Source organism: Streptomyces iconiensis, from assembly GCF_028657195.3.
GTDB classification, from domain to species: Bacteria; Actinomycetota; Actinomycetes; order Streptomycetales; family Streptomycetaceae; genus Streptomyces; species Streptomyces iconiensis.
The window spans coordinates 113220-215048 of record NZ_JANCPR020000012.1; the positions used below are offsets into that span (position 1 = coordinate 113220).

General features: G+C 71.0%; 78 protein-coding genes, 1 tRNA gene and 1 pseudogene (1 of these 80 cut by a window edge). 34 read left to right on the plus strand and 46 right to left on the minus strand.

Annotated features, from left to right (window positions below; translation table 11 throughout):
- From pgi to NMN56_RS14495, 13 genes are all read right to left on the minus strand, one after another.
- A protein-coding gene (gene pgi / locus NMN56_RS14435) for a glucose-6-phosphate isomerase (RefSeq protein WP_274044698.1) crosses the window boundary here: on the minus strand, positions 1 to 569 show its 5' end (the start). It extends 1081 nt beyond the left edge of the window; only the first 569 of its 1650 coding nucleotides appear in the window; the start codon lies at positions 567 to 569; its stop codon lies beyond the left edge, outside the window.
- A 208-nt stretch (positions 570 to 777) separates the two neighbouring features.
- Positions 778 to 1113 carry an RNA polymerase-binding protein RbpA gene (locus NMN56_RS14440; RefSeq protein WP_274044699.1) on the minus strand — a complete coding sequence of 112 codons (336 nt, stop codon included), beginning with the start codon at positions 1111 to 1113 and terminating at the stop codon, positions 778 to 780.
- A 177-nt stretch (positions 1114 to 1290) separates the two neighbouring features.
- Positions 1291 to 1521, minus strand: coding sequence for a preprotein translocase subunit SecG (gene secG, locus NMN56_RS14445; protein WP_274044700.1), 231 nt, complete (start codon positions 1519 to 1521; stop codon positions 1291 to 1293).
- Between the two features lie 257 nt (positions 1522 to 1778).
- Entirely contained in the window at positions 1779 to 2564 is a 786-nt protein-coding gene (tpiA, locus tag NMN56_RS14450) for a triose-phosphate isomerase (protein WP_274044701.1), read from the minus strand.
- An 8-nt stretch (positions 2565 to 2572) separates the two neighbouring features.
- Positions 2573 to 3784: a phosphoglycerate kinase gene (locus NMN56_RS14455; protein ID WP_274044702.1), complete on the minus strand. Its 1212-nt coding sequence runs from the start codon at positions 3782 to 3784 to the stop codon at positions 2573 to 2575.
- A 106-nt stretch (positions 3785 to 3890) separates the two neighbouring features.
- A complete protein-coding gene (gene gap / locus NMN56_RS14460) occupies positions 3891 to 4895 on the minus strand; it encodes a type I glyceraldehyde-3-phosphate dehydrogenase (protein ID WP_274044703.1) in 1005 nt (334 codons plus the stop codon).
- A 133-nt stretch (positions 4896 to 5028) separates the two neighbouring features.
- Positions 5029 to 6006 (minus strand): DNA-binding protein WhiA, encoded by a 978-nt coding sequence (gene whiA / locus NMN56_RS14465; RefSeq protein ID WP_274044704.1) that lies wholly within the window; start codon positions 6004 to 6006, stop codon positions 5029 to 5031.
- Positions 5997 to 7022, minus strand: coding sequence for a gluconeogenesis factor YvcK family protein (locus NMN56_RS14470; protein ID WP_274044705.1), 1026 nt, complete (start codon positions 7020 to 7022; stop codon positions 5997 to 5999). The genes whiA and NMN56_RS14470 overlap by 10 nt, the downstream gene beginning before the upstream one ends.
- A 5-nt stretch (positions 7023 to 7027) precedes the next feature.
- Positions 7028 to 8020: an RNase adapter RapZ gene (gene rapZ, locus NMN56_RS14475; protein WP_274044799.1), complete on the minus strand. Its 993-nt coding sequence runs from the start codon at positions 8018 to 8020 to the stop codon at positions 7028 to 7030.
- A gap of 48 nt (positions 8021 to 8068) precedes the next feature.
- The gene (gene uvrC, locus NMN56_RS14480) at positions 8069 to 10207 is read right to left on the minus strand and encodes an excinuclease ABC subunit UvrC (protein ID WP_274044706.1); all 2139 of its coding nucleotides are present in this window, start codon (positions 10205 to 10207) and stop codon (positions 8069 to 8071) included.
- Between the two features lie 44 nt (positions 10208 to 10251).
- A complete protein-coding gene (locus NMN56_RS14485; RefSeq protein ID WP_274044707.1) occupies positions 10252 to 13206 on the minus strand; it encodes a DEAD/DEAH box helicase family protein in 2955 nt (984 codons plus the stop codon).
- Between the two features lie 49 nt (positions 13207 to 13255).
- A complete protein-coding gene (locus NMN56_RS14490) occupies positions 13256 to 13912 on the minus strand; it encodes an MBL fold metallo-hydrolase (RefSeq protein ID WP_274044708.1) in 657 nt (218 codons plus the stop codon).
- 82 nt (positions 13913 to 13994) lie between these two features.
- Complete coding sequence (locus tag NMN56_RS14495; protein ID WP_274044709.1) at positions 13995 to 14696, minus strand: maleylpyruvate isomerase family mycothiol-dependent enzyme; 702 nt, start codon at positions 14694 to 14696, stop codon at positions 13995 to 13997.
- A gap of 234 nt (positions 14697 to 14930) precedes the next feature.
- Between NMN56_RS14495 and uvrA the strand changes: the two genes are divergently transcribed.
- Positions 14931 to 18047: an excinuclease ABC subunit UvrA gene (uvrA, locus tag NMN56_RS14500; protein ID WP_274044710.1), complete on the plus strand. Its 3117-nt coding sequence runs from the start codon at positions 14931 to 14933 to the stop codon at positions 18045 to 18047.
- 25 nt (positions 18048 to 18072) lie between these two features.
- Positions 18073 to 18510 carry a Rieske (2Fe-2S) protein gene (locus NMN56_RS14505; protein ID WP_274044711.1) on the plus strand — a complete coding sequence of 146 codons (438 nt, stop codon included), beginning with the start codon at positions 18073 to 18075 and terminating at the stop codon, positions 18508 to 18510.
- Between the two features lie 182 nt (positions 18511 to 18692).
- Here NMN56_RS14505 and NMN56_RS14510 read toward each other — a convergent pair whose 3' ends face one another.
- On the minus strand, positions 18693 to 19622 hold the full coding sequence (locus tag NMN56_RS14510; protein WP_280842806.1) for a hypothetical protein: 930 nt from the start codon (positions 19620 to 19622) through the stop codon (positions 18693 to 18695).
- 196 nt (positions 19623 to 19818) lie between these two features.
- Here NMN56_RS14510 and NMN56_RS14515 point away from each other — a divergent pair, with 196 nt between their 5' ends.
- The 3 genes from NMN56_RS14515 (at position 19819) to NMN56_RS14525 (ending at position 25182) form a co-directional block, all read left to right on the plus strand.
- On the plus strand, positions 19819 to 20466 hold the full coding sequence (locus NMN56_RS14515; protein ID WP_274044713.1) for a papain-like cysteine protease family protein: 648 nt from the start codon (positions 19819 to 19821) through the stop codon (positions 20464 to 20466).
- Between the two features lie 5 nt (positions 20467 to 20471).
- Positions 20472 to 21512: a hypothetical protein gene (locus NMN56_RS14520; RefSeq protein WP_274044714.1), complete on the plus strand. Its 1041-nt coding sequence runs from the start codon at positions 20472 to 20474 to the stop codon at positions 21510 to 21512.
- Positions 21513 to 21786: 274 nt separating this feature from the next.
- Positions 21787 to 25182, plus strand: coding sequence for a phosphodiester glycosidase family protein (locus tag NMN56_RS14525; protein WP_430542579.1), 3396 nt, complete (start codon positions 21787 to 21789; stop codon positions 25180 to 25182).
- Positions 25183 to 25359: 177 nt separating this feature from the next.
- On the opposite strand, the gene NMN56_RS14530 is transcribed toward NMN56_RS14525, so the two are convergent.
- The 4 genes from NMN56_RS14530 to uvrB all read right to left on the minus strand — a co-directional run bounded on the left by NMN56_RS14530 (position 25360) and on the right by uvrB (position 31915).
- Entirely contained in the window at positions 25360 to 26529 is a 1170-nt protein-coding gene (locus NMN56_RS14530) for a TerC family protein (protein WP_430542580.1), read from the minus strand.
- Between the two features lie 412 nt (positions 26530 to 26941).
- Positions 26942 to 28954 carry a TerD family protein gene (locus NMN56_RS14535; RefSeq protein WP_274044715.1) on the minus strand — a complete coding sequence of 671 codons (2013 nt, stop codon included), beginning with the start codon at positions 28952 to 28954 and terminating at the stop codon, positions 26942 to 26944.
- A gap of 117 nt (positions 28955 to 29071) precedes the next feature.
- Positions 29072 to 29650 carry a TerD family protein gene (locus tag NMN56_RS14540; RefSeq protein WP_274044716.1) on the minus strand — a complete coding sequence of 193 codons (579 nt, stop codon included), beginning with the start codon at positions 29648 to 29650 and terminating at the stop codon, positions 29072 to 29074.
- Positions 29651 to 29785: 135 nt separating this feature from the next.
- On the minus strand, positions 29786 to 31915 hold the full coding sequence (gene uvrB / locus NMN56_RS14545; RefSeq protein ID WP_274044717.1) for an excinuclease ABC subunit UvrB: 2130 nt from the start codon (positions 31913 to 31915) through the stop codon (positions 29786 to 29788).
- Positions 31916 to 32122: 207 nt separating this feature from the next.
- On the opposite strand from uvrB, the gene NMN56_RS14550 reads away from it, so the two are divergent.
- The 3 genes from NMN56_RS14550 to NMN56_RS14560 all read left to right on the plus strand — a co-directional run bounded on the left by NMN56_RS14550 (position 32123) and on the right by NMN56_RS14560 (position 35175).
- Positions 32123 to 33031 (plus strand): glycerophosphodiester phosphodiesterase, encoded by a 909-nt coding sequence (locus NMN56_RS14550; protein ID WP_274044718.1) that lies wholly within the window; start codon positions 32123 to 32125, stop codon positions 33029 to 33031.
- Between the two features lie 153 nt (positions 33032 to 33184).
- On the plus strand, positions 33185 to 33769 hold the full coding sequence (locus tag NMN56_RS14555; protein WP_274044719.1) for a methylated-DNA--[protein]-cysteine S-methyltransferase: 585 nt from the start codon (positions 33185 to 33187) through the stop codon (positions 33767 to 33769).
- Positions 33770 to 33861: 92 nt separating this feature from the next.
- Complete coding sequence (locus NMN56_RS14560; protein WP_430542571.1) at positions 33862 to 35175, plus strand: MFS transporter; 1314 nt, start codon at positions 33862 to 33864, stop codon at positions 35173 to 35175.
- A gap of 30 nt (positions 35176 to 35205) precedes the next feature.
- On the opposite strand, the gene NMN56_RS14565 is transcribed toward NMN56_RS14560, so the two are convergent.
- The 3 genes from NMN56_RS14565 to NMN56_RS14575 all read right to left on the minus strand — a co-directional run bounded on the left by NMN56_RS14565 (position 35206) and on the right by NMN56_RS14575 (position 37679).
- Positions 35206 to 35988, minus strand: a complete 783-nt coding sequence (locus NMN56_RS14565) for a PIG-L deacetylase family protein (RefSeq protein ID WP_274044720.1) — start codon at positions 35986 to 35988, stop codon at positions 35206 to 35208.
- 63 nt (positions 35989 to 36051) lie between these two features.
- The gene (locus tag NMN56_RS14570; protein ID WP_274044721.1) at positions 36052 to 36879 is read right to left on the minus strand and encodes an MHYT domain-containing protein; all 828 of its coding nucleotides are present in this window, start codon (positions 36877 to 36879) and stop codon (positions 36052 to 36054) included.
- Positions 36880 to 37181: 302 nt separating this feature from the next.
- Positions 37182 to 37679 carry a type II toxin-antitoxin system PemK/MazF family toxin gene (locus NMN56_RS14575; protein ID WP_274044722.1) on the minus strand — a complete coding sequence of 166 codons (498 nt, stop codon included), beginning with the start codon at positions 37677 to 37679 and terminating at the stop codon, positions 37182 to 37184.
- 157 nt (positions 37680 to 37836) lie between these two features.
- On the opposite strand from NMN56_RS14575, the gene NMN56_RS14580 reads away from it, so the two are divergent.
- Positions 37837 to 38655, plus strand: a complete 819-nt coding sequence (locus NMN56_RS14580; protein ID WP_274044723.1) for a class I SAM-dependent methyltransferase — start codon at positions 37837 to 37839, stop codon at positions 38653 to 38655.
- A gap of 269 nt (positions 38656 to 38924) precedes the next feature.
- Here the strand turns inward: NMN56_RS14580 and NMN56_RS14585 are convergent, their stop codons facing one another.
- The 6 genes from NMN56_RS14585 to NMN56_RS14610 form a co-directional block, all read right to left on the minus strand.
- Positions 38925 to 40301, minus strand: coding sequence for a tetratricopeptide repeat protein (locus NMN56_RS14585; RefSeq protein ID WP_274044724.1), 1377 nt, complete (start codon positions 40299 to 40301; stop codon positions 38925 to 38927).
- A 673-nt stretch (positions 40302 to 40974) separates the two neighbouring features.
- Positions 40975 to 42042: a hypothetical protein gene (locus NMN56_RS14590; protein WP_274044725.1), complete on the minus strand. Its 1068-nt coding sequence runs from the start codon at positions 42040 to 42042 to the stop codon at positions 40975 to 40977.
- Positions 42043 to 42193: 151 nt separating this feature from the next.
- Positions 42194 to 43012 (minus strand): hypothetical protein, encoded by an 819-nt coding sequence (locus NMN56_RS14595; protein WP_274044726.1) that lies wholly within the window; start codon positions 43010 to 43012, stop codon positions 42194 to 42196.
- Positions 43013 to 43158: 146 nt separating this feature from the next.
- Complete coding sequence (locus NMN56_RS14600) at positions 43159 to 44694, minus strand: SWIM zinc finger family protein (RefSeq protein WP_274044727.1); 1536 nt, start codon at positions 44692 to 44694, stop codon at positions 43159 to 43161.
- A complete protein-coding gene (locus tag NMN56_RS14605; RefSeq protein ID WP_274044728.1) occupies positions 44691 to 47615 on the minus strand; it encodes a DEAD/DEAH box helicase in 2925 nt (974 codons plus the stop codon). Before NMN56_RS14605 ends, NMN56_RS14600 begins: the two co-directional genes overlap by 4 nt.
- A gap of 495 nt (positions 47616 to 48110) precedes the next feature.
- The gene (locus tag NMN56_RS14610; protein WP_274044729.1) at positions 48111 to 48494 is read right to left on the minus strand and encodes a hypothetical protein; all 384 of its coding nucleotides are present in this window, start codon (positions 48492 to 48494) and stop codon (positions 48111 to 48113) included.
- A 64-nt stretch (positions 48495 to 48558) separates the two neighbouring features.
- Here NMN56_RS14610 and NMN56_RS14615 point away from each other — a divergent pair, with 64 nt between their 5' ends.
- Positions 48559 to 49146: an HAD domain-containing protein gene (locus NMN56_RS14615; protein WP_274044730.1), complete on the plus strand. Its 588-nt coding sequence runs from the start codon at positions 48559 to 48561 to the stop codon at positions 49144 to 49146.
- A gap of 286 nt (positions 49147 to 49432) precedes the next feature.
- Here NMN56_RS14615 and NMN56_RS14625 read toward each other — a convergent pair whose 3' ends face one another.
- From NMN56_RS14625 to NMN56_RS14645, 5 genes are all read right to left on the minus strand, one after another.
- Entirely contained in the window at positions 49433 to 49687 is a 255-nt protein-coding gene (locus tag NMN56_RS14625) for a hypothetical protein (RefSeq protein ID WP_274044731.1), read from the minus strand.
- A 113-nt stretch (positions 49688 to 49800) separates the two neighbouring features.
- The gene (locus NMN56_RS14630; RefSeq protein ID WP_274044732.1) at positions 49801 to 50193 is read right to left on the minus strand and encodes a tetratricopeptide repeat protein; all 393 of its coding nucleotides are present in this window, start codon (positions 50191 to 50193) and stop codon (positions 49801 to 49803) included.
- A gap of 251 nt (positions 50194 to 50444) precedes the next feature.
- Positions 50445 to 51032 carry a dephospho-CoA kinase gene (gene coaE, locus NMN56_RS14635; protein WP_274044733.1) on the minus strand — a complete coding sequence of 196 codons (588 nt, stop codon included), beginning with the start codon at positions 51030 to 51032 and terminating at the stop codon, positions 50445 to 50447.
- A 9-nt stretch (positions 51033 to 51041) separates the two neighbouring features.
- Positions 51042 to 54578 (minus strand): hypothetical protein, encoded by a 3537-nt coding sequence (locus NMN56_RS14640; RefSeq protein WP_274044734.1) that lies wholly within the window; start codon positions 54576 to 54578, stop codon positions 51042 to 51044.
- Between the two features lie 327 nt (positions 54579 to 54905).
- On the minus strand, positions 54906 to 55865 hold the full coding sequence (locus NMN56_RS14645) for a proteasome assembly chaperone family protein (protein ID WP_430542574.1): 960 nt from the start codon (positions 55863 to 55865) through the stop codon (positions 54906 to 54908).
- A 348-nt stretch (positions 55866 to 56213) separates the two neighbouring features.
- On the opposite strand from NMN56_RS14645, the gene NMN56_RS14650 reads away from it, so the two are divergent.
- Positions 56214 to 57263 (plus strand): right-handed parallel beta-helix repeat-containing protein, encoded by a 1050-nt coding sequence (locus NMN56_RS14650; RefSeq protein ID WP_274044737.1) that lies wholly within the window; start codon positions 56214 to 56216, stop codon positions 57261 to 57263.
- Positions 57264 to 57479: 216 nt separating this feature from the next.
- On the opposite strand, the gene rpsA is transcribed toward NMN56_RS14650, so the two are convergent.
- Entirely contained in the window at positions 57480 to 59009 is a 1530-nt protein-coding gene (rpsA, locus tag NMN56_RS14655; RefSeq protein WP_274044739.1) for a 30S ribosomal protein S1, read from the minus strand.
- A gap of 283 nt (positions 59010 to 59292) precedes the next feature.
- Here rpsA and NMN56_RS14660 point away from each other — a divergent pair, with 283 nt between their 5' ends.
- From NMN56_RS14660 to hrpB, 3 genes are all read left to right on the plus strand, one after another.
- Positions 59293 to 59433 (plus strand): hypothetical protein, encoded by a 141-nt coding sequence (locus tag NMN56_RS14660; protein ID WP_274044740.1) that lies wholly within the window; start codon positions 59293 to 59295, stop codon positions 59431 to 59433.
- Between the two features lie 29 nt (positions 59434 to 59462).
- Positions 59463 to 60368 carry a class I SAM-dependent methyltransferase gene (locus tag NMN56_RS14665; RefSeq protein WP_430542576.1) on the plus strand — a complete coding sequence of 302 codons (906 nt, stop codon included), beginning with the start codon at positions 59463 to 59465 and terminating at the stop codon, positions 60366 to 60368.
- Between the two features lie 110 nt (positions 60369 to 60478).
- Complete coding sequence (gene hrpB, locus NMN56_RS14670) at positions 60479 to 62971, plus strand: ATP-dependent helicase HrpB (RefSeq protein ID WP_274044803.1); 2493 nt, start codon at positions 60479 to 60481, stop codon at positions 62969 to 62971.
- Positions 62972 to 63042: 71 nt separating this feature from the next.
- Here the strand turns inward: hrpB and pgfA are convergent, their stop codons facing one another.
- The 4 genes from pgfA to polA form a co-directional block, all read right to left on the minus strand.
- Positions 63043 to 64029 (minus strand): cell envelope lipid trafficking protein PgfA, encoded by a 987-nt coding sequence (gene pgfA / locus NMN56_RS14675; protein WP_274044741.1) that lies wholly within the window; start codon positions 64027 to 64029, stop codon positions 63043 to 63045.
- A gap of 11 nt (positions 64030 to 64040) precedes the next feature.
- On the minus strand, positions 64041 to 64175 hold the full coding sequence (locus tag NMN56_RS14680) for an SPW_0924 family protein (protein ID WP_274044742.1): 135 nt from the start codon (positions 64173 to 64175) through the stop codon (positions 64041 to 64043).
- A gap of 200 nt (positions 64176 to 64375) precedes the next feature.
- Entirely contained in the window at positions 64376 to 66103 is a 1728-nt protein-coding gene (locus NMN56_RS14685) for a lytic transglycosylase domain-containing protein (protein WP_274044743.1), read from the minus strand.
- A gap of 200 nt (positions 66104 to 66303) precedes the next feature.
- A complete protein-coding gene (gene polA / locus NMN56_RS14690; protein ID WP_274044744.1) occupies positions 66304 to 69036 on the minus strand; it encodes a DNA polymerase I in 2733 nt (910 codons plus the stop codon).
- Between the two features lie 194 nt (positions 69037 to 69230).
- On the opposite strand from polA, the gene NMN56_RS14695 reads away from it, so the two are divergent.
- The 8 genes from NMN56_RS14695 (at position 69231) to NMN56_RS14730 (ending at position 78940) form a co-directional block, all read left to right on the plus strand.
- Positions 69231 to 71513, plus strand: coding sequence for an FdhF/YdeP family oxidoreductase (locus NMN56_RS14695; protein WP_274044745.1), 2283 nt, complete (start codon positions 69231 to 69233; stop codon positions 71511 to 71513).
- Between the two features lie 93 nt (positions 71514 to 71606).
- On the plus strand, positions 71607 to 72074 hold the full coding sequence (locus NMN56_RS14700) for a PaaI family thioesterase (RefSeq protein ID WP_274044746.1): 468 nt from the start codon (positions 71607 to 71609) through the stop codon (positions 72072 to 72074).
- Positions 72075 to 72299: 225 nt separating this feature from the next.
- Positions 72300 to 72881: a hypothetical protein gene (locus tag NMN56_RS14705; protein WP_274044747.1), complete on the plus strand. Its 582-nt coding sequence runs from the start codon at positions 72300 to 72302 to the stop codon at positions 72879 to 72881.
- A gap of 284 nt (positions 72882 to 73165) precedes the next feature.
- Complete coding sequence (locus NMN56_RS14710) at positions 73166 to 74410, plus strand: branched-chain amino acid ABC transporter substrate-binding protein (RefSeq protein WP_274044748.1); 1245 nt, start codon at positions 73166 to 73168, stop codon at positions 74408 to 74410.
- Between the two features lie 95 nt (positions 74411 to 74505).
- Positions 74506 to 75435 carry a branched-chain amino acid ABC transporter permease gene (locus NMN56_RS14715; protein WP_274044749.1) on the plus strand — a complete coding sequence of 310 codons (930 nt, stop codon included), beginning with the start codon at positions 74506 to 74508 and terminating at the stop codon, positions 75433 to 75435.
- Between the two features lie 5 nt (positions 75436 to 75440).
- Complete coding sequence (locus NMN56_RS14720; protein ID WP_274044750.1) at positions 75441 to 77279, plus strand: branched-chain amino acid ABC transporter permease; 1839 nt, start codon at positions 75441 to 75443, stop codon at positions 77277 to 77279.
- Positions 77280 to 77285: 6 nt separating this feature from the next.
- Positions 77286 to 78227: an ABC transporter ATP-binding protein gene (locus tag NMN56_RS14725; RefSeq protein WP_274044751.1), complete on the plus strand. Its 942-nt coding sequence runs from the start codon at positions 77286 to 77288 to the stop codon at positions 78225 to 78227.
- Complete coding sequence (locus NMN56_RS14730; RefSeq protein WP_274044804.1) at positions 78224 to 78940, plus strand: ABC transporter ATP-binding protein; 717 nt, start codon at positions 78224 to 78226, stop codon at positions 78938 to 78940. The genes NMN56_RS14725 and NMN56_RS14730 overlap by 4 nt, the downstream gene beginning before the upstream one ends.
- 60 nt (positions 78941 to 79000) lie before the next feature.
- Here NMN56_RS14730 and NMN56_RS14735 read toward each other — a convergent pair whose 3' ends face one another.
- Entirely contained in the window at positions 79001 to 79681 is a 681-nt protein-coding gene (locus tag NMN56_RS14735; RefSeq protein ID WP_274044752.1) for an ANTAR domain-containing response regulator, read from the minus strand.
- A gap of 95 nt (positions 79682 to 79776) precedes the next feature.
- Here NMN56_RS14735 and NMN56_RS14740 point away from each other — a divergent pair.
- From NMN56_RS14740 to pyk, 7 genes are all read left to right on the plus strand, one after another.
- Positions 79777 to 79850 (plus strand) — tRNA-Leu (locus NMN56_RS14740).
- Between the two features lie 111 nt (positions 79851 to 79961).
- Positions 79962 to 80726 carry a transcriptional regulator gene (locus NMN56_RS14745; protein WP_274044753.1) on the plus strand — a complete coding sequence of 255 codons (765 nt, stop codon included), beginning with the start codon at positions 79962 to 79964 and terminating at the stop codon, positions 80724 to 80726.
- Between the two features lie 44 nt (positions 80727 to 80770).
- Entirely contained in the window at positions 80771 to 83311 is a 2541-nt protein-coding gene (gene pepN / locus NMN56_RS14750) for an aminopeptidase N (RefSeq protein ID WP_274044754.1), read from the plus strand.
- A gap of 385 nt (positions 83312 to 83696) precedes the next feature.
- Positions 83697 to 85319 carry a pyridoxal phosphate-dependent decarboxylase family protein gene (locus NMN56_RS14755; protein WP_274044755.1) on the plus strand — a complete coding sequence of 541 codons (1623 nt, stop codon included), beginning with the start codon at positions 83697 to 83699 and terminating at the stop codon, positions 85317 to 85319.
- Positions 85316 to 86737 carry a lysine N(6)-hydroxylase/L-ornithine N(5)-oxygenase family protein gene (locus NMN56_RS14760; protein WP_274044756.1) on the plus strand — a complete coding sequence of 474 codons (1422 nt, stop codon included), beginning with the start codon at positions 85316 to 85318 and terminating at the stop codon, positions 86735 to 86737. The genes NMN56_RS14755 and NMN56_RS14760 overlap by 4 nt, the downstream gene beginning before the upstream one ends.
- Positions 86734 to 87459 carry an SIMPL domain-containing protein gene (locus tag NMN56_RS14765; protein WP_274044757.1) on the plus strand — a complete coding sequence of 242 codons (726 nt, stop codon included), beginning with the start codon at positions 86734 to 86736 and terminating at the stop codon, positions 87457 to 87459. The genes NMN56_RS14760 and NMN56_RS14765 overlap by 4 nt, the downstream gene beginning before the upstream one ends.
- Before the next feature lie 362 nt (positions 87460 to 87821).
- Positions 87822 to 89246: a pyruvate kinase gene (pyk, locus tag NMN56_RS14770; RefSeq protein WP_274044758.1), complete on the plus strand. Its 1425-nt coding sequence runs from the start codon at positions 87822 to 87824 to the stop codon at positions 89244 to 89246.
- A gap of 180 nt (positions 89247 to 89426) precedes the next feature.
- Here the strand turns inward: pyk and NMN56_RS14775 are convergent, their stop codons facing one another.
- The 3 genes from NMN56_RS14775 to NMN56_RS14785 form a co-directional block, all read right to left on the minus strand.
- Complete coding sequence (locus NMN56_RS14775) at positions 89427 to 90065, minus strand: DUF6461 domain-containing protein (RefSeq protein WP_274044759.1); 639 nt, start codon at positions 90063 to 90065, stop codon at positions 89427 to 89429.
- Between the two features lie 141 nt (positions 90066 to 90206).
- A complete protein-coding gene (locus tag NMN56_RS14780; protein ID WP_274044760.1) occupies positions 90207 to 90569 on the minus strand; it encodes a chorismate mutase in 363 nt (120 codons plus the stop codon).
- Between the two features lie 9 nt (positions 90570 to 90578).
- Positions 90579 to 91259 carry an imine reductase family protein gene (locus NMN56_RS14785; RefSeq protein ID WP_274044761.1) on the minus strand — a complete coding sequence of 227 codons (681 nt, stop codon included), beginning with the start codon at positions 91257 to 91259 and terminating at the stop codon, positions 90579 to 90581.
- A 35-nt stretch (positions 91260 to 91294) separates the two neighbouring features.
- Between NMN56_RS14785 and NMN56_RS14790 the strand changes: the two are divergent.
- A pseudogene (locus NMN56_RS14790) lies at positions 91295 to 91732 on the plus strand (AfsR/SARP family transcriptional regulator); the annotation flags it as partial.
- Between the two features lie 86 nt (positions 91733 to 91818).
- A complete protein-coding gene (locus NMN56_RS14795; RefSeq protein WP_274044810.1) occupies positions 91819 to 92238 on the plus strand; it encodes a tetratricopeptide repeat protein in 420 nt (139 codons plus the stop codon).
- A 564-nt stretch (positions 92239 to 92802) separates the two neighbouring features.
- Here NMN56_RS14795 and NMN56_RS14800 read toward each other — a convergent pair.
- Together NMN56_RS14800 and NMN56_RS14805 are read right to left on the minus strand one after the other, a co-directional pair.
- On the minus strand, positions 92803 to 93672 hold the full coding sequence (locus NMN56_RS14800; protein WP_274044805.1) for a helix-turn-helix domain-containing protein: 870 nt from the start codon (positions 93670 to 93672) through the stop codon (positions 92803 to 92805).
- A gap of 129 nt (positions 93673 to 93801) precedes the next feature.
- The gene (locus NMN56_RS14805) at positions 93802 to 96957 is read right to left on the minus strand and encodes an endo-alpha-N-acetylgalactosaminidase family protein (RefSeq protein ID WP_274044762.1); all 3156 of its coding nucleotides are present in this window, start codon (positions 96955 to 96957) and stop codon (positions 93802 to 93804) included.
- 190 nt (positions 96958 to 97147) lie between these two features.
- Here NMN56_RS14805 and NMN56_RS14810 point away from each other — a divergent pair, with 190 nt between their 5' ends.
- A complete protein-coding gene (locus NMN56_RS14810) occupies positions 97148 to 98050 on the plus strand; it encodes a hypothetical protein (protein WP_274044763.1) in 903 nt (300 codons plus the stop codon).
- Between the two features lie 99 nt (positions 98051 to 98149).
- A complete protein-coding gene (locus NMN56_RS14815; protein ID WP_280842818.1) occupies positions 98150 to 98587 on the plus strand; it encodes a hypothetical protein in 438 nt (145 codons plus the stop codon).
- Here NMN56_RS14815 and NMN56_RS14820 read toward each other — a convergent pair.
- Positions 98474 to 99328, minus strand: coding sequence for a PPOX class F420-dependent oxidoreductase (locus NMN56_RS14820; protein ID WP_274044765.1), 855 nt, complete (start codon positions 99326 to 99328; stop codon positions 98474 to 98476). The two genes, NMN56_RS14815 and NMN56_RS14820, sit on opposite strands and share 114 nt — an antisense overlap.
- 273 nt (positions 99329 to 99601) lie before the next feature.
- On the opposite strand from NMN56_RS14820, the gene NMN56_RS14825 reads away from it, so the two are divergent.
- A complete protein-coding gene (locus NMN56_RS14825) occupies positions 99602 to 100066 on the plus strand; it encodes a PPOX class F420-dependent oxidoreductase (protein ID WP_274044766.1) in 465 nt (154 codons plus the stop codon).
- A 417-nt stretch (positions 100067 to 100483) separates the two neighbouring features.
- On the opposite strand, the gene NMN56_RS14830 is transcribed toward NMN56_RS14825, so the two are convergent.
- Together NMN56_RS14830 and NMN56_RS14835 are read right to left on the minus strand one after the other, a co-directional pair.
- Positions 100484 to 101260, minus strand: a complete 777-nt coding sequence (locus NMN56_RS14830; RefSeq protein WP_430542581.1) for an oxidoreductase — start codon at positions 101258 to 101260, stop codon at positions 100484 to 100486.
- A 234-nt stretch (positions 101261 to 101494) separates the two neighbouring features.
- The coding region (locus tag NMN56_RS14835; RefSeq protein ID WP_283742486.1) for a vitamin B12 dependent-methionine synthase activation domain-containing protein at positions 101495 to 101829 on the minus strand (335 nt) is incomplete at its 5' end.

The following is a 101829-nucleotide window of genomic DNA, read 5'->3' on the forward strand; positions in this document are numbered from 1 at the left end:
GCGCCGTCCACGTTCGAGACGAAGCGGAAGTCCATGTCACGCAGCGCGTAGGGCCGCAGCGCCTCGTACGCCATGGCGGGGCCGAGGTCGGAGCCGCCGATGCCGATGTTCACCACGGTCTTGATGCGCTTGCCCGTGTGCCCCGTCCAGTGCCCCTCGCGGACCTTCGACGCGAACGTGCCCATCTTCAGCAGTACGGCGTGCACCTTCGGAACGACGTTCTCGCCGTCCACGCGCACGGTCGCGGACTCCGGGGTACGCAGCGCGGTGTGCAGCACCGCGCGGTCCTCCGTGATGTTGATCTTCTGCCCGTCGAACATCGCGTCCCGCAGCCGCGTGACCCCCGCGGCCTCGGCCAGCTGTCGCAACAGCCGCAGCGTCTCGTCGGTGATCAGGTGCTTGGAGTAGTCGAGGTGCAGATCCCCGACCTGAACGGTGTAGCGCTCCGCGCGATCCGGGTCGTCAGCGAAGAGCCGCCGCAGATGTGTCTCCCCGAACTCCTCGCGGTGCTTGGACAGCGCGTGCCATTCGGGCATCTGGTCGAGCCGTGTGCGGCCTTCAGCGTTCATCAGCGAAATCAGCCCATTCTTCTCGTAACAGCCCCCATCGCACCCAACCTAAACGATGGATGGCTCGGCCGCGCACCGCCCCTGCGGTGTGCGACCGAGCCATCCATCAATCGGTACTGCCCGGTGCTGCTCGGTGCTGCCTGGCTCTGTTCCGTACTGCCCGGTGCCGCGGATACCGCTGCGCCGTGCGGCGTGAGCCCCCGCCTTCTCAGATCTCGCCCCTGAGCTTGGCGAGCGCCTCGGCGAGAATGGCCTCGCCGTCCGCGTCGCTGCGCCGCTCCCTGACATAGGCGAGATGGGTCTTGTACGGCTCCGTACGGGGTGGATCCGGAGGGTTCTCCTGATCCTTGCCCGCAGGGAAGCCGCAGCGCGGGCAGTCCCAGGTCTCGGGAATCTGCGCGTCGCTGGCGAAGCTCGGCTGCGTCTGGTGCCCGTTGGAGCACCAGAAGGAGATGCGGAGGCGCGGCGCGGACTCGCCTCGCTCGGCCTCCCCCATCGGGCCCGCTCCGACCCGGCTTCCCCGGATCGCGTTGCCACTTGCCACGGTCGTAACTCCCTGCCTCACGGTGCTACGGAGCATCGAAGAGCAGCTCCGCTGCGGGCGCCCTAGTGTACGTAGGGCCCAACGCGCGTCCAGTGACCGGAGTTACTGCGTCGGCACGGGGCGCGAGTCCTCATGATAGGCAGGCGATACGACGCCCTGTCAGCTCTCCTGCAAGCGTCAGCTGTCGAACTTCATCAACAGGCCGAGTACGACGATGACGGCGAACCACCCCAGAGCGACCACAACGGTGATCCGGTCGAGGTTACGCTCGGCGACCGAGGAACCACCGACGGACGACTGCATTCCGCCGCCGAACATGTCGGAGAGGCCGCCACCCTTCCCCTTGTGCATCAGCACCAGCAGCAGCAGGAGACCGCTGAAGACGATAAGGGCGATTGAGAACCCCATGACCACGGCTGGACCAACTCTCTCGGATCGTGGCTGGACACTTACGGGTTACTGCGTAGAACAAGCAACGTCAACGGGGCCGGACCGCGGGCCCGGCCCCGTAAGACTACGACGAGCGACCGCCCGCCGTCACACGCGACCGTAACGACTACCGATCACGGCTGTGCTCGATGACGACTGTGCTTGATCACTGCCGTGCTCGTTCACTGATCACGGCTGTGCTAGTTCACTGATCACGGCTGTGTTTGATCACTGACTCACTGATCACGGAAGCGGACGATCTTGACGAACTCGTCCGTGTCCAGGGAAGCGCCGCCGACCAGGGCGCCGTCGATGTCGGGCTGCGCCATGATCTTGGCAACGTTGCCCGACTTCACCGAACCGCCGTACTGGATGCGGATCTTGTCAGCGGTCTCCTGGTCGTACAGCTCGGCCAGGCGGGCGCGGATGGCGCCGCAGACTTCCTGCGCGTCCTCCTCGCCGCAGACCTTGCCGGTACCGATGGCCCACACCGGCTCGTAGGCGACGACGAGCTCGGCGGCCGAAGCGCCGCTCACGCCCTCCAGCGCACCGTCGACCTGCGCCAGGGTGTGCGCGACCTGGTTGCCCTCCTCCCGTACGGCCAGTTCCTCGCCGACACAGAGGATCGGGGTGAGACCGTGCTGGAAGGCCGCCTTGATCTTGGCGTTGATCAGCGGCTCGTCCTCGCCGTGGTACTGGCGGCGCTCGGAGTGGCCGATGGTCACATAGGTGCACTTCAGCTTGGCCAGCATCGCAGCGGAGATCTCACCCGTGTAGGCACCCGAGTCGTGCGCCGAGACGTCCTGCGAGCCGTACTTGATCTTCAGCTTGTCGCCGTCGATCAGGGTCTGGACCGAGCGCAGGTCGGTGAAGGGCGGCAGGACCGCGACCTCCACGGCCTCGTGGTCCTTGTCCGTCAGCGCGAAGGCGAGCTTCTGGACATGGGCGATGGCCTCAAGGTGGTTGAGGTTCATCTTCCAGTTGCCCGCCATCAGCGGGGTGCGGGTAGACGTTGTAGTCATGAAAGAGGTCAGTCCTCCAGTGCGGCGAGGCCGGGAAGCGTCTTGCCTTCGAGGTACTCAAGGCTGGCGCCGCCACCGGTCGAAATGTGGCCGAATTCGTTCTCGTCGAAACCCAGTTGGCGTACGGCCGCTGCGCTGTCGCCGCCACCGACGACCGTGAACGCCGAGCTGTCGAGCAGGCCCTGCGCGACAGCCCTGGTGCCCTCGGCGTAGTCCGGGTGCTCGAAGACGCCCATCGGGCCGTTCCAGAAGATGGTGGCCGTGTCGGCGAGCTTCGCGGCGTAGAGCTTACGGCTCTCGGGGCCGATGTCCAGGCCCATGAGCCCGGCCGGGATCTCGTGGGCCGGTACCGTCGTCGGGTCCGAGGGCGCCTTGGTCTTCAGGTCGGGGAACCGCGCCGCGGCGACCACGTCCACCGGCAGCACGAACTCGACCCCCAGCTCCTTGGCGCGGTCGAGGTAGCCCCTGACCGTGTCCAGCTGGTCCTCCTGGAGCATGGAGCCGCCGACCTCGTAGCCCTCGGCCTTGAGGAACGTGTACACCATGCCGCCGCCGATGAGGATGCGTTCGGCCTTCGTCATCAGGTGGTCGATGACGCCGAGCTTGTCGGAGACCTTGGCACCCCCGAGCACGACGGCGTACGGCCGCTTCACGTCCTCGGTGAGCTTCTTGAGGACGCCGACCTCGGTGGCGATCAGATAGCCGGCGGCGTGCGGAAGCCGCGCCGGCAGGTCGTAGACCGAGGCGTGCTTGCGGTGCACGGCGCCGAAGCCGTCGCCGACATAACTGTCGGCGAGGCCCGCGAGTTCATCGGCGAACCCGCCGCGCTCGGTGTCGTCCTTGCTCGTCTCACCGGCGTTGAAGCGGAGGTTCTCCAGCAGCGTGACCTCGCCCTCGCCCAAGGAGGCGACGGTGGCCTTCGCGCTGTCCCCCACGGTGTCGGTCGCGAACGCGACCGGCCTGCCGAGGAGTTCACCGAGCCGCTCGGCCACAGGCGCGAGCGAGAACTGCGGGTCGGGCGCGCCCTTGGGGCGGCCCAGGTGCGAGGCGACGACCACGCGCGCGCCGTTCTGCGCGAGCGTGGCGATCGTGGGGACGGCGGCACGGATACGGCCGTCGTCGGTGATGGTCTGCCCGTCGAGCGGGACGTTGAGATCGGCGCGGACGAAGACCCGCTTACCCGAAACACCTTCGGCGACGAGATCGTCGATCGTCTTCATGAATGCTCCTGCTTGGAAGTCCGGGGCACGCCCCGGGAGTCGCAGCATGCGGGCAGGGCTCGTGCGTCACGCACGAGCCCTGCCGCTCACCTCGTGCTGTCCTGAGTCAGAGGCGGGCGCCGACGAAGGTGGTGAGGTCGACCAGACGGTTCGAGTAACCCCACTCGTTGTCGTACCAGCCGAGGATCTTGACCTGGTTGCCGTCGACCATCGTCAGCGAGGCGTCGAAGGTGCAGGAAGCGGGCTGGTTGACGATGTCCGAGGAGACGATCTGGTCCTCGGTGTACTCCACGATGCCCTGGAGCTGGCCCTCGGCCGCCTTCTTGAAGGCGGCGTTGACCTCGTCCTTGGTGGTCTCGCGCTTCAGCTCGATCACCAGGTCGGTGATCGACCCTGTGGGGACGGGCACGCGCATCGCGATGCCGTCCAGGCGGCCCTGGAGCTGCGGGAGGACCAGCGCCGTGGCCTTGGCCGCACCCGTGGTGGTCGGGATGATGTTCTCGGCGGCTGCACGCGCGCGACGCAGGTCCTTGTGCGGGAAGTCCAGGATGCGCTGGTCGTTGGTGTAGGCGTGCACGGTCGTCATCATGCCGCGCTCGATGCCGAAGTTCTCGTCCATGATCTTCGCCATCGGGGCCACACAGTTGGTGGTGCAGGAGGCGTTGGAGATCACGTCGTGCGCCGAGGGGTCGTACTTGTCCTCGTTGACGCCCATGACGACGGTGATGTCCTCGTTCTTGGCCGGGGCCGAGATGAGAACCTTCTTCGCGCCGGCGGCCAGGTGCTTGGCCGCGTCCTCGCGCTTGGTGAAGATGCCGGTGGACTCGATGACGATGTCGGCGCCCAGCTCGCCCCAGGGGAGCTTCGACGGGTCCTTCTCGGCCATCGTCCTGAAGGTCTGCTTGCCGACGCTGATCGTGTCGTCGGTGTGGCTGACCTCCTGCTTCAGACGACCCAAGATGGTGTCGTACTTGAGCAGGTGCACCAGAGTGGCGTTGTCGGTCAGGTCGTTGACACCGACGATCTCGATGTCCGCACCCTGGTCCAGCAGCGCGCGGAAGTAGTTACGACCGATGCGGCCAAAGCCGTTGATGCCTACGCGGATCGTCACGAACCGATCTCCTCGCTAGGTACGCCGGTGAGGACACCGGCGTGTGCTGTATGGGATGTCCCCGACCGAGTCCGACCCTACCTCTCCATCGAGGCGGGCCTCACATCGGCCGGGCGGGGGCCGGGCCGGAGCCTCAGCCGACCATCTCCTCCGTCAGATTGGACTCCGTACCCGGAATTCCCAGGTCCTGAGCCCGCTTGTCGGCCATGGCCAGCAGCCGCCTGATACGCCCCGCGACCGCGTCCTTGGTCAGCGGCGGGTCGGCGAGCGCACCCAGCTCCTCCAGTGAAGCCTGCTTGTGCTCCATCCGCAGCCTGCCGGCCGCCGCCAGGTGCTCGGGCACCTCGTCGGCCAGGATCTCCAGCGCCCGCTGCACCCGGGCGCCGGCTGCGACGGCGGCGCGGGCCGAGCGGCGGAGGTTGGCGTCGTCGAAGTTCGCGAGCCTGTTGGCCGTGGCCCGCACCTCGCGGCGCATCCGGCGCTCCTCCCAGGCCAGCACCGAGTCGTGTGCGCCCAGGCGGGTCAGCAGCGCGCCGATGGCGTCACCGTCCCGTACGACCACCCGGTCCACTCCGCGTACCTCACGGGCCTTGGCCGGGATCTGGAGCCTGCGCGCCGCGCCCACCAGGGCGAGCGCCGCCTCGGGCCCGGGGCAGGTGACCTCCAGGGAGGAGCTGCGGCCCGGCTCTGTGAGGGAGCCGTGGGCGAGGAAAGCGCCGCGCCAGGCGGCCTCCGCGTCGCAGGTGGCCCCCGAGACCACCTGCGGGGGCAGACCCCTGATCGGCCGCCCGCGCCCGTCGACCAGGCCGGTCTGGCGCGCGAGCTGGTCGCCGCCCGCGACCACCCGTACGACATAGCGGCTGTTGCGGCGCAGCCCGCTGGGCGCCATCACCACCAGGTCGGAGGCGTGGCCGAAGATCTCCAGGATGTCCTTGCGCAGCCGCCGGGCCGCGATGCCCGTGTCCAGCTCCGCCTCGATCACGATCCGCCCGCTCACCAGGTGGAGGCCACCCGCGAAGCGCAGGACCGACGAGACCTCTGACTTCCTGCAGCAGGTCCGGGTGACGGGCAGCCGAGAGATCTCGTCCTTCACCGCAGGCGTCATCGCCATGGGCCGATCCTTCCATGCATCCGAAAAATACGGTCGTACGCGGCGGCCAGCAGCTCCGGATCGTGCTTGGGGCCTCCCCCTGGCGCCGCTACGGGCGCCAGCTCGACCGTCCCGCCGAGCCGCTCGGCGGCCTCGCGTAGGGAGTCCTGGTCGGGCACGGCATCCTGATCGGCCAGCACCACGTCAAAGGCGAGTTTAGGTGCGTGTCGGGCCAAAACCTCCAAATGACGCTGCGGGGAAAAACCATCCGTTTCTCCGGGCTGCGGCGCCAGATTGAGCGAGAGCACCTTGCGGGCCTTGGTCTCGGTGAGCGCACCCAGCAGCTCGGGGACCAGCAGGTGCGGGATGACGGAGGAGAACCACGAGCCGGGGCCCAGCACCACCCAGTCCGCGTCCAGCACCGCGCGTACGGCCTCGGGAACCGCGGGCGGATCGTTCGGGACGAGGTGGACCTCCTGCACCTCGCCCGGCGTGAGCGCGACCGTGGCCTGGCCTCTGACCGTGGAGGTCTCCTCGGGGCGTGCGGGGTCGTGCCCGCGCACGCGGGCGCGCAGTTCCAGCGGTACGGCGGACATCGGCAGCACCCTGCCGTGCGCGCCGAGCAGCTTGCCGACCAGGTCGAGTGCTTTCACATGGTCGCCGAGCTGCTCCCAGAGCGCGACGATCAGCAGATTGCCGACCGCGTGTTCGTGCAGCTCACCCTTGCTCTCGAAGCGGTGCTGGATGAGGTCGGCCCAGGTGCGGCCCCAGTCGTCGTCACCGCAGAGCGCGGCGAGCGCCTTACGCAGGTCGCCTGGCGGCAGTACGCCCAGCTCGTCGCGGAGCCGTCCGCTGGAGCCGCCGTCGTCGGCGACGGTCACCACGGCGGTGAGGTCGCCCGTGATACGGCGCAGCGCCGTGAGCGAGGCCGACAGGCCCATGCCGCCGCCGAGCGCGACGACCTTGGGCTGCTTGCCCGACGACCCGCGCAGCGCACCGCGCGGGCCGACCAGGTGCCGGAGTGTCCTACGCGGCATATGGGTCACTCACGCCCCATGTCGCGGTGTACGACGACCGTCTCCACGCCCTCGTCGGAGAGCCTGCGGGCGAGCTTCTCCGACATGGCGACGCTGCGGTGCTTGCCGCCCGTACAGCCGACGGCGACGGTGACGTACCGCTTGCCTTCCCTGCGGTATCCGGCGGCGATGAGCTGGAGCAGCTCGGTGTAGCGGTCGAGGAACTCCTTGGCGCCCGGCTGGTTGAAGACGTAGTTGGACACCTCCTCGCTGGTGCCGGTGTACGGGCGCAGCTCGGGGACCCAGTGGGGGTTGGGCAGGAAGCGGCAGTCGACGACGAGGTCGGCGTCGACGGGCAGGCCGTACTTGTATCCGAACGACATGACCGTGGCGCGCAGTTCGGGCTCCTCGTCGCCGGCGAACTGGGCGTCGAGCTTCGCGCGCAGCTCGTGCACGTTGAGGCTGGAGGTGTCGATGACGAGGTCGGCGTCGCCGCGCAGCTCGCGCAGCAGATCGCGCTCCTCCGCGATGCCGTCCACGATGCGGCCGTCGCCCTGGAGGGGGTGCGGGCGGCGCACGGACTCGAAGCGGCGTACGAGCGCTTCGTCGGAGGCCTCCAGATAGACGATCCGCCGCGCGACGTTGAAGGACGCGAGGTCGGCGAGGGAGCCCTTGAGGTTGTCGAAGAAGTTCCGCCCGCGCACGTCGACGACGACCGCGATACGCGCGACGTTCCCCTGCGACCTGGCGCCCAGCTCGACCATGGTGGGGATCAGCTCGGGTGGGAGGTTGTCGACGACGAACCAGCCGAGGTCTTCCAGACACTTGGCCGCTGTACTGCGGCCCGCGCCTGACATGCCGGAGATGATCACCAGCTCCGGGATCGTCGTGCCGTTCGCGCTCCCGGCGTCGGACTCCGCCTTGGGCGTACTCACCACTGCTCCGTCTCCGCGCTGCTCATGCTCCACGCTCGTGTCTTCCGTACTCGCGTGCCCGGTGCCCGTGTGCTCCGCACTCATACTGCTCATCCCCCGTGGTCTCGCGTTCCGACACCGGATCTTCCGGTGTCACTCCTCTTCAACGATCTCACCGGTCGAGGTATTCACCGCGGGGGCGGCCGGTGCACTCTGCGCGAGCGCAGCCGCGACGGTCTCCGCGGTCTTACGGCCCACGCCGGGGGCCTCCGCGATCTCCTCGACGGTGGCGGCGCGCAGTTTCTTGACCGAGCCGAAGTGCTTCAGCAGGGCCTTCTTACGGGTCTCGCCCAGGCCCTGCACCGCGTCCAGGGGGCTGGACCTGATCCGCTTGCCGCGCTTGCCGCGCTGATAGCGGATCGCGAACCTGTGGGCCTCGTCACGGACGCGCTGGAGCATGTAGAGCCCCTCGCTGGTGCGCGGCAGCACGACGGGGTCGCTCTCGCCCGGGACCCAGACCTCTTCCAGGCGCTTGGCGAGGCCGCAGACCGCCACGTCGTCGATGCCCAGCTCGTCCAGTGCCGCCTTCGCCGCCGCCACCTGTGGCTGGCCGCCGTCGACCACGATGAGCTGCGGCGGGTAGGCGAACTTCTTGGGGCGCCCTTCCTCGTCCCTGGTGGCGCCCTGTGCCGGGGGCAGCTCGCCGACGGGTCCGCTCTCCAGGTCACCGGCGAGTACCCCGCCCGCACCGTCCGTGAGGGCGCCTGCGGAGCCGAAGGACCCATGAGCCCCGTTGGACCCGCTGGACCCGTTGGGCTCCTGGGTCCCGTCGGTGCCCTCGGCCGCCTCGGGCCACTCGCCGGTCTTCTGCTTCTCCAGGAGATAGCGGCGGAAGCGGCGGCTGATGACCTCGTGCATCGCGCGGACGTCGTCCTGCCCGGCGAAGGACTTGATCTGGAAGCGGCGGTACTCGCTCTTGCGCGCCAGTCCGTCCTCGAAGACGACCATGGAAGCCACGACGTCGTCGCCCTGGAGGTGCGAGATGTCGAAGCACTCGATGCGCAGCGGAGCCGCGCCCAGGTCGAGGGCCTCGGCGATCTCCTCCAGCGCGCGGGAGCGGGTGGTGAGGTCGGAGGCGCGCTTCGTCTTGTGCAGCGCGAGTGCCTGCTGCGCGTTGCGGTGCACGGTCTCCATGAGGGCCCGCTTGTCGCCGCGCTGCGGGATGCGCAGGCTGACGTACGAACCGCGGCGCTCGGCCAGCCAGTCCGCTATGGGGCCCGCGGGGTCGGGCACGGCGGGGACCAGCACCTCCTTGGGCACTCCCCCGCTCCCCGCGCCCCGCTCGGCGTCGCCGTGCTCCTCGCCGTAGAGCTGCTGGAGCGCGTGCTCGACCAGCTCGGGGGTGCCGACCTCCTCGACCTTGTCGGTGACCCAGCCGCGCTGACCGCGCACGCGTCCGCCGCGCACGTGGAAGATCTGGACGGCGGCCTCCAGTTCGTCCTCGGCGACGGCGATGAGGTCGGTGTCCGTCGCGTCGGTGAGCACCACGGCGTTCTTCTCCATCGCGCGCTTGAGCGCGTCGATGTCGTCGCGGAGCCTGGCCGCCTTCTCGTACTCCATGTCCTCGGCCGCCACCTGCATCTCGCGCTCCAGGCGGCGCAGATGGGAGCCGGTGTGTCCGGCCATGAAGTCGCAGAATTCCTCGGCCAGTTGGCGGTGGTCCTCGGGGCTGATCCGGCCGACGCAGGGCGCCGAGCACTTGCCGATGTAGCCGAGCAGGCAGGGGCGGCCGATCTGGGCCGAGCGCTTGAAGACACCGGCGGAGCAGGTCCGTACGGGAAAGACGCGCAGCATCAGGTCGACGGTCTCGCGGATGGCCCACGCCTGCCCGTAGGGGCCGAAATACCGCACGCCCTTCTTCTTGGGGCCGCGCATGACCTGGACGCGGGGGTACTCCTCGTTCATCGTCACGGCGAGCGACGGATAGCTCTTGTCGTCGCGGTACTTGACGTTGAACCGGGGGTCGTACTCCTTGATCCACGTGTATTCGAGCTGGAGCGCCTCGACCTCCGTGGAGACCACGGTCCACTCGACGGAGGCCGCTGTGGTCACCATGGTGCGGGTGCGGGGGTGCAGACTGGTCAGGTCCTGGAAGTAGTTGGCCAGTCGCTGGCGCAGGCTCTTGGCCTTGCCGACGTAGATCACCCGGCGGTGCTCATCACGGAAGCGGTAGACCCCGGGTGAGTCAGGGATCTCTCCCGGTCTGGGCCGATAGCTGGAGGGGTCTGCCATGACGGACAGCCTACTTGCGAGCGGTGACAGCGGTCAGCCGACGGTCAGCGCCATGCCACCCGCAGCGCGGTGGTGACATCCAGCGGCGAGCGCCCCGCCTGCGCGGCGAGGATTCCGGCCCCTTCCGCGCTCCTGGTATAGACGGGCTCCCCCACGCTGACCCAGCGGTGCCAGGCCCCGGCATAGGCCTCGACCAGCCGTCTGTTCGCGCCGACGACGCCGGGGACCGCGTGGTGCACGACGGCGTCGGCCGCCGCCGCGCGGCCCGTGATCCGGTGGCCGGCCCTGAGCCCGCGCGCGTGCACGACATAGCGGGGCAGGAGGTAACGCGGGTCGCCCACCGGCGAGATGACCTCGTCAAGGGCAGCGGCGAACCGCTCGGAGTGCTCCTGGGAGACCCCGTCGAGGCGGATGCCGTATCCGCCCGCGCCGTCCGGCTCGATCTGTACGGCCGCCGCCCCTTCGGGCAGGCACCCGGCGGCGTGCAGTCCGTCGGCGACGGAGTGCGCCAGCGCGGACAGCACGGGTTCGGCCGCGGCTTTACGCAGGCCGCGCGCGCCCGTGAGGGCCCTGGCCGCCGTGTACGCCGCCCACCCGGCCAGCGCCGCCGAGGCCGCCACTCCCGGAGTGCCCGCGGCCGGCGCGCCCGCCGGCCCTGCGAGCAGGGCAGCCGCGACCGTGGCCGCCGCGCCGGTGCGGCCGAGCGCCGGCCGGGGCGCGAGTCCGCGTGGTCCCGGTACGGCGGCCGGGGGCTCGGGCGGCGCCGCTTGCTCACCCCGCGCACCCATCACCGGCGCCTGTGCGCCGGGGCCGGTACGGAGGACGCGGAGCGTGTGGACCAGGTCGTCCTCGTACGGTGTGCCGATCCGCCACAGCTCGCGCACGGCGGCGCGGCCGTCCCCGATCCGGTCGAGCATCAGCGCGTTGAGGCGCGCGAAGTCGTGCGCGGGGGGCGGTGCGTACGGGGAGAGTTCCTGGTGGACGTGGGCGACCCCGGACATGACAGCGCCCGTGCCGGTGATGCCGAGGTAGCCCTCGTGCTTGCGCACGAAGCGGTCCCAGTCGCCGTTGCCCCGCAGATGGCCCTCGGCGACACACACGACCGACCATGTGTGCGCGGTCTTCTCCGGCCAGTCGGGGTCCGTGCGCAGGGCGCGGCCCCTGGTCTGTACGACGGCCGTGGGGGTGGTGGCCTCGCTGAGATCGACGAGCGTGTTCACGCCCCGCGCGTCCCAGCCCTCACCGAGCAGGGCACGCGTGCCCACCAGCGCCCGGGTGCCGCCGCTCTCCAGGAAGCGGGTGGCGAGCGGCACCCAGCGGCGGCTGGTCCAGGTGCCCGTCACCTCGACCACATCGGGCGCGGGCCACCCGCTACCGGCCGCCGGCCCACCTCCCTCCGGTCTCGCTGTCCCGGGCACCCGCTCCTCCGGCTCCCGCTCTTCCGGCTTCGCTGCCTCCGTGGTTCCCGCGGGCTCCAGACCCAGCCGCAGTCCTGGTTCCGCGTCCTGGCAGTAGCGGACGAAGCGTTCAGCGGTGGTGCGTGCGGCGGCGACGGTGCGGCCTGTGACGAGCAGCGGGGAGAGCGCGGCGGTGCGCGGGTCGGCGGCGAGTTCGCACAGGACCAGCCGCGCCGAGCCCGCCTGCTCGTCCAGCACTCCGTCCAGCCGGGCCGGCAGCGTGGCCGTAGCGCGCTCGTGGTCGCAGATGACCACGGCGCGCAGCCGGGCCCCCAGTGCCGCGTCCTCGGCGCCGAGGATCTCGCGTACCGCTCCGGTCTTGGCCGCGCTGCGTGCCAGCACCCTGTCGACGGGGGAGCGTCCCGCGCTGATGCCCCGCGCGGTGAGCCGGTATCCGACGGACGGCAGCGCGGCGCGTACCGCCTCGACGGCCAGCGCGTCCCTGGGCTCCCGGCTGCCGCTCAGGCAGTGCCGTACCCAGTCGTCCAGCAGCCGCACCCAGTCCCCGGCGTCGGGCGCCCGCCGGTGTTCCTCGCGCAGCCGGGCGCCCTCGGGCAGCGCGAGCAGGCCGTGGTGGTGGAGGCGCAGCGCGGCTGCGGCCAGTTCGGGCTCCTCGCGCGCGAAGCGGTGCCAGGGCAGCGCCCGGGTGTCCGTCTTGTCGTGCGCGCGCCGTACGGTGCGCGCGTCGTGCCAGGCCAGGAACGGTACGGAGGCGAAGCCGGGGTCGAGCAGCTGTGTGGTCAGCTCGGTGAAGCGCTCCGCCTCAGCGCCGATCCAGTCGGCCTCGGACGGCGTCGGCTCGGTCAGCCAGGCGAGTTCGGAGTAGGGGGCCAGATGGCCGTCACGTACGGCTGCGGGCAGCGAAGGCCCGCGTACCGCGGGCCCGAACAGCTCGTCGACCAGCCGCGCCTGTACGGGTGTGAGCCGGTCGGGCGGCGTCGCTGTGAGGCCGACGACGGTGACGCCCGGCAGCTCGCGCAGGAGTTCGGCGAGCAACTCGCCCCAGGTGTCGAGGAGATGGTGGCACTCGTCCAGGAGCAGGGTGAGGTCTCCCGCGGCGCGCAGCCGGTCGACCAGCTCGCGCCCCTGGGGGCGCAGCCGCCGCAGGTGGCCTGCCGAGCCCCTGCGCGCACCGCCCTCCTCGGCGACCTCGGCCTCGGGGTCGAAGGTCGCCAGCGACTGGTACGTCAGCACGGTGACCTGCGCGGCCAGGGAGCGGTCCGTGCCCGCAGGCGCGGGGGCCGGCCTGAAGGCGGCCCACTCGCGCCGCCACTGCTCCTGGATGGCGGTGTTGGGCCCGAGGACGACGGTCCTGCGGCCCAGCCGCCGCGCGGCCTCCAGCCCCGTGAGGGTCTTGCCCATGCCGGGCGGCAGCACGAGCCAGGCCCGGGAACGTCCCGCGGCGAAGGCCCGCTCCAGCTCGTCCAGCGCCGCGCGCTGCGGTCCCCTCAGCGGTACGGGCGGACGCGTGGCGGCCAGGTCCGCGTGTACGCGCGCCGCGTCGGCCTGCCCGCGCGCCGGGTCCTCGTGTCCGTGCGCCATGCGCGCCTCCCCCGGTCGCACGCTGCCGCTCCCCCGCGGCGCACCGCCGCTACCAGCCGCGAGCCCGCCACTCGTCCAGGTGCGGGCGCTCGGCGCCGAGGGTGGTGTCGTCGCCGTGGCCCGGGTAGACCCAGGTCTCGTCGGGGAGTTGACCGAAGAGCTTGGTCTCGATGCCGTCCAGGAGGCTGGTGAACGCCGCAGGGTCGCCCCAGGTGTTCCCGACCCCGCCCGGGAAGAGGCAGTCGCCGGTGAACAGATGGGGGTGTCCGTGCGGGTCGTCGTAGACCAGCGCGATGGATCCCGGGGTGTGCCCGCTCAGGTGACGGGCCGTCAGCTCGATGTCGCCGAACCGCACGGTGTCCCCGTCGTCCACGGGGACGTCGGTGGGCACGTCGATGCCCTCCAGGTCGTACCTGCCCGCGTACGTGCGCGCTCCGGTGGCTGCGACGACGGTGCTCAGCGCCTGCCAGTGGTCGCCGTGCCTGTGCGTGGTGACGACGGAGGCGATGCCGTCCTCACCGATGAGCCGCAGCAGGGTCTCGGACTCGTCGGCCGCGTCGATCAGAAGCTGCTCGCCCGTGGTCCTACAGCGCAGCAAGTACGCGTTGTTGTTCATGGAACCGACGGCGACCTTCGAGATCATCAGTGCCGGCAACTCGTGCACGTCCGCGGGCCCGCCGACCCTCACCACTCCGCTGTAAGCCATGGCCCCAGCCTAGAGTCTCCCGCCGCCACGGTACGGAGGCGGGCCGGTTCGGGGGAGCGCTCGGGCCGGGCCCGGCGGAGCGCTACAGCGGCGGCAGTGCGGGCAGGGACTCGCGCGCCGAGAGGCCGCTGCCGCTCGTACGCCCGGTGAGCCAGCCGACCAGGGCGACGGGGGTGCCGGCGACGACGAGCGGGCCCTCACCGGCCGCCTGCTCCGCTCCCGTACGCCAGGTCCTGCCGTCCTCGGCGCGCAGTTCGAGTGCCGTGGAGATGCCGGGGTGGCCCGAGAAGCGGTTCGCCATGTAGGCCAGCTGACGGTCCACGAAGGAGCCGGGGAGGTCTTCCAGCGTGTAGCCGATACCGAGGTCGACGTGGTGCAGCTCGACCTCGCCCCAGCGGCGGAAGGGGAGCGAGGAGGCGCGGTCGGTGACGCCGTTGCGCAGCGTGACGGTGCGGTTCCAGTCCTCTTCGCCGAGTTCGGCGAAGGCCGTGGCGAGGCGGGAGGAGCTGACGCGGACGTCGTCGAGCAGGGTGCCGAGCGCACGGGAGGCGCCGTTCTCGATGTCCGCTTCGCGCTTTTCGCCGCTGGCGTACATCGGCCTTCCCGCCAGCACGTTCAAGAGCGCGTCGGCGTTACGTGCGAGGTGGGTGAGGACATGGCCCCGGGTCCAGCCGGGGAGCTGGGAGGGCTCGGGAACGGCGGAACCCTCCAGCTTCATGAGGGCGCTCAGCAGCTCTTCCGTGGCGGACCTTACGAGGTCGGCGTCGTGCGCGGGCGTGGTCATGATCCAAAGTTAGTCCCGCCACACCTTCGGGTGGAAGATGGCAAGACCGGGCCTTAATTCGAAAGCACGTGCTATAGGCTCGGGGGAGGCTCCGTGCCAGGAAGCGAAGGACACTCCGGTCGGCGCCGTCCTACTCTTGGGGATGCCCCGTGCCGCCACGGGCGCTTCACCCCCCTCCGCCGCGCAGCACGGCTCGCGGCTCCGTAGCGGCTCACATGAAAGGTGCCAGCCAGCGTGGCAGACCGTCTTCTCGTCCGTGGCGCTCGGGAGCACAACCTCCGGAACGTCTCTGTCGACCTCCCGCGTGACTCCCTGATCGTCTTCACCGGTCTGTCGGGTTCGGGGAAGTCCTCGCTCGCCTTCGACACGATCTTCGCCGAGGGACAGCGGCGCTACGTCGAGTCGCTGTCCGCCTACGCCCGGCAGTTCCTCGGGCAGATGGACAAGCCCGACGTCGACTTCATCGAGGGTCTCTCCCCCGCCGTCTCCATCGACCAGAAGTCGACCTCGCGCAACCCGCGCTCGACGGTCGGCACGATCACCGAGGTCTACGACTACCTGCGGCTGCTCTACGCCCGTATCGGCAAGCCGCACTGCCCCGTCTGCGGACGCCCCATCGCGCGGCAGTCCCCGCAGGCCATCGTGGACAAGGTGCTCGGCCTGGAGGAGGGCAGCCGCTTCCAGGTGCTCTCGCCGCTGGTGCGCGAGCGCAAGGGCGAGTTCGTCGACCTCTTCAACGAGCTGCAGACCAAGGGCTACAGCCGCGCCCGCGTCGACGGGGGGACCGTCCAGCTCTCCGAGCCGCCCAAGCTCAAGAAGCAGGAGAAGCACACCATCGAGGTGGTCGTCGACCGCCTCACCGTCAAGAGCGGTGCCAAGCGGCGGCTGACCGACTCGGTCGAGACCGCGCTGGGGCTCTCGGGCGGCATGGTGATCCTCGACTTCGTGGACCTCGAAGAGGGCGACCCGCAGCGCGAGCGGATGTACTCCGAGCACCTGTACTGCCCGTACGACGACCTGTCGTTCGAGGAGCTGGAGCCGCGCTCCTTCTCGTTCAACTCCCCCTTCGGCGCCTGCCCCGAGTGCACCGGCATCGGTACGCGGATGGAGGTGGACCCGGAGCTGATCGTTCCGGACGAGGACAAGTCGCTGGACGAGGGCGCGCTCCACCCCTGGTCGCACGGGCACACCAAGGACTACTTCGCCCGCCTGATCAACGCGCTCGCCGACGCGCTCGGCTTCCGCACGGACATCCCCTGGGCCGGGCTGCCCGCGCGCGCCAAGAAGGCGCTGCTGTACGGGCACAGGACCCAGATCGAGGTGCGGTACAGGAACAGGTACGGGCGTGAGCGCGCGTACACCACGGCGTTCGAGGGCGTCGTGCCGTTCGTCAAGCGGCGGCACACCGAGGCCGAGACCGACAGCAGCAGGGAGCGCTTCGAGGGCTACATGCGCGAGGTGAACTGCCCCGCCTGCGAGGGCACGCGCCTCAAGCCGCTGATCCTCTCGGTCACGGTGCAGGACAAGTCCATCGCCGAGGTCGCGGCGATGTCGATCACCGAGTGCGCCGACTTCCTGCGCGACATGACGCTGACGGGCCGCGAGCGGCAGATCGCCGAGCGCGTCCTGAAGGAGGTCAACGAGCGGCTGCGCTTCCTCGTCGACGTCGGCCTCGACTACCTCACCCTCAACCGCGCGGCGGGAACGCTCTCCGGCGGCGAGGCCCAGCGCATCCGGCTGGCCACCCAGATCGGTTCGGGACTCGTGGGCGTGCTCTACGTCCTGGACGAGCCCTCGATCGGGCTGCACCAGCGCGACAACCACCGGCTGATCGAGACCCTGGTGCGCCTGCGCGACCTGGGCAACACGCTGATCGTGGTCGAGCACGACGAGGACACCATCAAGGCGGCCGACTGGGTCGTCGACATCGGCCCTGGGGCCGGCGAGCACGGCGGCAAGGTCGTGCACAGCGGCTCGCTCAAGGAGCTGCTGGAGAACCCCGAGTCGGTCACGGGCGAGTACCTCTCGGGCAAGCGGGAGATCCCCACCCCGGCCGTACGCCGTCCCACCGATCCCGCGCGGCAGCTGACCGTACGGGGCGCGCGCGAGAACAACCTCCACGACATCGACGTCTCCTTCCCGCTCGGCGTGCTGACCGCCGTCACCGGGGTCTCGGGTTCGGGCAAGTCGACGCTGGTCAACGACATCCTCTACACGCACCTGGCCCGCGAGCTGAACGGCGCCAAGTCCGTGCCCGGCAGGCACACCCGCGTGGACGGGGACGACCTCGTCGACAAGGTGGTGCACGTCGACCAGTCGCCCATCGGCCGTACGCCGCGCTCCAACCCGGCGACGTACACCGGCGTCTTCGACCACGTGCGCAAGCTCTTCGCCGAGACGACCGAGGCCAAGGTGCGCGGCTATCAGCAGGGCCGCTTCTCGTTCAACGTGAAGGGCGGCCGGTGCGAGAACTGCTCGGGTGACGGCACGATCAAGATCGAGATGAACTTCCTGCCCGACGTGTACGTCCCCTGTGAGGTCTGCCACGGTGCGCGCTACAACCGGGAGACCCTGGAGGTGCACTACAAGGGCAAGAACATCGCCGAGGTCCTGGACATGCCGATCGAGCAGGCCCTGGACTTCTTCGAGGCGGTCCCCGGCATCGCACGGCATCTGCGCACGCTCAACGACGTCGGGCTCGGATACGTCAGGCTCGGCCAGTCGGCACCGACGCTCTCCGGCGGTGAGGCACAGCGCGTGAAGCTCGCGAGCGAGCTTCAGAAGCGTTCGACGGGCCGCACGGTCTACGTCCTCGACGAGCCCACCACAGGGCTGCACTTCGAGGACATCAGCAAGCTCATCGGCGTGCTCGAAGGGCTCGTCGACAAGGGCAACTCGGTCATCGTCATCGAGCACAACCTGGACGTCGTCAAGACGGCCGACTGGGTCGTCGACATGGGCCCCGAGGGCGGCAACGGAGGCGGTCTCCTGGTCGCCGAGGGCACGCCCGAGCAGGTCGCCGGCGTGCCTGCCAGCCACACGGGCAAGTTCCTGCGTGAGGTCCTGGGCGACCGGGTCAGCGACGCGACACCGGCGAAGCGCGCGCCGAAGAAGTCCGCCACCAAGAAGGCGGCGTCGTCGAAGGGTGCGAGGACGGCCAAGAAGACCGTCGCCGCCGGGAGCACCATGAAGGCCGTCACCGCGAAGGCGGTCCCGGCCGAGAAGCCGGCCGCCAAGAAGACGGCAGCCAAGAGCGCTCCCAGGACCGCTGCCAAGAAGGCCACCGGGAAGACGACGGCGGCCAAGAAGACGGCCGTCACGGCGAAGAAGCCGGCTACGGGCAAGCGCTGAGGGCCGGGGACGTAGAGTACGGCGCGTGACGAGCAACGAACCGCGGACCACGCGCCGCACCGTCCTCTGCGGCGCGGCACTCGCCGCACTCGGTCTCACCGCCGCCGCGTGCGGGGGCTCCGACGACGACGGTGGCGGCTCCGACGGCTCCGCGGCCCCGGACAAGTCCGTTGAGCTGGGCGCGTCGAGCGCCGTCCCCGTCGGAGGCGCGAAGCTGTACCCCGAGCAGAAGCTGCTGGTGGCGCAGCCCGAGAAGGGCGACTTCAAGGCGTTCAGCGCGGTGTGCACCCACCAGGGAAGCGTGCTGGGCGAGGTGGTGAAGGGCGAGGCGGTCTGCCCCCTGCACGGCAGCAGGTTCGCCGTGGACACCGGGAAGGTCGAGAAAGGGCCCGCCACCAAGCCGTTGCCCTCCGTCCCCGTGAAGGTGAGCGGCGGCAAGCTCGTCGCGGGGCCCGACAAGTAGTTCCGCGCGGCCCGGTCACCCACATGTGTGGTCCCGCGCGGTGGCACGGTTCCGGCCCGGTGGAGTTGCCCGAGTGCGCTGGAGTCGGCCCCGGTCCTGTGGCGCGGTTCCGGCCCCCGCGGTGCGGCTTCGCCCCTGTGGACCGTTCCCCGGGGCCTGTTCCAGTGGCCCCGTCGGGTGTCTCAGTCCCAGTCCCAGCCGATGCCGAGGATGCCGGGGCCCGCCCCCGCCCGTACGAGGTGGACGGTACGGTTCGCGCCGCTCAGGGTGAGGTCCTGGGTGTGCGAGGGACGCGCAGCCGCCGAGGCGCGCGAGAAGCTGAGGCAGCGTACGGGGAGCGCCGTCGCGTCGAAGCACACCTGGAGCACGTACTGCCCGCCGCCGAAGCTGAACCCCCGTACGTACTCCCGGCTTTCGCCTCCCGTACCGTCCTCGAACGCGTACCCGAAGACATAGGTCTCGCCGGCCCGTAGCCGGGTATCGAAGAGCAGTTCAGCGACGACGACGCTCGCACCCGCGTGCCACCGCACGCGCCCGACGCGGCAGTTCTCCTCCGCGTGCACGCGGACGCTCGCGGGCGCGCAGCCCGGGTCGCCGTGGTGGATGGCGAGATAGCGGTCGACGCCGTCCCTGTGTGCGCGGACGGCCTGCTGCGAGGCGCGGGTGAGGAGTTCGCGGTGCGGGCCGATACGGACGCGCTCCCAGTGGTCGAGGGTGTGCAGGCCGCCGTCGAGCGGCGCCTCCAGTTCGGTGAGGAGACCGCGCAGGACGTCGGAGCGTGCGACGAGCGTCTGGTACGAGCGGGAGGCGGGCCGCTCGCAGCCGGCTCCGCCGGCGGACGCCAGATGCCGGGTGAGCGAGTCGGCGGGCAGGTCGAGGACCTCTTCGAGGGCCCGCACGGCGCGCAGCGACTCGCTGCGCGCTGGACGGCGCGCGCCCTGCTGCCAGTAACTGAGGCTGGTGACACCGACGTTGATGCCGCGCTGCGCCAGCCGGTGCCGCACCCTGTGGAGGGCGAGGCCGCGTGCCTCGATGGCGGCGCGGAGTGCGTGGTGGAAGGGGCCGTCGCGCAGCGCGCGGGACAGCTCGGCCTCCCTGGAGTGAACGTTCACCGCCGCCGCACCGCCTTCCCGCCGCTGACCAGCCGGCGTGCCGTGACCATTCACATCTGGACCGGCACGTTCACACCGCCTCCCTGCCCCGTATTGAAGCGTGTTGACCAGGTCCCGACAACTCACGATGCTCATCGGCAGCAGCATCCGGATGCGCTCCTCCACCCCCCCCCTTCGTCCCCCTGGGAGGAACGCGATGCCCCAACTGTCCCTTCGCCGCCGTGAACCCGGCGGTCGAAGCCGTACGCGCCGCAGACGGCTCACCCTGGCTGCCGCTGTGGCCGCAGCGCTGATCGCCGTACCCACCGCTGTCGCCACGGCGGCGCCCGACGCCTCCTCGCCCGGCGGCTCGCCGCAGGTCCTGGCGGCCAAGCGGCTCAACATCACCATGCAGGCACAGCAGTTGAGCAACTGGTGCTGGGCGGCCGGCGGCAACACCATCGCCGCCTACATGGGCAAGAACTACAACCAGAACGCCTTCTGCAACGCCGCCTTCGGCCGCAGCCAGGGCAGCTCCTGCCCGAACAACCAGGCCACGCTCGGCAACGTGCAGAACGGGCTGCGCTGGATGGGCCTCAACCCGGGCTCGTACGTGTCCGGCTGGCTGAACTACAGCACCGTGCAGCGCGAGGTGAACGCCGACCGGCCGGTCGAGACCCGTATCCAGTGGAGCTCGGGCGGCGGCCACATGCACGTCCTCTACGGCTACGACACCAGCCAGAGCTGGGTCTACTGGGGCGACCCGTGGCCCTCCAACAGCCGCTACAACTGGGCGTCGCACAACTGGTACATCAACAACAACCAGTTCTCGTGGACCCATTCGCTCTACGGGATCGGAGCGTGAGGTCCATGACAGCGCAGCGGCACACCACAGGGCACGCGGAAAGCACCGGACGCCCGCGGCACACCACAGGGTCCACCGGAAAGCGCCCATCAGGACGCGCGGAAGGCCGTCTCCTCGGAGCGGCGGCGCTCAGGGCCGCGGCGGCGGGAGCGCTGACCGTCGCACTACTGGGCATCGCCCCGTACGCGCAGGCGGCGGGCGACGACAAGGGACGGGCGGCGCCCGAGCCGCCCGCCAGGGGCTCGGCTCCTGCGGCGCAGCAGGCGGCGTCCGACGACGGCACGCTGAAGACGCTCTCGCGGTTCTTCGCGCGGGACGGCGCCGTGAGCGCCAAGAAGGCCGACCCCCGGATCGTCGGCAAGGCCGTGCCCGTCTACACCCTGTCGGCCGGTTTCGTGACAGCGGCCAAGGCAGGCGCGGCGCGGACACCCGTCGCCGAACTGGAGGTGTTCGCCAGCGAGGCGGTCTCCTCCGACGGGCAGCGTGCCTCCGTGATGGCGGCGCGTACCGGCGGCGACTGGCGGGTGGTCAACATCGCGACCGGTGACGACGAGACCAGGTACGCCGCCATGGGTGCGAAGAAGGCGCCCGGCGGCACGGTCTTCCAGGAGCCGCAGATCGACGCGTGGTACGTCCTCAGAGGGACGCGTGTGCTGCCCCTGGACCCGGACGCCCGTAAGGCGGTCGGCGCCGGAGGGACCAGCCTGGGCGCGTTCCACCAGAGAGTGCACGCCGAGTACGCGGACAAGCTGCCGGGGTCGGCGTACGACAGGAAGGGGCTCGCGGGTGGCTTCGGCCCTGAGGACCACGGCGGTGCGCGCGTGGACGGCGGAGCCGCAGCTCCGGGGACACGGGCACAGGGCCCTGACGCCGACGGGCCAGCGGCGGTCCAGCGCGCCGAGCGGGCGGCGGTGTCCCGGGCGAGCGGCCAGGGCGATGCCGTGGGCACCGTCGCCGCTACGGCCGGCGCGGGCGCGCTCGTGCTGGGTGCTGCCGCGGGTGGCACATGGCTGATCCGGCGCAGAGCAGGGGCCGCGCGCGGCTGAGGCCCTCCGCCGCGCACCCCGACGGTGCCCCGGTCCGCTGCCGGCGGGCCGGGGCACCGGTGTGCCCTGCTGTTTCCCTCGATTTCTCCCGGGTCCTCTGGTGTAGACCGGTCCCCCTTGGGACGCTGTGCCGCACTCTGCGCAGAAAGCGCAGTGAACACTGGTGTTTGTGGGGGACGTTGTGAGACGACAAGTCCGCGCACAGGGAAACCACGGCAGACGCAGAAGCCTCCTCGCCCGGTCGCTGCTCCCAGCGGCGGCCGTCTCCGCGCTGATGACAGGGCTGCTCCCGACCGCCACGGCCGCAGCCCCGCAGGACCCGGCCGACGGACCGCGTGCCCCCGTCTCCGCGCGTCACCAGCCGGGCGCTCCCACGCCTCGCGGGATCGCCGACCGGGACGGCATGGAGCTGTCGCGGACGCAACGGCCCGTGGCACCAGGAGCCGAACTGACCTCGTTCCAGCGGCTGGAGTCCGACAAGTGGCTGCGGGCCGACGCGCTCAGCCTCAAGCTGGGCGGCTCCTCGCGGGGCGCGACGGCCGACTATCTGTCCTCGGGCAAGGTCTCCACGCGCAAGCCCGTCAGCGAGCTGGCCGCCGCACACGACCCGGGCAAGGGGCGGCGTACCGTCGCGGCGCTCAACGCCGACTTCTTCGACATCAACGAGACGGGCGCCCCGCTCGGCCCCGGCGTACGGAACGGCACGCCCTCGCACTCCGCAGCGCCCGGCATCACCGAGGCTGCCGGTATCGGCCCCGGCGCCGCCGGGCGCATCCTCGACCTGTACTTCGAGGGCACCGTCACCCTGCCGGGCGGCAAGGCGGCGCTGGGCGGACACAACGCGGCGAACGTGCCCCTCGACGGCATCGGCGCCTACGACGCGGGATGGGGCGAGGCCGACAGGGCGCTGGCCGTGGACCACGCTCCGGAGGCAACCGAGGTGACGGTCGAGGACGGCAAGGTCACCTCCGTCTCCGAGAAGCCGGGCAAGGGCGCCGTCCCCGAAGGCGTCACGGTCCTCCTCGGCAGGGGCGAGGGCGCGACGCGGCTGGCGGCGCTGCGTACGGGCGACCCGGTGGCCGTCGAGTACCACGTACGGACCGACGACGGCTCGGACGTACCGCGTACGGCGGTCGGCGGGCGCGGCCTGCTGGTGGTCGACGGGCAGGCCCAGGACTGGGAGGGCAGGCCGAACAACGCCGCCGCTCCGCGTACGGCCGTCGGCTTCTCCCGGGACGGCGGCACGATGCACGTCCTGACGGTCGACGGGCGCCAGGCCGCGTCCGGCGGTGTCACGCTGACCGAACTGGCCGTGATGATGCAGGACTTGGGCGCCTACAACGCCCTCAACCTGGACGGTGGCGGCTCCTCCACGCTCCTGGCGCGCGAGCCGGGCGCGGAGAAGCTGCGGCTGGAGAACTCCCCCTCGGAGGGTGCGGAGCGCGAGGTGCCCAACGGGCTGGCCCTGACGGCGCCGGCGGGCTCGGGGCGGCTCTCCGGCTTCTGGGTGAAGACCGCGACGGACCCGGACCAGGCACCGACGGCCGACACCGTGCCCGGCGGCCATCCCGAGCGGGTCTTCCCCGGACTGACCCGGGCGCTGACCGCGGCGGCACACGACGAGACCTACGGTCCGGCGAAGGGCGCGCAGCGCCCGGGGTGGCAGACAGCGCGGCCTGATGTGGGCCGCGTCGACGGCGGCGGCGTCTTCCACGCGCGCCGCGCGGGCAGTACGCGGGTCACCGCGCGCAGCGGCGCGGCCACCGGCGTGACGGAGCTGGAGGTCGTGGGCGAGCTGGACCGCGTCCGGCCCACGACGGACCGGGTGGGGCTCGAAAACGGCACGGCCACAGGGACGTTCGGGCTGGTCGGGTACGACGCCGACGGCACCAGCGCACCGATCGACCCGGCGGACGCGCGCCTGGAGTACGACCGTTCGCTCTTCGACATCACCCCGGCCGAGGACACCTCAACGGGTGGCTTCACGGTCAGGGCCCGCGCGGGCCAGGACTCGGCAGCCGGAACGGTCACCGTCACGGTCCAGGGCCGCACCACCCGGCTCGCCGTCACCGTCGGCCTGCACGACCGGAAGGTCGCGGACTTCGGCGACGCCGCCGACTGGAAGTTCAGCGCCGCCCGCGCCACAGGGTCGGTCGCCCCCGAACCAGCGGGCAAGGACGGCCAGGGACTCAAGCTCGCCTACGACTTCACCCAGTCGACGGCCACCCGCGCCGCCTACGCCAATCCGCCCGCGCAGCGCGCCGTTCCGGGCCAGCCCAAGAGCTTCACGCTCTGGCTCAAGGGCGACGGCTCCGGCGCCTGGCCCTCGCTGCACCTCAAGGACGCGGCCGGCACCGACCAGGTGCTGCGCGGCCCGAAAGTCGACTGGCGGGACTGGCGGCAGATCACCTTCGACGTGCCCGAGGGCGTCTCCTACCCGCTCAGGCTGCACCGCTTCTATCTCGCTGAGACCCGGCCCGCCGCGCAGTACCAAGGCGAGGTCGTACTGGACGAGTTGGTGGCGCGCACCCCGCCCGATGTGGACCTGCCGCCCGCCGGCAGGCCGCAGGACCCGCTGATCTCGACGGCGGCCGACACGGCGGGACGCGACTGGCGGTTCGCCGTGATGTCGGACGCGCAGTTCGTGGCCAGGGCCCCGGACAGCGACCTCGTACGCCAGGCACGCCGCACCCTGCGTGAGATCCGCGCGGCACGCCCCGACTTCCTCGTCGTCAACGGCGACCTGGTGGACGAGGGCTCGCCGGAGGACCTGCGGTTCGCGCGCAAGATACTGGAGGAGGAGCTGGGTGACGCCGTCAAGTGGTACTACGTGCCGGGCAACCACGAGGTGATGGGCGGCTCCCTGAGCAACTTCGTCAACGAGTTCGGTCCGGCGCAGCGCACTTTCGACCACAAGGGCACCCGCTTCGTCACCCTGGACACCTCGTCCCTGACCGTCAGAGGGGGCGGATACGCGCAGTTCCAGGAGCTGCGGCGGCAGTTGGACGATGCCGCGCGTGACCGCCGCGTCGGCTCGGTGACCGTCATCCAGCACGTACCACCGCGCGACCCCACACCGCAGCAGGGCAGCCAGCTCACCGACCGTATGGAGGCGGACCTGCTGGAGGACTGGCTGAGCGACTTCCGCTCCCGTACGGGCAAGGGCGCCGCACTGATCGGGGGGCACGTCGGGGTCTTCGACGCCTCCCGCGTGGACGGCGTCCCGTACCTGATCAACGGCAACTCCGGCAAGGCACCGGCGGCGCCCCCCGGCGAAGGCGGCTTCACCGGCTGGTCGCTGCTCGGCGTCGACCGGGGCAGGCCACCGCGCGACGGCGACTGGATCGCGGCGCAGACCCGCGCGCATGTGGACGGGCTCTCGCTGGAGGCGCCGGCGCGGGTACGGGTCGGCGAGAAGGCCGAGGCTTCCGCGACGGTGAGCCAGGGCACGGGGTCCGCCACGCGGAAGATCCCCGTCGGCTGGCCGGTGAGCGCGGACTGGCCCGCCTCGCCCGGCCTGTGTGTGCGGGGGACGGTGCCCCGGGGCCGGTGTGTGGCCTCCTACGACCCGGATACCGGCTCTCTCAGCGGCAACCGGCCGGGCAAGGTCACGCTGTCGGTGACCGTGAACGGCACCCGCGCTGAGCGCGAGGTGACGGTGGGCCGCTGACAGCCGGCGCCCGTGCGCCACCCGTCCGGCACACGGGCGCCGGACGGGTGGCGGGCGGATGACGGCTCCCGGCCCCGCCCCGTACCGGAAGGACAGCGGGGCGGGGCCGGGAGGTGTGCGGGGCCCGGGAGATGTCCGGGCCCGGGGGGGCGAGTCGGGTGCGGGTGCGGGGGCGGGTCAGGAGTCGACGTCGGCCTTGGTCGTCGACCCGCTGTCCTTCCTGGCGGTTCCGTTTCCGGTCTCGGCTTCGGTGCTGGTCTCGGTACCGGTCCCGGCTTCGCTGCCGGTCTCCCCGTCCTTCCCGAGCGCGGCGCCGTCCTTGCCCGCCGGGTCGTCGCCCCCGCCGGGGGCCTCCGCGCCGCCCTCGCCGGGGGTGGCGGCGGCGTCCTGTCCGGCGGCCTCAGCGGCCTGCCGCTCCTGCTTCCTGGAGGCGAGGAGCGAGGTGATCGTCGTGACGACCAGCACGGCGCAGATGACGCCCAGCGAGACCGGGATGCTGATCTCCGGGACGTGGACCCCCGCCTCGTGCAGCGCGTGGAGCACGAGCTTCACGCCGATGAAGCCGAGGATGACCGACAGGCCGTAGGACAGGTGCACCAGCTTCCTGAGCAGGCCGCCTATGAGGAAGTAGAGCTGGCGCAGGCCCATCAGCGCGAAGGCGTTCGCGGTGAAGACGATGTACGGGTCCTGGGTCAGGCCGAAGATCGCCGGGATCGAGTCCAGCGCGAAGAGGATGTCGGTGGTGCCGATCGCGAGCATCACGATCAGCATCGGCGTCATCAGCTTCTTGCCGTTCTCGACGACGAACAGCTTGGTGCCGTGGTACTTGTCCGTGGACGGGAAGCGCCGCTCGACCATCTTGAGGAAGCGGTTCTCTTCCCACTCCTCGTCCTCCTCGTCCGCGCGCGCCTCCTGGATCAGCTTCCACGCGGTCCAGATGAGGAAGCCGCCGAAGATGAAGAAGACCCACGAGAAGGTCGAGATGATCGCGGCACCGCCCGCGATGAAGATGCCGCGGAGCACCAGGGCTATCAGCACACCCACCATCAGCACCCGCTGCTGGTAGATGGTCGGCACCGCGAACTTCGCCATGATCAGGATGAAGACGAAGAGGTTGTCCACGCTCAGGGACTTCTCGGTGATGAACCCGGCGAAGAACTCTCCGGACGCCTGAGCGTTCCCGAAGAGGAAGAGGCCGAGCCCGAAGAGCGCGGCGAGAACGATCCAGACGGTGGTCCAGGTCCCGGCCTCCTTGAGGGAGACCTCGTGCGGCTTTCGGCCGCCGATGAAGAAGTCGACCGCGATGAGGGCGCTGAGACCGACGATGGTCAGCACCCACAGGGTCATGGAGACATCCATGGAAATCCTCCGGCTCGCATCCTGCATGGGCCGGAGGTCTCTTCCACCCTGACCGCGTCTCCCAGATGCGATCGGGCCGGCGCCCCGGGATCGGTCATGTCGATCCGTATTGACGGGGTCGCCGCGGGGCTGGGAATACTCCCCTCCGTTGAAAGAGATAGTAAAGCAACCCCATATAAAGGCAAAGTTAGAGTCATGTGACCTGGGCTTTCGTCCAGCTCTATGACGTCATCCAGCCCTACGACGCCGCCCGGCCCGCCCGGCCCACGGCCGGCGTGCCTGCGCGCTCACGTGCTCGCGGCCTGCTCCTCACGATGCGCGCTCACCTGCCCACGCGCTCGCGGCCTGCTCCTCGCGATGCGATGCGTGCTCGCGTACATGCGTCCTCGCGTGCCTGCGTTCAGCGCCCGTCCGACTGCCGCGCGGCGACGATCCGGCGCAGCACCTGGGGCACGACCTGGCTGCCGTACGGCGCGAGCGGCGGCTCGTAGGTCCATGAGTGGCCCACCCACGGGTCGGCGAGGTGGTCGTCAGGAACCGGGCTGAGGCGCAGGAGGGAGCGCCAGAGCGGGTCGAGCACGGGGCCGTAGCCGCTCGCCTCCTGCCGGTCGGCGACCATCATCAGGCTCACCCCGACCGAGGGGCCCTCGTCCGCGAGGTAGCGGAGCTGGGTGACCGCCCTGTCGTCGAAGCCGTGCGGGAAGTCATGGACGACGAGCAGCTGGTCCGACACGTCCAAGTCGTCCGGCAGCGCGTCGGTCGCACCGCTGCGTACGGCCATCTGTACGAGGTCGACGCGCCGCGTGAGGCGTTCCAGCACCCGCGCCACGCCCTCGGCGCCCACGGCCGGGGGCTCGCGCAGCGCCCCGGACTCCACGAGCGGCGCGAGCGCCGTGGCCGCCGAGCCCGCGGGGTCGATCACGTGCAGCGAGAAGTCGCCCGCGGGATGGACGGCCATGATCCGCGCAGCGAGCGCCGTCGCCGTCTGCGCCGCGAGCCGCCGCAGCTCGTCAGGGTCGGCGAAGGCGGGGCCCTCACCGCCGGACTCGCGCCCGCTGTCGATCCACAGGCCCCGGTCCAGCGGGAGTCGCACCAGCATCGGGATGCGCAGTTCGGGGCACTCGGGCAGGCTCAGATCGCCGACGCGCAGCGCCATGGGCTGCTCGGCCGGCGGCTGGTACGCCTGCCAGACGGGGTTGTCCCAGCGGGCGAAGGCCGGCGGCAGCGCGGGCTCGACCACCTCGGACTCGGCGGTGAGCTGCTCGACATCCCTGTCGAGCACGGCCTGCGCCTTCTCGGCGAGCTGGGTGTAACGCTCCATGGCCGTCGTCCTGGCGGCATCGGCGCCCTGCCCGAACCGGGTGCGGGGATCGTCCAGCACCTTCTCCAGCTCCCGGTCCCTGCGCGAGTCGGCGAAGTCCACGGCGGACCGGTAGGCCGCGACCGTACGGGCCAGGTCCTCGAACATGCCCCAGACCTGGTTGTAGAGCCGCTCCTCCGCCGACCAGCCGGGCGCGTCCCCCGCGACGGGCTGCGGCGCCTGCTGGGGCTGCGACTGCGGGGCCGGGGAGGGCTGAGGCTGAGCGGACTGGGGCTGGGGGGACCGGGGCCCGCCCGACGGGGACTGGACGGCGCGGATCGGACCTGGGTGGGACTGGGGCCGGGGCTGGGAGGGATCGGATTCCCGGCGGGGAGGCGGCGGTTCGGCCTTGCGGCGCGGGTGCCGGTAGTCGATCGGCCCGCCGGGCGCTGAGGACGCCGGTGCGGACGCGGCGTCGTCACGGTCACCGCGCCGCCCGTCCTCGCGCCGCCCGTCCTCGCGCCGCCCGTTCCGTTCGGGAGGCCGGGCCACCGAGCGTGCCGTTCCCTCGGCCACCGCCTCGTTGATGGCGTCGGCCAGCAGCCGTGCGTCGGGCAGGTCCTGGTCGCCCAGCATGGCCGCGAGCCCGCCCGCGTACCCCTGGCCCACGGCGCGGACCTTCCACGCGTGCTCGCGCCGGTACAGCTCCAGCGCGACGACGGCGGACTCCGACTCCAGCCCGGTGACGGTGTAGGTGGCGATCTCGCCGCCTACGAGGTCGGTGACCGCGAGGAACGGGGCGGCGAGCGCCCCGAATCCCGAAGGCCCGCCCTCGCCTTCGGGGAGGGCCAGCAGTACGTTCACCCGGTGCGCCTCCTCGGGGAGCGCACCGAGGTCGACGGCGAGGCGGTGCACGGCGGCTGCCTGCCGGGAGACCTCCAGCCCTGGCAGGTTCGGCGCCGCCGGATGAGCGACCCACCCGGCGTCCCGCGTACGCCCCTCGGCGTCGTTGAGCGTCGCACCCGCGATGACCGGCCTGCCGGCCGACACCCGGATCTCCACTCGGGTCACGGGCAGCGGGTGGTTCTGTCCCCGCACCAGCTCGGCCGTCATCCTCGCGCCTCTCCCCTGTCGGCACCCGCCGGGTTCGGCCGGTGCCGGTCTGTGCTGTCTCCGCCGGTCAGCGTCGGTTGACGGGCGGAACGGTGTGGGCCGGCTGAGCGTGTGCGGTCACAGCTCCGGCAGGATCGTGGGCATCAGGTCCTGGAAGGTGCGGCCCTGGGCGGGCTTGCCGATCGCGGTCATCTGCCAGCCGCTGCCGTGCCTGTGCACCTTGGCCATGATCTGCGCGGTGTCCTGACCGCCGCCCGTCAGCGTGTAGCGCGCCATCTCCTCGCCGTTGGTCTCGTCGACGATCCGGCAGAAGGCGTTCTCGACCTCGGCGAACGTCTGGCCCGTGAACGAGTTGACGGTGAAGACGATCTGGTCGATGTGCACAGGGACGCGCTGTAGGTCGACCATGATCGCCTCGTCGTCGCCGCCCTGGCCGACGCCGCCGACGAGGTTGTCGCCGGTGTGCTTGACGGAACCGTCGTCGCTCACCAGGTGGCGGAAGAAGACGACATCGACAGGCTGCTTGTCGGCGAAGAGCACGGCCGAGGCGTCGAGGTCGATCTCCTTGCTGCGCTTGCCGAAGAGCCCGCGGCGCGGTGCCGCCTTCCAGCCGAGGCCCATCCGCACGGCGGTCAGGCTGCCCCCGCCGCTCTTCTCCAGGCTGATGGCCTGTCCCTTGGACAAGTTGACCGACACGCGTGTCCCCTCTCGATCGTGCAGCCACCACCGACCGGCGGCCATCACGCGCAGAACCCTACGCATCCGTGCCGACGGCCCGTCCCCGCTCTCCTCCTTTGTGTCGTTCTTGCAACACTCCGCAGGCGGGAGGCGCTACTTGAGTCCGACTTCCCTCATCTGACGCAGCTCTTTCTTGAGGTCGCCGACCTCGTCGCGCAGCCGCGCTGCGACCTCGAACTGCAGCTCGGCGGCTGCCGCGCGCATGCGTTCGGTCAACTCCTCGATGGTCTCGGCCAGTTCGGCGGCCGGGCGGTCGGTCAGCTCGCCGGACGGCGTGCCCCTGCCCTTGCCCTTGCCCGGGGTGGGCGCCTTGGCCGCCTTGCCCTTGCCGCCCTTTCCGGTCTCGTCCCGCTGCCGGTATCCGGTGTCGAGCAGCGTCTCGGTGTCGACCTCTTCGCGGACGATGTCGGCGACGATGTCGCCGATCTTCTTGCGCAGCGGCTCCGGGTCGAGGCCGTGCTTCTCGTTGTAGGCGACCTGCTTCTCACGGCGCCTGTTGGTCTCCTCGATGGCCCGTTCCATACCCGGCGTGATCTTGTCGGCGTACATGTGCACCTGGCCCGAGACGTTACGGGCCGCGCGGCCGATGGTCTGGATCAGCGAGGTGCCGGAGCGGAGGAAGCCCTCCTTGTCCGCGTCGAGGATCGCGACCAGGGAGACCTCGGGCAGGTCGAGGCCCTCACGCAGGAGGTTGATGCCGACCAGGACGTCGAACTCGCCCGAGCGCAGCTCCCGCAGCAGCTCGATACGGCGGAGAGTGTCCACGTCGCTGTGCAGATAGCGGACCTGGATACCCAGTTCGACGAAGTAGTCGGTGAGGTCCTCGGCCATCTTCTTGGTGAGCGTGGTGACCAGGACGCGTTCGTCGCGCTCCTCGCGGGCGCGGATCTCGTGCACGAGGTCGTCGATCTGGCCCTCGGTCGGCTTGACGACGACCTCGGGGTCGATGAGTCCGGTCGGCCTGATGACCTGCTCGACGAAGCCGTCACCGCGCGACAGTTCGTAGGGGCCCGGAGTCGCGGACAGATACACGGTCTGGTCGATCCGCTTCTGGAACTCCTCCCACTTCAGCGGGCGGTTGTCGAGCGCCGAGGGCAGCCGGAAGCCGTGGTCGATCAGTGTGCGCTTACGCGCGGCGTCGCCTTCGTACATGGCGCCGATCTGCGGCACCGTCTGGTGCGACTCGTCGATGACCAGCAGGAAGTCTTCCGGGAAGTAGTCCAGCAGCGTGTGCGGCGCCGTGCCCGGGTCACGGCCGTCGATGTGCCGCGAGTAGTTCTCGATGCCGGAGGCCGTGCCGATCTGGCGCATCATCTCGATGTCGTACGTGGTGCGCATCCGCAGCCGCTGGGCCTCCAGGAGCTTGCCCTGCTTCTCCAGATGGGCGAGCTGCTCGGTCAGCTCCGCCTCGATGGCGTTGATGGCGCGCTCCATGCGCTCGGGGCCCGCGACGTAGTGGGAGGCCGGGAAGACGTACAGCTCACTGTCGTCGGTGATGACCTCGCCCGTGAGCGGGTGGAGCGTCGAGAGCGCCTCGATCTCGTCCCCGAACATCTCGATGCGGACGGCCAGTTCCTCGTAGACGGGGAAGATCTCGATGGTGTCGCCGCGTACGCGGAAGGTGCCCCGGGTGAAGGCCATGTCGTTCCGCGTGTACTGGATGTCGACGAAGCGGCGCAGCAGCGTGTCCCTGTCGATCTCCTCGCCGACCTTGAGACGCACCATGCGGTCGACGTACTCCTGGGGCGTGCCCAGGCCGTAGATGCAGGAGACGGAGGCGACGACGACCACGTCACGGCGTGTGAGCAGCGAGTTCGTCGCGCTGTGGCGGAGTCGCTCCACCTCCTCGTTGATCGAGGAGTCCTTCTCGATGTAGGTGTCCGTCTGCGGGACGTACGCCTCGGGCTGGTAGTAGTCGTAGTACGAGACGAAGTACTCGACCGCGTTGTTGGGCAGCAGCTCGCGGAACTCGTTGGCGAGCTGGGCGGCGAGTGTCTTGTTGGGAGCCATCACCAGGGTCGGACGCTGGAGCTTCTCGATCATCCACGCGGTGGTCGCCGACTTGCCCGTGCCGGTCGCGCCGAGCAGCACGACGTCCTTCTCGCCGGCGCTGACGCGCTGTGCCAGCTCGGCGATGGCGGTCGGCTGGTCGCCGCTGGGCGTATAGGGGCTGACGACCTCGAAAGGCGCCACCTTGCGTTCGATCTCGGTGTTGGGCCGCATGCAAACCACCGTACGACCCAGCACTGACAATGGGCGTCCGCTCCCAAACAATCCCGCCCTGGCACGAAGGTGCCAATTTGTCCCGTCGCAGGTCAGCGCCCCGGACGCCCCTCGTTCAACTCCGCGCCACTTTGTCCCCGCTTGCTTGTATTGCGCATCGGGAACTGTCCACACAGTCCGTGCACAAACCGATGCGAGGAGTTCCGCATGTCGATACGCCTGACCGCCGCCGCGAGCACCACCGGTGCGCTGCTGGGTATGAGCGCGCTCTTCCTCACCGCGGCGCCCACCGCGGCGGCAGCCGACCAGCCGGCACAGGCCGGGGCCGGATCGCCCCATCGCTCCCCCGTACCCGTGGCGCACCGAGGAGCGTCGGGTTACGCACCGGAGAACACACTCGCCGCCGTCGACAAGGCCGACCGGCTCGGCATCGACTGGGTCGAAAACGACGTGCAGCGCACCAAGGACGGCGAGCTGATCGTCATCCACGACACCACGCTCTCCCGCACGACGGACGTCGAGCAGCGCTTCCCGGACAGGGCACCGTGGAAGGTCTCGGACTTCACCGCGAAGGAGATCAGGACCCTGGACGCGGGAAGCTGGTTCGACGCCGAGTACAAGGGCGCCAAGGTGCCCACGCAGAAGGAGTACCTCGACCGCGTCAGCCGCAACGGGCAGCGGCTGCTGCTGGAGTTGAAGGCGCCCGAGCTGTACCCCGGCATCGAGCGCCAGACGCTCAAGGAACTGCGCCGTGAGGGCTGGCTCGACCGTCGGCACACCAGGAACAAGCTCATCATCCAGAGCTTCAACGCCGATACGGTCAAGAAGGTGCACGACTACAAGCCGCAGGTGAAGACCGGCTTCCTCGGCAATCCGAAGGTGGAGGAACTGGCCTCCTACGCGAAGTTCTCCGACCAGATCAACCCCCGGCACGCCGCGGTCACCAAGGACTACGTGGACGCCATCCACGCGGTCAAGGGCCCGCGCCACCGTCCGCTGGAGGTCTTCACATGGACCGTGGACGACGCCTCGACGGCCAAGCGGGTCGCGGACGCCGGTGTGGACGGCATCATCTCCAACAAGCCCGACATCATCAGGGACGCCACCGCGAAGTGAACACGCGCGCCTGACCCCACCCGACGACCGCCTCGGCCGGCAGCTCTCAGCGGAGGGCTGCTGCCAAGTGGGCACGCACTGCCGGTGGGCACGCACTGCCGGTGGGGAGCTGCCGGTGGGGCACTGTCAGTGGGGCGCCCTAAGGTTCCCCGCATGACTGATACGCCGGTGGAGCCGGTGGACACGGCACACGAGACGGTCTGCGCCTGGACGGTCAGGGACACACCCGTCGGACCGCTGCTGCTCGCGGCGACCGGTGAGGGCCTGGTCAACGTCGTCTTCCACGCACGGGAGGACACCGTCGACCGGGCCCTCGCCCGGCTCGCCGGCCGCCTGGGCACCGACCCGCGGCCTGCCGCCGGGACACCGGAGCCTCCCGCGGCGCTGACGGCCGCGACGGAAGAACTGGCCCGCTACTTCGACGGCGTCCCCGGCCCGTTCACCGTCCCCCTGGACTGGTCCCTCACCGGCGGCTTCCACGCCCGCGTCCTGCGCGAGCTGGCCTCCTCGGTCCCGTACGGCACCACGGTCGGCTATCAGGACCTCGCCCGCCGCGTGGGCGAGCCGGGCGCGGCACGCGCCGTGGGCGTCGCCATGGGCGCCAATCCACTCCCCGTCGTCGTTCCCTGCCATCGCGTCCTGGAGTCCAGCGGTGCGATAGGCGGCTTCGGCGGCGGTCTGGAGACCAAGCGCACCCTTCTCAGCCTGGAGGGAGTGCTGCCCGAACCGCTGTTCTGAACCGCCGGAACCGTCTGAACAGCGGTTCCGGACAACGGCTCCGAGCCGATTACCCGTGGTGAGCCCGTGGGTCGCGATGCCAGACTGCCGCCGTGAGCGACACGGGTGTACACGGAGACGGTGCTGACGAGGCACACATAGCGCAACTCACGGCGGGCGCGGGACTGGAGGCCGTACGGCGGCGGGTCCAGTGGGCGCTGGTGGTGAGCCAGATACTCGGCGGGCTCGGGGTCGCCACGGCCATCGCGCTGGCCGCCGTGCTGGCAACGGAGATCGGCGGCTCGGAGGCGGTGGCGGGGCTCGCGTCCACGTCCTCCGTCGTGGGCACGGCACTGCTCTCGCTGCCGTTCGCCGCACTGATGGCGGCGCGGGGCCGCCGCGTGGGGCTGACCGTCGCGTACGCCGTGGCGGCCGTGGGCGGAACCGTCGTGGTGGTGGCGGCGACGCTGGAGAACTTTCCGCTGCTCCTGGTGGGCATGGCGGCGTTCGGCGCGGGGAGTTCGGCCAACCTCCAGGCGCGGTTCGCCGCCGCCGACCTGGCGGAGCCCGCACGTCGCGGGCGTGCCATCTCGACCGTCGTATGGGCCACGACCATCGGCGCCGTACTCGGCCCCAACGTCGCCGCGCCGGCGGGCAGAAGCGTCGCGGGGCTGGGCATCCCGGAGGCGGCCGGGCCCTTCGCGTGGGGAACGGGCGTCTTCGTGGTGGCCGCGCTGCTGGTCCACCTCATGCTGCGCCCCGACCCGCTGCTCACCGCGCGGGCGCTGGCCCGCGCCGGTGCCGGTGCGAAGGGCGAAGAGACGGGCGGCGAACGGTCGTTGAGGGCCGGACTGGCCGCTGTCACCGCGTCCTCCTCGGCCCGCGTGGCGCTCGTCGCGATCGCCGGATCGCACACCGTCATGGTCTCGGTGATGGTGATGACGCCGGTCGACCTGGGCGGCCACGGCGCGGGGCTGGAGCTGATCGGCCTGGTCATCAGCGGGCACATCACCGGCATGTACGCGTTCTCGCCGGTCATGGGCTGGCTCGCGGACCGTATCGGCAGGCTGAGCGTGATCCTCCTGGGCGTGGCGCTGCTCGCCTGCGCGACCGCGCTGGCCGGTACGTCGAACGGTAACCACGCGCAGTCAGCCGCCGGGCTCTTCCTTCTGGGGCTCGGCTGGTCGGCGGGGCTGGTCTCGGGCTCGGCGCTGCTGACCGACTCGGTGCCGCAGCCTGCACGGGCCGCCGTCCAGGGCCTCTCGGACCTCATCATGAACTCGGCCGCCGGTGTGGGCGGCGTACTCTCCGGCCTCGTCGTGGCCGAGGCCGGCTACGGCTGGCTCAACGCGCTGGCAGCGGCACTGCTCATACCCGTGGCAGCGATGGCCCTGCTCCCGGGCCGGCGGAGCGCACGAGCGGCCTGACGCGCCAACCGCGCGGGCACGCGGGGTGTTTCAGCAGGGGAACAGTTCGAAGGCGACGGCTCTGCGGCCCCCGTAGCGTGCGCCGTACATCTCCATGCCGCCGTCCACGACCGTGCGCGCGTACGCCTCGGGGTCCTCGTCCGTGAGCCCGGTGATGTAGGCCCTGTGCTCCATCAGCGAGGCGAGGCCCTTGCGCGCGGCCTCTTCGCCGATGGCGACGGCGTGCGTCACGGAGTGCGAGGCGTTGACGGCGACCCAGCGCACGCCGTCCCAGGGTTCGACGCCGTCCTTGCCCAACTGCTCCGTGAAGATCCACCTGTTGCCCGCGTCCCCGACGGCGTCCAGCGTGGAGCGGCCGACCGCGCGGTGGTCGGGGGTGTTACGGGGGCTCCCTGGTCCGGCGCCCCAGCTGTCGTGGTGGTTGATGGTGAGGACCAGTTCGGGGCGGTGCCTGCGGATCGCGGAGGCGATGTCCCCGCGCAGCGCGAGGCCCTCCTCGATCACGCCGTCCCTGTGGTCGAGGAACTCCACGGTCGTGACACCCACGGCGGCTGCGCTCGCGCGCTCTTCCGCCTCACGCACCCGCGCGGCCTCGGCCGGCTCCATGCTGTCGATGCCCGCCTCTCCCCTGGTCGCGAGCAGGTACGTGATCTCCTTGCCCCGCGCCGCCCACTCCGCGACGGCGGAGGCGGCACCGTACTCCAGGTCGTCGGGGTGGGCGACCACGGCCAGCGCGCGCTGCCAGTCCTCGGGCATCGCCGCCAACTGCGGCTCGGCGCCCAGGGTTTCCCCGCTGTCAGCCGTACCGGCCATCCGCCTCACCTCTCCTCGTCCGTGCGCCGGTCGCCCGGAGACCCCGGTCGGCGCGTTCCCGGATCAACGTTCGAACGGCGTCCATTCCAGTTTCTCACCGCTGCCCTCGCCCGGCCTGGTGCCCCATTCCCGTTTGCCGTCGCGCTCCATCATCGGGTCGAGGCTCACGAAGAGCCCCACGAACAGCAGCAGCAGTACGGGCCCGATGAGGATGGGGGTGAGGGTGGAGATCGCGGAGGTGCCGCCCTGCTGTGCGGCTCCGGAGTGGACATGGACGGCGACCGCCTCCATCGCCGTGTAGTGCATGCCGCTGACGGCCACACCCATGATCAGCGCGGCGCCGATCGCGGCGCTGACCAGCCTTACCGACATGGCGAACCAGAGCGCAGCCGTCGCGGCGAACACCGCGATGCCGATCGAGAGCAGCACGATCTTCACGTCGTACTCGATGCTGCCCGGCATCCGCATGCTCGCCATGCCCAGGTAGTGCATCGCGGCGACGCCGAGGCCCGTGATGACCCCGCCGCTGAGAAGCGCGGCCGTGGTGCGTCCCTTGTAACCGACGAGGAAGATGCCGACCCCGACGACCAGTACGGCGACACCGAGGCTCGCGAAGGTCAGCAGCAGGTCGTACTGGATCTCGATGTTCCGCGCCGTGAAGCCCATCATCGCGAGGAAGTGCATCGTGAAGATGCCCGTGCCGATGGCCAGCGAGCCGAGGAACAGCCAGCCGGCCCGCTCCGAGCGCTTCAGGCTGAGCGCACGCGCCGTACACCTGAGCCCCAGCGCGCTCCCCAGGCACGCCACCACGTACGCCGCGATCGGCGTGATCAACCCGTACGAAAAGCCGTCAACCGGCACACCGGCAGCGCTCTGCATCATCATCCCCATACCAGGACCTGGACTCGGCCGCTCAGTGGTCGGAAAGCCGTCACATTTTGCGCACAAGTGCGAACGCGGGCCCATCGTAGGGACACAACCCCCCACAGGTGACCCCTTCGGCGAAGCTCGCCGAAGGGGATGTCAGAGCGTTATCGGAGGGATGTCATCGAGATACAGCACGACGTCAGCGGGGGCGATCGACAACCGCGACGTCAGCGGGTGTCCGCGGCGGTACGGGCGCCTTCGCGGCAAGGGTGTGCGCTCAGGCGGCACCGGGGTGCCGCCGGCGGTCGCGGAAAGCGCCGGGGCCCTCAACGCCAGCCGTACACCTGCCGTAGCCGGTCGGTGACGGCGTTGAAGCGGGCACGGTCGAGCGCGCACGCCTCGCGGCGCATGCCGTCACCGTGCACGCGCAGCACCCGCCCGAGCCCCACCCACGAGTCCCGCCCCTCCCTGTCCCACGGCCCCGACCCGAGCGGCATCCACTCCTCGTCGCCCCGCCGCTTGGAGGTGAGCTGTACGGCGAGCACGGTGCCGCCCCGTTCGCGCGCGACGATCAGCACCGGCCTGTCCTTGCCCCTGCCGTCGTTCTCCTCGTACGGCACCCACGTCCACACGATCTCCCCGGGATCGGGCTCCCCGTCAGGATCGGGCGCGTAGACGGTGTGGACCTGCCCCACCGAACGGGGCTCCACCTGCGTGGTCGCACCGCTCCCACAGCGGCCGGGGACGTACTCGTCCACCGTGGCGGCGTCCGCGCGCCGGAGGGGTTGCTTGTCGTCGAGGGATGCGTCGCGCACATGACTCATGGCCTCAAGCTATCGCCCGGGCCTCCCCATGAACCTTCCGCTTGCGGGAAGGGAAGGTAGGGAAACCGGCGGGGCGCGCGAGACACGGACCTCCAGGCCCCAACTCCCTTGCCCCGCACCAGACTTGCCGCAACGATCCGGAAGGTGAGGCACCGCCATGCCTCCTGACGCCTCCACCCGCCACGGCCGGCCCGGACCCCGCACACGCCGCCGTGCCTCTGGCCGAAAACGGCTCCTGCACGCGGCCCGGCATCCCGACCGCCTCCTGCGGTACGTGCGGCGCCTGACCCGCGACTGGCGACTGCTGCGCGCCTCGGGCGGCGACCACATCGCGTTCTACCGCGCGGTGATGCGCTCCGACGTGTCCAAAGACGCCAACGCGGCCGTCGGCACGCCCTCCCAGGAGCGCTGGGAGGCGGTGGGCGAGCTCCAGTTCAGCTACTTGCGCTCACACGGGCTGCTGCCGACGCACCATCTGCTGGAGATCGGGTGCGGCAATCTGCGCGCGGGGTGGCGGTTCATCGACTACCTCGCGCCCGGCCACTACTACGGCGTCGACATCTCCCCCGACATCCTGCTCGCGGCACAGCGCGTGCTGGCCGCACGCGGGCTCCAGGGCAAGCTGCCGCACCTCTCACTGGTGGAGGACATGGGCCTCGCACACCTCCCCGAGGGCCACTTCGACATGGCGCACGCGCACAGTGTCTTCTCGCACTCGCCCCTGCACGTGATCGACGAGTGCCTCACTCATATCCCCCGCGTCCTCAAACCGGGTGGCTTCCTCGACTTCACGTACAACAGGACCGACGACGAGGAACACCACGTCCTGCACGAGGACTTCTACTACCGCCCCGCCACCCTCATCGCCCTCGCCGAGAACAAGGGCCTCACCGCGGCCCCCATGGACGACTGGGACGCGCTCCCCCACAGACAGTGCAAGATCCGCGTCACGGCCCCGCCCAGCCCCTCGCCATGAGGCCGGGGCCGAGCCCTTCGCCGGAGGCGCCGGAGGCCGGGAACGCCGATACCGCTGATCACGCCGGTACCGCCAATACCGCCGCTACCGCCGAGGGCAACGCCTCGCCCGAGGTCGGGAGGACCGCGAACGCCGGGCACACAGGGCACGCCTGGCACACCGAGAACGCCGGGAACGCCGGGAACACCGCGAACGCCAGGAGAGGGGGCAGGCGCACGCCTTGGGACCGGCCGGGGCCGGCCCGTACGCGGCGGTCGGCTGCGCGTGGTTCAGACCTCCGCCGCACCCAGCCGTTCGCGCAGCTGTTCCGCGCGGGGGCTGCCGCCCGCCTCGTAGATCTCCAGGGCGCGCAGCAGCCGTTCGTGCGCCGCTTCCGGCTCGCTCTGGCGCTCGTCCAGGGTCGCCCATGCCTCCAGGGCCTGTGCCTCGTAGTGCGTGGACTGTGTCTCGCGCAGCATCCGCACGGCTTCCCCGTACGCCTCGCGCGCCGCCTCGTGCTCACCGAGCGACTGACGCACGCGGCCGAGGGCCGCGAGGGCGCGGCCCGCCATCCGTGTGTCGTCCAGCTCCTGGAAGCGCTCGTGGACGCCAAGCAGTTCGGCGAGCGCCCGGTCGTGCTGCCCCGTCACGTCGAGAGCGCAGGCGAGGAAGAAACGCGCCGTGGCGATGCCCCGCACACCGCCTGTCCGGTCACCGGACTCGGCGGACTCGGCGGACTCGGCGGCGACCTCATCCGGCTCACCGGAGCCGCCGTGTCCTTCACCTTCGTGCTCTCCGCTTGCGCGCTGTGCGAATTGCTCGTTGAGTTCGATCGAGCGCTCGTAGGACTCGATGGCCCGCTGGGCGTCGTGGCGGTCCCAGTAGCGCCCGTCGAACTCGCGTACCGAGGCACGCAGCGGCAGGTTGCCGGTCTTCTCCGCGCGTGCCAGCGCGAGGTCGAGTTCCTCGCGGGCACGCGCGTCCTCGCCGAGGTCGAGCAGTGGGCGTGACAGCAGGGCGCGCAGCAGGGCCTCGGCGTCGGGCCTGCCGTCGGCTGCCGCAGCGCCGGCGCCCAGCTCGCAGCAGACGCGCCAGTCGTCGAGGTGGCGGTGGTTGAGGTAGAGCGCGGTGAGGGACTCGGCGAGCTGCCACACCTGGTGTTCCATGCCGCCGTCTTCGGCCGCGGCACGCAGTACGGCGAGCGCTTCGTGGCGCTCGGCCGCGAGCCAGGCGAGGGCGGCGCGGCGGCGGTCAGGGCCCTCGAACGGGTCGTAGGCGTGCGGACGCCGGGTGGCCTCGCCGCCGATGCGCAGCCGGTCTCCCATCACGGCGAGGTCGGCGAATGCGGCGCCTGTGACGTAGTAGTCGACGCAGCGCTCCAGCACCGCGTCGCGCTCGTGTTCGCTCTCCTCGTCCATGGCGCGCTCACGTGCGTGCGAGCGTACGAGGTCATGGAAGCGGTAGCGGCCGTCCTCCTCGCCCCACTCCAGGAGCGCGGCCTCCTCCAGCGCGAAGAGGAGGTCGTCCGCTGTCTGCGGGTCGACTCCCGCGACGCAGACGGCGGTGCCGATGTCGACACTCCGCCCTGGGAACAGTCCGAGCAGGCGGTACAGCCGGGCCTCCTCTGCCGTGAGACCCGAATACGCGACGGTGAAAACTGCGGACACGGTGCGATCCCCCTGCGTAGGTGGTGCCGGGAGCGCCGCCAAGTGGCGCCGCTCGCCGGCGGGTTCGGTGGCGAGCCGTCCCGGGCGGGACCTGGCCGTCCGACGGCGGCCTGGAGTGCGGCGGGCAGTCCGCCGCACGCTCTGTCTCCCCGGCCGTACGGTCGGGGAAGGCGGTGTTCGTCCACGGTGTGAGGCGCCCCGGGTTCGTCCACCGTGTGAGGCGCCCCGGGTTCGTCCACCGTGTGAGGCGCCCCGGGAAGATACGTCTCTGCGACGCCCGTGGCACGCGGACACCGGAACCCGCCGAGCGCCTCGCTGACACCCCTGACGCCCGTGCCGCCCTCGCCGCCCGCGCTCCGTGTGCGCGGCGCGAGGTGCGAGATGTCCGGTCCGGCCCCCGAACGCCCCGTCACCGGACGGGAGCCCGAGCGGGCGTACACCTGTCCGTGGACGACACCGTTGACGACTCCGTGGACGTCGCGGGTTGGGGTGGACGGGCCGGGAGAAGCGGTACCGGGGAACTGGTCGCCACCGCAACTCACGCCACCGCCTCCCCTGTTCCGGCCCGTATGCACAAGCCCGCCCCCCTCTCACCCCAAGTCGCCCTCAGCCACGGCTGGATGCCCACCGTACGACGGCTTCGACGGGGAGCGGCGTGATTCTTCCGCTTGTGTCAGTAGTGAATTCGGGCTCCGACGGCGCGGTGGTCGGAGTAGTCGAGATCCGTTCGGTCACTTCCCGTGAAGCGGCGGGCCGCCTGGTCGGCCTCATCGAAGGAGGGTACGACGGCGTCGCTGGTGGTGGGCGGCGGCGTCCCCTTGGGGGTGCGGGCCAGGAGGACGTCGATACGGCGTTTCCTGCCGTCGGTGAACGTCCATTTCTGCGCAAGGCATTTGGCGACGGACCCGCCGCCCGCCGCACACCCGGCATACACGGGGTCGCGGAAACGGTGTGCTCCGCCGAGGGCGCCATTCGCTCTGCGGTACCAGGCCGTCCACGTTCCGGGGGAATTCTTGCGGTGCGTCGACCAGTTGGTGTCGCCGCCCGCCAGGTAGAGCTGCGCCCTGCCGTAGCCGTCCTCCGTGATTTCCCTGCTCAGTTCGGCCGCGTTCACGACGGCGCATTTTCCGCTGGCCCCCGACCTTCTGGAAGGCCAGTGGAAGGACGCGGCCGTGACGTTCTTTCCCGTCACCCTGTCGCGAAGCAGCGCCTTCACGGAAACGGTACGTGCCTGACTGTTGTTCACGCATTGCTTCCTGAGCTGTCTGCGGACCTGCCAGATGTTCCGTGAGGGCGCAGAGAGTTTCAGTGAGAGGCGCGAGGTACGCCAGATGACGGCGTTCGTCTGACGGGACTTCTCCTTGCCGCAGGCACCGCCGCCCGGTGCGGGAGCCGGCTGCGCGACGACGCCGGCGTACGTCTCGCCGAAATGCTTTCGCATCTTCTTCAGCAGCACGTCGAGCTGCCGCCGACCGCCGACCTGCTGAACGGTGTAGACGTCCGGTTTGTAGCGCCGGGAGCGCATATAGAAAAGCAGGTCCTCCCAGTCGCCCTTGCATTTCTCGGTACTCGTGGGGAAGTTCTCGACATTGGCGTCGTAGACCTGGAGAAAACCAGGATTGTTGTTGGGCTGATTGTGACTCGGCCCGCTCGGCCCGGCAGCCGCACCCGGCGCACACAGCAGGGGGGCCGCCAGTGCTGCCGTACCGAGCGCGGCGTACCACGCGTTTCGCTTTCGCATTCCGGATTCCCGTTCGGCGCGCGTTCAGCAGAGATGTCTGCGCAGAATCACGCACCACAGGACCGGGATCCAGCATTTCCCCTTCGCGGGAACCTTGCGTGTCGGGGCGAGCGGGCCGCAGTGGCCGGGCGTACGAGTTGCCCTGCCCTGCTCAGGCGTACGGATTGCCCTGCTGCTGGCCCGGGTTGCCGTAGTACGGCCCGCCAGGCTGCTGCGATGCGTCCTGCGGGGGCTGCGGTGCGCCCTGCGGGGGCTGGGGCGGCTGCTGGTAACCGGGCTGGGGCGCGTAGCCCTGCTGGGGTGCGTAACCCTGGTGCGGTTGCGGCGCGTGGCCCTGCTGGGGCGCGTGACCCTGGTGCGGGGGCTGTGCGTAGCCCTGTTGCGGCTGGGGCGCGTAGCCCTGCTGGGGCTGAGGTGCGTAGCCCTGCTGGGGCTGCTGGGGCTGCTGCGCGTACCCCTGCTGGGGCGGGGGCGCGTACCCCTGCTGGGGCGGGGGCGCGTACCCCTGCTGCGGCATCTGCTGTTGGGCCATCTGCTGGGGCGGCATCTGCTGCTGGGGGGCGCCGCCGACGACGGCGAGCAACTCCTCCAGTTCGTTGCGCCACATGCGGTGGACGTTCACCCGTACAGGCTTGGCCTCGCCGGGCAGTGCCATGTGGAAGAAGCTCCACAGCGGGTTCAGCTGGATCTCACCGAAGAGGGCGCGCGCCTGGTCACGGGGGATCGCGTGCACGATCTCCTTCGGGCGCTGCGTGAACCTGTGCATACGGTGCAGCAGCAGGGCCTGGTCGGTGACCGTGATGAAGTAGTACTTGATCAGGAACTGACCGATCAGGCCCAGGAATCCGACGCTGAGCCAGGGAGTCGGGCCTGTGACGGTCATGACGGACACCAACGGCCGGTCCCCCGGCGCCTGCTGAGCAAGGGCCTCGGCCACCTGCTTCTTCATTGTTGCCTTACGAAAGGCCATCCGACCGCTCCTCGTCACCGCGCTGCTCCGACGTACGTCCGGCGCAGCGTACCGGCCGAAGGTGTCATGCATATGCCGAAGTGACGGGCCCCACAGACCACACGGGCCCTGCGAGCTTCGCCTGCCCGAAGGACAGGGCCGCGCGACTATACGTCCTGCACTCCGGACAGCGCGGTCAACGGGTCGTCCGCCGCGGGCCCTTCGGGCCACCATTCCGCGCCGTCGCCGTCCGAACGGTACGGATACCAGCGGCCGTCCCGCCCGTAGCGGAGCTGGAGGTAACGGGTGGGGTGAGTGAGGTGGTTGCGACGGATGTTCATGAACAGCCCCGCAGCCGCGAGGATGCTGCGGGCCCGGTCGAAGTCGCCCGCCGGCGGGTCCCACGGCTCGTCGAGAACCGAGAGCCCCGTCATTCCGCCCTGGCGCCAGGCAGCCGCGGCGCGGGTCAGCTCGGGCGCGGTGTGCCCCGCCGTTCTGGCCAGCCCTGAGAAGAGCGGGGACAGGGCCCGGCGGCCCGTGAGGTGCGGGTGCGTGGCCGCGAGGCGGATCGTGTCGTGCCACACGGACAGGCCCGGCAGCGGGTCACCGTCCGCGATGAACGCCTCATACGCGCGCTGCGCCGCGTCCATCGCCAGGAACGCGAGCGCGTCGGGACCGGGGCTGCCAGGTATGTCGGGGTACGGCCCTGGCTCGCCCGGAGCCTCCGGCTCGGGCAGCGGTGCGGGGAGCGGCGGACGTACGTCCGCCGCGAGGAACTCACGTGCGGGAACCGTCGGCATGCCGGCAGGCCACGGGTGCGCACCCGCCGCCCCTCCTCCCCCGCCGGGGTCGGTGGGATCGGTGGGGTCGATGGTGTCGATGGGGCCATCGGGGTCGGCGGGGCCGTCAGGGCTGCCGGGATAGCTGGGGCCATGGGTACGGGGGTCACTGGGCTCACCGTCATGGCTGGGGCCGTCGGAACCGGGACCGAGAGCGGAGCCCTGGCCCCGCCCTTGGCCCGAGGGCTGGCCCGTACGCTCTCCCCGGCCAGGGTGTTCTCCCGGGCGGGTACGTTCTGGGCCGCCCGGGGAAACGTCCGCCTCAAGGAGGGCGCTGCGCCGCACCAGCTCCTCCAGGAGTTCGTTCTCCTCCCGGCCCCGGATCAGCAGCAGCACGAACGGATCGTCGTCCAGCAGGCGTCCGGCCGCGTAACAGAGCGCGGCGGCATGCTTGCAGGGGCGCTCCCTGTCCGGGCAGGAGCAGACCGGTACGAACTCGCCCCGGACGGGGAGCAGCCGCACACCCGCGGCCTCCGCCTCGGCGGCGACCGCTGCGGGCAGCTCGCCGTCCAGCAGCGCGGCCACATGCGCGGGCCGTGCGGCGACGGTGTCCAGGAAGGCGTCCCACGCGTCCTCCGACAGCACGGGCAGCCGCAGTTCCGCGCGGTAGGGCCGCGGTCTGCTGCCGTGGACGAAGCCGGTGACGCGCCCCGGCCTGACCCTGATCGCGTCGACTCCCCCGTCCCGCGCGTACGTCCGTCCGCGCGCCAGCCGCGCCGTGTCCCGGGTGGACTCCTCCAGCGCACGCACCCACGCCGCAGCCCACCCCGTAAGCGCCGCGCCCTGCGGCCCGCTCACCTCGCCCGTCCCGCCGTCCTCCGGCCCGTTCACCTCGCCCGTCCCGCCGTCCTCCGGCCCGTTCATGTCTCTCTCCGCAGGGAGACGAGGTCGGCCAGCTCGGCGTTCGTGAGCTCGGTCAGCGCCGCCTCGCCTCCGCTCAGTACGGCGTCGGCCAACTGGCGCTTCGCCACGAGCAGTTGGGCGATACGGTCCTCCACGGTGCCCTCGGTGAGCAGTCGGTGCACCTGTACGGGCTGGGTCTGGCCGATGCGGTAGGCGCGGTCGGTGGCCTGCTCCTCGACGGCCGGGTTCCACCAGCGGTCGTAGTGGACGACGTGTCCCGCGCGGGTGAGATTCAGCCCGGTGCCCGCCGCCTTGAGGGAGAGCAGGAAGACCGGGACCTCTCCCGACTGGAAGCGGTCCACCATCTCCTCGCGCTGCGCGAGAGGCGTACCGCCGTGCAGAAGCTGCGTGGGGATGCCGCGTGCCGCCAGGTGGTGTTCGAGGAGCCGCGCCATCGCGACGTACTGCGTGAAGACCAGCACCGAGCCGTCCTCGGCGAGGATCGTCTCCAGTAGTTCGTCGAGGAGTTCGAGCTTGCCGGAGCGGCCCCCGCGCCGGGACACCTCGTGCGCGTCCTCGCGCAGATACTGGGCCGGGTGGTTGCAGATCTGCTTCAGCGCGGTCAGCAGCTTCATCACGAGGCCGCGCCGCTCGATGCCCTCAGCCGCCTCGATCCTGGCGAGCGTCTCGCGCACCACCGCCTGATAGAGCGCCGCCTGTTCCCTGCGCAGCGGAGCCGGATGGTCGGTCTCCGTCTTCGGCGGCAGCTCCGGGACGATACCGGGGTCGGACTTCTTACGGCGCAGCAGGAACGGCCGTACGAGCCGCGCCAGCCTCCCGGTCGCCTCGGGGTCCTCGCCGCCCTCGACGGCCCGTGCGTGCCGCGCCCTGAACGTCTTGAGGGGGCCGAGCAGTCCGGGCGTCGTCCAGTCGAGGAGCGCCCACAGTTCGGAGAGGTTGTTCTCCACGGGTGTGCCGGTGAGCGCGACACGTGCCGACGAGCCGATGGTGCGCAGCGCTCTTGCCGTCGCGGAGTGCGGGTTCTTCACGTGCTGGGCCTCGTCGGCGACGGCCAACCCCCACTCGTGCGAGGCGAGTTGGCCCGCGCTGGTGCGCATGGTGCCGTAGGTGGTGAGCACGAACCCGGCGTCATGCGCGTCCGGCTCCACGCCCTCCAGGCTGCGCCCGCTGCCGTGGAAACGGCGCACGGGGACGCCCGGCGCGAACCGGGTGATCTCCCGCTGCCAGTTGCCCAGCAGCGAGGCCGGGCAGACCACCAGCGTCGGCGCCGTCCGTACGCCCTCGCTCCGTGCACGTTCCGCACGGCGCAGATGGAGCGCGATGAGCGTGACCGTCTTGCCCAGCCCCATGTCGTCGGCGAGGCAGCCGCCGAGACCGAGCGAGGCCATTTTGTCGAGCCAGGCCAGTCCCCGTGACTGATAGCCGCGCAGCTCGGCACGGAGCCCCTCAGGGGGGAGCTCCGCCCCCGCGCTCCCCTCCGCGCCCTCCGCCTCGACGTGCAGCCGCTCCCTGAGCGCCGCGAGCGCGCCCACGGGGACGGCCTCGACCTGCTCGCCGTCCACCTCGGCCTCGCCGGTCAGCGCCACGGCGAGCGCGTCGCCCGGTGAGAGCAGGCCAAGGTGCCGCTTGCGCGCCTTGCGCACCAGCTCGGGGTCGACCAGCACCCACTCGTCGCGCAGCCGCACCAGGGGCCGGTGTGCCTCGGCCAGCTCGTCCATCTCGCCCTCGGTGAGCGGGTCGCCGTCGAGCGCCACCTGCCAGCGGAACTCCAGCAGCGACTCCTCCTTGAAGAAGCCGAAGCCGTCGGCCGACGAGCCTGGCGCGTGCGACCGCGACCCCACGACGGCCGTCGCCGTCAGCTCCCGCGCCAGCGTGCGCGGCCAGTGCACGGCGACATCGGCATCGGCCAGCTTCCGCGCCGCCCTGCCGAGCAGGTCGTTCAGCTCGTCCTCCGTCAGCGGCAGCACATCCGGAACGGGCCGCTCCAGCAGCCGCCCCAGGGGTGCCCACACCCGCGCGGCGCGGCGGATCGCCAGCACCGTGTCGACCTTGGCGCGCGGCCCCAGGTGCTCCGCCTCGCCCCGCCACAGCTGCCCGACGTCGGCAACCATGGTCGCGTCCGACAGGCTGGTCGCCTGGACAACGGCAGCCGCGACAGACCTCTCCTCGTCGCCCTCGCCCTCCGGGCGCTCCTCCGCCGTCCCGCCGTCGAACAGCTCGCGCGCCGAGAGGTCCAGCCGCAGCGAGATCCGCACCCCGGAGTCCAGCCCCGCCGCCACCTCGGTCGCCCACTCCCGTACGCGCGGGAAACGCCCGGCAAGCGGCTGCCGCTCCCGCGCCGCGAAGGGCGCACCCGCGGCCAGCGGCGCAGCGGGCGTGCGGGGCAACGTGTCGGCCACCGCATCCAGGAACGCCCGCACCAGCGCCTCGGGCTCCGGCACCCGGAGCGCACCGCCCCGTCCGGTCTCCGTCCCGCCCGGCACCACCGCATGCGCCTCACCCGGCATCGCGGCGGCGACGGAACGCACATGCTCAGCGTCCTCGCTGTCCAGCGGCCCCGCCCGCCATACGTCCACGTCCCCGGCGCCCAATCCGGGCACCAGCCGTCCACGCGCGACCAGCCGCAGCCCGTGCAACGCCGCGGCACCCCAGCAGGCCGCTGCCGGATGCGCGCCCCGGTCCGCCCGTGCCCGCACGAGCACGGGCAACGCCTCCCCCACGGACAACGCGCGCGCGGCCACCACCTGCCGCCGCACCCCGCGCCCGTGCGGACGGACAACGGTCAGCTCCCGCTCCCTGCCCACACCCTCCGGCAGCGCGCCTCCCCCGGGCCGCCAGAACACCACCTCGCCCTCCCGCGGCACCTCCCCCGGCACGAACACGGCAGCACACGCCCCCAGGCCCCCACTCCCCGGCCCCATCCGCGCCACCACTTCCCTCACTCACCGACAGACCACCCACACCCCCAACCCACTCGCGAGTCTAGAAGCGACCACTGACAACCCCGGAAATCCTCGGCCCCGGCGCTCACCCACGGGCCCGCCACCGCGCCACCGCACCACCACGCCATGGCTCCTGCTCCTGCCAGAGACGACGGCCCACCTTGGGCGGACCACACACGCCGGTCAGCGCCGTCGCGCGGCGCTGAAGGCCGCCGTACTGGGGAGAGAGGGGACGGAGGGGACGAGGTGGAGAAGGACGGGACGGAGAAGGACAGGACGGAGGAGCAGGTCCAGGCCGGCTGAACCGTCTCAGCCCGGGCGAGGCGCTCGGCGTCAACGCCCCAGGGCGGGACCGTACGGGCCGACGCGTGGGGGCGCGTCTCTCACGCCTCTATACGCCTCACGGGCGATCACTGCCTCTGTGCGCCTCACGGGCAATCACGCGGACCCTCTCGGCGAGCCCTCTCGCGTGACCTACCGGAGGTGAATGCCGCCGTGGATGTCGCGGGCCTGGATGACCGGGCCGGAGATCCGGGCGCCCTCGGCGACGGTGTTGTGGACCACGGACCTGTCCACGCGCAGGTCGGCGCTGTGGGTCTCGGCCCAGTCGCACAGTTGGGTGGCGAACTCCTCGTCACTGCGGGCCCGTTCGTCGAGGCGGCCCACCAGTACGCGTACGCCCTCCTCGTCGCCCGGGTCGACGGTGACGGGCGGGCCGTCCTCGGTGCCGCGGCCCGTGAGGCGGCGGGTGAGCGCGATGAGGGACTGCCAGGCGGACTCGCCCGCTGCCGTGGCGGCGCCGCCGGCGGCGGCCGAGGCGGCGGCGGTCGTGAGGGCGAGCGCGGCGTCAACATCCATGCCGCATACGGTAGATGGGCCCGCTGACACCCGCCAGGGTGCCGCCGGGGTACCGTCACGCGCCATGAAGCCGAACCTCCGGCACGGCAGGCGCGGCAAGGCGGGTCGCCCCCTTCTGTTCCTCGACGTGGACGGGCCCCTCAACCCCTTCGCCGCGCGCCTCGATCCGCGCCTGAATCCCCGCATGCGCGGTTACCGCACCCACCACCTGACTCCTCCTGCCTACGCGGCCCGGCTGGCAGCCGGGGGCAGGACGGCGAAGCCGGTACGTGTACGGCTCAACCCGGCGCACGGCGCCGAACTTCTGCGCCTGGGCTTCGACTTGGTATGGGCTACGGCGTGGGGCGCCGACGCGAACACCTGCATAGGGCCGCTGATCGGGCTGCCCCGGCTGCCCGTGATCGAGTGGCCCGACATGGGCCGACCCGAACTGGAGCCCGAACTGGACGGGTTGCTGTGGAAGACGCGCCGCCTTGTGGCGTGGTCGGAGGGACGCCCGTTCGCCTGGGTGGACGACGCGATCACCCGTACAGAACGCCGATTCGTCTCCGCCCGCCACCCGGGCCCCGCCCTGCTGCACCAGGTCGATCCCCGACTCGGGCTGCGCACCGGCGACTTCACCGCCCTCGCCCGCTGGGCGGCCGGCCACTAGATCCACTAGCCGGCTCGTTGGAGCCGAGGCGCCTGAGCGCTTCACCTTGCAGGCGCGTCTGCCCTGCGGATCGCGGCTTCCCCTGCTCTCGCCGGCCCCGTAAATGACATGCAAGTAGCACCCCGCAGGGGCCGCCTCGGCACGCAGCCGTGCGTCCGCGGCGAGGTCCTCACGGCCAAGGTGCGCGATCAGCTGGGCCACGAGCCCGTCAACCGCGGCGGGGGTGGGCTCCGTCCAGTCCAGTGCGCACCTGTCGGGGCGGAAGTAGAGCCCGCGCAGTAGCGCCTCACGGGTCGCGCTCGATGGCCTTCCGCTGATGGTCCCTCTCCAGTCGGTGCTCGGCTACGCCCCGCTCCAGGCCGGCTTCGCCTGTCTGCCGTACGGCGCCGGGCTCCTCGTGCTCGGCGCGGTACTCGTCAGTGCGCTCGCAGAGCGAAGGCCCGGGGCGGGGAAGCGCTCCGGACCTTCGTTCACGGGCTGAGAGCCGCTCGGCGGCTCTCTTGGGCTGGGTGGCGCGGTCGCCGGTGCCCAGCGTCCACATGTCGGCTGCTGACGCTCATGGGTTGAGTAGCAGTTGTCGACGCGCATCGGCTGAGGGTCAGTTGTCGACGCGCATCGACTGAGCGTCAGTTGCTGACGCTCACCGGCTGAGCGTCAGTTACCGAGGTCTTCCGTGCCGGGCTCCGGCTCGTAGCTCTCGAAGCCGGCCGCCTCGACGAAGTCGGGGCGCGGATCGAGCGCAGCCGCCAGCTTGAAGTGGCGGCGTGCCTCCTCGGCGCGGGAGCCCCGCTGGAGGGTGCGCGCCAAGGCGAAGTGCGCGAACGCGTTGTCCGGCTCGCGCTCCAGGACCCACTGGAACTCCTGCTCGGCCGAGGACAGCCGGGCCTCCAGGAAGTACGCACGCGCCCGCAGCAGCCGGGCCGCCGTGTGCTCGGGGTGGTCTTCGATGACGCCGTCCAGGAGGTTGACCGCACCGCGCGGGTCACGCGCGTCCAGCAGCTGCTCCGCGGCGCGGAACTGGATGATGTTCGTCTCGGGGCTGGTCACGGGACTTGCCCTCTCCTTCGGGTGCTGGCGCACAGCACAACCAAAAGCGGGCCCTCCGCATTCCCGTATGCCGGCCCGAATTCCCGCGTTCCCGGTCCGTATTTCCGTGCGCCGGGTGTCCGCCTTCCGTACTCCCGGCCCGCATCCCCATGCGCCGGACCCGCATGCCGGGCCCGCATTCCCGCATACCGATGCCCGCGTTCCGGAGTTCCCGCGTTCCCGTATTCAGCCGCCGATCGGACGGGCGGCACTCACGGCCGCAACCGCTCCCACACCTTGCGGACCTGGGGCTCCAGTTCCTCCAGCGGCCCGTCGTTGTCGATCACGGCATCGGCCACCGCGAGGCGTTCCTCGCGGGTCGCCTGCGCCGCCATACGGGCGCGGGCCTCGCCCTCGTCCATGCCGCGCAGCCGTACGAGCCGGTCGAGCTGGGTTTCGGGAGAGGCGTCCACGATGACGACCATGTCGTACAGCGGCGCGAGCCCGTTCTCGACCAACAGGGGCACGTCGTGTACCACGACCGCGTCCTCTCCGGCGGCGCGTTCCAGCTCGGCCGAGCGACGGCCGACGAGGGGGTGGATGATCGCGTTCAGCGCGGCCAGCCGCTCCGTGTCGGAGAAGACGAGCGAGCCGAGGCGCTGCCGGTCGAGCGTGCCGTCGGCGGTGAGGATCTCCTCGCCGAACTCGGCGACGACCGCTTCGAGGCCCGGAGTACCGGGTTCCACGACCTCTCTGGAGATACGGTCCGCGTCGATGATCACCGCGCCGTACTCCGCGAACAGCCGCGAGACCTCACTCTTGCCCGCGCCGATCCCGCCCGTCAGACCCACCTTGACCATGCGGTCACGCTATACCGTGCGCGGCGCCAGCTCGGCCGTGAGGTCACCTGCGGTCATCCGCTCCATCCCGGAGGCGTCGGCCCGGCCGGGGAACAGCCGGTAGAGGGTGCCACGCGTGCCCTCCGGCACGTCCGGCAGATCGCCGTGAACGAGCGCGCAGAAGGCCCGTTCCGCCCCCTGCTCCTCCCCCTCCCCTTCCCTGGGCGCGAATGCGCGTACGTTCCCGGCAGTGGCAGCGGCAGCGGCAGCGGCGACCGCGACGGCGTCCGGCTCCAGGTCGCGGGTCAGCCGCTCGGCGAACGCCGGGACGCTCTCCTCCGTGCGCCTGCGGTAGGTACGCAGGTCACGCTCGTCCCGTACGTGTACCGGCCCCTCGGTACGCGCCGCCGCGCGCAGGCAGGCCAGCTCCCACAGGGAGACGCGGCTGCCGTCGCCGAAGGCGCCGTCCAGGTCGCGGCCGAGGCGCGCGAGCCGGGAACGGTAGCGCCACACGTTGTGTCCGCCGCCACCCCCGTTCCCCCCGTCGGCCCCGGTGCTGTGTCCGCTGTTGATCCCACTGTCGTCCCCGCTGTTGCCCCCGCGATCGAAGGAAGCGAGGGTGACATCGGTCCACCGGGCCAGCCCCGTACCGAGGTCGACGCTCATCGGGAAGTGGACCTTCGCGTCGCCCGTGAGGTCGAAGCGCTGCCGTACGGTACGCGGGTCGTAGCCCGGGGAAGGGCGGCTGCCCGCGCGGGCACGGGCCCGCGTGCGGCGGGGCACGGCGGGGACCGTACCGGTGCGGCCCGCGCTCTGCCGGCCCGCGCCCTCACGCCCGTCGCGCGTCTTCGGCCCTTCACCGCCCGGCTCCTCCTCCAGGCGCATGAACCCGGCGAAGGCGTCCGTGAGTTGATCGAACGGTACGTCGTTGTACGAGAACACCACGGCCACCAGATGCCGCGCCCCTGTCTCCCTCAGCCGCGGGATGTCCAGGTCGACGTACTCCGTGGCGCCGTGCGGCGCGGGCGCCGAGGTGAGGTCACCGGAGTGGACGGCCGCGCCCCGGCCCCAGTTCAGGCGCGTGTAGTCACACAGCCCGACGAACCGCCACTCCTCGTCGTACAGCGCGACGGACAGGTCGAGATCGACCCGGACGGCGCGCGGCTGCGTCCAGTGCAGGAACAGCCGCACCCGGCCCCCGCCACCGCTCCCGCTCCCGGGCAGCGGCAGACCGCTGCCGCGCGGGATCGCGACGAGGGAGGACGAGACGGAACGCTGCGCCGAGGGCACGGGCAGCAGCGCCAGCCCCGCGTCCAGCACGGCCAGGTCGTACGGGCGCACCCGGCCGGCGCCCTGGCCCCCGCCTGCGCCCTCACCCAAGCGCGCACCCACCCCCGAGCCCTCCCCCAAGCCCTCGCCCGTTTTCGGGCCCGAGCCCTCCCCCCGCTCGTCCCGCGCGAACCGGTCGAGCAGCTCGCCCTCCAGCAGCGCGCACACATCGGCCACCATCTGCGCGGGCAGCGACGGCCGTACGTCCGGCACCGCCCAGGTACGGGCCACGCTCGCACGCGGGAAGAACACGCGACGGGCCTCCTGCCCACGCGCCTCCCCCACGCGGGACACGGCCTCAGCCCCGCCCCCGGTCCAAGGCCCGGTCCAGGTCCCGCCGTCGGTCGCGTTCCCGACCCCGACGGCCTCGGTCCAGGCCCCGGTCCAGGTCCCGTTCCCGGCCCGAACGCCCCGTCCCGTACCGGGAATCCGGGCGTCGCACGCGCGCACCCGTACCGCGCCGAGCGCGCCCAGCAGCGGACCCGGCGCGACGCGGGGCAGCGCGTGGGTGAGCGCGTCCACGATCGCGTCGGGAAGCTGGTCGGCGCCGGCCTCGGCTGCCCGAGTGAGCAGGTGCCCGAGACGGCGCAGCAGCTCGCCGGGGCGCCGGCCAAGCAGGGTCGCGGCGCGCGTGATGTCGCGGGAGGCGAGCGCTTCCTCGGTGTGTCCCGCCCAGGTGGTCAGGCGCAGCCGGTCCCCCGCGAGGCGTACGTGGTCGAGGTGGTGCTCGGCCTCAGCCAGCAGCTGGGGGCCCAGCGCTCCGGAAGCGGGACCGGTACGTGTGCCGCGCAGGCACGCGAAGGCCAGCGCGACGCGGGGATGGCGCGCGGCGTACTCGAAGGGGTGCAGCACCTCGCCCGCGCGCCGCCACAGCCCCGGGTACCGCGCCAGGTCCTCGGCGAGCACGGGAAAGGCCAGCCCGTCCAGCGCTTCCAGCAGCAGGCGGCGCAGCGGGCGCCCGAGCCCCCGCATCCTCCTGGGCGCCGTGAGCAGGTCGGGGTCGCCGCCCGAACGCACGCACAGCAGGCGCAACACGTCCGTAGCGGTGTCGAGCCGCGCACGCAGTACGGCCGCCAGCCCCGCATACAACGCGGGATCCCGCAGGTCACCGGCCCATGCGACGAGCACGTCCAGCGCCAGCGCCTTGCTCTCGCGCAGCGGGATGTGCGTGGGCAGCCAGGCCGGAACGGCGTAGCCGCCGGAGACCGCAGAAGCCGGGGACGGGGACGGTAGCGCGGACGAGGGCGCGGGCACCGACGAAGGCGCGGGCACGGACGGGGGCGGCTCGGTGGGCACCTCGGTCAGAAGCAGCCACAGGTCGTCGTGGTCCTGCGGGTCGAGCGGTGTCGTACGGGCCAGCAGCCGGGCCAACTCCTCGCGGACGGCATCCTCCCGGGACGGAGCGAGGGAGAGGACACGCAGGACATCGCCACGGTGCGGCGCGCCCTTGCCGGGCCGCACGGGACTGCCGGTACCGCCCTCGCCCACGCCACCCCGTGCCCCGCCGCCCGTGCCGCCCGGTATCCCGTCGGCCCCGTCGGCGCCACCCCGTACCCCGTCGGCCTCGCCCGCGTCGGGCACGTACCACGGCGAGGTCGCCCCGCCGGTGGTAAAGCGCCGCTCGCAGACGGGGCAGCCGTACCACTCGCAGCAGTCGGCGCAGCACGCCCAGCCGACCGCCTCGCTCCAACAGCGCTCGCAGATGAGATGGCCGCACTCCCCCATGGCGTGAACGGCGGAGCGGGGCAGTCCGCAGACCATGCACGGCAGGGTCGCGCTGAGCGCGAGGAACGCACGGATGCGCGTGGTGTAGAGGCTGTGCGCAGGGCCGGTGGGCACGGAGGCGGGAAAGTCCTGAAACAGCGGCATATGGCTGCGATCGGCACCCAGTAGCGCGTCGATGTCGGCGAGCAGCCGCTTGCCCCGCTCGGCCAGCTCCGGGGGCGTGAGAGCACCGAGCGCCTGGCGCAGCGGAGCCGTCAACACATGGGCTCGGTCGGCGAGTTCGGCCTCCAGCACGGTGAGCCCCTCGGCCACGAGCGCCTCGCGCCGCTCCGACCCCCCAACGGCGCCGGTCCGAGCGCCGCCCCCAGCACCACCAGCACCAGCCCCGACACCGGCACCTGCCCCACCGGCACCGGAATCACCGGCCCCTCCCCCACCAGCGTCAGCGGCGCAGTCGACGACGCAGACCTGTCGGCGGCGCAACAGAAGCGCGTCCAGCTCCTCGGCTGCCATGTGCGCGTCCCCCCTGGCACACGCGTACGTGCGCCGTCCCCTCAGCTGGTACGTGCGGGGGCGGAGAGCAGGCGCACTACGACTCTTTTTGCAGAAGAAAGCAAGGAGAAGGAAGCACGCCAAGGAGCCGCCCCCGCACGGCTTCACTATGCCTGCGGTGACGGCTCCTCGCATACGGTTTTCGCGGGCCCTCACACGGCGCCAGGGACCCTACGCACCGCCCGGGACCAGCGCTGAAGCTCCCGGAGACGGGGGCTGTGGGCGAGAACGGGGCCGCTGCGCACCCCACCACGGACCGAGGCGCACCCCGGTCCGCTCCTGCCGCCCTCACATGTCCCGTCCGCCCTCGCCGCCCTCGCCCTCACGCTCGGCGAGGAAGCGCTCGAAGACGGCGCCCAACTCGTCGGCCGAGGGCAGTTCCGCCGGCTCGGCGACCAGGTTGCCGCGCGTCTCGGCACCGGCGACCGCGTCGTACTGCTGCTCCAACCCGCGCACGACGGAGACCAGTTCCTCGTCCCCTTCCGCGAGCTGCCGCTCGATCTCGTTCTGCGTGCGCAGCGCCTCGTTCCGCAGCGCGTGTGCCACGTCGGGCAGGACGAGGCCCGTGGCCGAGGTGATCGCCTCGGCGACGACGAGGGCAGCGTCCGGATACGTGGAACGCGCGATGTAGTGCGGGACGTGTGCGACGACGCCGAGTACGTCGTGTCCACTCTCGGACAGCCGCAGCTCGGTCAGCCCTGCCGCGCTGCCGGGAACCTGGGCCTCGTCGAAGATCCCGCGCTGACCCGGCACCAGTTCGGTGCGGTTGCCGTGCGGGGTGAGGCCGACGGGGCGGGTGTGGGGCACGCCCATGGGGATCCCGTGGAAGGTGACGGACAGCCGCACCCGCAGCCGGTCCACGATCTCCTGGACGGCGGCGGAGAAACGCTCCCACTCACTGTCCGGCTCGGGCCCCGCGAACAGCAGGAACGGCGCACCCGTCGCGTCCCGCATCAGCCGCAGCTCCAGCTTCGGCGTCTCGTAGGACACCCACTGGTCGCGCCGGAACGTCATCATCGGGCGCCGCGCGCGGTAGTCGATCAGCCGGTCGACGTCGAAGCGGGCGACGGTGACGTAGGGCTGGCTGTCCAGCAGTCGTTCCACGATCTGCTCGCCGGTCTCACCGGCGTCCATGAAGCCCTCGAAGTGGTAGAGCATCACCAGACCGGCGCTGTCCGGCTCGCCGACGATGGCGTCGACGGCGTCCAGCCCGCTCTGGTCCCACGCGTACAAACCCTGCGGATCCACTGATTCACGCTCCTCTGGCATACATAGCGTCAACGTCCGCTGGCGGAACGGCATTCCCGGCCCCGCAGGTCCTGCGTACAGGTCGGCGTACGGCTTCGGCGTACAGGTGAGGCGTACAGGTGCGGCGTACGGACAGGCGGCGCGAGAAACCGCGCGCCCAACCGCGAAGGCGCGCACGCCGACCACGGAGGGTCCGCAGGCCAACCGCGAAGGCACCGCCCGCCGACTGGAAAGTTTCCTAACTTCTTGGGCCCTCTCATCTTGACGCGCCCCCATGGTGACCCTAGCTTCCCCCGCATCGCGACAAGTTCATGTCAATGTTCGCCGTTCACATACGAGGAGACCCGCATGGCTCCCGCACCCCCCACCCCCACCGCACGGCGCCTCCTCACCCTCCCGGCAGCGGCGCTGCTGGGCACGGGCGCCGTACTGGCCACCGGCGCCGTCTCCAGCGGGGCGCAGAGCGACGCCGGAAATCACGGCACCGGAACCCGCGAGGTCATCGAGGTCCGGGACAGCACAGGGCTGAAGGACGCATTGGCCAGGGTCGCACCGGGCGACACGATCCGGCTCGCGGACGGCACGTACACCGGGAACTTCAAGACCACCAGAGCCGGCGACAAGGGCTCCCCCATCACCCTCACAGGCTCGGCAGGCGCCATCCTCACGGCGGGCGGCGGCTATGGCCTCCACCTCAACGGTGCCGGGCACTGGAACCTCAAGGGCTTCACCGTCACCGGCGGCCAGAAGGGCATCGTCATGGACGGCGCCGACGGCGTCCACATCGACGGCGTCACCGTCCGCGATCTCGACATGGAGGCCGTCCACTGGCGCAAGTCCAGCTCCGACGGATCGATCCGGAACTCCACGATCCGGGACACCGGCAAGAACGGCCGGGGCATGGGCGAGGGCGTCTACGTCGGCAGCGCCGGGGGCACCTCCCGGACGAAGTCGGGGGGAGGCACCGACGACAGGAGCGACCGCATCCTGATCGAGAAGAACGTCATCGGGCCCGGCGTCGGCGGCGAGAACATCGACATCAAGGAGGGCACCACCGGAGCCCGCGTCATCGGCAACACCTTCGACGGCGAGGGCCTGACCGGCGCCAACTACGACGACTCCTGGGTGGACATCAAGGGCAACGGCGTCCTCGTGGAGAACAACACCGGCAGGAACACCACGAACAACGGCTTCGAGACCCACGAGCAACAGGACGGCTGGGGCTGCGGCACCGTCTTCCGCGGCAACGAGTCCGATCTGACCGGCGCCTCCGGCAGGAACCAGTTCGCGATCAACGTGACCAACTACGACGCGGACACCTGCCCTGTCACGGTCTCCGGCGACAACACGGTCAAGGGCGGCAAGGGACTGACCAACCCGGGAATCCCGGTCGGCTGACCCGCCCCACCACAGCCGCACGCCCGGCCAGGCCGAGCCAGAGACCAGCCAGGCCCCACCACAGCGGACGCCGGTCAGGCCCCGCACAGACCGGCCGGCCCCCGCGCAAGACATCCGCCCGCACAAGACCGAGGCCCGCACCCCGGAAGGGGTACGGGCCTCGGTTCAGGCTGTCACTCAGCGGCCGGGAACGCTCCCCGCCTCAGCTGAGGGAGTTCAGCTCTGGCCACCGGCGAGCTTCTCACGGAGCGCGGCAAGCGCCTCGTCAGAGGCAAGCGCGCCGCCGTCGTCCTCCGAACCCTCGGAGGAGTACGAACCGCCGCCGCCACCACTGCTCTGGCTGCTGCCACCACTCTGCGGCGCCGGAGCGCTCGTGGTGGAGGCACCCTCGGCCGCCGCCTGCTCGTCGGCCTCGCGGGACTTGATGACCTGCGCCTGGTGCTGCTCGAAGCGGCTCTGCGCCTCGGCGTACTGGCGCTCCCACTCCTCGCGCTGCTTCTCGTACCCCTCCAGCCAGTCGTTGGCCTCGGGGTCGAAGCCCTCGGGGTAGATGTAGTTGCCCTGGTCGTCGTAGGACGCGGCCATGCCGTAGAGCGTCGGGTCGAACTCGACGATCGACGGGTCGGCACCGAAGGACTCGTTCGCCTGCTTCAGCGAGAGGCTGATGCGGCGGCGCTCCAGGTCGATGTCGATGACCTTGACGAAGATCTCGTCGTTGACCTGGACGACCTGCTCCGGGATCTCCACGTGGCGCTCGGCCAGCTCGGAGATGTGGACCAGGCCCTCGATGCCCTCGTCGACGCGGACGAACGCACCGAACGGAACCAGCTTGGTGACCTTGCCGGGGACGACCTGGCCGATCTGGTGGGTCCGGGCGAACTGCTGCCACGGGTCTTCCTGGGTCGCCTTGAGCGACAGGGAGACGCGCTCGCGGTCCATGTCGACGTCCAGGACCTCGACCGTGACCTCCTGGCCGACCTCGACGACCTCGGAGGGGTGGTCGATGTGCTTCCAGGACAGCTCGGAGACGTGCACGAGTCCGTCCACGCCACCCAGGTCCACGAAGGCACCGAAGTTGACGATGGAGGAGACGACGCCGGAGCGCACCTGCCCCTTCTGAAGGGTGGTGAGGAAGGTCTGGCGGACCTCGCTCTGGGTCTGCTCCAGCCAGGCACGGCGGGACAGGACCACGTTGTTGCGGTTCTTGTCCAGCTCGATGATCTTGGCTTCGAGCTCCTTGCCGACGTACGGCTGGAGGTCGCGGACGCGGCGCATCTCCACCAGGGAGGCGGGGAGGAAGCCACGGAGACCGATGTCGAGGATGAGGCCGCCCTTGACGACCTCGATGACGGTACCGGTGACGATGCCGTCCTCTTCCTTGATCTTCTCGATGGTGCCCCAAGCGCGCTCGTACTGGGCACGCTTCTTCGAGAGGATCAGGCGCCCTTCCTTGTCCTCCTTCTGGAGAACCAGGGCCTCGATCTCGTCGCCGACGGCTACGACCTCGTTGGGGTCCACGTCGTGCTTGATCGACAGCTCACGGGAAGGGATGACACCTTCGGTCTTGTAACCGATGTCGAGCAGGACCTCGTCCCGGTCGACCTTCACAATGACGCCGTCGACGATGTCGCCGTCGTTGAAGTACTTGATCGTCTCGTCGATCGCGGCGAGGAATTCTTCCTCGGAACCGATGTCGTTTACCGCAACCTGCGGGGTGGTGGCGGAGGTCTCGGTGCTGCTCGTCATGTGGGTAAAGGTCTCCGGTACGGACATTGAGTCGTAGGTACTGCCACGCCGTGAGCCTTTGATCGCACCACATGTAGCCAGCCGGAACAGCCTTGAGAGGCGGAGACCCGAGGGGATACACAACCGATGCGAGCGCGACCTGCTCCGTCTGAGGCGCGCAGGCCCGCAGCGCAACTTGTAGCATACGGGGGCCGCTGGGCAGGGTCAATGCGCGAAAGAGCACACCTGTGACGGATCGCCCCATACCCGGCACAACTCGCCGTAGAACTCGGCCAGATGGTGCGTGCGCAGCGCGTTCACCGGCATTCTGACGGCGGTCAGCGACGGCCCGCTGCGGCACTTCTTCCGCCCCTTCACACCCGCCGGGCGCGCGGCGGCCGGGTGGCGGCGGCCGGTGGTGGCGGGTGGCGGCGACCAGGAATGAATGTCAACGAGAGTACGGCGACAGGTGCGATGGAACAAAAGCACGAGGCAGGTGAGGGCCCGTACCGCGGTGATCTCGCCCAGAGTGACGGGAACGTGGACGTGGGCCTGACCGACGACGAGGACGCCGAGGCCGTGCGGCGGCAGGCCGGTGGGCGCGAGAGCAGCCGCGCGAACCGGGGCTGGTGGGACAGGAACGCGGACGAGTACCAGAACGATCATGGTGACTTCCTGGGCGACGCCCGCTTCGTCTGGTGCCCCGAGGGCCTGGACGAGGCCGATGCCGGACTGCTCGGGCCGGCGGCTGAGCTGCGCGGTCTCGATGTGCTGGAGATCGGCGCCGGCGCCGCGCAGTGCTCGCGGTGGCTGGCGGCACAGGGCGCGCGGCCGGTCGCGCTGGACGTCTCGCACCGGCAGCTCCAGCACGCGCTGCGCCTGAACCAAGGGGTACCCGGCCTCGGCGACGAGGGCTTTCCCCTTGTCGAGGCGGACGCGCGTGCGCTGCCCTTCGCCGACGGCTCCTTCGACCTGGCGTGCTCGGCGTTCGGCGCGATCCCGTTCGTCGCCGACCCCGAGCGGGTCTTCCGCGAGGTACGCCGGGTGCTGCGGCCCGGTGGCAGGTGGGTCTTCTCGCTCACGCACCCTGTGCGGTGGTCGCTGGCCGACGAGCCGGGGCCGGAGGGCCTTGCCGTCCTGGCCTCCTACTTCGACAGGACGCCGTACGTCGAGGAGGACGCGGCCGGCCGGACCGTGTACGCCGAGCACCACAGGACCATGGGGGACCGCGTCCGGGAGATCGTGGGGGCCGGGTTCCGGCTCGTGGACCTCGTCGAGCCCGAGTGGCCCGAGTGGAACCAGAACGTGTGGGGCGGCTGGTCCCCGCTGCGCGGGCGCCTCCTGCCCGGCACGGCGATCTTCGTGTGCCGGCGCGACTGAGGGCGGCCGTGGGACATCGGCCGTGGGACATCGGCCGTGGGACAGGTGCGGGAACGGGTGAGAGGTGCGCTGGACGCGTGAGGCGTGACGACGAGCTGAAGGCGCTGCCCATGGCGGCGGCGCTCCCTGAGGTACGGGAAGCGCTGGAGGCACGGGGCGCCGTGGTGCTGCACGCGCCGCCCGGCACGGGCAAGACGACGCTGGTGCCGCTGGCGCTGGCGGGGCTGCTCGGGGACGGGGTGCCCGCGCGGAACGTTCTGGTCGCGGAGCCCCGGCGGATGGCGGCGCGGTCGGCGGCGCGCAGGATGGCGTGGCTGCTGGGCGAGCGCCCCGGCGAGCAGGTGGGCTTCACCGTGCGCGGGGAGCGCAGGGCCGGGCCGCGAACGCGGGTGGAGGTCGTCACCACGGGGGTGCTGCTGCAACGGCTCCAGCGGGACCCGGAGTTGCCCGGCGTCGATGTGGTGCTGATGGACGAGTGCCACGAGCGGCACCTGGACGCCGACACGGCGCTGGCCTTCCTGCTGGACGTACGGGCCACGCTCAGGCCCGGGCTGTGGCTGGCCGCGGCGTCAGCGACGCAGGACAGCGAGGCGTGGGCGCGGCTGCTGGAGGCGGATGTCGTACGGGGGAAGGGGACGAGCCATCCCGTCGAGGTGCGGCAGTCGCCGCCGCCCTCGGGGGTGCGGCCCGCGCACGGCACCTGGGTGGACCCGGCGCTGCTGCGGCATGTGGCGGCGACGGTGCGGCGGGCGCTGGAGGAGGTGCGGGAGGGCGATGTGCTGTGCTTTCTGCCGGGGGTCGGGGAAATCGCCAGGGTGGCGTCGCTGCTGGGCGGCGGCGCCGTACGTGCCGAGGTGCTGGAGCTGCACGGGCGCGCGCCAGCCGGGGTGCAGGACGCGGTGCTGCGGGGCGGTTCTGGCGCGGGGCGCCGGGTGATCCTCTCGACTGCGGTGGCCGAATCGAGCGTGACCGTTCCGGGTGTGCGGGTGGTCGTGGACGCGGGACTCTCGCGCGAACCCCGTACGGATCACGCGCGGGGGCTCGGCTCACTCGCGACGGTGCGGGTCTCGCGCGCCGGGGCCGTGCAGCGTGCCGGGCGGGCAGGGCGTGAGGCGCCCGGGGTGGTTTACCGGTGCTGGTCGGCCGCCGGGGCCGCCGGGGAAACAGCGTTGCCGCGCGAGCCGTCGCCGGAGATCTCCGTAGCCGACCTGACGGCCTTCGCGCTCCAGGCCGCGTGCTGGGGCGATCCGACCGCGACGGGCCTTGCGCTGCTGAACGCTCCCCCCGAGGGCGCCATGGCGGCGGCGCGGCGCACGCTGCTGGCGATCGGTGCTCTGGACGAGGACGGGCGCGCGACGGCGCGGGGCGCGCGGATGGCCCGTATCGGGCTGCACCCCCGGCTGGCACGTGCGCTGCTGGACGGCGCTGCTGCCGTGGGGAGCGAACTGGCCGCAGGGACCGTGGCGTTGCTCAGCGAGGAGCCGCCACGCACGCACGGCTACGGCGACGACGCCGTCGAGGCGCTGCGTATGGCACGCGGGGCCGGGCGGCGTGACCCGTACGGCGCCCGCTGGCACGCGGAGACCGCCCGGCTGCGGGCGCTGCTGGGCGAGGAGACGGCGCGTCCCGCCGGGCTCTCCGACGAGGCGGCCGTGGGCACGGTGGTCGCGCTGGCCCAGCCGGAGCGGCTGGCGCGCAGGCAGGACGGCACGTCGTACCTGATGGTGGGCGGGACGCGCGCCGAGCTGGCGCGTGACAGCCGGCTGCGGGACGTGCCCTGGCTCGCCGTCGCGGTCGCCGACCGGCCGGTGGGCGCCGCGTCGGCGCGTGTACGGCTCGCGGCGGCCGTGGACGAGAAGACGGCCACAGGGGCTGCTGGAGCGCTGCGTTCCGTACGGAGCGAGGTGCTGTGGGACACGGAGCGTGGCGCGGTGAGCGCGCGGGAGGTGGAGTCGCTCGGTGCCGTGGAACTCTCCTCGCGTCCCCTGCGCGACCCGGGACCCGCACGCGTACGGGCGGCCCTGCTGGACGCGCTGCGCACCCACGGGACCGGGCTGCTGCGGTGGTCGGACGGCGCGGTCGCGCTGCGTGCGCGCCTGTCCTTCCTGCACCACGCCCTGGGCGAGCCCTGGCCCGATGTCTCGGACGAGGTGCTGCTGTCCAGCGCCGACACCTGGCTGACGGGACAGCGGCTGCCGGCGGCTGCCGATCTGCTGCACTCCCTGCTCCCGTGGTCGACCGGTGAGGCCGCGCGCCTGGAGGAGTTGGCGCCCGAGCGGCTTGAGGTGCCGTCGGGGTCGCGCGTACGTGTCGACTACGGGCGGCCCGAACAGCCCGTACTGGCGGTCAAGTTGCAGGAGATGTTCGGCGCCCGGGAAACGCCCCGGCTGGCGGGGGGCCGGGTGCCCGTGCTGATGCATCTCCTCTCCCCCGCTGGGCGCCCGGCGGCCGTCACCGCCGACCTCGCCTCCTTCTGGCGCGAGGGCTACAGGGGCGTAAGGGCCGAGCTGCGCGGGCGCTACCCGAAGCACCCGTGGCCCCAGGACCCGTCGGCCGCCGAGCCGACGCGGAGGACGAACGCGCGGCCCGGCAGGCGGGGCTGAGCCCGCGGGCCCGTACAGCGGCCCGGTGCGGGGAGCCGGTGCGGGGCCCCGGGGGTCTGTGCGACTGCGGCTCAGACGGGTACGGGGTCGGACTCGGGCTCCTCGGCCCTGATGCCGGGTCCCGGGCGGCGTCCGCGGGCCTCCAGGGTGAGGGAGAGCGCGAGCAGCAGGGCGCCCAGTACCAGGAAGCCCCAGGGCAGGTACGAGGTCAGCGCGAGCACCAACTGCCGCTGGGACTTGACCAGTTCGACGGTCGCGTCCTGGAAGTCGGGGCGCATCTTGACGTGCCCGGCGAAGGCGGTGAGCGGCTTCTTGTCGGGCTTGCCCGTCCAGCGCATCTCCTCCTTGTGGAGTTCCTGCCCGTCGACGGGTGCGCCAGTGACCGGATCGACCCAGAACATCCGCTTCGTGCTGTACCAGCGCTCCATCCCCGCCTGTTCGACCATCTCGGGGGTGGCGCCCACGGGCAGCTTCTTGGGGACCTTCACCTTGGTCCAGGGGATGTCCTGCTCGAAGTAGTAGGTCTCCAGGCCGCGGACGGTACGGGTGCCCTTGTAGTGGATCGGCGCCGTGGTCCTGGCCTGGAAGTCGTAGTACTCGTAGTCGCGCTTCTCGGTCAGGAAAGGCCACTTGTACTCGATGCCCTCACGGCGCACCTTGTCGCCGTCGACGTGCTCGCCGGGCGCGTTGACGGGCTCCTGGGTGTGCGCGTCGAAGATGTAGCGCTCGGGGATCTGGGAGACCATCTTGCCCTTGGGATCGGCGACGTAGCTGAGGGTGTCCCATACGACGACGTCGCGGCCCGTGCTCTCCTTGACCTTTTCGGCCTCCTTCACATTGCCCTTGAGGGTCTGCACGATGCTGACCTTGTCGACCTTCTTGGACTTCATGGTGGTGTAGTCGAGAAGGGTGGCGTTCTTGGCCTCCAGCACCATGTCCTGGTACTGGCTGGGCGGGATCTTCGCCAGGCGCGGGAAGGCGTACCAGCGCATCAGGGGCGAGAGCGCGGCGAAGAACACCGCGAAGGCCAGGAGGACCAGGCTCGCTTTCCTGCGCATGCTGCCTCCAGCTAGGGCTTTTCGGGGACGGACGTGTGCAGCGGTTTCGGCGAGGTCTCGCCGGAGGGCACGCCGACAGCGGTCATCGTGAAGACGAGGGCGAGTGCGGCGGCCAGTCCGATGCCTGCCGCGAGCAGGGCACGCACGTTGCACCTCCCGTGGGATCTGTGCCGGCGAATAACTGACGCTTCGTCAGGGCCCGGGCACCGTAGCAACGCGTGCTGTGGATGGGAACCGTCCGGCGCGGACCTTGTGACACGGAGCGCGCACCCCTCGACGCGCTTGCCCCCCGGTGCCGGGCACCGGGGGGCAAGTGGTCGCGCTGGAGCGGCCGTTGGCCGCGGGGTCAGTCCTTGATCGTGAGCTTGACCGTCAGCTTCGCGCCACCGTTGGCCTTGAGCGTGAGGGTGTACGTGCCGGGGTTGTCGTCGGCGTGGAGCTGCGGGAGCTTGAGTACGCCCTTGGAGTTGGTCTTGAGGCCGCTGAGGGCCCGCAGGGGCTTGTTGTCCGCGCCCTTGAAGAACGGACCCTTGGCGCCGCCGGACAGTGCCGCGCTCACGGCGACACCGGAGGCGGCCTTGCCCTTGCGGGTGGCCTTGACCTCGACGTCGTTCGCGAAGTCGCCGCCCTTGGCGCTCTCCAGGGCGCCCTCACCCGTCCGTGCGAGCGTGTCCGCCTGCGCCGCTGTCACCGAGGCCCTGAAGTCGACGGCCTTGAGGCCCCTGCCCGGCGCCGTGGCGCGCACCGTGAAGTCGCCCGCCTTGGTACCCGAGCTGAGCCTCGGTGCGGTGGCGACGCCGTCCGCGTTCGTGCTGACGGTCTTGCGCTTGGCGCCGCCGTCGAAGACAGCGCCGGTCTCGCCGCGGATCTCGAACTGGACGCGTACGCCGTTGACGCCCTTGCCCTTGGAGGTCTCGGCCTTGACGCGGGGGCTCCCGGCGAAGTCGTCGCCGGCGACGGCGGTGAACTCCTGCGCTCCGACCCGCTCCAGGGAAGCGGGGGCCGTGGGGCTCGGGGAGGGAGTGGGCTTGCCGGGCGGGGTCGGCGAGGGGCTCGGGGTGTTGCCGCCGCCGTTCCCCGGCTTGTTGCCCGGCTTGCTGGGCCTGTCGCTGGGCTTGCCGGGCTTGCCCGGCTTCTTGCCGCCCGAGCCGCCGTCGCCGGCCCGCTCGGGAGAGCCCTTGGCCGGCCTGTCGTCGAGACCGCCCGCGCCCGGCGAGGTGGGCAGAACGCCCTCGCCGTCGGGCACGCCGTGCGCGCCGTCGCGGTAGTACGCGAACCAGGCGAGGACCGTACGCAAGTAGTCGCTGGAGTTGTTGTAGCTGAGGATCGCGCGGTCGAGGTCCGCCTTGACCGCCAGGTCGCGGCCGTCGGCGCACAGATAGCGGCCGGCGGCGAGCGCGGCGTCATGGACGTTGTTGGGGTCCTTCTTGCCGTCGCCGTTGCCGTCGGCACCCCAGCGGGCCCACGTGGAGGGGATGAACTGCATGGGTCCGACGGCGCGGTCGTAGGCCGCGTCGCCGTCGTACTCGCCGCCGTCGGTGTCCTTGATGCTGGCGAAGCCCTCGCCGTTCAGCACCGGGCCCAGGATCGGCCGCAGCGTCGTGCCTTCCTTGTCGACGGCGCCACCGCGCGCCTGCCCCGACTCCACCTTGCCGATGGCGGCGAGGAGTTCCCAGCGCAGCCCGCATCCCGAGGAGGAGGAAGCGAGGGACCTGGCCGCCTTCTTGTAGGCCGCGAGCACGGACGCGGGTATGCCGGACTCGTCACCGCCGGCGCCCGGCGCTCCCGGTGCGGAACCGGGCGGGTTCGGTGTCTCCAGCGGGGGCAGCTCCGTGTGGTACGAGTCGTCGCCCGGAGCCCCGTTCCCACCGTCCGTACGGCCGTTGCTCCCGTCGGCGCCCTTGCCTCCCAGCTCGACGCCGGGCGCCTGGGACGCGGTCAGCGCCGCCATGGCGACGGCCGCGACCGCCGTCGCGCCCAGTCCCCTGCGCAGTCTGCTGCCGCCGAGAAATCTGCGATGCGCGCTCGTGCCGTCCTGCTTGGCTGCTGCGTGCCTGCCGTGGTACCGCGCCATGGGTCAGTCCCGTCCTCTCCCCTGGGGACGCAATCACCTGTGACCCTACGGCACGCCCGGGGCCAAGTCAGCGGGCACAGAACACTTGTGGCGCTTCCGCCCCGCTTTCGCGGCCGGTTCACGGGCCGTTGGCGCGGCGTTCCCGCGCCGTTCCCGTCGACCGTGCGGCCGGGCCGCCGTGCCGCCCGGCCGCGGGACCCTCAGTGCGCCGCCGACTCCCAGTCCTGGCCCGAGCCGACCGACACGTCCAGCGGGGCGCGGAGCGAGACGGCCGAGGCCATTTCGAGGCGCACCAGCTTCTCGACCTTCTCGCGCTCGCCGGGGGCGATCTCCAGCACGATTTCGTCGTGGACCTGGAGCAGCATCCGGGAGTTCAGCTCGGCCGCCCGCAGCGCGGCGTCGACCCTGAGCATGGCGACCTTGACGATGTCGGCGGCCGTGCCCTGGATCGGTGCGTTCAGCGCCATCCGCTCGGCCATCTCGCGGCGCTGCCTGTTGTCGCTGTTGAGGTCCGGCAGATAGCGGCGGCGGCCCATGATCGTGTGCGTGTACCCGGTGGCGCGTGCCTCCTCGACGGCGCGCTGGAGATAGTCCCGCACCCCGCCGAACCGCTCGAAGAAGGTGTCCATCAGCTTGCGCGCCTCGTCCGGGGCGACGGCGAGCTGCTGGGAGAGGCCGAACGCGGACAGGCCGTAGGCCAGCCCGTACGACATCGCCTTGATCTTGCGGCGCATCTCCGGGTCGACCTGGGTCTTCTCGACGCCGAAGACCTGTGCGGCGACCGTGGTGTGCAGGTCCTCGCCGGAGGTGAACGCCTCGATGAGGCCCTCGTCCTCGGACAGGTGCGCCATCACGCGCAGTTCGATCTGGCTGTAGTCCGCCGTCATCAGCGACTCGTACCCCTCCCCCACGCGGAAGCCGCGCCGGATCGCACGGCCCTCGTCCGTGCGCACCGGGATGTTCTGGAGGTTGGGGTCCGTGGAGGACAGCCGGCCGGTGGCGGCCACCGTCTGGTTGAAGGTGGTGTGGATACGGCCGTCGGGCGCGACCGTCTTGATCAGGCCCTCGACCGTCGTCCGCAGCTTCTGCTGCTCGCGGTACCGCAGCATGATCACGGGCAGTTCGTGCTCGGTCTGTCCCGCGAGCCAGGCGAGAGCGTCCGCGTCCGTCGTGTAACCGGTCTTGGTCTTCTTCGTCTTGGGCAGCCCCAGCTCCCCGAACAGCACTTCCTGGAGCTGCTTGGGCGAGCCGAGGTTGAACTCGTGGCCCACCGCTGCGTGCGCCTCGCTCACCGCCTGCTGGACGGCGTCGGCGAACTGCCGCTCCAGGCCCGTCAGCCAGTCGCTGTCGGCCGCGATACCGGCCCGCTCCATGCGGGCCAGCAGCTCGGACGTCGGCAGCTCCAGGTCGCGCAGCATGTCGGCGGCGCCGACCTGCCCCAGCCGCGTCTCGAAGGCGGCGCCGAGGTCCAGGATCGTACGGGCCTTGACCATCAGCGCGTCCGCCTCGGCCTGCTCGTCGGCGCCGAGTGCGAGCTGGCCCTCGGCCTCGGCCGTCGGGCCCAGCTCACGGCCCAGGTACTCGATCGACAGGGCGTCCAGCGCGAAGGAGCGGCGGCCCGGCTTGTCGAGGTAGGCGGCCAGTGCGGTGTCCATCCAGACGCCGTCGACGCCCCAGCCGTGCTCGGCGAAGACCCGCATGATCGCCTTCGCGTCGTGCATGATCTTGCGCTTGGCCGCGTCGGCGAGCCAGGCGGCGAACGCCTTCTCGTCGGCCTCGCTCAGCTTGGTGGGGTCGAACCAGGCGGCGGGGCCGGCCGGCGTGGCGAGGGCGACCTCGCTGACGCTGCCCGCACCCAGCTTCCACACGTCGACCGTGGCGACACCGAGCACCCCGTGCCCGTGTTCCGCCAGCCAGGGGCCCAGCCCGTCGGGGTCCAGGACGGTGCCGTCCACCTCGACGCCCTGCGCGGGCTCCGCCTGCTCCTCGCCCGCCGTGCCGGGGTCGGCCGCCATGAGCCGGTCGCGGAAGTTCTCGTTGCGGAACTCCAGCGCGTCCAGGATGACGCCGAGCGCCTGGCGGTCGTAGGGGACACGGACCAGGTCCGCGGGGCGGTCGGGCAGCTCCACGTTCCGGACCAGCTCGGTCAGGTGGCGGTTGAGCTTGACGGCGTCCAGGTGCTCGCGGAGGTTGGCGCCCGCCTTGCCCTTGACCTCGTCGGCGCGCTCGGCCAGCTCGGCGAACGAACCGAACTGGATGATCCACTTCGCGGCGGTCTTCTCGCCGACGCCGGGGATGCCGGGGAGGTTGTCCGAGGGGTCGCCGCGCAGCGCGGCGAAGTCGGGGTACTGCGCCGGGGCCAGGCCGTACTTCTCCTCGACCTTCTCCGGGGTGTACCGCGTCAGCTCGGAGACGCCCTTGGTGGGGTAGAGCACCGTGACGTTCTCCGACACCAGCTGGAACGCGTCGCGGTCGCCCGTGACGATCGAAACGTGGAAGCCCTCGGCCTCGGCCTCGGTGGCGAGGGTGGCGATGACGTCGTCGGCCTCGAAGCCGTCCACCGCGTACCGCCGCACGCCCATCGCGTCCAGCAGTTCGCCGATCAGCTCGACCTGGCCCTTGAACTCGTCCGGGCTCTTGGACCTGTTCGCCTTGTACTCGGGGAACTCCTCGGAGCGCCAGGTCTTGCGCGAGACGTCGAAGGCGACGGCGAAGTGCGTGGGCGCCTCATCACGCAGTGTGTTCGCCAGCATCGAGGCGAAGCCGTAGATCGCGTTCGTCGGCTGGCCCGTCGAGGTGGAGAAGTTCTCGGCGGGCAGCGCGAAGAACGCGCGGTACGCGAGGGAGTGCCCGTCCATGAGCATGAGACGGGGGGCGTCCCCGCCGTTCGGAGCTGTCGTTTTCGCTGTCGTCTTCGATGCCGTCTTAGCCACGGGATCGATCCTCCCACGCGGCACTGACAACGCGGTGCCGCTCCCGCCGTCGCGGGGCACCGGCGACCCCCGTGCGGGCCGGTGGCCTGGGCGTACGCGCTCCCCGCCGGGCGGCGGCCCGGACGGTGGGGCCCGGCGGAACGGACCCACACACCCCCTGTGACGAGCTGTCCACAGATGGCACCATCGGGTCCATGATGCGAAAGCCGCCTTCCGTCGACCCTGTCCAGGACGCACCCGAGGTCAGCCCGCCCGAGCATGCGGCGGCGGGGCTCACCGCCATCGGACACTCGCTGCGTATCGCGGGCAAGCAGATGGGGGTGAAGCGGACCGCGCTGACCCTGCTGCGGGTCAACCAGAAGCAGGGGTTCGACTGCCCCGGCTGCGCCTGGCCCGAGGGCGACAAGCGGCACGCGGCCGAGTTCTGCGAGAACGGCGCGAAGGCCGTCGCGGAAGAGGCGACCACGCACCGGGTCACCCGTGACTTCTTCGCCGCGCACCCCGTCGCCGACCTCGCGAACCGCTCCGGGTACTGGCTGGGGCAGCAGGGCCGCCTCACCGAGCCGATGTATCTGCCCGAGGGCGGCCAGGCGTACGAGCCGATCTCCTGGGAGCGCGCCTTCTCGCTGATCGCCGAGGAGCTGACCGCGCTGGACTCACCGGACGAGGCGGTCTTCTACACCTCGGGGCGCACCAGCAACGAGGCCGCTTTCCTCTACCAGCTCTTCGCCCGCGAGTTCGGCACGAACAACCTGCCCGACTGCTCCAACATGTGCCACGAGTCCTCGGGTTCGGCGCTCACCGAGACCATCGGCGTCGGAAAGGGCAGCGTCCTGCTGGAGGACCTCTACAAGTCCGACCTGATCATCGTCGCCGGCCAGAACCCCGGCACCAACCACCCCCGCATGCTCTCGGCGCTGGAGAAGGCCAAGGCGGGCGGCGCGAAGATCATCACGGTCAACCCGCTGCCCGAGGCCGGCATGGAGCGGTTCAAGAACCCGCAGACCCCCAGGGGGCTGGCCGCCGGCGGCACCCCGCTCACGGACCTGTTCCTGCAGATCCGCATCGGCGGCGACCAGGCGCTCTTCCGTACGCTCAACCGGCTCATCCTGGAACGCGAGGGCGCCACCGACGACGCGTTCATCGCCGAACACACGCACGGCTTCGAGGAGTTCGCGCGCGAGGCGCGCACCACCGACTGGGACGCGACCCTGCGCGCGACCGGCCTGGAGCGCCAGGAGATCGAACGCGCCCTGGAGATGGTGCTGGCCTCCCGCCGTACGGTCGTGTGCTGGGCGATGGGCCTCACCCAGCACAAGCACTCCGTGCCCACCATCAGGGAGGTCGTCAACTTCCTTCTGCTGCGCGGGAACATCGGCAGGCCGGGCGCCGGAGTGTGCCCCGTGCGCGGGCACAGCAACGTGCAGGGCGACCGCACCATGGGCATCTTCGAGCGCCCGGCCCCCGCCTTCCTGGACGCGCTGGAGAAGGAGTTCGGCTTCGCGCCGCCGCGCGAGCACGGCTTCGACGTCGTACGCGCCATCCGCGCACTGCGCGACGGCGAGGCCAAGGTCTTCTTCGCCATGGGCGGCAACTTCGTCGCCGCCTCGCCCGACACCGAGGTGACCGAGGCCGCCATGCGCAAGGCACGGCTCACCGTGCACGTGTCCACGAAGCTCAACCGCTCCCACTGCGTGACCGGGGCTCGCGCGCTGATCCTCCCCACCCTGGGGCGCACGGAGCGGGACACCCAGAGCGGCGGCGACCAGTTCGTGACCGTCGAGGACTCCATGGGCATGGTGCACGCCTCACGCGGCCGACTCGCGCCGGCGAGCCCCCAGTTGCTCTCCGAACCCGCCATCGTCGCCCGCCTGGCGCGGGCCGTGCTCGGGCGGGACTCCAGCACCCCGTGGGAGGACTTCGAGGCCGACTACGGGCTCGTACGCGACCGCATCGCGCGCGTCATCCCCGGCTTCGAGGACTTCAACGCGCGGGTCGCACACCCCGGTGGCTTCGCGCTGCCGCACGCGCCCCGCGACGAGCGGCGCTTCCCGACGGCAACGGGCAAGGCCAACTTCACGGCTGCGCCCGTCGAGCACCCCCACCTGCCCGAGGGCCGTCTGCTGCTCCAGACCCTGCGCTCGCACGACCAGTACAACACCACCATCTACGGCCTGGACGACCGCTACAGGGGCATCAAGAACGGCCGCCGCGTGGTGCTCGTACGCGCCGAGGACGCCACGGCGCTCGGCCTGCCCGACGGCTCCTACGCCGACCTCACCAGCGAGTGGAGCGACGGCGTCGAACGGGTGGCGCGCGGCTTCCGCGTCGTCCACTACCCCACGGCGCGAGGCTGCGCCGCCGCCTACTACCCCGAGACCAACGTCCTCGTCCCCCTCGACGCCACGGCGGACACCAGCAACACCCCGGCCAGCAAGTCCGTGGTGATCAGGCTCACGCCCGCTGCGCGGGACTAGAACTGGCAGCGCCGTACGGGGGCTGGCTTAAGCTCGGACGGGACCGTACGGGCGAGACGCTCGTACGGGTGTGCAGACAAGGAGCAGCGGCGCATGGGTGAGCAGTCCACGACCAAGTTCCCGCAGGAGATCCTGGACCAGTGGGCGGGCTCGGGGCTCGACCTGCCGTCGCTGTTCTCCGCGGGACACCTGGGTGAGCGCATGGGCCTGGAGGTCGTGGAGGCCAGCCCCGAACGCGTGGTCGGCACCCTGCCCGTCGAGGGCAACACCCAGCCCTACGGACTGCTGCACGGCGGCGCCTCGGCCGTGCTCGCCGAGACCCTCGGCTCGGTCGGTGCGATGCTGCACGGCGGCCCCGGCAAGGTCGCCGTCGGCGTGGACCTCAACTGCACCCACCACCGCGGCCTGCGCTCAGGGCTGGTCACCGGCACGGCGACCCCCGTGCACCGTGGCCGCACGATGACGACGTACGAGATCGCCGTCACCGACGAGAACGGCAAGAAGGTCTGCTCGGCCCGCCTCACCTGCCTCCTGCGCGAGGCGGATCCGGCCGGAAACTGATTCCGGCCGGGAACCCGCCCGGACGGGGACCGGCCCCCGCGCCGGAACCTGCCCCCCGCCGGTACCGGTCACCGGGCCGCCTGTCGTCATCGCCGGTCCCGCCGCCCCGCGTTGGTGCCGCCCCGCGTTGGTACCGCCCGCGCTGCTGCCGGCCGCATCGCCGCCGCCCACGTTGGTACCCGTCGTACGGTCGCCGTGGGGCTCAGGCGGCGCTAACGTCCCCGCATGGGGGACGTGTTGAGCGGCGGCGGAGAGGGTCAGCGGCTGGGTGAGCGGTGGGCGGCTCTGCCGCGGAAGGTACGCCGGGTGACGCTCGCGGCCACCGCGCTCGTACTGCTGGCCGTGGCGACGGGCTTCGCGCTCACCACGCGCCCCGATGCGGCGCCGCGCGGTACGCAACGGGTGCCGTATCCGGTGCACAGCACCCGTATCACCTTCGTCAGGGTCCTCGACGTGGACGCGCGGAAGCGCACGTTCGCCGTGGAGATGCGGGCCACGACCGCCGATCCCGTGCTCATAGAACGCATCGGCCAGGACTACGCGACGCTGGACCTGGTCCTGCGCCCATCACGCCCGGTCAAGGTGGAGCCGGGGCGTCCGAAGGCGCTGTTGCTGCGTGTGCGGGTCGTCTCCTGCCTGGGGCTGCCCCTCAGAGCGAGGCTGCCCTACCTCGAAGTAACACTGCGTAACGCACGCGCCACGCAGGTTCTGAGCTTCATCCCCGGTGATCATTACGCCCGGTCACTCACGCGCGTCTTCCGTACGGTATGCGGACCCTCTCGCGGCCCCTCCACCGGCACCCCCTGAACCAACTGCGACTTCACACCGGGATACCTGTCCGCTACATCGCCGTCATACAAGGCGAGTTGGCACCCATCCCCGACACGGCGCCGGGTTCCCGCCCGGTCATAACAAGAGAGTCACATCCTGCCCTTGACCTCTGCCCGACTCCATCCCATCGCCATAGAGTCACCGCCAGTCACTACGCCGCCGGGCGTGCGCGACAGGCACCGATCTGTACCACCAGTACGGCCCGGCGCGCGATACGGCCATTTACTCCGCGATGGCCGCGCCTGGGGAAAGGACTGATCGTGCGTCACCGTTCCTTGCTCATTCTCACCACCACCGTCACGGTGGGAGCTCTCACGCTCTCGGCATGTGGCTCTCGCGACGACAAGGGTGGAAGCGGGGACAGTGGTGGCAAGACCACTGTCACCATCGGGCTCGACGCCCCGCTGACCGGTGACCTGTCCGCGCTGGGCCAGGGCATCAAGAACTCCACCGACCTCGCCGTGAAGACCGCGAACAAGAACAACGAGGTCAAGGGAGTCACCTTCAAGCTGGAGACCCTGGACGACCAGGGACAGGCCGGAACCGGCCAGCAGAACGCCACCAAACTCGTCGGCAACGAGGAAGTGGCCGGCGTCGTCGGCCCGCTCAACTCGCACGTCGGCCAGTCGATGCAGAAGGTCTTCGGCAACGCCGACCTCGTCCAGGTCTCCCCCGCCAACACGGCCCCGCAGCTCTCGCAGGGACCCGACTGGCAGAAGGGCGACAAGAAGCGGCTGTTCGACACCTACTTCCGGACGGCCACCACCGACGCCGTGCAGGGCCCGTACGCCGCCCAATACCTCTTCAACAAGAAGAAGTTCAAGAACGCGTACATCATCGACGACAAGAAGACCTACGGTGCGGGGCTCGCGGGCACCTTCCAGGACGAGTTCAAGAAGCTCGGCGGCAAGATCGTGGGCAGCGACCACATCAACCCCGAGGACCGCGACTTCTCGGCCGTCGCCACCAAGGTCGCCAAGTCCAAGGCCGACTTCGTCTACATCGGCAGCGAATACCCCACCGGCGCACCGCTCTCCGCGCAGATCAAGAAGGCCGGCGGAAACATACCCGCGGTCGGCGGTGACGCGCTCTACAGCGCCGAGTACATCAAGCTGCACAAGAAAAAGTCCGAAGGCGACATGGCGACCTCCGTCGGCGCCCCGCTGGAGACCCTCGACACCGCCAAGACCTTCATGAAGAACTACAAGGCCGGCGGCTACAAGCTCCCCTACGAGGCGTACGGCGGCTACGCGTACGACAGCGCGTGGGCCGTCATCCAGGCCGTCAAGGCGGTCGTCGAGAAGAACGACGGCAAGCTCCCCGACGACATGGACGACGCGCGCAAGCAGATCACCGACGCCATGAAGGACGTCAAGTTCAGTGGCGTGACCGGCGATGTCGCCTTCGACGAGTACGGCGACACCACCAACAAGCAGCTCTCCGTATACGAGGTCAAGGGCGGCAAGCACGTACCCGTGCAAACCGGCACCTTCCAGGAAAACTGACCTGGCCCACCGCCCCAATTCGTACATCCAGCTGCGCGGGGACGCCACCAGCGCCCCCGCGCAGCCGTATCTGACACACCTCCGGAGGACCCCCGGTGCAAGATCTGCCGGATCAGCTGGCGAACGGACTCGCCCTCGGCGCGTTGTACGGCCTCATCGCGATCGGGTACACGATGGTCTACGGCATCGTCCAGCTCATCAACTTCGCCCATGGCGAGATATTCATGATCGGCGGCTTCGGCGCGCTGACCGCATACCTGTGGCTGCCCGAGGGAACAGGGCTCGTCGTCGCCCTGCCCCTCATGATCCTTCTCGGCGTCGTCTGCGCCACCCTGGTCGGCGTCGGAGCGGAACGCTTCGCCTACCGGCCCCTGCGCGGAGGCCCACGCCTCTCCCCGCTGATCACCGCGATCGGCCTCTCCCTCGCGCTCCAGCAGGCGGTCTGGTCGTTCTACCCCGACGCCAAGAAGGCCCGCCCCTTCCCGCAGTTCAGCGGCGGCGACTTCGACCTCGGCTTCGTCTCGCTCTCCCGCGAGGACCTCTTCATCTTCGTCGCGGCCCCCGTCTGCATGATCGCGCTCGGCGTTTTCGTCGCCAAGACCCGCACAGGGCGGGCCATGCAGGCCACCTCACAGGACCCCGACACGGCGAAACTGATGGGCATCAACACCGACCGCATCATCGTCATGGCCTTCGCCATCGGTGCCGCGTTCGCCGCCATCGCCGCCATCGCCCAGGGCTTCAAGACCGGTGAGGTCAGCTTCAGGATGGGCTTCATCGCCGGTCTCAAGGCGTTCACCGCCGCCGTGCTCGGCGGCATCGGCAACATCTACGGAGCCATGGTCGGCGGACTCGTCCTCGGCGTCGCCGAGGCCATGGCGACCGCGTACATCGGAGACATACCCGGGCTCGAACAGTTCGGCGGCGGATCCTGGAAGGACGTGTGGGCCTTCGTCCTCCTCATCCTCGTCCTGCTGATACGGCCGCAGGGCATCCTCGGCGAACGCCTCGCGGATCGGGCGTGATACCCATGACCACTCACCAGACCACCGAAGAGGCCGCCACCCCGGCCCCCAGCACCTCCGCTGCCCAGGGCGTGCCCCTGCCCTGGCGCCCCGACCCGGCCGCCAACCTCAAGACCGCCCGTATCGTCACCGCAGCAGGCGCCGTCCTCGCCTTCGTGAGCACCATGCTCGCCTGGACCTGGACCTCCGAGTTCCCCGGCGACCTCACCGTCGCCTTCTACCCGGCGGGGCTCCAACTCCTCACCCTCATCGCCTCGCTGCTCACCGCGGCCCTCCTCCTGGCGGGCTCCGGCGTACGCGGGCTGCGCTGGCTCACACCCGGCGGCAAGCACAGCGCGCTGCTGCTGATGACGCTCGCCAACCTCGGCGTCACCTGGTACACGGCAGGCGCCATCGCCGTCCAACTCGGCGGCATCGCCAACTTCGAGCCCGGCATGTGGATCGGCGTCGCCGGCACCCTCGTCGCCCTCGTCGGCGCGCTCGCCCTCCCCGCCGACCTGCCGCCCGAAGCCCTGCCGGGCGGCAAAAGCGCCAACCCCTGGCAGCGGCTGCTCCACGCCTTCAAGGCACCCCAGCCCCCGCGCTCCAAGGCGCTGCCCGGCTGGGCCGAGATCCTCATCATCTGCGCCTCCTGCGGCCTGGCGCTGTACGTGTTCGCCTACGGCATCGAGGCCGAGGACGGGCCGCCCTTCATCGGCTTCCTCGTACTCGCCGCCTTCGCCGCGCCCGCCATCGGCAGGACCGGACTGACCCGGCGCCTCTCGGCACAGTCGGCCAAGCACCGCAACGTCACGCTGCTCGCCGCCTTCGTCGCGGCACTGCTCTTCCCGTTCACCCAGAGCAACGAGGCGTACACCAACGTCGCCGTGGCCGTGCTGATCTTCGCGACCGTCGCACTCGGCCTCAACATGGTCGTCGGCCTCGCCGGCATCCTCGACCTCGGCTACGTGGCGTTCCTCGGCGTCGGCGCCTACACGGCCGCGCTGGTCTCCGGAGCGCCCAGCTCGCCCTTCGGCATCCATGTGCCGTTCTGGGCAGCCGTACTGATCGGTGCGGCCGTCGCCCTGGTCTTCGGCCTGATCATCGGCTTCCCCTCACTGCGGCTGCACGGGGACTACCTCGCCATCGTCACCCTCGGGTTCGGTGAGATCTTCCGTATCTCCGTCCAGAACCTCGACGGCGACTCGGGGCCCAACGTCACCAACGGCCCCAACGGCATCCCCAACATCCCCGACCTGGAGCTGTTCGGCTTCAACCTCGGCGAGGAACACACCATCCTCGGCATGGAGTTGGGCAGGTTCGGCAACTACTACCTGCTGATGCTCGTCTTCACCGCGATCGTCGTCACGATCTTCCGGCGCTCGGACAACTCCCGAATCGGGCGGGCCTGGATCGCCATCCGCGAGGACGAGACGGCGGCCCGCGCGATGGGCGTCAACGCCTTCCGCCTCAAGGTCATGGCCTTCGCACTCGGCGCGACCCTCGCCGGTATGGCGGGAACCGTACTCGCACACGTCGAGTTCACCGTGAACCCCGACTCGTACAAGTTCGTGCACACCGCGCCACCCAACTCGGCGTTCCTGCTCATCGCCGTCATCCTCGGCGGCATGGGCACGGTCAGCGGCCCCCTCATCGGTGCCGCACTGCTCTACCTCATCCCGGCCAAGCTCCAGTTCATGGCCGACTACCAACTGCTGCTCTTCGGCATCGCGCTCATCCTGCTGATGCGCTTCCGCCCCGAGGGACTCATCGCGGACCGCCGCAAGCAGCTCGAATTCCACGACACCGGGCAGCTCGACGTCCCCACGGCCGCGAGCCCGGGCCTCAGCAAGACGGAGGCGTGAGACGAGATGACGACCACCACCACGCAACAGGACGCCACCACGCCGCCCGCAGGCCGTAAGGCCGTACTCGACGCCTCCGGCGTCACCATGCGGTTCGGCGGCCTCACCGCCATCAAGGACGTCGACCTCCAGGTACACACCGGCGAGATCCTCGGACTCATCGGGCCCAACGGCGCGGGCAAGACCACCTTCTTCAACTGCCTCACCGGGCTCTACGTCCCCACCGAAGGCACGGTCAGCTACAAGGGAACCGTCCTTCCGCACCGCTCCCACCTGGTCACCCAGGCCGGCATCGCGCGTACCTTCCAGAACATCCGGCTCTTCGCCAACATGACCGTTCTGGAAAACGTCCTCGTCGGCCGGCACACCCGCACCAGCGAGGGCCTCTTCTCCGCACTCCTGCGCGGCCCCGGATTCCGGAGAGCCGAACAGGAGTCGGAGGACCGCGCGATGGAGCTGCTGGGCTTCATCGGCCTCCAGGACAAGCGCGAGCACCTCGCGCGCAACCTCCCCTACGGCGATCAGCGCAAGCTGGAGATCGCCCGCGCCCTCGCCAGCGAACCCGGGCTCCTCCTCCTGGACGAGCCCACCGCCGGCATGACGGCCGGCGAAACCACAGCGACCCGCGAACTCGTCCTCGCCATACGGGAAGAGGGCACGGCCGTACTCGTCATCGAGCACGACATGCGCTTCATCTTCAACCTCTGCGACCGCGTCGCGGTCCTCGTCCAGGGGGAGAAACTGGTGGAGGGCAGCCCCGAGACCGTGCAGAACGACGAGCGCGTCGTCGCCGCCTACCTGGGCACCCCCTTCGAAGGCGAACCCGGCGAAGCCGAGGCGGCCGAGGTACAGGCCGCCGAACGCGCCCACGAAACCGGGCCCTTGAAGGCCGGCGGCACCGCCGGAACCGCCGGTACCGCAGCAGAAGCGGAAGGGGACGAGCACTGATGGCCCTGCTCGAAGTCGAGGACCTCCGTGTCGCCTACGGCAAGATCGAGGCCGTCAAGGGCATCTCGTTCCGCGTCGAGGCCGGCGAGGTCGTCACCCTCATCGGCACCAACGGCGCCGGCAAGACAACCACCCTGCGCACCCTGTCGGGGCTGCTCAAACCGGTCACCGGCAAGATCACGTTCGACGGCCAGGTGCTCAACGGGGTCGGCGCACACAAGATCGTCGCCATGGGCCTCGCCCACTCGCCCGAGGGACGGCGGATCTTCCCCCGCCTCAGCATCGAGGAGAACCTCCAGCTCGGAGCGTTCCTCCGGCGCGACGGCGACGCCATCACCAAGGACATCCAGCGCGCCTACGAGCTGTTCCCGATCCTCGGCGAACGCCGCAAGCAGGCCGCGGGAACGCTCTCCGGCGGCGAACAGCAGATGCTCGCCATGGGGCGCGCGCTGATGTCCCAGCCCAAGCTGCTGATGCTGGACGAACCCTCCATGGGGCTCTCCCCGATCATGATGCAGAAGATCATGACCACCATCAGAGAGCTGAAGGCCCAGGGCACGACCATCCTGCTCGTCGAGCAGAACGCCTCGGCCGCGCTCTCCCTCGCCGACCACGGCCACGTCATGGAGATCGGCAAGATCTCCCTGTCGGGCACCGGCCAGGAACTGCTCCACGACGAGTCCGTACGCAAGGCGTACCTCGGCGAGGACTGAGGGCACACACGAGGGTGGGGGCGCCCGGACCCCCGGGCACCCCCACCCTCGCCGCGTGCGCTACTTCTGCTTGCGCTCCTCGCCATCGGCGATGACCGCCTCGGCCACCTGCTGCATGGACAGGCGCCTGTCCATCGACGTCTTCTGGATCCACCGGAAAGCGGCCGGCTCCGTCAGCCCGTACTGGGTCTGGAGCACGCTCTTCGCCCTGTCCACCAGCTTGCGCGTCTCCAGACGCTGGGAGAGGTCCGCGACCTCCTTCTCCAGCTCCCGCAGCTCCGTGAACCGGGAGACCGCCATCTCGATGGCCGGCACCACGTCACTCTTGCTGAACGGCTTCACCAGATACGCCATGGCGCCCGCGTCCCGCGCCCGCTCGACCAGCTCGCGCTGGGAGAAGGCGGTGAGCATCAGCACCGGCGCGATGCTCTCCTCCGCGATCTTCTCGGCCGCCGAGATGCCGTCGAGCACCGGCATCTTCACATCGAGAATGCACAGGTCAGGACGGTGCTCACGGGCCAGGTCCAGGGCGGTCTGCCCGTCCCCCGCCTCGCCGACGACGGTGTAGCCCTCCTCCTCCAGCATCTCCTTGAGGTCCATCCGGATCAGGGCCTCGTCCTCCGCGATCACGACGCGCGTCGTCACCGGAGGCACATGCTCGTCGCCGCCGCTCGACTCCGCCGCTTCCGCGGCTTCGGCACTCTCAGCGGTCTCAGGCTCGGGGACGTCCGCGGTGCTCATGGGCTCCTCGTTTACGCGCTGGTGGGGGATAAGAGCCTACCTAGGTCCTGTAAAGTGTTGGCACGGCGGGTGACCGCTAGCCTTCATTTTGATGGGCCCCGGTAATCCAATTGGTAGAGATGGTGGATTCAAAACCCATACAGTGTCGGTTCGAGTCCGACCCGGGGCACTCTACCTTCGTTTCGAAGGTTGCAAGCGAAACGCGATAGCTTCGCCACATCAGGCGAACATCACTGCGACCCCCCTCGCGATCCGCACAGGTCACCGAATCCTGACCCCTGTGTACGACATCGCCACCCGCAAGCGGGCCCTCGCCCTGGTAGCCCAGGGGCGCAGTCTGAACTCCGTGAGCAAGGAAACCGGGATCTCCCGCTGGGCGCTCCGCGCCTGGCAGCAGCGACTGGAGCCGCTCCCCCACAGCGCATGTCCCCGCTGCTCCGCTCCGCCGACGCTGCCGGAGAATCCCGGCGCCTACAGCTACCTGCTGGGCCTCTACCTCGGCGACGGCTGTGTCAGCCGCCTGGCCCGCACCTACACCCTCCGTATCTCGTGCGCGAACTCCTGGCCCGACCTCATCGAAGCGTGTGAGCGGGCCATCCGTGCCGTACGCCCGGACAACAGCGTCTGCCGCGTCCAAGCTCCCGGGTGTGTGGCCGTCTCCGCGTCCTCCGTCCACTGGCCCTGCCTCTTCCCCCAGCACGGTCCCGGCAGGAAGCACGAACGCCGGGTCGTACTGGAGACCTGGCAGCGGAAGACCGTGGATGCGTACCCGTGGGAACTGGTCAGAGGGCTGGTGCACTCCGACGGTTGCCGGATCACGAACTGGACCACGAGGACCGTCGGCGGCGTGCGCAAGCGCTACGAGTATCCGAGGTACTTCTTCTCCAACAAGTCCCTGGACATCGCCAGGCTCTACGGCAGGACCCTCGACGAACTCGGTGTCGAGTGGACCAGCAGCCGCAGCAGGAAGAACTCGTACAACATCTCCGTAGCCCGCAAAGCCTCCGTAGCCCTCATGGACGCGCGTGTCGGGGCGAAGTGGTGATACCCCGGTGCGTGTCCGTACAGAAGTGCGGCACTATGGCGCGCATGTCCGTGTTGACGCGCGAGGAAGCGCAGAGCCGAGCCCTGGTTCTTGAGGTCCAGAAGTATTCCGTCGAGCTGGACCTGACGCGAGGGGAGGAGGTGTTCGGGTCCACGACCGTGGTGCGGTTCGCCGTGCGGGAGGCCGCGGGGGGCGGGGCGCACGGTGTGGACACGTTCGTCGAGGTCAGGCCGCACACGCTGGAGGGTGCCTGGATCGACGGGGTGGCGATCGAACCGGGCGAACTGAGCGGGGGGCGGCTGCCGTTGCGCCGGCTCGCGGTGGGCGAGCACGAGTTGCGGGTCGTGGCCGAGATGCCGTACTCGCAGGTCGGTGAGGGAATGCACAGGTTCAAGGACCCGGCGGACGGCCGGGTCTACGTGTATTCGATGTGCTGCATGTCTGACGCGCCGCTGGTGTTCGCGTGCTTCGACCAGCCGGACCTGAAGGCCGAGTTCCGGGTGACGGTGACCGCTCCCGAGGAGTGGACCGTGCTGGGGAACGGGATCGCGAAGCGGGTGGGCGGCGGGCGCTGGGAGTGCGATCCGACGCCGCCGATCAGCACGTATCTGATGGCGGTCGCCGCCGGCCCGTTCCACTCGGTGCGTACGGAGCACGCGGGGCTGCCGTTCGGGCTGCATGTGCGCCAGTCCCTCGGCCCGTATCTGGAGGCCGACGCCGAGGAACTGCTGGACATCACCCGGCGCTGCTTCGACAGGTACCACGAGATCTTCGACGAGCCGTATCCGTTCGACTCCTACGACCAGGCGTTCGTGCCGGAGTTCAACGCGGGTGCGATGGAGAATCCGGGCCTGGTGACGTTCAGGGACGAGTTCGTCTTCCGCTCGGCCGTGACGGACACGCAGCGGCAGACGCGGGGCATGGTGATCGCGCACGAGATGGCGCACATGTGGTTCGGCGACCTGGTGACGCTGCGCTGGTGGGACGACATCTGGCTCAACGAGTCCTTCGCCGAGTACATGGGCTACCAGGTGCTGAGCGAGACGACGCGGTTCACGGACACGTGGACGGACTTCGCCGTGACGCGCAAGAGCTGGGGGTACGACGCTGACCAGCGGGCCTCCACGCATCCGGTGGCTCCCGCGCCCGACGCGGTGCCGGACACGGACGCCGCGCGGCAGAACTTCGACGGGATCTCGTACGCCAAGGGTGCGTCGACGCTGCGGCAGCTGGTGGTGTGGCTGGGCGAGAAGAGCTTCCTGGCGGGGATCAACGACCACTTCGCGCGGCATCGTTTCGGCAACGCGACCCTGGCCGACTTCATCGAGTCACTGGCGCGCGCTTCGGAACGCGATGTGCGGGCGTGGGCGGACAGTTGGCTGCGTACGACGGGTGTGGACACGCTGGTGCCGGTGGTCGGCGAGGCGGCCGACCGCAGCTGGTACGTGGAGGTGGAGCACCTCGGTTCGCGCCCGCACCGGCTGGCGGTGGGGCTGTACGACAGGGCTCCGGCCGAGCCGGGGCGGCTGGTGCTGCGCGAGCGCGTGGAGCGTGATGTCCCTGGTGGGGGCGGCGCGTTGAGGTTCGCGCTGGACGGTCCGCGGCCGGATCTGGTGCTGCTGAACGACGGGGACCTGACGTATGCGAAGGTCCGGCTGGACGCGGTGTCGTGGCAGACGGTGCGGGAGGTTCTGTCGGGCGTGCCGGGGCAGTTGTCGCGGTCGGTGCTGTGGAACACGGCGCGTGACATGGTCAGGGACGGTGAGCTTCCGCCGCTGGAGTACATGCGGGTGGTGCGGGACCATCTGCCGCACGAGCGGGACAACGCGGTGGTGCAGGGCGTCCTGGCGTTCTCGCGGGAGCAGGTGGCGGACCGTTACGTACGGAGCGGACTGCGGCCCGAGGTGCTGGGGCTGCTCGCGGAGACCTGCCGTGAGCTGATGGACGGCGCGGGTGCGGCGGAAGCGGGACTGCGGCTGACGGCCGTACGTACGCTGCTGGAGAGCGCGGAGACGCCGGAGGAACTGATGCGCTGGCGCGCGGCCGGCGAGGTGCCCGGCGGTCCTGTGCTGGACGCCGAGCTGCGGTGGCGGTTGCTGCTGCGGCTGTCGGTGCTGGGCGCCGTGGACGCCGGGGAGATCGAGGCCGAGCTGGCCTCGGACCCCAGCGCGGCGGGCGAGCAGGGCGCGGCGCGGTGCCGTGCGGCGCTGCCGGACGCGGGGGCCAAGGCTGCGGCCTGGGAGGCGCTATTCGAGGCGGGCGGGGCGGGCGAGGCGCTGTCGAACCATCTGTTCACGGCGACGGCTCAGGGCTTCTGGCAGCCGGAGCAGGCGGAGTTGCTGTCGGGGTTCGTGGCACGTTACTTCGAGGAGGCGTCCCCGGTCGCGGAGCGGCGGGGTGACGCGCTGGCGCGGATGGTGGGGCGGCACGCGTTCCCTGCCATGTCGGTGGACGCGGCGACGCTGGAACGGGGTGAGCGGTGTCTGCGCACGGCGGGCCCTCCGGCCTCCTTGCGACGCCAGCTGGTGGACCAACTGGACGATTTGCGGCGCGCGTTGGCCGTACGGGAGGCGACCGGGGACTGAGGCTGACGCAGCCCCAGTGGTCCGGCGTGGGACCAGTACCCGGTGGTCCCGGGTGGTCCGGAGCGCGGTGGGCCGGAGCGCGGTGGTCCGGAGCACGGTGGCCCGGAGCGCGGTGGCGGCAGGCCGTCGGTGGTGAACCGGGGGCCTGCCGCCCTTACTTGCCCCTGCGCGGGAGGATGCCCACGTGGCGGAGGGGCCGGCGGTGAGGCCGGTCGCGGCCCGCGCTGCGGGCTTGTCCCCTTATCAGATGCGGCGGGGTGGTCCTGGGCTGCGATACCCCCTTCGGGCGAAGAAGCGCGAAGATCGCATGGGCGCCACGAGTCCGGCGCATAGGTTAGGGCCGCCTTACTCACCCTGAGTCTCCGTGTGTGGAAAGAGCCCGCCCATGTCTGCGTTCGACGCCGATGACCCCTGCCCGCTGGCGGGTGGGGCCGCAGGTCCCACCGCGCTCCGTCCCCTTGTCGGCACGGTGCTGGACGCGCTCGCCGCAGGTGCGGTGCGGCGCGGTGGGCCGTTGCCCGACGGGGGCCCCGGTGCCGTCGCCTCGCGGGTGCGGGCCGCCGTGGGCGCGGTGCTGCCCGAACGCGGTACGGGCGCGCGGGAGGCGCTGGGCGCCCTGGTCGGCGCGGTGGCGCGGGGTGCGGCGGATCCCGCCGATCCGCTGTGTGCCGCGCACCTGCACTGTCCGCCGCTGGCTGTGGCTGTCGCCGCTGATCTGGCGGCCAGCGCGCTGAACCCGTCGATGGACTCGTGGGACCAGGCTCCGGCCGCCTCGGAGCTGGAGGCGCTGGTCTGCCGCGAGTTGGCCGACCTGGTGTACGGACGGGTGCCGGACGGCGGGGCCGGACCGCCCGGATCGCCCGGATCGCCCGAGGTGGTGTCGGGGCCGGAGCCCGGTTCGGGTTCTGGGTCGAGTTCGGGTTCGGGTCCGGGTTCGGGGCCGGGTTCGGGGCCGGGTTCGGGTTCGGGGCCGGGTCCGGGTTCGGGGTTGCCGACAGGGCCGGGGGTGCCGGACGCGTTGGTGACGTCGGGGGGTACGGAGGCGAACCAGCTGGCGGTGCTGCTGGCGAGGGAACGGGCGCCTGAACCGGCGCGGCTCCGGGTGGTGTGCGGCGCGAACGCGCATCACAGCGTGCACCGTGCGGCGTGGTTGCTGGGGCTGGAGGCGCCGCTGGTGGTGCCGGCGCCGCGTGGCGTGCTGGACCCGGCGGCGCTGGAAGTGGCACTCGTACAGCTGCGCCGGGAGCCTTCGTTGGTGGTGGCGACGGCGGGGACGACGGACGCGGGGTATGTCGATCCGCTGGAGGAGATCGCGGCGGTGGTCGCGCGGCACGGAGCACGCTGGCACGTGGACGCCGCGTACGGCGGCCCGTTGCTGTTCAGCGAGCGGCTGCGACCGCGCCTCGCGGGTGCGGAGCGGGCCGACAGTTTCGGGTTCGACCTGCACAAACTGGGCTGGCAGCCCGTGGCGGCAGGCGTGCTGGCCGTCCCCGACGGCGGGGCGCTGCTGCCGCTGGTGCACCGCGCCGACTACCTCAACGCGGGCGACGACACGGAGGCGGGGCTGCCGGATCTGCTGGGCCGTTCGCTGCGGACGACGCGGCGTCCCGATGTGCTGAAGGTCGCGGTGACGCTGCGGGCGCTGGGCCGTGCGGGGATGGCCGAGCTGGTGGAGCGCACGTGCGGGGTGGCGGGCCGGTTCGCCGAACTGGTCGCCGCCGACGGGCGGTTCGAGCTGGGTGGGGAGCCGCCGCTGTCCACGGTGCTGTTCCGTCCCGCGGGGGCGGGTGACGCGGCGGTGGCGCTGGTGCGGCGGCGGCTGCTGGCTGAGGGCAGGGCCGTGCTGGGCCGTGCTTCGCTGCGCGGGGAGCTGTGGCTGAAGGCGACCTTTCTCCATCCGTGGGCACGGCCCGGCGACCTGGCGGCCCTGCTCGACCTGGTGACCGAGTGCGTGCGCGCCTGCGCCGACGCACCCGTGGGCGCGGAGCCGGAAGGAGTCCGTTCGTGACGGCCGTCGAAGCAGCAGAGCACGCGGGCGCCGTCCCCGGACACGAGGAGGAGCCGCTGGATCTGGCGGGGGTGGGCATCGGCCCGTTCAATCTGTCGCTGGCCGCGCTGGGGCACGGGGTTCCTGGCCTGCGCGCCGCGTTCTTCGAGCAGCGTGCGTCCTTCCGCTGGCATCCGGGACTGATGATCGAGGGCGCGACGCTTCAGGTGCCGTTCCTCGCGGACCTGGTGACGCTGGCCGATCCGGCGAACCCTTGGTCGTTCCTGCGGTTCCTGCGGGAGCGCGGGCGGTTGTTCCCGTTCTATTTCGCGGAGCGGTTCCACATCGAGCGCGCCGAGTACGACGCGTACTGCCGGTGGGTGAGCGAGCAGCTGCCGGGGCTGCGGTTCGGGCACCAGGTGGACGCGGTGCGCTGGAACCCGGAACGGAAGCTGTTCGAGGTCGACTTCACCCAGCTGGACCGACAGGGCGAGGCGGAGGCGCTGGGCAGGTCGTACGCGCTGAACCTGGTGCTCGGCATCGGTACGGCGCCGTATGTGCCGGAGCCGATGCGCCCGCTCGTGGAGTGCCCCTCGCTTCCGGTGGTCCACTCGGCGGACTATCTGGCGCACCGCGAGCGGCTGTTGGAGGCGGCGCATGTGACGGTGATCGGTTCGGGCCAGTCGGGCGCCGAGGTCTTTCTCGACCTGCTGCGGCGCCGTCCGCAGGGGCGCGAGGGGCTGCACTGGCTGACGCGGAGCGGGGCGTTCGCGCCGATGGAGTACAGCAAGCTGGGACTTGAGCACTTCACACCCGACTACACGCGCTACTTCCACGGCCTGTCGGAGGAGGTGCGTGACGGGCTGTTGCCGCGGCAGTGGCAGCTGCACAAGGCGGTGGACCACGAGACGCTGGGCGCGGTGCACGACGAGCTGTACCGCAGGACGCTGGACGGTGGCTGGCCGGACGCGGTGCTGACGCCCGGGGTGCGGGTGCGTACGGCGGGACGGCTGGGCGCCACGCGGGTTGAGCTGCACCTGGAGCACGACGAGCAGGGCGAGCGCAGCAGGCTGGCGACGGACGGTGTGGTGCTGGCGACGGGCTACGAGGAGCGGTCGGCCGACGGGATGCTGGCGGCGCTGGACCCGTATCTGCGCAGGGATTCCTCGGGGCGGCCCCGGGTGGACGAGGACTTCAGGCTGGTGCTGGACAGCGCGGTGACGGGTTCGGTCTTCGTGCAGAACGCCGAGCGGCACACGCACGGGGTCGGCGCTCCGGATCTGGGCCTCGCCGCGCACCGCAGCGCGGTGATCCTCAACGCGCTGACGGGCGCCGAGGTCTATCCGCTGCCGCGCCGTACGGCGTTCACGCGGTTCGGGCTGCGGGATGAGCGGACGGGCGCCGGCGCCGCGGGGAGGTCTGCGACAGTGGGCGTATGACGCCCACGGAACCCCAGTCCCCGACGGCCACCCCACCCCCACTTCCCTACGGCACCCCGGAAGCGCCCCGTGTGGCGGTCCGGGGTGAGGCGTTGCTGGAGTTCGCTCCGGAGATCGCGAGGCTCGGAGTTTCGGTGAGCGCGCGCGGCACGGACCGGCGCGCGGCGCTGGAGGACCTGACGCGGCGCAACGCACGGGCGCTGGAGCTGGTCAAGGGCTACGACGAGGCGGTGGAGAAGCTGGAGACGGGTTCCTTCAGCGTGTATCCGGAGCTGACGGACAAGGGCCGCAGGGAACGGGTGCACGCGTACCACGGCCGGGTGCGGCTGGAAGTGGTGGTCGCGGACTTCACGGTACTGGGTGAAATGACCACGGCGCTGGCCGACTTGGAGCTGACCCGGGTGGAGGGCCCGTGGTGGTCGCTGCGCCCGGACTCCCCCGCGTACCGCGAGGTACGGCAGGAGGCGGTACGGGACGCGGTGAAGCGGGCGCGGGAGTACGCGGAGGCGCTGGGCACGGGTCTGGTCGCGCTGGCCGAGCTGGCCGATCCGGGCGCGGAGAACGCCGGTCCGCCCGATCATGGCGGGTTGGTGCGGGCGGCGGGGTTCGCCAGGGGCGCCGCGGAATCGGCAGCTCCGGAACTCGATCTGGAGCCGCAGCGCCAGAGCGTGCACGCGCAGGTGAACGCGCGCTTCGTGATGAGCCCCCCGGACCTCACCTGACGGCGTGACGGCGGCGCCCCCGGCGTCCCGTGCTCATTGGCCTCATTGCCCCATTGCCCCATTACCTCACTGCCTCATTGGCCTCACTGATTTCGGTCGCCAGGCCGTTGGTTGCGTTCGTCGGGTCATTGGCTTTGTTCATCGGGGTCACTCTTGGTGCGCGTGAGACCACGGTGGAAGCGAATGCACGCGAAAGAGCACGGGGAACGAGCCGTGCCGGGGAGGCCGTGCGCCGCGTATCACGCTCATCAGAGCGAGGGGGTGCGCACTTTATTAGTTGGTCAATGTCCTTTCGGTGAAAGGGTGTTGGCCATTGGCTGGTCGGTGATTACCTACGCCCCGGTAAGTCGTAGGCTCGGGGTATGCGCCGAGCAAAGATCGTCAGCACTCTGGGCCCGTCCACAGACTCGTACGAGCAGATCAAGGCCCTCGTAGAGGCCGGCATGGACGTCGCCCGCCTCAACATGAGCCATGGCACGCACGCCGAGCACGAGGAGCGGTACCACCGGGTGCGCGCCGCGGCCGAGGAGACGGACCGCAGCGTCGGCGTGCTCGCGGACCTTCAAGGCCCGAAGATCCGGCTGGGCCGCTTCCGCGAAGGGCCTGTACTCCTTGAACGGGGCGACGAGTTCGCCATCACCGTCGAGGAGAGCGAAGGCGACCGCACCATGTGCGGCACCACCTATGACGGGCTCGCCTCCGACGTCACCACCGGTGAGCGCATCCTCGTGGACGACGGACGGGTCACGCTGGAGGTGACCGGGGTCGAGGGACCCGTGGTCAGGACCACCGTGATCGAGGGCGGCATGGTCTCGGACAACAAGGGGCTCAACCTGCCCGGCGTCGCCGTCTCGGTGCCCGCGCTCTCCGGGAAGGACGTCGAGGACCTGCGCTGGGCGCTGCGCATGGGCGCCGACGTCATCGCCCTCTCCTTCGTGCGCAGCGGTCACGACGTGAAGGAGGTCCACCGCATCATGGCGGAGGAGGGCAAGCGGCTGCCCGTCATCGCCAAGCTGGAGAAGCCGCAGGCGGTGGCGAACCTGGAGTCCATCGTGGACGCCTTCGACGGGATCATGGTCGCGCGCGGCGACCTGGGCGTCGAGATGCCGCTGGAGCAGGTGCCGCTCGTACAGAAGCGCGCCATCAAGATGTGCAGGCGGAACGCGAAGCCGGTCATCGTGGCCACGCAGATGCTGGAGTCGATGATCGACGCGTCCCGGCCGACGCGCGCCGAGGCGTCCGATGTCGCCAACGCGGTGATGGACGGCACCGACGCCGTGATGCTCTCGGGCGAGACGAGCGTGGGCAAGTACCCCATCGAAACGGTGCGCACCATGGGCCGCATCGTCTCGGCGGCCGAGGAGGACATGCTCGCCAAGGGGCTGCCGCCGCTCACCGAGAGCAGCAAGCCCCGTACGCAGGGCGGGGCCGTCGCACGCGCCGCCGCTGAGATGGGGGACTTCCTGGGCGCGAAGTTCCTGGTGGCCTTCACGCAGTCGGGAGACACGGTCCGCCGCCTCTCGCGCTACCGCTCCCCCATCCCCGTACTCGCCTTCACCCCCGACGCTTCGACCCGCTCGCAGCTCAACCTCACGTGGGGCGTCGAGGCGTTCCTCGGCCCCATGGTCCAGAGCACCGACGAAATGGTCGACCAGGTCGACGAACTCCTCCTCAAACTGGGCCGCTGCGACCGCGGCGACCTCGTCATCATCACCGCGGGCTCACCCCCCGGCGTCCCCGGCTCCACGAACCTCGTACGCGTGCACTACCTGGGCGAGGACGCGTAGCCCTTTCCCTTTCCCCGCCGCACATGTACGCGGGGTGTGCGGCGATGTCCCCGGTGAAGGTCTTCCCGCCCGCCGTCCGGCTGGAGGCGAGAGCGGGGCGCGGTCCGCTCCAGGCCGCGCCCCGTACGCGGACGCGCCTCCCGGCCGAGGATCACCAGCGATCGGGCTGAGCTCGGCTGCTCATCCGGCCGGGCTCGGGCCCGGTCTCCGGGAGGGCACCGGCACACGACCGCAGACGAACTCGGCGGAGTCGAAAAGCTCTGGGGTCAGGTGCACGCCCGTGATGCGCTCGGCGAGGGCGAAGGCCGCTTCGGTGTGTCCGTCGAAGCTCGCGTCCTCCCCACCACTGAGGTCGAAGCCCGACTCCCGCATCGCGGTGAGCAGTTCGTCCGGATGGCTGCCGTCTCGGTGGTGAGGAAAGAGCGGTGCGAAAGTCAGGCGGACGGCACCGTCCTCGTACCAGGAGAAGTAGTCGACCGCGTTGATGTTCAAGAAGTGGGAGACCGCCACCCGGCCGCGCGAAATGGGAAGCATCATCGTGCCGTCGATGCCCACGCAGCCGTTGTACTCGACCATCAGCGACCAGTCGCCGACGGGGGCTATCGCTACGAAAGACTCGGTCATGTTCCACGGGTCGCCCTCGGCCGGCTCTCTCAGCTCAGCCACGCCTGTTATCCGCTCGACGGGCTCGGCTCCCAGAGCCTTGAGCAGTGCCTCGGGGGAGAGTCCTTGGACGAGCGTGATGCAGTACGCCTCCATGAGGGGCTGGTACCGCTCTTCGAGCCACCCGTAATCGGCGGCGGTGCTGTGGCTGTTCATGCCTGCAGCATGGCAGTAGGCACTGACACTTGACGCGCGGTGGGTGGGTCGGGGGGCGGGCTCAACGTGCCCGCATGTGCCGGTGATCCGCCGACAGTGCGGACCGATCCACCGGCAACGGGGGCATTGCCTGTCGCGCTCCTAGCGGACGCCGGCGCCCGGGGGCTCGTCGGGGGGCAGGGAGTCGCTGGCGATCTGTTCGTGGTGGCGGATCACTTCGGCGATGATGAAGTTGAGGAGCTTCTCCGCGAAGGCCGGGTCCAGTTTGGCGTCGTGGGCGAGTTCGCGGAGGCGGGCGATCTGGCGGGCCTCGCGGGCCGGGTCGGCCGGGGGGAGTTGGTGGTCGGCCTTGAGACGGCCGACGCGCTGGGTGCACTTGAAGCGCTCGGCGAGCATGTGCACCACAGCGGCGTCGATGTTGTCGATGCTGTCACGCAGCGCCCCCAGTTCCGCCCGTACGGAGTCGTCGGTGGACGGCGTCGCGTCGCTCTCCCTGCTGGTCATCGCACGAGCCTAACCGGCTGTGTGATCTCCCGCCTCCTGCCCCGCCTCTCCCCGGGAGGCGCCCTGGACCGTCGCCAGGTAGGACAGGTCCTTGGGGCCGTGGCCTGCGGTGACGGCGCGGTCTACGACGGTTCTGGCGGCTTGCAGTACGCCGGTGTCGAGGCCGTTGGCCTGTGCGGTGTGGGCGATGTGGCGCATGGCGGTGGAAGCGGAGAGCAGTTCGGAGCTGGGCTGCCCGTGTTCGCCCTTGTCGACGCGCTCGGCGAAGTCGTCGATCATCATCGGGAGGATCGACGAGATGCCGTGTGCGAAGGGCGCCAGTTCGCGGGCCTCGATGTGCTCGCTCCTGGCGAGCGCGAGGGAGTGCGCGAAGCCGCTCACCGACGTCCAGAAGAAGTCGAGCAGCGCCACGTCGTAGGCGGCGGCGCGGCCCGGGTCCTCGCCGAGGTGGGTCCGGGTGCCCGCGAGCGCGTCGAGGGTCGTGCCGTGCGCTTCGAGTACGGCCTCGGGGCCGCTGTAGCTGTGGTCTCTGTGTTCCTTACGGGCTCTACGTGCACTGTGGTCTCTGTGTGCTCTGTGGTGGAGCGGGTGGGGGGCTGTGCTGTGTGCTTCTGGTTCATGGCCGTACGGTGCCTGCCGGCTCGCACGGAAAGCTGACGGCCTGCGCACGGGGCGCTGTTGGCCGCGCACGGGGCACTGTCGGTGGGCGCGGTTACCGTTGCCGCATGCGATTTGGGGTGCTGGGCCCGCTGGAGGTGCGGACCGATGACGGGGTGGGCGTGCCCGTGCCCGAACCCGAGGTGCGCGCGCTGTTGGGCCGGCTGCTCGTGGCCGAGGGGCGCGTCGTGCGGGACGACACGCTCGCCGAGGCGCTGTGGGGTGCGCGGCTGCCAGCGAACCCCGCCAACTCCCTGCAGACGAAGGTCTCCCAGCTCCGCCGCACCCTGGAGCGGGGCGCACCCGGAGCGCGGGAGCTGCTCGTACGGCAGGCGTCGGGTTATGTGCTGGGCGCGGAGCCGGGGGCCGTCGACGCGGGCGCCTTCCGGCAGTTGACGGCGCGTGCCCGCGCCGGACGCGGCGCCACTGAGCGAGCCGCGCTCTACGGTGAGGCGCTCGCACTGTGGCGCGGCGGAGCCTACGAGGACGTTCCCGACGAGGAGTCCGTACGGGCTGCGGCGGTGCGGCTGGAGGAGGAGCGGCTGGCGGCGCTGGAGGAGTGGGCGTTCGCCAGGGCCATACGACCGGCGAAGTGCATGCCGAAATCGGCCTCGGACTCACCGCGCGGCGGGCCGGCGACCTCGATACGGCCGAGCGGTATCTGCGGCGCATGCTGGAGTGGCACCGGCGTGCGGGCTTCGATCCGGGCACGGCGCTGTTGCTCGCCGAACTCGGGTTCGCGGCCGAGCAGCGCGGAGCGGGTTCGCTGGCGCTGGCCCTGCACACGGAGGGGCTCGCCGTCGCGCGCCGTGTGGGCGACCCGCGCGGAATCGCCCTCGCGCTGGAGGGGCTCGCCGGCGCCCGGTCGTGCCTCGGCGACCTTGCCGCCGCCGCGGTGCTCCTTGCGGAGGGCAACGCCGCCCGTGCGTCTGTGGGAGCCCCGCTTCCCTCGGCTGAACGTTTCGATGTCGACCGCATCGGGCGTCGCCTCAGCGCCGTCACCTCGCGGTGAGCCCTGCCGCCTCGTGGTGGGGCTCGCCCTTGTTCCCGCCGCGACGGCGCGCAACCAACGCGACGGTCACCGGCGGTGCCAAGCCGCGGCCGGCTCCCCCGCACCTCACCCCCCGGGTCGTACGGCACCGCCGGGCCACGCCGCTCCCGTTGCTCGCCGCCGCGGCGGGGTTAGGGCTGCCGCCCCCCTCGCAACGGACACGGGGAGGGGTGGCCGAGGCAGGCCCTCTGTCTCACGGGCGTAGAAGCACGACCCGGGAGGGTCGCACGGCACCGCCGGACCACGCCGCTCCCGTTGCTCGCCGTCGCGGCGGGAAAGAGGGCTGCCGCCGTCTCCACGGGAAAGGGGGCTGCCGCCCCCCTCGCAACGGGCACGGGGAGGGGTGGCCGAGGCAGGCGCTCTGTCTCACGGGTGTAGAAGCACGACCCGGGAGGGTCGTACGGCACCGCCGGACCACGCCGCTCCCGTTGCTCGCCGTCGCGGCGGGAAAAAAGGGGACTGGCGCCTCCGTCGAGTCGGCGAAGCGGCATTGGGGTGGGGGTTGGTGGGTGGCTGGTCGCGAGGTCAGGTGAGCATGGGGGGGTTGTTGGGGTCGGGGATGTGGGGGGTGTAGCCGCCGGGGACGGTGCGGGACTGTTGGGCGCGGAAGTGGATGGGGGGTGTGCCGACGCGGCGGGTGAAGAGGCGGGAGAAGTACGCGGGGTCGTCGTAGCCGACGCGGCGGGCGACGGTGGAGACGGGGAGATCGGTCGCGGCGAGGAGTTCCTTGGCGTGGCCCAGGCGGATGCCGAGGACGTAGTCCTTGGGGCTGCATCCGGCACTGCGCCGTACAGCGGTGCGGAGTTCGGCGGCCGTCATGCCGTGGCGTGCCGCGTGTTCGGCGACGGAGAGGGGGAGGAACGCGTCGCGGGCCAGCGCTTCGAGGACGGGGGCGCCGTCGGCCGTGGTGTCGGCGCGTGCGCGGCGCAGGGCGACGAGGAGTTCGTGGACGGCCGCTGCGGCCTCGACCTCCAGGAGCGGGTTGCCGGGGCGTGCGGCGCGCGTGATGCGGGCGATGGCGGCGCGTGCGGGGCCCGCGTCGGTGAGGGGTACGAGGGCGCGGCCCGGTTCGATGCAGCCCAGTTCGGTGTAGGCGGTCACGGCTGAGCCCGTGAAGTCGACGAAGCTCTCGTCCCAGCCCTCGTCGGGGTCGGCCCCGAAGTGGTGCGGTACGCCGGGGGTGATCCACAGGAGTGCGGGGGCCACCACCTCGTACCGGCGCCCTTCGGGGTCGTCGGGGTAGACGCACCAGCCCCGGCCCCCGCTGATGACGACGGCGACATGGTGGTCCAGGACGCGTGGTCCGACGGTGGGCAGCGGGCCGTACTGCATGCCGACGCCCAGGCAGACCAGCCCGAGGCGGTGGTGGACGGGCCCCGGCGTGAAGTACCGCATCCAGGTACGGGGGCCGTCCCCGCGTGCGCGGGAAACCTGCCGTCCGACAGACGGCTTGCCCAGCACTGCCTCGCCCATCGCGCTGCTCCTCCCGAGTCACAGATCTTCGAGAAGAGCAGCGTACGGACATCAGTCCAGCTGGGTAACCGTGAAGGCGTCCAGGACGAACTCCGCCTTGCCGTCGCCGCCCACCTTGCGCAGCCCTACCCATGCCTCGCCGTCGCGGGGTGCGGTGAACTCGTAGGAGAGTTCCGTGGGTTCGGTCGCCACGGGCAGTGGCTCGCGTTTCAGTTCGCGGGAGCCGGGAGCGTCGGCTCCGGTGATCCACGCGTACTGGCCGGCCTTCTCGTTCTCGTAGCGGAAGGAGACCGTGTACTTCTTGCCGGGTACGAAGCGGACGGTGTGCGGCACGGTGCGGTAGACGAGGCCGGTGTTCTCGCCACGTGACTTGAGGGATTCGGTGCCGTCGATGACGTCGTCGACGGCCTTACCGTTCCAGCCGCGCTGGGTGTAGGGCGCGTGCCGCTGGGCGATGTGGGTGCGGGGGTCGACGGCGCCGCCCGCGTCGCCCTTGACGAAGGGGCCCCAGCCCTGGGGCACGTGCTGGAAGTCCTCGTGGACGAGGGGGCCGGGGGTGCCGGGGGTGTCGCGCCGGGCGGGACGGGTGGCGGCGACGACCCGTACGTGGTCGAAGCGGACGGGGGTGTTCCCGGCGCCGGCGCTGAGAGTGAGGGTGGCGGGTCCGCCGCTCTGGGGCACGGTGAACCAGGTGGTCATCCGCTGGAAGCGGGTGCCGTGCTTGAGGTCGGAGGCCACGTAGTTGGTGGCGGTCGAGGTCTCCGTCCAGTTCTCCGCCCTGACGCCGTCGGAGGTGCGGACGGTGAGTGCGGCACGCCGTTTGTCGCCCGCCTTGGCGCCGACCTCGACCTGGACGGAGGCGGCGTAGGTGCCGGGCTTGAGGCGGCTGAGGCGCTGGCTGACGGAGGCGGCGGCGCCCGCGGCGAGGACGAGTTCGTGGTCGCCGAGCTTGCTGCGCTCGACGGTGGCAGCACCCCCGGTGGCCTTGACGGTCCAGCCCTTGAGGGTGCCGGAGAAGAAGCCGGGGTCGGTGAGGGGTGTGCCCTCGCCCCAGTGCGGGTCGGGCTGGGGCGGTGCGGGGCGTCGGTGGACGACGTAGGGCTGGTTGGCCTCGGCGGTCAGGGTGACCTCGCCGCCGCTGACGCCGACCCGGACGGCCTTGCCCCTGCCCTGGTCGGTGAGGGGGTACGCGTACACGGTGCGGGCGCCGGACCAGCCGGCGGGCAGGCGCCATGTGGTGCGTCCGCCCCGGGGGTTGTAGTGGTAGAGCTTGGCGGGGTTCCTGGCCTCGCGGGGCTCCCACGGCAGGAGGTAGACGCCGTCGTCGTAGACGGGCCTTCCGTCGGTGGTGATACGGCGCTTGCCGCCCTCGTCGGTGACGGAGGTGCGGGTCTCGCCCTCGAAGGTGATCTCGTGTTCCGTCCAGGTGCTGATGGGCCTGGCCTGGAGGTACTTGGCGGGCAGGCTGTGGGTCCAGATCAGCTCGTAGAAGGCGTTCCAGTCGTTCTTGCCGACCCATCCGGCGAAGTTGCCCATGCGCGGGATGCCCAGCAGGGTGGGCCACTTGTCGGCGAAGACGTCCTTTTGGTGGTTGCGCACGAAGCGGATGAGGCGGGAGTTGATGCCGCGCGAGCCGTCGCCGCCGTAGTCGGTCTCGGTGGCCCAGTGGGACCAGATCGAGGAACGTTCGAAGCCGTGGCCCCACTCGGAGGTCACGTGCCAGCCCTGCTCGCGGAAGGCGCGCTGGAGGCGGTCGGAGGTCCAGCCCGACTCGCGGAAGACGTCGATGTAGAGGGAGTTGAGCCCGCCGTCGGCGTCGTCGCGCAGGTCCTGGAAGCGCTTGACGATGTCGCCGGAGACCAGGTCGCGGCGCTGGTCGATGCGGTAGGACTGGTCGAGCCAGTCCCACTGCTCGTTCTTCTTGTCGACGAGCTTCTCGGAGAAGGCGTTGGCCACGGGGTAGGACTCGGTGGCGTTGACGTGCACGGCGAAGTCGGCGTTCCACTTCTTGCCGCGTGCCAGCAGCGTGTTCATGTCGGCGAGGCCGCCGGCGCGCTTGTTGTAGTTGCCCGCGTAGTCGGGGTGCGCCGAGTCGTGGCCCTCGGACTGGTAGCCCTTCAGCAGCGCGAACTGGCGCAGCCCGTCGGTGGCCAGGTGGATGCGCTTGACCTGGTCGAGGATGCTGAGGAACGGGTTGGTCGCCTGGCTGGCGAAGTTGAACGGGATGTGCGGGACGACGCGCAGATGCTGCTCGTCGGCGCCGAGGGGCTTGACCATGATGTCGCGCAGCGCGATCGCCGCGTCCTGCCAGTCGACGGTGCCGTCGCCGTTGCGGTCGCGGGTGACCACGACGGTGACGTACGGGAGCGGCTCGGTCTGGTCCTTGGCAGCGGTGGCCGCGCGGTGGGTCCACTGGCCGCAGGTGAGACGGGCGGTGGTGCGGCCACCGGTGGCGACGGTCTGCCGCCAGAAGCGGCCGTTGTCCCAGCCGGCGCCCTCGGTCTCGGAGGGCTTGTCGTAGACGGTGTTCGTCTCGATCGCGGCGGCCAGATCGCGGGTGGAGACGACGGCGTAGGCGCAGCCGAGGGGCTTGGGGTCGGGCTCCGTCGAGTCCTTGACCTCGACCAGGGTGTCGCCGCTCTTCGCCTTGTCGATCTCCACACGTGCCGCGTAGAGGGTGGCCTCGGGCTGGTCGCTGCGTACGGAGAGGAAGGCGAGGCCGGGGATCTGGAGCGTACCGACGGGTCCGCCGCCGCTCTCGTTGATGCCGGTGACCTGCCAGTGCACCTGGTGGCCCTCGGCCTTGATCTCGACCGCGATCTCGGTACCGGTGTCGAGGGCGAGGGTGTAGGTGATGCGGTCGCCGCCCTCGGCCGGGGGCTCGCTGGTGACCCGGGGCTTGTGCGGCTTCCCGTCGATCTGGAGCGTGTCGACGGCCTCTTCCTGGCCGTGCAGCTTCTTGCCGGTCCCGCGGTCGGTGTACGCGAGGATGCGGGGGAAGCGGGTGTCGACGGTGACGTCGAGCGCCGCCGTGCGCAGCGTCGCCGTATCCCCGGCGGCCCCGGCAGCTCCTGCGGCTCCGGCTCTTCGCGGCTCGGCCCCGTTCGCCGTTCCCGTGAGGGTGCCGGCGCCCAGTACGGCACCGACTCCCGCGAGCGTGCCGCCCGCCACCACGGCCCTTCGTCCCACGCCGCTCATCGCACCCATGAACCCGTCCCCTCCACTCGGCCGTCGGCGCCCACCTTGGGTGAGGGGGCGCGTACATGCCCATGGACAAGCGCACGCTGTTGTTGGACTTCCCCCCGCCGGCCCCGCCTGCCGGGTGTGCCTCCGTACCCTCCTCCGGCACCGCGCCGGGGTTATCGTGGCTGTACAGGAGCGTGCCTGGGGGTGAGAGATGGGGGTTGCGGAAACGGACCCCGTGGAGCGCGGGTTCCCGCATGTGGAGACGGTGCGGGAGGCGATCACCGCGCTCTACAGACGGGTGTCGCCCGACACCGTCCGTACCTTCGACGCGAGTGTCGCGGCCGGGGACGTGGCGTTCGCCGACGCGGACGATCTCTATCCGGGTGTGCAGCGCGTGGCGCGGGTCATGGTGCAGCATCTGCGGCTGCCGGAGGCACGGGTGATCGTCAGCTTCCGCGAGATGACCCACGCGGCCAGGGTCGAACTGGCGGCGGGGCCCGAGTACTTCGTGGAGCTGAACGAGCGGTTCAAGACGCACCGCCGCGACATCGGCGCCGCACTCGCGCACGAGGTGATGCACGTCTATCTGCACCGTCTCGGGCTCGGGTTCGCCGGGACCAGGGACAACGAGATCCTCACGGACACCGCGACCGCGTATCTCGGCGCCGGCTGGCTGCTGCTGGACGCGTTCCGGCAGGACTCGCTCTCCTCGCAGAAGCTGGGCTATCTCACCCCCGAGGAGTACGGCTATGTCCTCGCCAAGCGGGCGCGGCTCTTCGGTGAGGACCCGGCGATCTGGTTCACCAGCCCCCAGGCGTACGAGGCGTACGTGCGCGGCAGTGCGCTGGCCGACCGCGACGAGGAACGCCCGCCGCTCGCCGGCTCGCACTGGGCGGGCAGACGCCGGTACGCCAAGGACCGCCGATACGCGCAGACCCACCTCTCCCCCGGCTCGCCTCCGCTGGGCAACGGGGACTACACGTTCGAGCACAACTCCCCGCTCCGCGTCTCCTTCGCCTGCCCCACCTGCTGGCAGCGCCTCCGCGTCCCGGTACGGGGGCGCGTCCGCGCGCGGTGCGGGGTGTGCGGGTCGGTCCTGGAGTGCGACACGTGAGCGGCACCTGGCGGGCCGCGCGTTCGTCCTTCTCTCTTCCTCCTTTCCTCTTCCTTCGGAGCCCACATGCCTGTGCCGTCCCGTGTGCCGCGGTCCCGTGTGCTGCAGTCCCGTCTGCTCTACGCCGCAGCCGCCGTGCTGATGGCCGCCTCGGCCGTCACCGCCTACAACGAGGACGGCCTGTGGCCGGCCGTGCTCCTGGGGTGTGCTGCCGTGATGACCGCGGCACTCGTCTGTCTGCCCGCCGCGGCCCTCCCCGTGGGCCGCACACCCCGGCACGACGACCGCGTGAGCCGGGTCCGGCGTGTCCTGCTGATCTTCGCGGGGGTGATGCTGACGGCCGGGGCCATCCACGACGTCGTCGTGGAGGGTGAGCCGCGACTGGCTCTGATGGTCGCCGCGGTCGGCGTCGGCGCCCTGGCCTCATGGCGTGCCGTGCCCCCGAGGGGCGACCGTGACGCGGAAGTGGACGGTACCGCCGGCCTTCCGGCGCAGCAGCACCTTGTGCAGGAACGGAACGAGAACCCGGTGGAGTAGCGGGTACTTGGTGCCCAGCATCCGCGCCGCGTGCCTGTCCTCGGGCCCGCCGGGCTCCAGGAGCGCCAGCCGGACGTCCAGCGCGGCGCCGGGGCTTCTGCCGCGTGTGGTGCAGGGCGCGACGCGGGCCTGCGGGGTGCGGCGCAGGCGGCGGGTCTTGATGGCGTTCCTGAAGCTGCGTACGTAGGCGTGGTCCCCGTCGACGGCGATGCTGACGGGTGAGTCTCCTGGCGTGCCGTCCTTGCGGTAGGTGGTGAGCAGTACCGTCTTCTGCCGTACGTAGGGCGTGAGTTCGGGGCGGGTGGCCGCACTCACTCCTCCGGAGGTCCAGCCGAGGCCGCGCTGCCGCAGGAGGAGCGCAGCCGCGATGAGGGCCGTGGCGACGGCGAGCGCGGCGATGTGCCAGGGCTGGCCGCCGTGGTCGAGGTCGAGGGCGTGGTTGACGGTGTGGACGCCGTTGGCGACAAGGAGCCCGGCGAGGACCGTTGCCAGCGCGTCGTACCAGACGCAGGCGAGCAGCGCGCCGACGCCGAGGCCGATCTGGAAGGCGCCCACGTCGTGCAGGAAGTGCTCATGGGCGGGGAAGTCGACGGCCTCGGCGAAGGAGGCGGGCCAGCCGAGCGACCACACCCCGGCCACCAGCGTGCCGACCCCCACCAGGAGGGCCACCGTGACGGGCAGACCTCTGCCCAGTCCTGTGCTCCGCGCCGTGCCTTCCGGTTGTCCGTATGTCGCGCTCATGCCGGTCCGCCTCCACTGTCGTCGTGGGCCTATGCCCTTACGACCGGATCGGCCCCCTCTTCCGTGACACGGAGGCCGAAGAACTCTGCGTACGGCGCGAGCGGGAGGTTGTGGTCGTTGCCCGTGGTCCCGGGGTTGCCCCCCGGTCCCGGAGTTGCCCACCGGGGTCCCGGCGGCGGCCGTGTCCTCACCGCCCGTACCGAGGAGACGGGGCGTCCCCCGGGACCGCGCGGAACAGCTCCTCGGACGCGCGTGATGGCGTACGTTCGGCCTATGAGTCCTTCGATCGCCACCAACACCCGTGTCGGTCTCACCGACCTGCTGGACTTCGTAAGGCCACGGCACCGGGCCATCCTGCTGACGCGGCGCGAGGACGGCGCACCGCAGGCTTCGCCGCTGACGTGCGGGGTGGACGCGTCGGGCCGGATCGTGATCTCGACCTATCCGGAGCGCGCCAAGACGCACAACGCGCGCCGTGACCCGCAGGTGAGCGTCCTCGTCCTGTCCGACGAGTGGAACGGCCCCTGGGTGCAGGTCGACGGGGAGGCCGAGGTCATCGACGTGCCCGACTCCGTCGAGCCGCTGGTGGAGTACTACCGCGCCATCTCCGGCGAACACCCGGACTGGGACGAGTACCGCTCGGCCATGCTCAAGCAGTGCAAGTCCCTGATCCGGGTGACACCGCACCGCTGGGGCCCCGTCGCCACCGGTGGCTTTCCGGCTCGGCTCGGGAGCTGAGCGCTTCGCTGGAGTGCCGCGGCGTGGTCGTCTGCGGCGCCGTTGTGGCTGGTCGCGCAGTTCCCCGCGCCCCTTCGGGCTCGCGCCCACCGCGCCGCGCCACCGGCCCCATTGCCGCCGGCGGACCCCTGGCCCGACTCCACCACGCCGGAAGCGCCACGGACCGTGGGTCATCTGCGGCGCCATCGTGGCTGGTCGCGCAGTTCCCCGCGCCCCTTCGGGGCACGCCCCACCGCGCCGCGCCACCGGCCCCATTGCCACCGGCGGACCCCTGGCCCGACTCCACCACGCCGGAAATGCCACGGACCGTGGGTCATCTGCGGCGCCATCGTGGCTGGTCGCGCAGTTCCCCGCGCCCCTTTGGGGCGCGTCTGTGGGGCGTGTCTGTGGGGCGCGGGGGCTCCTGGGTGTCGGGGTTCAAGCTGTGTGCTGGTAGGTGGGGTAGGTCAGGTAGCCCGTGTCGGCGCCCTGGTAGTACGTGGTCTCGTCCACGGGGGCTAGCGGCACTTCGGTGCGCAGGCGCTCTACCAGGTCGGGGTTGGCTAGGAAGGCGCGGCCGAAGCTGATGAGGTCGGCGCCCAGTCCGAGCCAGTGGTCGGCGTCGGACCGATCGGTCTGCTTCGGTCCCATCGGAAACACCGGGTTCATGATGAGGGTGCCGGGCCACGTGCGGCGCAGGCCGACCAGTACGTCTTCGTCGACGGTGGCTTCGAGATGGACGTAGGCCACCTCCAGGCGGGCCAGTTCGGCCAGCAACGCCGCGTTGAGCTCGGGTGCGTCGGTCTCCTCCACGCCCCAGAACCCGCCGCCCGGCGAGAGGCGGATGCCGGTCCTGGCCGCACCGACGGCCTCGACGGTCGCCGACACCGCCTCGACGGCGAACCGGATGCGGTTGGCCACCGAGCCTCCGTAGCGGTCCGTACGCAGGTTGGCGTTCGTCGAGAGGAACTGCGAGATCAAGTAGCCGTTGGCACCGTGCAGTTCGACACCGTCGAAACCGGCGTCGATGGCACGGCGGGCCGCCTGTGCGTACGACTGGGCCTGTCCCGGCACCTCGGCGGTCTCCAGGGCGCGCGGCACCGGCGCGGGTTGGCGCCCTGTCGGGGTGAACAACTGCCCGGTGGCGGGGACCGCTGAAGGCCCGACGGGTTGTGTACCGGTGGTGTCGGGGTGCGACACCCGTCCGCCGTGCATGAGCTGGGCGCCACCGCGCTCCGAGGCGGGCGCGGGACAGTGCGCAGCGAAGGACAAGCCTGCCCCTCACCCCCTGGGTCGGCGGGGGCGAGCGTCGCAACAGGGATGGTGCGTGGGAGTGGCTCCCTCTTGCGACGACCCCGCCGGTGAGTGACGGGCAGGCTCACCCGTTCACACCCTCTCTACCGACGGCCTCAACTCGCCGTGGTCCGGACGACCTCAACTCTCCCTGTTTCAGCGTGCGTTGAAGTATTTGGCTTCGGGGTGGTGGATGACGATGGCGTCGGTGGACTGTTCGGGGTGGAGCTGGAACTCCTCGGACAGCTCGACCCCGATACGGGTGGGCTCCAGCAGCTCGGCGATCTTCGCCCGGTCCTCCAGGTTCGGACACGCCCCGTAACCCAGCGAGAACCGCGCCCCGCGGTAGGCCAGATCGAACATGCCCGCCATCTGCTGGGGATCCTCTCCCGCATACCCCAGCTCCGAGCGCACCCGCGCGTGCCAGAACTCCGCCATCGCCTCGGCCAGCTGCACCGACAGCCCGTGCAGCTCCAGATACTCCCGGTAGG

What these genes read in the sequence shown, in the direction of transcription:
- secG (WP_274044700.1), bottom strand. Translation starts at nt 1,521, where the DNA reads ATGGGGTTCTCAATCGCCCTTATCGTCTTCAGCGGTCTCCTGCTGCTG.
- tpiA (WP_274044701.1), bottom strand. Translation starts at nt 2,564, where the DNA reads ATGACTACAACGTCTACCCGCACCCCGCTGATGGCGGGCAACTGGAAG.
- NMN56_RS14455 (WP_274044702.1), bottom strand. Translation starts at nt 3,784, where the DNA reads ATGAAGACGATCGACGATCTCGTCGCCGAAGGTGTTTCGGGTAAGCGG.
- whiA (WP_274044704.1), bottom strand. Translation starts at nt 6,006, where the DNA reads ATGGCGATGACGCCTGCGGTGAAGGACGAGATCTCTCGGCTGCCCGTC.
- NMN56_RS14470 (WP_274044705.1), bottom strand. Translation starts at nt 7,022, where the DNA reads ATGCCGCGTAGGACACTCCGGCACCTGGTCGGCCCGCGCGGTGCGCTG.
- rapZ (WP_274044799.1), bottom strand. Translation starts at nt 8,020, where the DNA reads ATGAGTGCGGAGCACACGGGCACCGGGCACGCGAGTACGGAAGACACG.
- uvrC (WP_274044706.1), bottom strand. Translation starts at nt 10,207, where the DNA reads ATGGCAGACCCCTCCAGCTATCGGCCCAGACCGGGAGAGATCCCTGAC.
- NMN56_RS14485 (WP_274044707.1), bottom strand. Translation starts at nt 13,206, where the DNA reads ATGGCGCACGGACACGAGGACCCGGCGCGCGGGCAGGCCGACGCGGCG.
- NMN56_RS14490 (WP_274044708.1), bottom strand. Translation starts at nt 13,912, where the DNA reads ATGGCTTACAGCGGAGTGGTGAGGGTCGGCGGGCCCGCGGACGTGCAC.
- NMN56_RS14495 (WP_274044709.1), bottom strand. Translation starts at nt 14,696, where the DNA reads ATGACCACGCCCGCGCACGACGCCGACCTCGTAAGGTCCGCCACGGAA.
- NMN56_RS14515 (WP_274044713.1), top strand. Translation starts at nt 19,819, where the DNA reads ATGCCCCAACTGTCCCTTCGCCGCCGTGAACCCGGCGGTCGAAGCCGT.
- NMN56_RS14520 (WP_274044714.1), top strand. Translation starts at nt 20,472, where the DNA reads ATGACAGCGCAGCGGCACACCACAGGGCACGCGGAAAGCACCGGACGC.
- NMN56_RS14525 (WP_430542579.1), top strand. Translation starts at nt 21,787, where the DNA reads ATGACAGGGCTGCTCCCGACCGCCACGGCCGCAGCCCCGCAGGACCCG.
- NMN56_RS14530 (WP_430542580.1), bottom strand. Translation starts at nt 26,529, where the DNA reads ATGACCCTGTGGGTGCTGACCATCGTCGGTCTCAGCGCCCTCATCGCG.
- NMN56_RS14535 (WP_274044715.1), bottom strand. Translation starts at nt 28,954, where the DNA reads ATGACGGCCGAGCTGGTGCGGGGACAGAACCACCCGCTGCCCGTGACC.
- uvrB (WP_274044717.1), bottom strand. Translation starts at nt 31,915, where the DNA reads ATGCGGCCCAACACCGAGATCGAACGCAAGGTGGCGCCTTTCGAGGTC.
- NMN56_RS14550 (WP_274044718.1), top strand. Translation starts at nt 32,123, where the DNA reads ATGTCGATACGCCTGACCGCCGCCGCGAGCACCACCGGTGCGCTGCTG.
- NMN56_RS14555 (WP_274044719.1), top strand. Translation starts at nt 33,185, where the DNA reads ATGACTGATACGCCGGTGGAGCCGGTGGACACGGCACACGAGACGGTC.
- NMN56_RS14565 (WP_274044720.1), bottom strand. Translation starts at nt 35,988, where the DNA reads ATGGCCGGTACGGCTGACAGCGGGGAAACCCTGGGCGCCGAGCCGCAG.
- NMN56_RS14570 (WP_274044721.1), bottom strand. Translation starts at nt 36,879, where the DNA reads ATGGGGATGATGATGCAGAGCGCTGCCGGTGTGCCGGTTGACGGCTTT.
- NMN56_RS14575 (WP_274044722.1), bottom strand. Translation starts at nt 37,679, where the DNA reads ATGAGTCATGTGCGCGACGCATCCCTCGACGACAAGCAACCCCTCCGG.
- NMN56_RS14580 (WP_274044723.1), top strand. Translation starts at nt 37,837, where the DNA reads ATGCCTCCTGACGCCTCCACCCGCCACGGCCGGCCCGGACCCCGCACA.
- NMN56_RS14590 (WP_274044725.1), bottom strand. Translation starts at nt 42,042, where the DNA reads ATGCGAAAGCGAAACGCGTGGTACGCCGCGCTCGGTACGGCAGCACTG.
- NMN56_RS14595 (WP_274044726.1), bottom strand. Translation starts at nt 43,012, where the DNA reads ATGGCCTTTCGTAAGGCAACAATGAAGAAGCAGGTGGCCGAGGCCCTT.
- NMN56_RS14600 (WP_274044727.1), bottom strand. Translation starts at nt 44,694, where the DNA reads ATGAACGGGCCGGAGGACGGCGGGACGGGCGAGGTGAACGGGCCGGAG.
- NMN56_RS14605 (WP_274044728.1), bottom strand. Translation starts at nt 47,615, where the DNA reads ATGGGGCCGGGGAGTGGGGGCCTGGGGGCGTGTGCTGCCGTGTTCGTG.
- NMN56_RS14610 (WP_274044729.1), bottom strand. Translation starts at nt 48,494, where the DNA reads ATGGATGTTGACGCCGCGCTCGCCCTCACGACCGCCGCCGCCTCGGCC.
- NMN56_RS14615 (WP_274044730.1), top strand. Translation starts at nt 48,559, where the DNA reads ATGAAGCCGAACCTCCGGCACGGCAGGCGCGGCAAGGCGGGTCGCCCC.
- NMN56_RS14625 (WP_274044731.1), bottom strand. Translation starts at nt 49,687, where the DNA reads ATGTGGACGCTGGGCACCGGCGACCGCGCCACCCAGCCCAAGAGAGCC.
- coaE (WP_274044733.1), bottom strand. Translation starts at nt 51,032, where the DNA reads ATGGTCAAGGTGGGTCTGACGGGCGGGATCGGCGCGGGCAAGAGTGAG.
- NMN56_RS14640 (WP_274044734.1), bottom strand. Translation starts at nt 54,578, where the DNA reads ATGGCAGCCGAGGAGCTGGACGCGCTTCTGTTGCGCCGCCGACAGGTC.
- NMN56_RS14650 (WP_274044737.1), top strand. Translation starts at nt 56,214, where the DNA reads ATGGCTCCCGCACCCCCCACCCCCACCGCACGGCGCCTCCTCACCCTC.
- rpsA (WP_274044739.1), bottom strand. Translation starts at nt 59,009, where the DNA reads ATGACGAGCAGCACCGAGACCTCCGCCACCACCCCGCAGGTTGCGGTA.
- NMN56_RS14665 (WP_430542576.1), top strand. Translation starts at nt 59,463, where the DNA reads ATGGAACAAAAGCACGAGGCAGGTGAGGGCCCGTACCGCGGTGATCTC.
- hrpB (WP_274044803.1), top strand. Translation starts at nt 60,479, where the DNA reads ATGGCGGCGGCGCTCCCTGAGGTACGGGAAGCGCTGGAGGCACGGGGC.
- pgfA (WP_274044741.1), bottom strand. Translation starts at nt 64,029, where the DNA reads ATGCGCAGGAAAGCGAGCCTGGTCCTCCTGGCCTTCGCGGTGTTCTTC.
- NMN56_RS14685 (WP_274044743.1), bottom strand. Translation starts at nt 66,103, where the DNA reads ATGGCGCGGTACCACGGCAGGCACGCAGCAGCCAAGCAGGACGGCACG.
- NMN56_RS14695 (WP_274044745.1), top strand. Translation starts at nt 69,231, where the DNA reads ATGATGCGAAAGCCGCCTTCCGTCGACCCTGTCCAGGACGCACCCGAG.
- NMN56_RS14700 (WP_274044746.1), top strand. Translation starts at nt 71,607, where the DNA reads ATGGGTGAGCAGTCCACGACCAAGTTCCCGCAGGAGATCCTGGACCAG.
- NMN56_RS14705 (WP_274044747.1), top strand. Translation starts at nt 72,300, where the DNA reads ATGGGGGACGTGTTGAGCGGCGGCGGAGAGGGTCAGCGGCTGGGTGAG.
- NMN56_RS14720 (WP_274044750.1), top strand. Translation starts at nt 75,441, where the DNA reads ATGACCACTCACCAGACCACCGAAGAGGCCGCCACCCCGGCCCCCAGC.
- NMN56_RS14725 (WP_274044751.1), top strand. Translation starts at nt 77,286, where the DNA reads ATGACGACCACCACCACGCAACAGGACGCCACCACGCCGCCCGCAGGC.
- NMN56_RS14735 (WP_274044752.1), bottom strand. Translation starts at nt 79,681, where the DNA reads ATGAGCACCGCGGACGTCCCCGAGCCTGAGACCGCTGAGAGTGCCGAA.
- pepN (WP_274044754.1), top strand. Translation starts at nt 80,771, where the DNA reads ATGTCCGTGTTGACGCGCGAGGAAGCGCAGAGCCGAGCCCTGGTTCTT.
- NMN56_RS14755 (WP_274044755.1), top strand. Translation starts at nt 83,697, where the DNA reads ATGTCTGCGTTCGACGCCGATGACCCCTGCCCGCTGGCGGGTGGGGCC.
- NMN56_RS14765 (WP_274044757.1), top strand. Translation starts at nt 86,734, where the DNA reads ATGACGCCCACGGAACCCCAGTCCCCGACGGCCACCCCACCCCCACTT.
- pyk (WP_274044758.1), top strand. Translation starts at nt 87,822, where the DNA reads ATGCGCCGAGCAAAGATCGTCAGCACTCTGGGCCCGTCCACAGACTCG.
- NMN56_RS14775 (WP_274044759.1), bottom strand. Translation starts at nt 90,065, where the DNA reads ATGAACAGCCACAGCACCGCCGCCGATTACGGGTGGCTCGAAGAGCGG.
- NMN56_RS14780 (WP_274044760.1), bottom strand. Translation starts at nt 90,569, where the DNA reads ATGACCAGCAGGGAGAGCGACGCGACGCCGTCCACCGACGACTCCGTA.
- NMN56_RS14800 (WP_274044805.1), bottom strand. Translation starts at nt 93,672, where the DNA reads ATGCGGTACTTCACGCCGGGGCCCGTCCACCACCGCCTCGGGCTGGTC.
- NMN56_RS14805 (WP_274044762.1), bottom strand. Translation starts at nt 96,957, where the DNA reads ATGGGTGCGATGAGCGGCGTGGGACGAAGGGCCGTGGTGGCGGGCGGC.
- NMN56_RS14810 (WP_274044763.1), top strand. Translation starts at nt 97,148, where the DNA reads ATGGGGGTTGCGGAAACGGACCCCGTGGAGCGCGGGTTCCCGCATGTG.
- NMN56_RS14820 (WP_274044765.1), bottom strand. Translation starts at nt 99,328, where the DNA reads ATGAGCGCGACATACGGACAACCGGAAGGCACGGCGCGGAGCACAGGA.
- NMN56_RS14825 (WP_274044766.1), top strand. Translation starts at nt 99,602, where the DNA reads ATGAGTCCTTCGATCGCCACCAACACCCGTGTCGGTCTCACCGACCTG.
- NMN56_RS14830 (WP_430542581.1), bottom strand. Translation starts at nt 101,260, where the DNA reads ATGCACGGCGGACGGGTGTCGCACCCCGACACCACCGGTACACAACCC.